Consider the following 112,562-nt stretch of genomic DNA (forward strand, 5'->3'; position numbering starts at 1 on the left):
CGATCCGCAGTTCGCGCTGTTCTATCGCAGCCTGGACGCCTACAAGCAGAGCTTCAACAAGAAGAGCGACGTGCTGGTGCTGGACCCCTCGTCGGACTTCTTCCGGGCGATGCAGGGCTCCGGCTCGGGCAGCAACGCACCGCGTCGCTGAGCACGGCCGCCGTCAAGTGGACAGCGACACCTTCTGGAGCGCGCTGGCCCTGGTCCTGGTGATCGAGGGCCTGCTGCCTTTCCTGTCCCCGGGCGGCTGGCGGCGCGGCTTCGGCCAGCTCATGCAACTGCGCGACGGCCAGCTGCGCTTCTTCGGCCTGTGCAGCATTCTTCTGGGCCTGATCCTGCTTTGGCTCCTGGGGTGATCCGCGGGTCGACCGCGTGTCTAGTGAATTGTTCGTCGAAGGGTCGAATTTTTGGACGGTAATTCTGGAATCGAGGCGGCAATATCCAACATGTCACCACAAAGGTTGCCATGTCAGATCTTGCCGCCGCCCCCTCCCAGCCGTTCGACGCCTTCGCCGACGGCTTGACCGAACCGTCGTCGCTCAGGCACCAGATCACCCGCGCGTACCGCCTGCCCGAGGAGAGCGTGCTGCCCGTCCTGCTCGAAGCGGCCCGTCTTCCGGACGGGAAGGCGAGCGACGCCCGGGCGCTTGCCCATCGCCTTGCCCGGCAGTTGCGCACGCGCAAGGCAGCGACGGGACGAGCGGGGCTGGTCCAGGGCCTGCTCCAGGAATATGCGCTGTCGTCCCAGGAAGGCGTGGCGTTGATGTGCCTTGCGGAGGCGCTCCTGCGCATTCCGGACGCGGCCACGCGCGACGCCCTCATCCGCGACAAGATCGCGCACGGGCAGTGGCAGTCGCACGCGGGGCACAGTCCTTCGCTGTTCGTGAACGCGGCGACCTGGGGCCTTCTTCTCACGGGCAAGCTGGTCGCGACACACAGCGAGTCCGGGCTGTCCACGCTTCTGGCCCGGCTGATCGGCAAGGGAGGGGAGCCGCTCATTCGCAAGGGCGTCGACATGGCGATGCGCATGATGGGCGAGCAGTTCGTGACGGGCGAGACCATCCAGCAGGCCGTCGACCAGGCGAGGGATCTCGAATCGCAGGGCTTTCGCTACTCCTACGACATGCTCGGCGAGGCCGCGCTGACCGCGCACGATGCCGAGCGCTATCGCCTGGCCTACGAACAGGCCATCCACGTCATCGGCCGCGCGTCGAACGGAAGCGGCGTGTACGAGGGGCCCGGCATCTCGATCAAGCTGTCTGCGCTGCATCCCCGCTACAGCCGAGCCCAGTACGAGCGCGTGATGACCGAGCTGTACCCGGTGCTGCGCGATCTCGCCCTGCTCGCGCAGCAGTACGACATCGGCCTCAACATCGACGCCGAGGAAGCCGATCGCCTGGAGTTGTCCCTCGATCTGCTCGAGCGACTGTGCTTCGAACCGGCCCTGGCCTGCTGGGACGGCATCGGCTTCGTCATCCAGGCGTACCAGAAGCGTTGCCCCCGCGTCATCGACCATGTGATCGACCTCGGCCGCCGCAGCCGCCATCGACTCATGATCCGGCTCGTGAAGGGCGCCTACTGGGACAGCGAGATCAAGCGCGCGCAGGTCGACGGGCAGGAGGGCTACCCCGTCTACACCCGCAAGGCCTACACGGACCTGTCGTACCTCGCATGCGCGCGCAAGCTGCTGGAGGCCCCGGATGCCGTCTATCCCCAGTTCGCCACGCACAACGCGCACACGCTGTCAGCCATCTACGTGATGGCGGATCCGTCGACCTACCGCCCGGGACAGTACGAATTCCAGTGCCTGCACGGCATGGGCGAGCCGCTCTACGAACAGGTCGTCGGACCGATCGAAACCGGCAAGCTGGGGCGGCCCTGTCGCATCTACGCCCCCGTGGGCACGCATGAAACCCTGCTCGCCTATCTGGTGAGACGCTTGCTGGAGAACGGTGCCAACACGTCGTTCGTGAACCGGATCGCCGATCCGACGATCTCGCTCGACAGCCTGGTGGAAGATCCGGTGGTGACGGTCGAGCGCCTGGCCCAGGCGGAAGGATGCGTGGGGAAGCCGCACCCCGCCATTCCGCTGCCGTCGCATCTCTACGGCCCACTGCGCCTGAACTCGAAGGGGCTCGATCTTTCGAACGAGCAATCGTTGCACGAGCTCGGCCGCGCCCTGGCGCAGAGCGCGCGCGAAACGTGGACCGCCGCGCCCATGCTCTGCGCGGCGACGCGAGCCGAGGGCGCGGCCGACACCTGGCAGCCGGTCGTGAATCCGGCCGATCATCGCGATGTGGTCGGCCAGACAAGGGAAGCGACCGTTGCGGAGGTCGACGGGGCGCTCGACCAGTCCCACGGCATCGCCGGCGATTGGTCCGCGACGCCGCCGGCGCGGCGCGCCGAGCTGCTCGAGCGGGCCGCCGACCTGATGGAGTCGCGGATGCCTCGCCTGCTCGGCCTTCTGGCGCGCGAGGCCGGGAAGACCTACCCCAACGGGATCGCGGAAGTGCGGGAGGCCGTGGATTTCCTTCGCTTCTACGCGGCCCAGGCGCGCAGCGACTTCAGCAACGAGACGCACCGTGCGCTCGGCCCGATGGTGTGCATCAGCCCCTGGAACTTTCCCCTGGCCATTTTTGTGGGCCAGGTCGCCGCGGCGCTGGCGGCCGGCAATCCGGTGCTCGCCAAGCCGGCCGAGCAGACCCCCCTGGTGGCCGCGGAGGCCGTTCGCCTGCTGTGGGAGGCCGGCGTCCCGCCCGCGGCCGTCCAGCTGCTCCCCGGGCGCGGCGAGACGGTCGGAGCGGCGCTGGTCGCCGACCCGCGAGTCCAGGGCGTGATGTTCACCGGGTCGACCGAGGTCGCGCGGATCCTGCAGAAGACGCTCGCCCAGCGACTGGGCGCGGGCGGCGAGCCGGTCCCGCTGATCGCCGAAACGGGCGGCCAGAACGCGATGATCGTCGACTCGTCGGCGCTCGCGGAGCAGGTGGTGACGGACGTGATGGCGTCCGCCTTCGACAGTGCAGGACAGCGCTGCTCCGCGTTGCGCGTGCTGTGCGTCCAGGAAGAGGCGGCCGATCGACTCGTCGACATGCTCAAGGGTGCGATGAGGGAGGCCTGCGTCGGCAATCCCTCGAAGCTGGCCGTGGACGTCGGTCCCGTCATCGATGCCGAAGCCCGCGCCGGCATCGAGCAACACATCTCGACCCTGCGGAACAAGGGCCGCGCGGTCTACCGCCAGGGGCGCGAGATGGATGACGCCACCCGGCACGGGACCTACGTCATGCCGACGCTCATCGAACTCGACCACCTCTCCGAGCTCCAGCGTGAAGTGTTCGGCCCCGTCCTGCACCTGATCCGCTATCGCCGCCAGGATCTCGGCGCGCTGCTGGGCCAGATCAACGCCACCGGCTACGGACTGACGCTGGGCGTCCATACGCGCATCGACGAGACGATCTCGCAGGTCGTCGAAGCAGCGAATGCAGGCAATGTGTACGTCAACCGCAACATGGTGGGTGCGGTCGTCGGCGTGCAGCCGTTCGGGGGCGAGGGATTGTCGGGAACCGGCCCCAAGGCCGGCGGCCCGTTGTACATGGTCCGCATGCTGGCGAAGCGGCCGGAAGACGTGCTGGCGCGGGCATTCAACGACGCGGATCCGGGAAATGCGCCGGACGTGGAAGTCAGGGCCGGCAAGCCCGCGCTCGACGCCTTGGCGGCATGGGCTTCGCAATCGGGCAATGCCCCGCTCGCGAAGACCTGCAGCCGCTTCAGGCGGCTCACGCGCAGCGGCCAGGCACGCACGCTGACCGGCCCGACCGGCGAGCGCAATGTCTACACATTGCTTGCGCGCCATGCCGTCCTTTGCCTGGCCGACGACGATGCGGACCGGCTGACGCAGCTTGCGGCCGTGCTGGCCGCCGGCAGCACGGCGTTGTGGCCTGCGGGCCAGCGCACGGCCGCCTTGTTCGCCGCGCTTCCCGCCGCCGTCCAGCCATCCATCGTCATTGCGCAGGATTGGGCCGCGCCCACCGTGGCATTCGATGCGGTGCTGCATCACGGTGACGCGGCTGCGCTCGCGGCGGTCGTTCGCCGCGTCGCGGAGCGAGACGGCCCCATCGCGGGGGTCAGGGCCTTTCAACCGGGCGCCACCGACATCCCGCTCGAGGCGCTGGTCATCGAACGCGCGCTCAGCGTGAACACCGCCGCTGCGGGCGGCAACGCCAGCTTGATGACCATCGGCTAAGCGGTGAGGAGGGCCATGAGGGCGGGAGCCTTTGGCGCGCCGTGCGCAGGCAATCCAAGCAGGCAAGCTTGCAAGGAGATCGATCCTTGGGGTTGGCAATTCCACTCAATTGATTTACCATGAACGCTCAAATGAGCGAGAGGTCGTCAATGGTCGAGAAAGCAGCCGCCCGCACGTCCGGGGCCCGCAAGCCGCCCAGGGGTCTGACCTCCCTAGGCGCCATCAGCGTTTCGGAGGTCGATGTCCCGCGTTTCGTCTTGTCTGACCCCCCGTTCCTCGAGATCTACCTCGCTGAGCCGCTGATGCGCATCACGATGGTCAAGGAAGGACTGTCGGCGGGTTACCTCGACAAGCTGGCCAAGAGCCTGAACATCACCAAGGACCGTCTGCTGCCGACGCTGGGCATCGCACAAGCGACCGTGAGCCGCAAGGTTCGCGAGGGGAAGCCTCTCTCCACGGAAGACAGCGAGCGAGCGCTGGGCATGGCGCGGCTGATCGGCCAGGTGGAGGCGATGGTGCAGCAGTCCGGCGACCCGACGGGGTTCGACGCCGCCAAGTGGCTGGCCAGGTGGCTCGAGGAGCCGCTGCCGGCCCTGGGCGGGCGCCCGCCTTCCAGCCTGATGGATACCGCCGAAGGACAGGCGATGGTCTCCAACCTGCTGGCCCGCATGCAAAGCGGGGCCTACGCTTGACGGTATCGGTCGTGCTCTGGCGCCTCGCCACGGACACGCCCGACTACCTGGCTGACGACCTGACCGGCAAGGGCGCCGAGGTCACCGGCGGCCGCTGGAATCGGAAAAGTCGAGCGGTCGTCTACACCTCGCAATCGATCGCCCTCGCATGCCTGGAGACGGTTGTGCACCTGAAGCAAGGCGGCCTCCCTTTCAATCGCTACCTCGTGAAGATGTCGGTGCCGCAAGCCACCTGGGCCGCGCGCGAGGAACGGGACGCGGCATCGCTGCCCGTGGGATGGGACGCGGAGCCGGCGGGCAAGGTCTCGCTGGATCTGGGCGACAGCTGGATCGATGACAAGACTTCAGCGCTTCTGGTCGTGCCTTCCGTGGTCGTGCCGGAGGAGCACAACGTCCTCATCAACCCGGCCCACCCCGACGCCAAGGGCATCGCCGCGCAAAAGGTGCGCAAGTGGCTGTACGACCCGCGACTGATGGGGAACCTGGCAACCTGAGCGTCGGATGCGGCGCTCACCTCGGCGTCGACCAGGAGCGATCGAGCGCGACTTCGCGCCGCAGGACACCGTGGTGCACACCCTGCGCCGACATGGTGACTTCGTCATCTGGGGGCCTGGCCTCTTTCATCGTGCCAGCTCCGCCGGCCGGCCGCCTTGCACCAAGGTGCCGACCCGAATGCCCCGATAGCCGATGGGCAGCGCGCGGCGCCTGGCATATCGTGGGCGGAAAAACGCCTGCCGTGACCCCGTCCGCCCTCTCTTCCCCACCCGATGCTGCGGACACCCGGCTGTTCGACGGCGGGCCGCCGATGCGCCTGCTGCGGCTCTGGGGGCGCTTCGACCCGGAGCATCGGCACGTCTGGCGGCGCTGCGTGGCGGTCGTCGCCATCGGCTGGCTGCCGCTGCTGGTGCTGGCGATGCTGGCGCGGGCCGACGGCCAGGAGGCGGTGTGGCGCGCGTTCCTGCAGGATGCCTCGGCGCATGTGCGTTTGCTGGTGGTCGCGCCGCTGCTGGTGCTGGCCGAAGCCGTCTGCATTCCACGGCTGGGGGAGCTGGCGCACTCGTTCCGCAGCCGCGGCGTGGTGCCCCCCTCGGAGGCCCAGCCCTACGACGCCATCGTGCGTTCGATCATCCGGCTGCGCGACGGCTGGCTGGTCGAGGCCCTGGCGGTGGTGCTGGCTTTCGTGGCGGCCGTGCTGCTGGTGCGCTATGTGCCCACCGCCTTCCTGCCGAACTGGCACCATGGCGCCCCGGAGGCGCCGCTCGGCCGCTCGCTCGCGAGCTGGTGGCACGCGCTCGTCAGCCTGCCCATCCTGCTGATCCTGCAGCTTGGCTGGTGCTGGCGGATCTTTGTCTGGGCCCGCTACCTCTGGCTGGTCGCGGGCCTGAGGTTGCGGCTGATCGCGGCCCACCCGGACGGCGCCGCCGGGCTGATGTTCGCGAGCTATTCGCTGCGCGCCTTCTCGATCCTCGGCGTGGCGATCGGCGCGCTGGTCGCCGCCACCGAACTGGCCCACGTGCTCGCGGGCGGCCCTGGCAGCCCCGAGCAGCTCGCCCGCGTGGCGCTCGGCACGGTCGTGGTCGTGCTGCTGGTCTTCACCGCGCCGGTGCTGATCTTCAGCGGGCATCTGCTGCGAACCTGGCAGCACGGCCTCGTTCGCTATGGCACGCTGTCGCAACGGCTGGGCGAGGCCCTGGAGCACAAGTGGATGAGCGGCCAGACCGGCGGCGACACCGTCGACCCGCTGGCGACCGGCGACTTCTCCGCAGTGGTCGATTTCTACCAGACGGCGGCCAACGCCTACGTGATGCGCCTGACGCCGGTCGACCTGCGCAGCCTGCTGGTGCTGGCCGCTGCCACCGCGCTGCCGTTCGGCCTGGTCGCACTGGCCCTGGTGCCTTTCGACAAGCTGCTGCAGCAGGTGGTGGGCGTCTTTCTTTAGGGCCTGTTCACCCTACCCTTTTCGCGTCCTCACCAAAGGGCAATCGGCGCTACCCGAACAGGCACTTCCCAACCGCCGATCGATGGAGCAGGATGATGGTTGCCGCGAATTGCATTCGCAAGCGAGACCCGAGGCACCACCATGAATTCGAACGTCACGGCCGCTGAAAAGCTGTCCAAGAGCTTCGAGGAGGGCTACAGCGAGGAAGTTCGCGGGCTGGCGGTGTGGCAGGTGATCGGCATGGCCCTGCTTGCCGCGCACGGCATTGCCGACGAAAGGCTCAGCCTGTCGTTCCGCGGCTTCGTGCACGGCTGGCTCAAGGAGCGGGGCGTCGATGAGGAGGAGTTCCAGCGCGCCGTGAAAGCGCTGGAAGAACTGCTGGACTACACCGACCTCCCGTCCATCCTCCGGCACTGAAACCCGCCACCTAGTTGGTGCCAGCCGCGGCCGAGGCCCGGGTGCGCAGCGCGAGCAGCCCCATTGCAGCACCGAGGAGCAGCGCCCCGATCCATTGGCGCGGCAGCATCGGCGCGTCCCACAGCAACCACATCAGCAGGGTCGCCACCAGGGGCTCAACCAACGTGCCGATGACGGCCGCCGTTGGAGACAGCCGCCGCGAACCCCAGGCGAATGCCAGGTACGCGACCGAGGTCGTCACCACGCCGGTATAGGCAATGCCAAGCCAGTGCCCGGCATCGCTCGGCCAGGTCACGCCCAGCGCGCTCGCAAGCAAGGCCATGCAGGCGGCCGCGCTCGTCATCCCCCAAGTCGATGCAGCGACCGGTGAAACACTGGCGGGCATGCGGGCGTTGCACAGCACCACCGTGGCATACAGGGCCGCCGAAGCCAGCGACCACGCCAAGCCGGCCCCATGGCCGGGTGCGAGCTGCCAGCCGTCGACCGGCAAGGCAATCCATGCCACACCGATCAACGCCAGTGCCAGCGCGCCGAACAGACGGCGACTGGCCGGCTCGTAGCCGCGCAGCACCGACACCATTGCCACGATCACCGGGGCGCAGCAGATCGAGATCACGGTGGGAATTGCGGCGCCCAGGTGCGCAACGCCTTCGAACCAGCAACTCACATTCAGCGCCATCGCCAGCCCCGCGCCGAGCATCAAGGCCTGTTGGCGCCGCGCCAGATCGCGCCAGCGCGCCGACGCGCCGGCGGCTGCGCGCAGATGCCACCACCACAGGAGCGGCAAGCCGAGCGAAAAGCGCGCGAGCGCCAGGCTGTACGGCGAAATGCCGCGCTCGATCAAATGCTGCGCCACGAGGGCGCCGCCGCCCCACAACACGCCCGCCGACAAGACGCCGCCCCACGCGAGCCGCGCTCCATTCAAGATTTTCATGATTCGCACACCGTCGAGTGCCCGGACAAACGGGCACGTTGTTCCCGCGCTCAGGCCATCGCATGGGATGGCCTGAGCCCTCTGCTGCGCCACGAGGGGCGCGGAGACTCAGAGGGAAGGGGGCGGGGGAGCGCAGCGGCGGAAATGCATGGTGGCGAATATTAGCCTGGCCACACGTGGCCTGCACGGCATCCTGGGGGTGCGCCTCGACGCTGACAGCCGCCGCGGCCATACTGGGGTTCTCTACGAATGGAGGTCGAAGATGGCCCAGCATGCAATTACCGCCGTCCACTATGAGGGCGACAAGATCGATCTCGTCGCCATTCATGCGGTTGTGGACAAGGAGCTCGGATCGACCGGGTTGGCCCTTGGCACGGCACAGCGGATCAGCATGGCGGAGTGCACCGGTCTGCTTGCTGCCGGCGAGGAGGTGTGCCTTGCGCGGCGCACGGAAGACCATGCCTGGGAAGTCATTTGCGACGTTGAGCTCCTGCCGGGCGGAAAAGGCATCACCGGCGTCGACCTGGTCGACCGCCCCAACGATGCCTTGCAGAACCTTCCCACATGGGGCTGACGGTGAGGAAAAAGCCGGCGGGTCCCGGCTGAAAAATCCCCGGCTTGCACCTTGGGGGGTCTCGGCTGGCGAGCAGGTCTGCCCTTTCGGGCAGCGAAGTTGCCCCTTGCCCTGATGTACAGATGGCGCTGTCGAGTTGACCATCGTCTGGCGAACCAGACCATCGATTCGACGAGCCGCTGCCTGGCGCACGCGGCCTGCCGTTCGCACGGCCAGGCAACTTGCCTGCCCTTTTCATTTTTTCTCATGCAAAGGAAAAGACATGGCGGCGAAGAAACCCAACATCCTGATTCTTTGGGGTGACGACATCGGCTTGTGGAACATCAGCCATTTCAGTCGCGGCATGATGGGCTACCGGACGCCCAACATCGACCGCGTCGCGGAAGAAGGCGTGACCTTCACCGACTACTACGCGCAGCAGAGTTGCACCGCGGGCCGCGCCTGCTTCATCACCGGCCAGAACCCGATCCGCACCGGCCTGACCAAGGTCGGCATGCCCGGCGCCACCGTCGGACTTCAGAAGGAAGATCCGACCATTGCCGAGCTGCTCAAGCCGCTCGGCTATGCCACGGGCCAGTTCGGCAAGAACCACCTGGGCGACCGCGACGAATTCCTGCCCACCGTGCACGGCTTCGACGAATTCTTCGGCAACCTCTATCACCTGAACGCCGAGGAGGAGCCCGAGCTCCCCGACTATCCGAAGGATCCGGCATTCAGGAAGCAGTTCGGTCCTCGCGGCGTGCTCCACTGCATCTCGGACGGCAAGGGCGGGCAGACGATCAAGGACACCGGCCCGCTGACCAAGAAGCGCATGGAAACCATCGACGAGGAGATCACCGACGCGGCCCTCTCCTGGATGGAGAAGCAGGCGAAGGCGGACCAGCCCTTCTTCCTCTGGTACAACTCGACCGCGATGCATTTCCGCACCCACGTGGCTGAAAAGAACATCGGCAAGAGCGGACAGGACCCCTACAGCGACCGCATGGTCGTCCACGACGAGCAGATCGGCCAGATGCTCGCCAAGCTCGACGAACTGGGCATCGCCGACAACACCATCGTGATGTACTCCACCGACAACGGACCGGAGAACGACACCTGGCCGGACGGCGCCAACACCCCGTTCCGCGGCCAGAAGGACTCGAACTGGGAAGGTGGCTGGCGAGTGCCGTGCCTCATGCGCTGGCCGGGCAAGATCAAGGCCGGCTCGGTCCTGAACGGCATCGTCTCCCACATCGACATGTTCCCGACCCTGCTTGCGGCGGCCGGCAATCCCGACGTGACCGAGCAGCTCCTCAAGGGCTGCAAAGTGGGCGACAAGACGTTCAACGTCCATCTCGACGGCTACAACCAGATTCCCTACCTGACCGGTGCCGTGAAGGAGAGTCCGAGGAACGTCATCGTCTACTTCAGCGATGACGGGGAGGTGATTGCGGTGCGGGTCGGCGACTACAAGTTCCACCTGGCGGAGCAGCGCGCCGACACCATGAGACAGTGGGCCGAGCCGTTCGTGAAGCTTCGGCTGCCGTACATCATGAACCTGCGGCGCGACCCGTTCGAGCGGGCCCCGGTGAACTCGAACACCTACCTGGACTGGATGGTCGATCACGTGCCGCAGATGTACCAGATGCAGGCGGTGATCGCCGGGCAGATCGCGGATTTCGCCAAGTTCCCGCCTCGCCAGAAGCCCGCGTCGTTCAACCTGGACGCGGTGTTGGCCCAGGTGTCGGGTCACGGCAACTCCTGACTTCGATGCGAGACGCCGGCCGGGTGGCGCGGGAGGTCAACGCTTTCTACGAGCGTCATCCCTACCCGCCTCCGGTCGACGATCTGGCGCGCTACCGGCAGTCGTGGAGCGAGGACCGGCGGCGCGCCGAGGCCCATCTGTTCTGGCCGGATGAACCCTATCGCGAGGATCGGACCATCCTGGTCGCCGGATGCGGCACCTCCCAGGCCGCCAAGCACGCGATGCGCTGGCCCCGCGCGAAGGTGGTCGGCATCGATGTCAGCGCAACGAGCATCGATCAGACCGAACGGCTCAGGCGCAAGCACGGCCTCGACAATCTAGAGGTCCACCAACTCCCGGTCGAGCGCGCATCCGAATTGGGGCGCACTTTCGACCACGTGGTCTGTACCGGCGTCCTGCATCATCTGCCGGACCCCGACGCGGGCCTGCGGGCCCTTCGCGAGGTGCTGGAGCCCAACGGTGCCTTGCACCTGATGATCTATGCGCCCTATGGGCGCGCCGGGGTGTACCTGCTGCAGGACTACTGCCGCCGGCTCGGCATCGGCACTTCGGCGGATGAGATCCAGGCGCTCGCGGCGAGTCTTCGGGCGTTGCCGCCGGACCACCCGCTGATGCCCTTGTTGCGCAGTGCGCCTGACTTCAAGGACCCGGCAGGGTTGGCCGATGCGCTTCTGCACCCCCAGGACCGGGCTTACTCGGTCCCGCAGCTGTTCGAATTCCTTCGTGCGGGTGGCTTCAGGTTCGGCCGCTGGTTGGGCCAGGCGGCCTATCTGCCCCAGTGCGGCGCCCTGGCATCTTCTGCGCATCAGCCGCTGCTGGCCCGGCTTCCGGTGGAGGCGCAGTACGCCGCAGTCGAACTCTTCCGCGGCTCGATGGTCCGCCACAGCGTGGTGGCGTACCGCAGCGACCGGCCGGATCACGAGCGCGTCAGTTTCGAGGGCGATGCATGGCTGGACTTCGTACCCCTGCGCGTCGCAGACACGGTCATGGTGCAGGAGCGACTGCAGCCGGGTGCTGCGGCGGTGCTGATCAACCGTCACCATACCTACACCGACCTGTACCTGCCGATCACCGCCGAACAGAAGAAGCTCGTCGATGCCATCGATGGCCAGCGCTCCATCGGCGAGATCGCGCCGGAGCAGGCGCAGCGCCAAGGAGCGCGCGTCTTGTTCGAGGGACTCTGGTGGTACGACCAGGCGGTGTTCGACTTGTCGCGCACGCGTGTCGGGGGGCGGATGTGACAGGCCAGCAGCCGGTCACTTCTTCTTGCCCTTCCTGGTCGGTATGCGGCGTAGGCCACGTTTACAGCGTCTTGGTCAGGATCAGGATGAAGCGCGTGGCGTTGGGCGAGAAGGTGGTCTGGCCGATGGGACCGATGGGCGAGGGGATGCCCGGGCTTGCGACCAGGTTGAACGCGCTCTGCTCGTTGCCGCCCTGGACGTAGCCGCCGAGCGAGAGGCCGCTGCCGAAGTCGTAGGCCGCGCCGACGTTGTAGTCGAGGTAGTCCTTGTAGCCCAGGCTCCTGATGTCGCTGGAGAAGAAGGTGTAGCCGAGGGCTGCCTTGAAGGTCAGCTTGGGCACGATCTCCCTGGTGTAGGCGAAGTTCAGGTAGCCGGTGTTGGTGCCGTCCAGGCCCGAGCCGCCCTTGTTGCCGGCGTAGTTGAAGTAGTCCTTGGAGACGGTCCAGGAGTACTTGGCGGTGAAGGCGCCGACGTTCTCGTCGGCCCAGGTGCCTGCGCCGTAGATCTCGGTGGTGTTGCCGGCGCTGTTGCCGGGGTAGACATAGGTCAGCACGCCGACGTCCCAGTCGATCGGGCCGCCCTTGAATTTGTAGCCGCCGTAGAAGTCCATCTCGACGGAGTTGCCCTTGAGCCAGTTGACGCTGGAGTTCCAGTTGCCGAGGTAGAAGCCGGAGTCGCCAAAGGCGTAGTCCAGGCCGCCCTGGATCGCGGGCTTGACGTAGTTGTCATTGGCGAAGTCGTGCTTGCCGAGGACGTCCTGGTCCTGGCCGCGGAACTTGTAGTTGGTGGCCAGCGAGACGTTGCCCGTGAGCTGCGCGCTCGCGAGCATCGGCAGGGCGGCCAGGGTCGTGAGAGAAAGCATTTTCGCGATGGCGTATGTCATGTTCGAAGGTGTTTGTGAGCGAGCCACGAGCGTAGGGGCGAGTCCGTAAAAGGGACGTAAAAAGCCACGGCCTGCGCGTAAAAGTCTCGAACATCGAGGGCGGCGTTTACGCTTTCTTTACGCCCCTCGGCGCACTCTATTCCCCGTTTTTACGCACCCGTCCGGACACTTGCTGCATCGTTTTCTTGATGCAGGAGTGATGAATGGACCTCGTATGGATGGCCGCCATTGCGGCGATGTGGGTCGTGATGGCCGAAGCCGTGCTCGGGCTGTGCAAGCTCGACGCACCGAAAGGGGAGCGCCCGTGATCGGCCTCGATGTTCTCTACGGGTTCGGCGGCCTGGTCGCCGTGCTCCTCTTCGCCTATCTGGTGTTCGCGCTGATCTGCGCCGAGGAGTTCTGAGATGAAACTCACCCCCGAAGCGCCTTGCGGCGCCCCGAGTCGCTGCCAGAGGCAGCGGCTCTTCGGGTCCGTCCGAGCCTGCGCAGGCAGGCTTGGAGCCGCGGACCTCAGCCCCTCAAGGGGGCAACACCAGCGGCCCGGCAAAGCCGGTTCCGCGGTGTTCCTGGCCTTTGAATGCGCCGGCTTCATGGAGCGCGGGTCACGCAATAGCGTGGTGGAAGACTGATATGAACTCATCCGCTTGGGGCCTGCTGGTCCTCTTCCTGGTCGTGCTCGGCGTGCTCGCCTGGCCGCTCGGCCGCTTCCTCGCGGCCCTGTGCGACGGCCGCCTGCCGCGCTGGATGCAGCGCGCCGAAGCACCGCTCTACCAGCTGGTGGGAACGTCGCCCGAACAGTCGATGCACTGGCGCAGCTACGCATTGGCGCTGCTCGCCTTCAATGCGATCGGCGCCCTGGCCGTCTATGGCCTTCAGCGGCTGCAGGGCATGCTGCCGCTCAACCCGGCGGGCATGGCAGCGGTGTCGCCCGATTCGTCCTTCAACACCGCCGTGAGCTTCGTCGCCAATACCAACTGGCAGGGCTATGCCGGTGAATCGACCATGAGCTACCTCACGCAGATGCTGGGGCTCTCGGTGCAGAACTTTCTTTCGGCCGCCACCGGCATTGCGGTGGCGTTCGCGCTGGCGCGCGGCTTCGCGGCGCGGCGCACCGACGGCAAGGGCTTCGTCGGCAACTTCTGGGTCGACGTCACGCGCATCACCGCCTGGGTGCTGCTGCCGATCGCGTTCGCGATCGCGATGGTGCTGGCGGGCCAGGGCGTGATCCAGAACTTCGACGCCTACAAGAGCGTGACCACGGTGGAGGCCACGGCCTACCAGAATCCAAAGCTGGATGCGGCGGGCCAGCCGATCAAGGACGCGCAAGGCAATCCGGTGACGGAAGACGCGAGCACCACCACGCAGACGCTCGCCATGGGGCCGGTCGCGTCGCAGGAAGCGATCAAGATGCTCGGCACCAACGGTGGCGGCTTCTTCAACGCCAACTCGGCCCATCCGTACGAGAACCCGACGGCGCTCTCCAACTTCGTCGAGATGCTGGCGATCTTCCTGATTCCGGCGGCGCTGTGCTTCGCCTTCGGCCGCGTGGTCGGCGACCGGCGGCAGGGCTGGGCCATCCTCGCGGCGATGACGGTGATGTTCGTGCTGGCGGTGATCGCGGTCATTCCGGCCGAGCAGGCCGGCAACCCGCTGCTGCCGCCCCTCGGCGTCGACCAGGCGCAGAGCGCGCTGCAGGCCGGCGGCAACATGGAAGGCAAGGAAGTGCGCTTCGGCATCAGCGCCTCGGCCCTGTTCGCGGCCGTCACCACCGCGGCCTCGTGCGGCGCGGTGATCGCCATGCACGATTCCTTCACGCCGCTGGGCGGCATGGTGCCGCTGGTGCTGATGCAGCTCGGCGAGGTGGTGTTCGGCGGGGTCGGCACAGGCCTCTACGGCATGCTGGTCTTCGCGATCCTGGCGGTGTTCATCGCCGGGCTGATGATCGGCCGCACGCCCGAGTACCTGGGCAAGAAGATCGAGACGCACGAGATGAAGCTGACCTCGATCGCGATCCTGGTCACGCCGATCCTGGTGCTGGCCGGCACCGCCGTCGCCGTGATTGCAGACGCGGGCCAAGCTGGCATCGCCAATCCGGGCGCGCACGGATTCTCGGAAATCCTCTACGCGTTCACCTCGGCCGGCAACAACAACGGCAGCGCCTTTGCCGGCCTGTCCGCCAACACACCGTTCTACAACGCGTGGCTCGCCATCGCGATGTGGTTCGGCCGCTTCGGTGTGATCGTGCCGGTGCTCGCCATCGCGGGTTCGCTGGCGGCCAAGAAACGCCTGCCGGTGACGGCCGGGACCATGCCCACGCACGGCCCGCTGTTCGTCACGCTGCTGATCGGCACGGTGCTGCTGGTCGGCCTGCTCAACTATGTGCCCGCGCTGGCTCTCGGCCCGGTCGTCGAGCACCTGATGTTGTGGAAATGAGACCGCCGACCATGAAACAGAATCCTTCTCCTATCTCCCTCGGCGAGCCCGCCGAACTGGCGGCCGTGGTTGAAGCCAAGGCCCTCGCCAGGAAGAAAATGCACCTCTCGCTGTTCGATGCCGCGCTGGTCAAGCCGGCCCTGTGGAGCGCCTTCGCCAAGCTGAGCCCGCGGGTGCAGTGGCGCAATCCGGTGATGTTCATCGTCTACATCGGCAGCATCCTCACGACCTTGCTGTGGGTGCACGCGCTGAGCTTTCCGGGCGACACCGGCATGTCGTCGGCCTTCGTGTTCGCGGTGTCGGTCTGGCTGTGGTTCACCGTGCTGTTCGCCAACTTCGCCGAAGCGCTGGCCGAGGGCCGTAGCAAGGCGCAGGCCGCTTCGCTGCGGGGGCTGCGCAAGGACACCTGGGCCAAGAAGTTGGCCGAGCCCTTCCATGGCGGCAAGTGGCTGCCGCAGCAGGCGCCCGATCTGCGCCGCGGCGACGTCGTGCTGGTCGAGGCCCACGACGTGATCCCGCTCGACGGCGAGGTGATCGAAGGCGTCGCCTCGGTCGACGAAAGCGCCATCACCGGCGAATCGGCCCCCGTGGTGCGCGAATCGGGCGGCGACTTCTCGGCCGTCACCGGCGGCACCCGCGTGCTGTCGGACTGGCTGGTCGTGCGCATCACGGTCAATCCCGGAGAGTCCTTTCTCGACCGCATGATCGGCATGGTCGAGGCCGCCAAGCGGCAGAAGACGCCGAACGAGATCGCGCTGACCATCCTGCTGGTGGCGCTGACCCTCGTGTTCCTGATGGTCACCGTCACGCTGCTGCCGTATTCGGTGTTCAGCGTCAACGCGATCGGCACCGGCACGGTGGTGTCGCTGACCGCACTGGTGGCGCTGCTGGTGTGCCTGATCCCGACCACCATCGGCGGCCTGCTGTCGGCGGTCGGCGTGGCCGGGATGAGCCGCATGATGCAGGCCAACGTGATCGCCACCTCGGGCCGCGCCGTCGAGGCCGCGGGCGACGTCGATGTGCTGCTGCTCGACAAGACCGGCACCATCACGCACGGCAATCGCCAGGCCAGCGCCTTTCTCACGGCGCCGGGCGTGTCACAGGCCAAACTGGCGCGCGCCGCGCTGCTGGCCTCGCTGCCCGACGAGACGCCGGAGGGTCGCAGCATCGTCGAATTGGCCCGCCGCGGCGGCATCGACGGCCAGGGCGTCGACGGTGCGCACTTCGTGCCCTTCACCGCCCAGACCCGCATGAGCGGCGTCAACCTGCCGGCGGCGCCGACGAGCCTGGACGCCGATCCGGTCGCGCTGCGCAAGGGCGCGGTCGACGCGGTGCGCCGGCACGTGGAGGCGCTGGGCGGCTCGATGGCGCCCGAGGTGCTGCATGCCGCCGACACGGTGGCGCGCCGCGGCAGCACGCCGCTGGCGGTGGCCGAGGGCAGCCGGGTGCTCGGCATCGTCGAGCTCAAGGACATCGTCAAGACCGACATCAAGGAGCGCTTCGCCGAGCTGCGCCGCATGGGCATCAAGACCGTGATGATCACCGGCGACAACAAGCTCACGGCCGCCGCGATCGCGGCCGAGGCCGGCGTCGACGATTTCCTGGCCGAGGCCACGCCCGAAGACAAGCTGGCGCTGATCCGCAAGTACCAGTCCGAGGGCCGCCTGGTCGCGATGACCGGCGACGGCACCAACGACGCGCCGGCGCTCGCCCAGGCCGACGTGGCGGTCGCCATGGGCAGCGGCACGCAGGCCGCCAAGGAGGCCGGCAATATGGTCGACCTCGACTCGAACCCGACCAAGCTGCTGGAAGTGGTGGAGACCGGCAAGGCGCTGCTGATGACGCGCGGCTCGCTCACCACCTTCTCGATCGCCAACGACGTCGCCAAGTACTTCGCCATCATTCCGGCGATCTTCGTCTCGACCTACCCGCAACTGGGCGCACTCAACGTGATGCAGCTCGCGAGCCCGTCGTCGGCGATCCTGTCGGCGGTGATCTTCAATGCGCTGGTCATCGTGTTCCTGATCCCGCTGGCGCTCAAGGGCGTGCGCTACCGCCCGGTGGGTGCCGCGGCGCTGCTGCGCCGCAACCTCGCGATCTACGGCCTCGGCGGCCTGGTCGTCCCCTTCATCGGCATCAAGCTCATCGACTGGCTGCTGGTCGCCGTGCATCTCGTCTGAGGATCTCATCACCATGACAAGCATTCTTCGTCCCGCCCTGGTGCTCTTCGTGCTGCTCAGCGCGTTGACCGGGCTCCTGTATCCGCTGGCCGTGACCGGCGCCGCGCAGGCGCTGTTTCCGGCCCAGGCCGAAGGCAGCCTGGTTCTGCGCGACGGCAAGGCGGTCGGCTCTTCGCTGATCGGCCAGAACTTCAGCGATCCGAAGCACTTCTGGGGCCGTCCGTCGGCCACCGCGCCGATGCCCTACAACGCGGCCGCGTCGGGCGGTTCCAACCAGGGGCCGCTGAATCCGGCGCTGGCCGAGGCGGTCAAGGGCCGCATCGAGGCGCTGCGCACGGCGGACCCGGGCAACACAGCGCCAGTGCCGGTCGACCTGGTCACGGCCTCGGCCAGCGGGCTCGATCCGCACATCAGCCCGGCCGCCGCGCGCTACCAGGCGGCGCGGGTGGCGCGTGTGCGCGGGCTGCCGGCCGACCATGTCGAGCAGCTGATCGCGGATCACACCGCGGCGCCGCTGTGGGGCGTGCTCGGCGAACCGCGCGTGAACGTGCTGGCGCTGAACCTGGCGCTCGATCAGGTGCGCTGAGGAGCGCTCGCGATGGACGACGATCTGCTGCACGCGCTGTTGGCGCTGGCCGTCCTCTTCATTCCGCTGGGCTTTGCATGGTTCATGGTGTCGTTCACCACCCGGCGGCGCGCCCGCCGTGATCGGCATGCGGTGCGCAAGGACCTGCCGCTGCGCTGACCCGTCCCGCCATGAACGACGCCGCGCGCCCCGACCCCGATGCCCTGCTCGCGCAACTGCGCGCGGAGGACGAGCGCGCGCGGCGCGGCAAGCTGCGCATCTACTTCGGTGCCAATGCCGGTGTCGGCAAGACCTGGGCGATGCTCAGCGCCGCGCAGCGCGAGCATACGGCGGGCCGCGATGTGGTGATCGGCGTGGTCGAGACGCATGGCCGCAGCGAGACCGCGGCGCTGCTGGCCGGCCTCCAGGCGCTGCCCCTGCGCGAGCTGCCCTACCGCGGCCGCACGCTGCGGGAGTTCGACCTCGACGCCGCGCTGGCGCGCCGGCCGGCCGTGCTGCTGGTCGACGAGCTCGCCCACACCAACGCCCCGGGCTCGCGCCACGCCAAGCGCTGGCAGGACGTGCAGGAACTGCTGGCCGCCGGCATCGAGGTCTGGTCGGCGCTCAACGTGCAGCACCTCGAAAGCCTCAACGGCACGGTCGGCGCGATCACCGGCGTGCGCGTGCACGAGACCGTGCCCGACACCGTGCTCGACGAGGCCGACGAGGTGGTGCTGGTCGACGTCACGCCCGACGAACTGACGGCACGGCTGGCGGCCGGCAAGGTCTACCTGCCGCAGCAGGCCGAGCGCGCGGCGCGCCACTTCTTCCGCAAGGGCAACCTGATCGCGTTGCGCGAGATTGCGCTGCGGCGCACCGCCGAGCATGTGGAGGACGACGTGCGCGGCTGGCGGGTGGAGCAGTCCGGCCCGCGCGGCGACGAGGGGCTGCCGGCCTGGAACACCTCGGGCGCGATCCTGGTGTGCGTCGGCCCGCACGAGGGCGCGGGCCAGACGGTGCGCACCGCGGCCCGGCTGGCGGGCCAGCTCAACGTGCGCTGGCATGCGGCCTACGTCGAGACGCCGCGGCTGCAGCGCCTCGGTGCGAGCCGGCGCGAYCGSATCCTCGCGGTGCTGCAGCTGGCGCAGGCGCTGGGCGCGGAGACGGCGGTGCTGACCGGCGTCGAGGTGGCGCAGGCCCTCGCYGCGCAGGCGCAGCGGCTCAATTGCGCGACGCTGGTGGTGGGCCGCGCCGAACCCGCGCGCGGGTGGCCGCGGCGCGCGCTCACGCGCGAGCTGGCGCGCCAYGCGCCGGGCATCGACATCGTCGAGGTGGCGCGCGCCGASAGCTCGCGCAACCTCGCGCAGCTTCGTCCCACCGCGCGGAGCGACGGCGAGCCGCCCGAAGAGTCCGACCCGCCGCAGGTGCGCTGGCCGGGCTACGCCTGGGCGGCGGCCGTCGGCTTCGCGATCACCCTCGTGGCCACGCCGTTGGCGGGCGTGCTGGAACTCACCAACATCGTGATGCTGTTCCTGCTCGGCGTGGTCGGCGTGGCGCTGCGTTTCGGCCGCGGCCCGGCGGCCTTCGCCGCGATGCTCAACGTGGCCGCCTTCGACTTCTTCTTCGTCACGCCGCGCCTGTCGTTCGCGGTGAGCGACGTGCAGTACCTCGTGACCTTCGCGGTCATGCTCGGCGTCGGCCTGCTGGTGGGCCAGCTCACGGCCGGACTGCGCTTCGCGGCCGGCGTGTCGACCCGCCGCGAGCGGCGTGCGCAGTCGCTGTTCGAGCTCACGCGCGAACTCTCGGCTGCGCTCGAAAGCGCGCAGGTGTCCGCCCTCGGCGCGGCGGCGGTGCGGGGCCATTTCGGCGGCAAGGCGGTGGTGCTGGCGGCGGACGCCAACGACCGGCTGGTCATGCCCGCGCCCGCGCCGCCGGGCTTCGACCCCAGCGTGGCCGACTGGAGCTTCCGCCARGGGCAGCCGGCCGGACTCGCCACCGCCACGCTGGCAGCGCAGCCCTGGCACTACGTGCCGCTGAAGGCGCCGATGCGGGTGCGCGGCGTGCTCGCGCTGGAGCCCGCGCACGCGCGCTGGCTGCGGATTCCCGAAGAGGCGCAGCAGCTCGACACGCTGGCGCGGCAGATCGCCATCGCGCTGGAGCGGGTGCACTACGTCGAGGTGGCGCAGCGGGCGGTGGTCGAGATGGAGTCCGAGCGCCTGCGCAATGCGCTGCTGGGCGCGATCTCGCATGACGTGCGCACGCCGCTGACGGCGTTGATCGCGCTGGCCGAATCGCTGCCCGCACTGCCCGARGGCGCAGCCGGGGCGCATGCGGTGGCGCGCGCGATCGTCGCGCAGGCKCACCAGCTCCATGCGCTGGTCAGCAACCTGCTGGACATGGCGCGGCTCGAGAGCGGCATCGCGGGCGGCGCCGTGAAYCTGCGGCGCGACTGGCAGTCGGTCGAGGAAGTGGTCGGTTCGGCCATYCGYGCRGCGCGGCCCGCACTCGGGGACMTGSAGGTGCGGACKTCGCTGCCGCCCGACCTGCCGCTGGTCGAGTTCGACGCGGTGCTGATCGAGCGCGTGCTGGTCAACCTGCTCGAGAACGCCGCCAAGTACGGGGCGGCGCCGATCGTGGTCGGCGCGAGCGTCACGCCGAGGAGCCTGGTGCTCACGGTGCGCGACCACGGCCCCGGCCTGCCGAACGCCATGCGGGGCCACGAGCAGCAGCTGTTCGACAAGTTCACCCGCGGCCAGGCCGAGTCCGCCACGCCGGGCGTCGGGCTCGGGCTGGCGATCTGCAAGGCGGTGGTGAGCGCGCACGGCGGCGAGATCGCGGCGGCCAACGCTTCGGACGGCGGGGCAGAATTCACGGTCACGCTGCCGAGACGCGAACCGCCCGATACGGTCGAAGACGGCGCAAGCTAGGGCCTGTCCAGGCCCTGGTCAGGAGGATTCCGTCATGGCCGATCGCGTGGGTATCTACTGCCGCAAGTGAAAGACGTGCATCTCCGTCCAGCGTCCGGTCGAGTTCTCCAGCAGCACGACTGCGTCGCACACGGCTTCGACCGGGACCTCGAGGGCGCTCATGCGACGCTGCAGTTCGGCTGTTGCCGCATCGGCCTCGGCGACATCGCCGTGGGCGACCGTCAGGTGCGGAACGACGCCACCCTCATGGGCGCCCCCATAGGGCAGGAAGTCCGGGAAGGCGTGCACCAGCGCCTCGGTCAGGGCGACGAAGGGGCCGGCCGGTTCCGGCAGCAGGTACGCAGTCGCGGGGAAGCGTGCGACCGCGGCCAGCGAAAAGGAGAAGGCCGGGACGCGGTCCAGGGCCCGCTGCGCCCGGCCGAGCACGGCCGGGGTGATGCGCTGCGGCGGCATGAACGGAACCAGCACCGTGATGTGTGCCGGAACGCCCAGCTTCGCTGTGGCATCGAACTGCGCGCGCAGATCGACGACGAGCGGCTCGGCTGCGGGAACCTTGACTGCGAACGCGGAGATCGCCATGGGCCCGATCGTAGCTCGCCGGACCTCTCGCTGATCTACAGAGTGCGCGGCCGAGTTGCAGCCATGACGCGGTTGCCGAGCGCCTCGAGGTTCTGGGCGACCGGCCCTCAGATCGCCGCGATCAGATGCGCCAGGCGGTCCGCAGACATGGGCAGTTGCCTGACGCGCAAATCCAACGCATGGGCCACAGCGTTGGCGACGGCCGCGGCGGCCGGACCCGCGGCGGCTTCTCCGACGCCGAGACTGGGTTCCTGCGGCCGCTCGATCACCCGGACGGCGATTGCCGGGATCTCGTCGAAGCCGAGGATCGGGTAGTGCTCCCAGTCGCATGAGGTGATGCCGGTTCGATCCCAGGTCACGCTTTCCTTCAGCGTCCAGCTGAGCGATTGGAGCAGGCCGCCTTCGATCTGATTGACCAGGCCATCAGGATTGACAACCGCACCGGCGTCGACCGCAGCCCAGACCTTCTCGACCCGGATCTTCTCCTCGACGCTGACCTGCATGGCGATGGCGCAGTACGCGGCCTGATTCTTGTAGCGGCCGACGGCGATTCCCAGGCCGCTGCCGTTGCCTTTTTCGCCGCGCTGGCTCCAGCCCGCCATGTCGGCCGCGGTCTCGAGTACCGCGCGGGCGCGTGGATCGCTCAGATGACGCAGGCGGAACTCGACCGGGTCGCTGCCCGCGAATTGCGCCAGCTCGTCCATGAAGCTCTCGATCGCGTACAGGTTGGCATAGGAGCCGAGCGAGCGCAGCGCGGAGACGCGCACCGGGGAGCTGGCAATGAAGTGGTAGTCGACGTGCTGATGGGGCATGTCGTACAGCGCGATGGCATTGCGGTCACCGCCGCCCATCGGCAGCGGAAGGTCGCGCGCGGTCGGCTGCGGCAGCGGCGGGTCGATCTCCCAGGCGCCGAGCAGGTTGACGCCTTCGCCCCAGCCAGGTCGGTTCATGTGGGTGTGGCTCCACAGGGATAGGGCCCAGCTGCCGATGCGGCCGGCATCGTCGAGTCCGGCCGTGAGCCGCACCACGCTGGCCGAACCGAACGGCGACATCGACATCTCGTCTTCGCGCATCCACTGCACCCGCACCGGCACGCCGATGAGAGTGGCAACGAAGGCGGCGTCGAAGGCCGCATCGTCGGCGCCGTTGTGGCCGTAGCAGCCGGCGCCCGGCGCATGGATGACCTCGACGGTGCCGGCCTCGCGGCGCAGTGCCGCGGCGATCTGATCGCGCAGTGGATAGACACCCTGCGTGTGAGACCAGATGCGCAGGCGTCCGCCGCGGGGGTCGGCCAGCGCGCAGGCCGGCCCGATCGACGCGTGCGCAAGGTAGGGCCGCGAATAGGTGGCGCTGCAGGTCTGGAGCCGGGTGCCCGGCACGCCCGCCTCGTGCACGCGCCTCGGGCTGTCGGGAAGACCCTGCAACAACGCGACCGTGTCTTGGCCCGCATGCGGATCAGGCAGAGGGCCGAAGTCGAGCAGCTTGCGAGCCTTCGGTAGTGCGCGTACCAGAGCGCCTTCATGCGGCCCCACGAGCGCCAGGAACCGGCCGCAGTGCACCACCTGCGACACGCCCGGGAGCGCCTGCAATTCAGCCAGCGGCACCGAAGCCAGTCGCTGCGAAGGATGCCGACCGCGCAGCATGCGCACATGCTGCATGCCGGGAATGACGAGGTCCTGCACATAGCCTGCGCCAGTCAGCTTGGCCATGAGGTCCACGCGTGGCAGCGAGCGACCCACATAGGGCTCGGGCGCAGTTCGAGCGCTGGCGGGAGATGCGACGATTGCGATGTCGAGGTCGATCGCGGGCGCAAGCGCCCAGTAGTCGATCTGTCGCTCGCCGCCCGCATTGCGAAAGCAACCTGCGTCGACTTGCAGGTCGGCGGGCGCAACGTCCAGGTGCAGCGCCGCAAGCGCGTTGAAGAGCGTGTAGGCATGCGCGCAGGCCCACCGCAGCGCGGCCCCGCCATACTGGACCGAAAGGCTGCCCGCCGTGTAGCCCTCGTCAGGGGAGCGATCGGTGTGGCCGGCCACCAGCAAAACCTGCTTCGGCGTCAAGCCGAGTGCGTCGCAGGCGATCTGCACCAGGGCTGTTTCGATGCCCTGACCCAACTCGACCTTGCCTGTGAACACCGTGACTTGGCGTTCCGGCCCGATGCTCAGCCATTGGCGCAGGCGCGGATGCGCAAGGATGGCCGGCGGCGTGGAACTCGTCATGGCTGGTCTTCCGTATGCAGCCGTGCGGCGGCTGCCTTGATCGCCTTCAGGATGCGCGCGTGGGCGCCGCAGCGGCACAAATGCCGGTGCATCGTCTCTTGCAACTCGGCCTCGGTCGGCGCGGCGGTACGGTGGAGCATGGCGGTCACCGACATCAGGATGCCGTTGATGCAGTAACCGCACTGCGCCGCCTGCAGCGTGACGAAGGCGTCGAGCACGACCGCGCCCACCGGGTCATGCCGCAACTGCTCGACCGTGGTGAGCTCGCGTCCGACGGTACCCCATAGCGGCATGTCGCAGGACTGGACAGCACGGCCGTCCATCCAGACGGTGCAGGCGCCGCAGTGGCCCGCCCCGCAGCCGAAGCGCACACCCTTGCAGTCGAGGTCGTTGCGCAGCACGTAGAGCAGCAGGTCGTTTTCGTCGGCCTGGACGTGGTGCGCAGTGCCGTTGACCTTGAGTTCGAAGGAGGATGTCATAGGGTCGATGCCAACCGGGGCCTGCGGGCTCAGGCGTTCAAGGCCCTGGCCGGCTTGCGCAGACCGGCCGCGCGCCGATACGGCGGCGGGTAGTAGGGAGTGACGCCGAGCGTCTCCGCCGCCCGCCAGACCCAGCGCGGATCGGCGAGGAACGGGCGTGCCAGCGCGACCTGATCCGCGAATCCCGAGGCCACGATGTCGGCTGCCTGCGCCGGCTCGCTGATGCCGCCGACGGCGCGAGTGGCGATTCCGCTGCGGCGCCGAACTTCTGCGGCCAGCCCAACCTGGAAGCCGGGGCCGAAGGGAATGCGCTCACCGCGGACCACGAAGCCGCTGCTGACGCACACGTAGCCGAAGCCGATGTCCTTGAGGCCCTGGGCCAGCCGAACGGCGTCATCGGGCCCGAGGCCGCCTTCTGCCCAGTCGGTGCCGGTGATGCGCGCTCCGAGCACACGGCTGCTGGGCACGTGCTCGCGCAGGCGCTGCGCGATGTGCAGCGCCAGCCGGTCGCGCCCGGTCGCATCTCCGCCCCAGGCGTCATCTCGCAGGTTCGCGAGTGGCGATTGAAACTGGTGCAGCAGATAGCCATGCGCGCAGTGCAGCTCGATGACGTCGAAGCCCAGGCGAACCGCGCGTTGCGCGGCGTCGACATAGGCGTTGACCAGTCGTTCGATGCCGGCGTCGTCGAGCGCTTGCGGCGTGTCCCAGTCCGGCGCGAAGGGCAGTGCGCTCGGCGCCGCGCAGCGCCACGGCGGCCCGCCGTCGCCGTCCGCCGTCAGCGGGCCTGCGCCTTCCCAGGGCACATGGGCCGAGCCCTTGCGGCCCGCATGGCCGAGCTGGATGCCGAAGCGCGTACCGGGCGCGGCGACCGCCCGCGCCGCCTGCAGCACACGAGACAGGGCGGCCTCGGCGGCGTCGCTGTAGAGGCCCAGGCAGCCGTGCGTGATGCGCCCGCGGGCCTCCACGGCGGTGGCTTCGACCATGACCAGGCCAGCGCCCGCCAAGGCGAGCTGCATCAGGTGCTGAAGGTGCCAGTCGTTCGCGACGCCGTCGCGCGCCGAGTACTGGCACATGGGAGAGACGACGATGCGATTGGGAAAGCTCATCTCGCCGATCGAGAGTTCACTGAACAGGGGGGACATGGGCGATGGTTCCAGGCGGTGGTTCAGCGAATTGGCGCGATGTTGAGCAGCTTCACGGCATTGAGCCCCTCGATCTGGTCCACCTCGTCGCTGGACAGCCCGTGCACCGAGGCGACCAGCTGCCGCGGATGGTCCTCGCCCATGTCGTAGGGGTAGTCGGTGCCGAGCAGCACGCGCTCGGCACCGAAGAGGTCGACCAGGTGGCGCAGCATCTCGGGGTCGAACACCATGGTGTCGACGTAGAAGGTCTTGAGGTAGCTCGAAGGCGCGCGATCGATCACCGTGCGGCAATCCTTGCGTGCGCTCCAGGCGTGGTCCATGCGCGCCCAGTAGTGCGCCACGTAGCCTCCCCCATGCGCCGCGATGAAGCGGATATTCGGGTAGCGGGCCACCACGCCATCGAAGATCAGGTGGCTCACGGCCACTGTCGTGTCGAGTGGGTTGCCGATCACGTTGTTGAAGTAATGGTCAGTGAGCCGGGCGCCTTCCGAGAAGCCGACCGGATGCAGGAAGATCACCGCGCCGAGCGCGTCGGCGCGCGCGAAGAAGGGCTCGAGCCCCAGCTTCGCGTCCGTCAGGTCGAGGCCGTTCACGTTGGTGTTGATCTCCACCCCGCGCAGGCCGAGCCGGCCAAGGGCGTAGTCCAATTCCTGGATCGCGAGCTCGACGTTCTGCAGAGGCACCGACCCGAAGCCAACGAAACGCTGCGGCGTGTCGGCCACGAGTGCCGCGATGCCCTCGTTGACCTGACGTGCCAGAGCGGCTCCGCGCTCGGGCGGGGTGAAGTAGAAGTACTGGAACGGCGCCGGGCTGACCGCCTGGATGTCAATGCCCATGCGGTCCATGTCGTCGAGGCGCTGGTCGATGCCGGTCAGCTTGGGCGCGCGCTCACGCATCTGGACGACGTTGGTCTCACGCGTGAGCGCGTTCGCATAGATCACGCTCGGGTCGTGACGGCCCACGTCGAGGTCGCTCGCGGCCTTGGCGACGTCCGGATTCAGGTAGTGGCAGTGCACGTCGACTACGGGTGGTCGGTCGCCGCGTACGGGTGCGGAAGCGGTCGCCGCGTGCGCCATCGAAAGGGCTGCGGACCGCGCGCGGCGGTCGGGCGCCGTCGTGTGGCGGTGGGTCGGGTCGGTGCAGTGGGGCGCGCAGGTGTAGAGCACGTGAGGTCCGTTCGAGTGTGTTTGGATGTTTGGAAAGAGGGCGAGCCTAGAACACGCCGAGGTGACGGGTTGCGAGCTCGGGTTCGGCGCGCACGGAGTCGGCGCGGCCGGCATGGACGACATGGCCGGTGTTGAGCACCACGACATCGTCCGCCACTTCGAGCGCCAGGTTGAAGTTCTGCTCCACCAGCACGATCGATAACCGGTCGGCCTTGAGCGTCTTGATGGCCTGTGCGACCTCTGCGACGATCAGCGGTGCGAGTCCCTCGGAAGGCTCATCCAGCAGCAGCACGCGCGGGTTGCCCATCAACGCACGCCCGATGGCGAGCATCTGCTGCTCGCCGCCGGAGAGCGTGCCGGCGCGTTGTCGAGTGCGCTCCTTGAGGCGGCCGAAGGTGGCGTAGACGCGGTCGAGGCTCCACGCGTGCTTGCCGCCGCTTGCGTTCCCTGCCGCCGCCTGCTCCGCCACTTGCAGGTTCTCCAGCACCGTGAGGTTCGGGAAGATGCGCCGGCCTTGGGGTATCAGCCGCATGCCGGCGCGCGCGATGCCTTCCGGCGACATCCGCTCGATCGGGCGGCCAGCCAGCTTGATGATGCCTCGGCGCGCCTGGTGCAGTCCCGCGAAGGTGTTGAGCGACGTGCTCTTGCCGGCGCCGTTGCGTCCCAGCAGTGCAAGCACTCGGCCTTCATGCAGGTTCATCGAGAGTCGGTGCACGACCTGACTCTGCCCATAGAAAACGTCGAGTCCGCTCACGCTCAATGCATCAGTGGCCAAGGTAGATCTCCCGCGTTCTGGGGTGGTTCACCACGGTTCGCCGGTCGCCTTCGACGATGACCTGCCCATAATGCAGCACCGTGATCTGCTCGGCGAACTCAAGCGCGACATCCATGTCGTGTTCGATCATCAGGATCGCGGTTTCGCGCGGTACCTGGGCGATCAGCCGCTGCACGACCACGCGCTCGTCCTGGGACAGGCCCGCGAGCGGTTCGTCGAGCAGCAGCAGGCGTGGCTGCTGCGCCAACCCGAGCGCGAGCTCGACCCGGCGCTGCTCGCCATAGGACACGTCGCACACGCGGTGCAACGCCTTGGCGCCCAGCCCCACACCGTCGAGCAGCTGCACCGCGCGTTCATGTAGCGCCGCGTGCCGTGAAAGGTCGGTGCCGGCACTGAGGCGCAGCGGCATCAGCGCCAGCAGCCCCAGCACCACGTTGTGCGCCAGCGTGTCCTTGGGGAACAGCGTGATGATCTGGTAAGTACGGGCGAGGCCGCAGCGCGCGCGCGCGCGCACAGCCAGCTTTGTCACGTCTTTGCCGAATACCCGTATCGAACCGCCATCCGGGCGAATTTCACCGCCAATCAGTCCGAACAGTGTGGTCTTGCCGGCGCCGTTGGGGCCGATGATGAGGCGTCGCTCGCCGGGCTGCATCGTGAGCGAGACATCCTGCGTGACGGCGATGCCGCCGAAGGATTTCCGGAGTCCCCGGATTTCGAGGGCGGCCGTCATGCGCGTTTCTCCGTCAGGCGGGCCAGCAGCGCGCGCACGCCAGGCACGATGCCGTGCGGCATCACCAGCACGATGAACACGAACACTGCGCCCAGCAGCATGTTCCAGCGCTCGATGTAGCCCGATGCGTAATTCTTCAGCAGCATCACGAGGACGGCGCCGACGGCAGGCCCCGCCAGCGTGCCGGCGCCGCCGGCGATCACGCTCAGCAGCACTTCGGCCGAAGAGGTCACCGACAGCACGCTCGGATGGACGTACTTGTGGAAGTACACGTAGAGAAGCCCCGCCACAGCGCCAACGAAACTCGCGCCCACGAAGGTGCACCACCGAATTGCCCAGACGTTGTAGCCGAGTGAACTCATGCGCCGTGCCTGATCGCGGGTGCCGCGCAGTGACGCGCCGAAGGGTGAGTTGACCAGCCGCCCCACGACGAGCAACACCACTGTCGCGATCGACAACACGAACCAGTAGTAGGCACTGCTGTTCTCCATGTCGATGCCGAACGGGGCCGGTCGCGTGAGGCCCGAGAGGCCGTTGTCGCCGTTGGTGACGGAGGTCCAACGGTATGCGAGGCCCCACACCACCTGCGACAGAGCGAGGGTCAGCATGAGAAAGCTGAGCCCGGAGGCGCGCAATGCGATCCAGCCAAAGACGCCGCCGATCGCCGTGGTGGCGAGCAGCGTGAGGGGTGCAGCCATGGCGTGGCCGATGCCCAGTCTCAGTGCGAGCCAGGCGGCGATGTAGGCCGACAGGCCGAGGTAGGCTGCGTGGCCCAGCGAGGTCATGCCCGCGTAGCCCACGAGCAGGTTCAGGCTGGTGGCGAAGATCACGGCGATCAGCATCTGGCTGCCGAGGTTGACGTAGTACTCACCGAGCACCGCGGGCAGCAGGGCCAGCGCGGCGAGCAACAGCAGGGAGCGCAGCGTGTTCATGCTCGTGCACCTCCGAGCAGGCCAGCGGGCCGGAAGGCCAGCACGAGGATCATCGGCAGAAACAAGATCACGTAGGCGAGATCCGGAACCAGTGCGATGCCGAAGGTGTAGATGAAGCCGATGATGAAGCTCGCGATGAAAGTGCCCATCAGGCTGCCGACGCCGCCGAGGATGACCACGATCAGCGCCAGGGGCAGCATGTCGGCGTCAAGCCCCGGATAGGCCGACAGCATCGGGCCGCCGAATGCGCCGCCGAGACCGGCGAGCATCGCGCCGAGGCAGAACACGCTGGTGAACAGGGCCGAGGCACGGATTCCGACCGCACGCGCCATGGGCATGTCGTCGACGCCCGCGCGGATGCGTGCGCCAAGCCGCGTGCGTTCCAGCAGCAGGTAGAGCATGACGGCGGCCACGAGTGCGACCCCGATCACGGCCAGTCGGTAGCTCGGAAAACTGAAGCCGAGCCATGATGTCGGGCCGCTAAGGAAACTCGGCGGCGAGACTGGGATCGGATCGCCGCCCCACAGCACCAAACAGAGATCCGCGGCGATGAAGGAGAGGCCGAGCGTGGCCAGCACCTGAGCCTGCGCGTTGCCCGAAAGCCGGCGCAGCACCAGGCGCTCGAACAGCCCGCCGATGATCGCGGTGGCGAGCGCAGCGAGCGCCACTGCCGCCGCGAAGCCCCAACCGGCGCGCGCCACGCTCGCGGCGACGTAGGCCCCGATCATGAAGAGCGCGCCGTGGGTGAGGTTGGCGATGCGCATCAGCCCGAAAATGAGTGCGAAGCCCGAGGAGAGCAGTAGCAGCAGGCTGCCGAGGGCCAGACTGTTGAGTGTCTGAGTCAACCAGAATTGCATGTTCTTGATGTCGTGGCCCGCCATGCCGATGCACGCGCGGGCCGTGACGCTCCGGTGTGGGTGTCAGGCGCCCAGATTCCTGGCGGGCGGCCAGTCGCGCGAATAGACCGGTTCTGCCAGGAATTTCTTCGGGTCGTAGGTCCAGAACTGGCTCACGTCCGGATAGGTCTCGATGATGCTGTTGACCAGGCGTCCGTCCTTGCGCCCGACGGTGCGCACGTAGACGTCGCCGACCACGTTGCCCCAGGCATCGAACTTCACCGGCCCGCGCGCGGTCATCGCGTTGGTTTTCTGCAGGGACGCGCGCAGCGACTCGCGGTCGAAGGACTGACCCTTCAAAGGCGCCAGGGCGGCGTCGAGCACCGAGGCGCTGACGTGCGTGCACGCGGCATAGAAGCCCGGGTCGTAGCCGTGCGCCTTGCGGAAGGTGCCCGCGAACTTCTCATTGATCGGGTTCGCAAGTTCTGCGGAGTACCAGTTGACCGTGACAATGCCCAGCGCCTCGTCGCCCATGTTGCGCAGCACCGCTTCATCGAGGGTCGTCATGCCTCCGACCAGGGCGAGCTTGCCGCGCAGGCCGTATTCGTTGAACTGGCGGATGAAGCGAAAGCCGTTGGAGCCCGCGAAGCCGAGGAACACCGCGTCCGCGTCTCGGCTGAGCTGGGCCAGGAAGGTGCCGTAATCCGGCGCCGTCAGCGGCGGGAAGAGCTTCTGCACGACCTTGCCGCCGGCTTCCTCGAACACGCGCTGAAATCCCGCCGTCATTTCGTGGCCATAGGCGATGTCATCGGCGACCAGCACCATGCGCTTGTACTTCAGCTTCTTCGCGCAGTAGTCAGCCAACGGGTGGGCGCACTGGGCCGACGTGGAACTGGCGCGAAACAGCCAGGGGTTGGCCTTGCGCTGGGTCATGTCCTCCGCCGCCGCGACCGGGAAGACCGGGATCTTGCGGGCGCGCATGTAGTCGTCGGTGGCCAAGGCCTCGAAGGCCGCCAGGGGACCCATGAGCACCTGCGCGCCTTCCCGCTCGACCAGTTCCTGGGTCTTGGTGCGGGCGCTGGACGGCACGCCGCCGGTATCGGCCACGATCAGTTCGACCTTGCGGCCACCGAGCCGCTGGTCATTGGCCGCCAGGTAGCTCTGAAGCCCGCGCTCCATGTCGATGCCGCCAGAAGCGAAGGGGCCGGTCTTGGCGGTGAGCAAGCCCAGGCGCAAAGGCTCGGGCGAACCCTGGCTGCGCACCAGGGATGGTACCGCCAATGCGGCGCTGGCGGTTGCTGCCGCTGCAACAAAACTCCTGCGATCCATTGTCATCTTGTCTCCGGTCTTGGTGGGGGTATTGGGTGAGGTGCGATCCGTCATCGCATCGTATTAACTGATCGAACGATCAATAATAATGGCCCAAAATTGGGAGATCAAGACACGTTTGATCGTGATGTGTCGGGGTTTACCCGCGTGAGGTGGCAGTTCGACCCTGGTCCGCTAATAATCGAGTGATCGGTCCTTGTGGGCCGGCGGGAGCGCAAGCGCCGCCCGTGACCAGCCGACCATTGCCAAAGACCCTCGATGACGCAACGCATCGCCAAGACAAACGAATCCGAGCAGGATGCCCCGATCAACCCCATGCAACGGCGGCGGCGTCTGGCGCCCGAGGACCGAGAGCACGAGATCGTCCAGTCCGCGATCAGCTTTTTCGCCAAGCATGGTTTCGAAGGCAGCACGCGCGACCTCGCGCAGCGCCTCGGCGTCTCACAGCCTTTGCTTTACCGCTACTTCCCGACCAAGGAAGCCCTGGTCGACCGGGTGTATGACGAGGTGTTTGTGCGGCGCTGGAATCCGGAGTGGGAAGAGTGGCTCGCGGACCGCTCGCATACGCTCGAAAGCCGCCTCAAGCGGTATCTGAAGGACTATGCGCACTTCGTCCTGCGTGGCGAATGGGTGCGCATCTTCATGTATGCGGGGCTCAGCCGCGCCGGAGTGAACCAGCGCTACCTGGCACGCCTGCGCGAGCGCCACTTCCTGCTCATCGCGCGTGAGCTTCGCTTTGCCTACGACATTCCGGAGCCCGAGAGCAACGAGGCCGAGGACGAAGAAGTCGAACTCATCTGGGCCATGCATTCCAGCGTTTTCTACATCGGCGTGCGCAAGTGGGTCTACGACCTCCCGGCGCCGCGGAATATTGATCGATTGATTGATATGAGGGTCGAGTCCTTCCTGCACGGTGCACCGCAGGTGCTCCGCGCCGGTCGGGCTGCCGCCTTGCCGTTGGCGAGCGGCAGCCCGAAGCGCAGCGGGAAGGCCGCCTGACGTTCAGGCGGGCTGCTCCAGCAGTGCATCGAGAAAGCGAACGGCCGCCGGCCCGATCGCGTCTGGGCGCCAGACGACGCGATAGTCGGTGCGCATCTCGAGCAGCGGGAGATCGCGCACCACGATGTTCGCACCCGAGAACTGCACCAGGCTCTCCTGTGCGGCGCACAACCCGAAGCCGCTGGCAACCAGCGCGAGCGCTGAGATGATGTCGCCCGCGACGCATGCAACCCGCGGCTCGAAGCCCAGACGGTGGCACGCCAACATGAACTTGGCGCGCAATGAGGGACCGCTGCGCTCGGGCGTCACCACCCATTCGGCATGCACCAGCTGTTCGGGCGAGATCTCCGGCTCCGCGACCAGCGGGTGATCGCGCGGCATCAGCATCACGTAGCGTTCCGAGCTGAACACCGCTGAGGCGAGCCCCGGGTCGGTGAGATCTTGTGTTTGGATCGCGAAATCCAGCCGTCCGCGCCGCAGTTCCTCCAGTTGCTCACTCTCCAACGCTCCCTCGAACTGAAACCGGATCGCGGGGTAAGCTGCCTGCACGCGCTTGGCGGTGTCAGGAATGACGCCGTTGTACAGCGCGCCCGGCATATGGCCGATGACCACCGTGCCGCCAGCGCCACCGGCCCTGCGCTGCAAGTCCAGCACGAGTCGCTCGTTGCTCGACAGCAGCTTGCGTGCGTTGAGCAAGAGCTCGCGTCCGGCATTGTTGAGACGCAAGCTTCGCCCGACCCTGTCGAACAACGAGAAGCCGATCTTGTCCTCGAGATTCAGAATGGTTCGACTCAGAGGCGAGGCCGAGATGTGCAGCTTCTGGGCGGCCTTGGAAACGCTCTCATTTTCCGCGACGCAGACGAAATGCTTCAGTGTTCGCAGATCGATGAGGTTCATGGGGTCTGTGCTCGGTATGACGGCGGCAGTTTACCGAGCTCGGATCGGGAATGTCCGTGACCATGAGAAATATTGTCCTTTTCGGTCATCTTCTTGTTAGCGATCATTCGATCAACGCTGTGGCCACCACCCAGCCGACACCGATCGCGGGCTCGCCCGCTCACCCTTCGAAGGCCCAGGGCGTCCCCTATGACTCAAACCCTTTCCGCTTCCGTTCAGCGCAAAGTCATCCAGCGAATCATTCCCATCCTGATGCTGATGTACACCATGGCGTACCTCGATCGCATCAACATAGGGACGGCAGCGCTGCGCATGAACGCAGACCTTGGCATCAGCCAGCAGGTCTTCGGCCTCGCGGCCGGTCTGTTCTTCGTCGGCTACCTGGCCATGGAGATCCCGAGCAACATCATCCTTCACCGGGTCGGCGCGCGCATCTGGCTCACTCGGATCATGGTGACCTGGGGGCTGATTTCCGCCTGCACCGCCTTCGTGCAGAACGGGTGGCAACTCATCGCCATACGAATGCTGCTCGGCGTGGCGGAGGCCGGCCTGTTCCCGGGACTGATCTACTGCCTGGCCTTGTGGTTCCCGCCCGGCATACGCGGGCGCATGCTTGTGATCGCCGTTCTGCCGTGGGCGGTCATCGTAGGCACGCCGGTCTCCGCCGCGATCGTTCAGTACGCCGATGGCCTCTTCGGTCTTGCCGGCTGGCGGATCATGCTGTTCGTCGAAGGACTGCTTCCGGTGCTGCTGGGCCTCTACTCGATCCGCTTCCTGACCTCAAAGCCCGAGGAGGCTGATTGGTTGACCGACGATGAGAAGCGGCAGGTCATCGCCGCAAGGGACAGTGGCATCACCCCCGGATCCGTCGATCAAGTGCCGTTGCGGACCACTTTGCTCCAGCCGCATTTGATCCTGCTGTCGCTCGCTTACGCAATGGCGCAGATGGGCTTCTATGCCAGCCTGATCTTCACACCGCAGATCATGAAGGAATTCGGCCGGCTTTTCGGCGTCACGCTCTCGACGATTCAGGTGGGCCTGCTGTCGGCGATCCCGAGCGTGTTCGGCATGGTCATGTACTGGTTCTGGGTCTCGCACTCCGACCGCACCAGCGAGCGGGTCTGGCACGCCATCGGCGCCTTCCTGATCGCCGCAGCGGGCATCTGCATCCTGGTCAGCGTGCCCAATCTGTATGGGTCGATCGCCGGCCTTTCACTGCTGACGGCGGGGCTGGTGAGCGGGCCGATTTGCATCTGGCAACTGACGGGCGTCGGCGTCAAGGGCAAGACCGCTGCCGTGGTGTTCGCCTATGTCAACAGTTTCGGCATCGTCGGCTCCATGTTCAGTCCCTACATCATCGGCCTGCTCAAGGACAGCACGGGCTCTTATGACGCAGGCTTGGCTTTCCTCGCGACGGCGGCGCTGTTGGGGGCCTGCTTCGTCTATTTCGCCAGCCGGTTCATGCGCCGCAAGGCCTTGCTCGGAGCCTCTCTTGCATCCCTGGACAACTACGGCCCTGTGACCCGGTAGTTCCGGCGCCCCTTCAACAATTCTTCCCGAGGCATTTGAATGATCCACTTCGACCACGTCTGCATGGCAGCGCCCAACGTCTACGAATCCACCTTCCGGCTCAGCAACGAGACCGGTCTCGGCAATTACGACGGCGGGTTCTTTCCGCTCTACGGACTGGGTCACCGCGTGGTGCCGCTCGCGCCCGACATCTATATCGAGGTCGAAAGCGTGATCGACCGCAGACCCCTGGAGCGCGGCGAGCCATTGACCGTCTTCATGGAGCGCCAGACGCGCGAAGGCGATCGCTTCGTCGGCTGGTGCCTGCGCTCGGACACGCTAGAGGAATTGGAGGCCTTTGCAGCCCATCACGGCACGACGGTCGATCCCAATACCACCGGGCGTGAAGCCGGCCGGCAGATGATGAACGGCTCGCGCGGCTTCGCCCTGCAGGCACCGAGCGCGACCGCGGCCTGGCCGATCGGCAAGCCCAACCTCTACTTCAAGCCTGACGGCGGCACCCACGCTGCGAGCCTGCCGGTACTGCCGGGGTCGGGCGAAGTCCGTGGACAAGGGCTGGCGTGGATCGAGATCGGCGGAACGCACTCCGACTTCAAGGGCTGGCTCGGCGACGTTGCATCGCCTTCGGACTTCCCGTTCGAGATCCGTTACAACGGCGGCGCTGCCGGCCTTTACGCGCTTGGCGTGGACACCAATGAAGGTCTGAAGGAGATCCGTCGTCCCCCGGTCAAACTGGAGGCACGGTGAGAACTCTTCTTGAGCCGCGTCTGCTCAACGCCGGACGCCCATGGGTTCAGTCGTGGATTGCAGTCACGACTCGTTCCTGAAGAAATTCCAGCAGCACCCGAACTCTTCGTGAGTGGCGACGGTTGGGCAGATACGCGGCGTAAACGCAAACAGTCTGGTCCTGCGGATTCACCGAAAACCCCTCGAACAGCCGCCTCAGTCGTCCCGCACGAACATCATCGTGCACCAGCCATTGCGGCAACAGGGCGATGCCGAGGCCGCTGAGCACGGATTCCCGCAGTACGTCCGAATTGTTGACGGCCAGCCGGCCGTTGACCTCGACATGCGTGACCTTGTCCGGGAGGCCAAAGGACCAACGCTGCGGACCCGCTTGATAGGCAAAACGCAGGCATTCGTGGTGACTCAGCTCCTCGGGCAAGGACGGGACGCCCCGGCGCTCCAGATACGCATGGCTGGCGACCACATACCGATGGTGTTCCGCGAGCTGTTTCACGATCAGGTGGGGCTGGTTCGCGGGCGTACCGATTCGCACAGCCACATCGATGCGGTCGGCCGCCAGGTCCACGTAGGCGTCGGACAACACAAGTTCGAGCGACACGCGCGGATGGGCTTCGAGGAACCCGGCAACATGCGGGCCAAGGCACAGGCGACCGAAGGTCACTGGCATGGAGACGCGCAGCGGACCCACTGCCTCGGCGCCGGTGTCCGCAATGCTTCCGTCGGCTTCATCCAGATCGGACAGCACACGCGTCACTTGCTCGAGGTACGCCGCACCTGCGTCGGTGAGCGTGACCTGACGTGTGGTGCGGGTCAGCAAAGCACTGCCCAACGATTCCTCCAGCGCGTCCATCAGGCGGGTCACAGAGGAAGTGGCGACGCCCATGCGACGGGCGGCCTTCGAGAAGCCGCCCGTTTCGGCGACGTCGATGAACGCTCGGAGAGCAAGAACTTTGTCCACACCGTCCCTGGTTGCACGTGGCGCAACGCTGGATTGCAGCGTCGCGGTATTCACTTGTTGAACGCAAAGCCTAATCTTCCAGCATCTTCAAAGCAAGGAGTTGCCATGACCCCGATCGAGATCCAATTGACGTACGACTTCATCTGCCCGTGGTGCTGGATTGGTCACGAGAATCTGAAGGCTGCGCTCAAGGAGGCCGACTTGATGACTCCGGCGACCATCAAATACGTACCGTATGAACTGAACCCGACCATGCCCAAGGCCGGGGTCGACCGGAAGGCGTATCGGAGCGCCAAATTCGGTAGCTGGGCGCGCTCTCAGTCGATGGATGCGGACGTGACTCTCGCGGGCAAGCGAGCTGGCGCGGAGTTCAACTATGACCGCGTGGCGATCACTCCCAACACACGACTCGCTCATCGGTTGATGTTTTTTGCCCAAGGCAAAGGCGACACCGGCAAGGCGGAGTCGCTTCTCGAAGGCATCTTCGCCGCGTACTTCACCGAAGGACAGGACATCGGGACCGTGGAAGTCCTGGTGACACTGGCCGGTCGCGCCGGCTTTGACGCCGAAGAGGTGCGAAGCTTCCTGGCCTCGACCACTGGCGAGCGTGAAGTGGTCGAAGCCGAGCTGCAGGGCGAGGCGGCTGGCGTCCGCTCGGTTCCGACGATTCGCATCGGCGATGTGCCTGTCAGTGGTGCCCAACCGCCATCGGTGTGGGTTCGAGTGCTTCGAAGCGCGTCTGACAGCAAGGCGGCCGAAGCAGCGGTCTAAGCTCTCGGATCGCTCAGACAATAGAGGGCAAGAGCTCAATGGCTCCATTCAACGTCGCTTACGCGCGCGCGCTGGACGCGAACCGGCTATCGCTTGGCCTGATGACGCCGCTTGCGCGCCATCCAGGCACGATGCCGGACCTGGAAATCGAGCGAGTTGCGGCCGAGCGTGCCGACCGCCATGGGTTCGCCGCATTGTGGGCACGCGACGTCCCGCTCATGGTGCCGCAAGGCACCGACCTCGAGTCGGCGGCCCTGGATGACCCGTTCGTCTGGCTATCGACCCTGGCGGCAGCGACCAGGCAGGTGGCTTTGGGAACGGCCGCAGCGGTCCTTCCGTTGCGACATCCATTGCACTTGGCAAAGTCAGCGCTATCGCTGGACCGCCTTTCGGGCGGCCGCTTCATCCTTGGCGTGGGCTCTGGTGACCGCGAGGCCGAGTTTGCGGCCTTTGGTCAGGATGCGGCCCTGCGCGGGGACGCATTTCGCGCGGGTTGGTCGCTCTTGAGAGCTGCGCTCTCGCCGGAAGCCAGTGAACGCAAGGTACTCCTGGAGGCTACGGGCGGCTATGACCTGGCCACAGTTCCGACGAGCCGCATTCCGATGCTGGTCGTGGGCTCGGCTCGGCAGACTCTGCAGTGGATTGCCGCCAACGCCGAGGGCTGGGCGTCCTACCACCGGGACGAAGTACGGCAGCAGGGGCGTATCGGGCTCTGGCGATCGGCGGTCTCTGAGCGTGCGGCCGGCCAGCACAAGCCCTTCGTCCAATCTCTTCACCTCGACCTGGTCGAAAAAGCGGACGCGCCTGCAGTGCGCATCGAGCTAGGCATCCGGTCCGGCCGTCATGCGCTTGAGGCATACCTTGTCCGCATGGACGCGATGGGCGTAGGCCATGTGTTGCTGCATCTGGCGAGAGGCCCGCGGCCGGTTCTGGACATCGTCGACGAACTTGGCCTGGACGTTCTGACTTCCTTCCATGCAACGCCGCCGACCTTGAAAGTTGCGACCGCGCGGGCTTGAGCGCAGGGTGGCGCGGTGTACTCAGCGGTCAATCTTGCGTTCATCGCAACGCCGAATTGCAATCAATTCATATTCTGAATTTCTATCGCAAAGCCCAAACTTCAGTTCACAAACCAACTGGAGTTCGTCATGTCAAACCAGGCAACCCTGCATTACGTCTACGACCCCTTCTGTGGGTGGTGCTATGGCGTCGCGCCGCTTCTTGCTGCCGCGTCCGAACTGGAAAGACTGAAGATCGTTCCTCACGGCGGAGGCATGTTGGCCCTCGACAACGCGAAGATGATGTCCGCAGACTGGCGCCATTTCGTCCGCCCGCACGAGACACGCATCACCGCACTGAGCGGCCAAGAGTTTGGTGACGCCTACAAGGCCGGCACGCAGTTCAACTACGACGTGGTGCTTGACTCGGCGCCTCCGACCGCAGCCATGCTCGCTGCCGAAGAACTCGCCGGCGTGGGGCTCAGGATGCTGAAACGCCTGCAGACGGCCTACTACGTCGAAGGCCGCCCCATCGCGGACCGCGCTGAACTGACGCGCCTTGCCGTGGAACTCGGCCTCGACGAAGAACGCTTCTCGGCCGCCTTTGATCAGGGCACTTCCAGGCTGCCCGAGCATTTCGAAAACACGCGTGAGCTGTTGTGGCGCGCGGGTGGGCGCGGCTTCCCGACTTTGGCGCTTGAACAGGACGGGGAGCTTCAGATGCTTCACCTCGGTCAGTTCCTCGGCAAGCCCGCGCAATTCCGCGAAGCTCTCGAGGGTCGCCTGGCTCACGCCTCAACCCACGCTTGATCGCGCCAGGCGCAGTCTGGAGAGATTCATGACCACCCACACCACGAACAACAAGCCTCGCGCACTCATCATCGGCGGCTCCCTCGGCGGACTCTTTGCGGCCACGACGCTGAGAGCCATTGGCTGGGAGGTCGACGTCTTCGAACGATCCCCGAACGAACTCGACAGCCGCGGCGGCGGTGTCGTGCTGCAGGGCGATGTACTGTCTGCGTTCCATTTCGCAGGGGTCCAGACCCTGGGCGCGCTAGGCGTCAGGTCGGGCGACCGCATCTACCTGGACCGCGACGATCGCGTCGTCCAACGCAGTTACATGCCGCAGAGCCAGACGTCCTGGAACATGCTCTACGGCACGATGAAACAGCACCTGCCTGCGGAGATATTTCATCCGGGTGAGCGATTCGTTCGTTTCGAGCAGCATGGCGACCGCATCACCGCCTGCTTCGCCAGCGGCCGCGTCGAAACCGGCGACCTGCTCGTCGGCGCCGATGGCGCGCGCTCCGCGGTGCGCGAGCAAGTCATCCCTGGTCTCGTTCCCGACTACGCTGGCTATGTCGCATGGCGCGGTCTGGTCCCTGAAGAGGAACTTCCTGCAAGTGCCGCGGATGTGCTTGCGGGCACCTTTGCATTTCAACAAGGCCCTGGCCACCTGATGCTCGAATACCTGGTCCCGGGTGAAGGCCAATCGATCCAGGAAGGTCATCGGCGCTGGAACTGGGTGTGGTACCAGAAGGTGGAGCACGGCGATGAACTCTCGGCATTGATGAGCGACCGCTTCGGAGTCCACCACGCGTTCTCGATGCCGCCGGGTGCGCCCAAGGATGAAGACCTTGCGCTTCTGATGCAAACGTCGAGGGACTTGCTTGCGCCGACCTTTCAGACTCTGCTTGAGGCCACGAAGGAGCCCTTCGTCCAGGCCATCCTGGACCTGCAGGTGCCGCGGATGGTGTTCGGTCGTGCCGTCCTGCTTGGGGACGCCGCATTCGTGCCCCGGCCCCATACCGCCGGCAGCACTGCCAAGGCTGCGGCCAATGCCCTGGCTTTGGCCAAGGCGCTGCAACCCCTGGGCTCCGACATCGACGAGGCGCTGTCGGATTGGCAGACGGGGCAGCTGCGCGAAGGCATCGGAATGACCGAATGGGGCATGAACATCGGCGATCGAATCATGGGAATCCCGCGCAGCCACGTGATGCTGAAGGCTGCCTAGACCGCGCAGTAGCGCTCCTGGATCGCTTCATCGGCCAGCATGGCTTGCGCGCTGCCGCTGTAGACGATTTCGCCCTGGTCGAGGATGTAGGCGCGGTCTGCAATCCTGAGGGCCAGACCGACGTTCTGTTCGATGAGAAGAATGGTCACGCCGCTGCGCTTGAGCGCGGCGAAATACTCGAACATCTCATCGACCAGCACCGGCATGATGCCTTCGGAAGGCTCATCGAGCAGCACCATCTTCGGCTTGGACGCCACAGCGCGCGCAATGGCCAGCATCTGTTGCTCCCCGCCCGACATCGTAATGGCCATCTGGTCAAGGCGTTCCTTCAGCCGTGGGAAGGTCTGCGCGATCTCCTCGATGACATCCGCCTCATGCCGGCGCAGCGGCGAGGCGAGGAGACCCAGGCGGATGTTCTCTCGCACCGTGAGGCCGGGAACGATACGGCGCTCCTCGGGAACGTAAGCCAGACCTATGGCAAACCGGGCATGCGCCGGTTGGCCGAGCAGCTCGATGCCTTCGAACTTCACCGACCCCTTCGCTCTTGGAATGAGCCCGGCGACGCTCTTGACGGTCGTGGTCTTGCCGGCACCGTTGCGACCGATCAGGCAGACAAGCTCACCCTTGTGAACCTTCAGGCTGACACCCTGAAGAATGTGACTGGTGCCGTACCACGCGTTCAGATCGTTGACTTCAAGCATTCCGCGCTCCCTCAGTGGTTGCCTTGGCCGAGATAGACACGCTTGACCAGGTCGTTGGCGCGAATGTCGTCCGGGGTGCCTTCAGCGATGAGCTCGCCATGGTGCAGGACGACGATGCGCTCGCTGATGCCCATCACCATCTTCATCTTGTGCTCGACCAGAACGACGGTGCGCTCTTCGACGAGCTTGCGAATGAGCGCCATCATGACCTTGGTCTCTTCGGGACTCATGCCTGCCGTGGGCTCATCCATCAAGAGGAGTCTGGGCTGGCCGGCGAGTGCGACTCCGATTTCGAGCGCACGCTGCTGGCCATGTGCCAATTCCCGCGCGAGGTGGTTGGACCGCTCGGAGAGCCCGACCGTCTTCAACACCGTCTCGGCTTGTTCGCTCAAGCCATGGAGCGCCGAGCGCCGGCGCCAAAGGCCGTAGCGCGACACATGCGCCTGGAGCGCGATGCGCACGTTTTCGAGCGCCGTGAAGTTCGGAAACAGGTTCGTGATCTGGAAGGACTTGGCAATGCCGGTGTGCGCAAACTCATGCGGGCGCATCCCGGTGATGTCCTCGCCCATGAAAACGATCTGACCGTCACTGGGTGCGAAGGCGCCCGAGAGCATGTTGAAGAAGGTGCTCTTCCCCGCGCCGTTGGGACCGATGATGGACGTCAGGATTCCCGGGCGAATCTTCACGCTCACGTCGTTGAGCGCCTTGAAGCCGGCGAAGCGCTTGCTGACGTTTCGCGTCTCGATGATGGCATCAGCGTTCATGGGAGACCTTCTGAAGGAACGTGCCCCAGACCCCCTTCGGGAAGAACAGGACGAAGAAGACGAAGACGCCGCCGACGAGGAGCTGCCAGTGCTCGGTCCAGTTGGATGCAAGGTCCTGGATCAGCAGAAAGAGCGCCGCGCCGACGAAGGGGCCGAAGTAGGTGCCCATGCCCCCCAGGAGGCACAGCATGACCACCATGCCCGAGGTGGCGTAGTCCAGCGTCTCGATGGGAACGCTGGAGAGATGGATGGCATTGAGCGATCCGGCCAGGGCGCAGAAGCCTGCGGAGAGGACGAACGACAGCAGCTTCGTTCGCTCGATGTCGAATCCACAGGCCCGCGCCCGTGCCTCATTCTCACGGACCGCCTCGATGGCGCCACCGAATGGGGAGGCCAGAATGCGGGAGAGAAGCCACATCGCGACGGCCACGAATGCAAAGACGAAGTAGTACTTCTGCAGCGGGTTCAGGAGGTCGAGCTTCAACCCCAGAATGCTCACTTCCGAGACGTTGACGCCGCGCAGGCCGTTCTCTCCACCGGAGGCAGGCAACTGGTACACGAGAAAGTAGACGCATTGAGAAAGTGCGAGGGTCACCATCGCGAAGTAGATGCCGCGTGTCCGGATGGCCAGCAGGCCCATCACCAGCGCGACCAGGCATCCAGCCGCAACGGCAGCCGGCACCGCCGCCCACCATGGCACGTTGTGCTGGGCGATGAGAATGCCGGCGGTGTAAGCACCGACGCCGAGGAATGCGGCGTGACCGAATGACAGCAGCCCGGTATAGCCGAACAGCAAGTTGAAGCCAACGGCGAAGAGGCCATAGATGAGTATGTTGATGGCCAGCGACTGATAGGGCATCAGCCAGGGAAAGATGGCAAAGAAGAGGACAGTTGCCAGGACGCGATGCTTCGCAACTGTTCTCAAGACATCCTGCCAAGTGCGCGACGGTTTCTTCGTGGCGGGGGGCGTGATGGCACTCATGGTCGGTTCCTTCATGACATCAGTCCGGCGCGACCGAAGAGACCCTGTGGACGAACGAGAAGCACGGCAGCCATGATGACGAACATGGAGACCTTTGCCGCTTCCGGGAAGAAAAGCACAGCCATGCTTTCGACCACGCCAATCAGCAGGCCGGCGACGACAGCGCCCATCAGCGAACCCATACCGCCTACGACGGTGACCACGAATGCAACGGTCAGCACCGAGGTTCCCATTTCGGGTGACACCCCTTGCATGGGTGCCGCGAGTACGCCGGCGAGGGCGGCGATGCCGGTTCCGACGCCGAAGACGATGAGCCAGACGCGGGAGACGTCCACCCCGAGCACGCGGACGATCACCGGGTCCCGCGCGCCGGCTCTGACGACCAGGCCGAATGGCGTGCGCTCGATCACGAGCCACAGGGCCAGGAGCAGTGCGCCGACGACGCCGATGACGAACAAGCGGTAGGTCGGGAAGTCGGCGAACCCGAGGTTCGTCGCACCCTGCAGAACTTCGGGGGTGTCGAAGGGCAGGCCGGCTTTGCCCCAGACGATGCGCACGCCTTCGACCAGCATGTAGGCGAGGCCGAAAGTCAGAAGCAGGGGGTAGTCGATCCCGCGGCCGTACAGCGGTCGGATGAGCCAGCGTTCAGCCAGCATGCCGATGGCACCGACCACGATGGGTGCAATGAGCAGGGCCAGCCAGAAGCTGCCGGTCTTCTCCGCGGCCACCAAGCCGATGTAGGCCCCCAGCATGAAGAAGGCCCCATGCGCGAAGTTCACGACGGTGAGCATGCCGAAGATGAGAGAGAGGCCGACAGCCAGCAGGACATAGACAGCGCCCAGGGCCAGTCCGGTGAAGAGCTGCAGCGCGAGGAGGTCGAACGTGATTTCCATGGATGTGCCCTCGACGTGTCTCAGGCTGCGTGCGCGAGCGTCGGATAGTCGGTGTAGCCCTCGGCCGATCCGCCGTACCAGCCGATGCTTCTGGGTTCGTTGTACGGTCCGCCCAGGCGGATGCGTGCGGGCAAGTCGGGGTTGGCCAGGAAGGGGCGCCCGAACGCTACGACGTCCAGTGCGCCCGTGGCGATGAGGTCGCGTGCCGCGTCCGGCGTGATGCCGCCGTTCCCGATGAGGACGCCGCGAAAGCGCGGCCGCACGACGTCCAGGATCTTCGGCATGTCCGGTTGACCGGCCCATGCGTTGGTGTCCGCGAGATGCAGGTAGGCGATGCCGTATTCGTCGAGCATGGCCGCCACGGCGGCGTAGGTTTCGGCTGGATGGGGGTCGCGCGTGCTGTTGTAGGCGGCGAAAGGAGAGATGCGTACACCCACGCGCGCCGCGCCCACCTCGTCGATGGCGGCTTCCACGACCTCGCGCAGGAAGCGCAGGCGGTTTTCCAAGCTGCCACCGTAGCCGTCGGTGCGCCGATTGGTCGTTGGCGACAGGAACTGGTGTGGCAGGTAGCCGTTGGCGGCGTGAATCTCCACGCCGTCGAAACCGGCCTTGAGCGCGTTGGCCGCGCCGCGTCGATACTGCTCGACGGCGTCTTCGACCTCGGCCGTTGTCATGGCGCGCGAGGGCGTGGCGGCAATCCGCACGTACCGGCCCCGAGCCAGTTCGCCCCAGACCTGGAGCGCGTCGAGGTCGTCGTTGACGCCCGAGGGCGACAGCGGTGCCGCACCGTCCAGCAGCCCGTCGGCGCCGACGCGGCCGCAATGCCACAGCTGGAGGAAGATGTGGCCGTCGCGGGCATGGACCTCCTGGGTGACGAGCTTCCATCCTTCCACCTGGGCGTCGCTATAGATGCCTGGCGCCTTTTCGAAGGCGCAGCTCATCGGCGTCACGTTGGTGGCCTCGGTGATGATGAGGCCCGCGGACGCGCGTTGGCCGTAGTAGGTGGCGTTGTCCCGGCCAGGGACGTCGCCTGCGGTCGCGCGGGAGCGCGTCAACGGCGCCATGGCGATGCGATTGCCGAGTGTCCGTCCGTGCAGCGCGATGGGGTCGAAAAGGCTGGGCATGGTTTGCTCCGGTCGATGGGAAGGGAGAGGAAAGGGGGATTCGGCCTCAGCCCTTGAAGCCGAGTTCCTGGCAGGAGCGCAGGAGCTTTTCATCCGCCGGCTCGACGTGCAGGACCTTGAATACTTCCGTCGGGTCGCGCGTCTCCTTGCTGTTCGACTCGATGACCAGGACCGACTGCACCGACTGGTGATCGCAGCTGCGGTAGTACTGGGGGCCCTTGTACGTGTCGTACTTCAGGGCCGCCAGGGCGGCACCGACCTTGTCGCTGTCCGTCGTCCCTGCGGACTTGACGGCCATCAGGAGTGACTTCACCGCCGAATAGGCCATCGCGCCATAGTCCGAGGGGTATTTGTTCTCGTTGGCGGCCTTGAATGCGGTATTGAAGGCCTTGGCTGTCGGTGTCTTGCTTTCGATTTCCCAGAAGTACTGGGTGCCGCCGACGACGCCCTCATAGGTCGATGCGCCCCCGGCCACACGCGCGGTGTAGGTCAGGATGGGCGTCACGAACTTCATGCCCTTCTTCATGCCGAACTCGCCGGCCTGCTTGATGGAGATGCGGTTGTCGTTGCCGAAATTGTTGAAGACGAGCACGTCCGCCTTCATCGCCTGCAGGCGCGGCAAGAAGGTCGAATAGTCTTGCGCGCCCAGAGGATGCTTGACCTCGCCCACGACCTCGGCACCGAGCTCCTTGGCGACGCGCGTGAAGCCGCGCGTCATCTCCTGGCCGTAGGCATAGTCGGCCGTCAGGAAGGCCACCCTCATGCCCTTCCTGAACACGTAGCGACCGACCGCCTGGGTCGTCATGTGCGGATTCAGTGCCTCGTGGAAGGTGTACGGGCCGGCATCGCTCGCCTCGTTGATGGCATCGGATTGGCTGACGGACACGTAGATGATCTTGCGCTGCTTGGTCACGTTGTTGATCGACAGCTGAGTCGCCGCGGAGAGTCCGCCGACGATGAAGTTGGCGTTGTCCTTCTCGAGCAACTCCAACGTGCGGGTAGCGGCCTCGCCGGGATTGAGCTTGTCGTCGCGCACGAGGAGCTCTGCCTTGCGGCCATTGAGTCCGCCAGTCTCATTGAACTCCTTGACCGCCAGTTCGGCGTTGCGGACCTGGTCCTTGGCCTCGGCGCCGTACGGACCGGTGAGAGGCACCGGCAGCCCGATCTTGATGGTCTGTGCCTGAACGGCGCCAAGGACCAAGCCCAGGCCAGCCGTGACGAGGGCCCGACCGGCCAGCCGGCGAGGGGATGAATGTTGTCTCATGGGGTGGTTCTCCTGTTGGCCCGAGGCGGGTTCGGAAGTACATTGCTTGTTGAGCGTCTGATAACTTTGGCGGAATCAGAGTAAATTGTCAATCGATAAATAAGATAGGGGAAACCCGAGCGCCGATGAAGCAACCGAAGTCACTCCTGGCGACGCAAGCCGCCGAACCGCGCACACCTGCCGGCCCCGCCCCGCGTCGGCGGCTCGCGCCCGAAGATCGGGAGCACCAGATCGTTCAGGCCGCCATCTCGTTTTTTTCCAGGCACGGCTTTGACGCCAGCACACGGGACCTGGCCAAGGAGCTGAACGTCACGCAGCCACTGCTCTACCGGTACTTCCCGACCAAGGAGGCCCTCGTCGACCGGGTCTACGAAGAGGTCTTTGTGCGTCGGTGGAACCCGGAGTGGGAGGAGTGGCTCGCTGATCGCGGGGTGCCGCTGACCGAGCGGCTGAAGCGCTATCTGAAGGACTACGCGCGCTTCGTCCTGCGCAGCGAGTGGGTGCGGATCTTCATCTATGCCGGCCTCAGCCGAGGGGGCATCAATCAGAAGTACCTGGCGCGCCTGCGGGAGCGTCACTTCCTCGTCATCGCGCGGGAGCTGCGCCACGAATTCGACATCCCCGATCCTCGGGATGCCGACGAAGAGGACGAGGAGGTCGAACTCGTCTGGGCGATGCACTCGAGCGTCTTCTACATCGGGGTGCGCAAATGGGTCTACGACCTTCCCGCGCCCAAGCGCCTGGAGCGGCTTATCGACATGCGCGTCGATGCCTTCCTGTCCGGCGTTCCCCAGGTTCTTCGCGCAGAGCGAATCTGACGGTCGCGAGCCGCCTGTGAAAAGCAGGCGTCGCGTCTCTTTACATTTCCGGTCGAGCAGAATCGCTTGCGGCCTGCCGCTGCTTCCACTATTATTTATCTTTCGATCAGTTAATGTTCTTTTTGGAGCAGACTATGCCGATAAACAAGCTGGCCCACTATTCGGTGCGAACGACCGATATGGACGCATCCAGGCGCTTCTACGTCGAAGTGATGGGCTTCCGCGAGGGCTTCCGGCCCCCGTTCCAGTTCCCGGGGCTGTGGCTCTACAGGGGAGGCGATGAGTCCGAATACGGCGTCGTGCACATCATCGGCATCGATGCCCATGATCGGGCGGGGTTGACTGCGTACCTCGGCGACAAGGCGGAAGATTCGTTGCAGGGCAGCGCGGCGGTCGACCATCTTGCTTTCTTGGCGACGGACCTGCTGGACATGCACCGTCGCCTTCATGCCGCAGGTCTTCAGTTTCGCGAGCGCACCGTACCCAGCCTGGGGCTGCACCAACTGTTCGTCGAGGACCCGTCTGGCGTCACCATCGAGCTCAACTACCCCGCCGCGGAGGGGATCGCCGCAGCAGAGCGCGCAAGTGCCACTGTGAACTGAGCCGGCGAGAAGAAGGAGAAGGCAATGACACAAGCAAAGACCGTGATGATCGTAGGCGGCTCCCTGGGGGGACTCCTCGCCGCCAACATCTTGCATCGGGCCGGTTGGGACGTTCACGTGTATGAGCGTGTCGCCGAGGAACTGGAGGGGCGTGGAGCAGGGATCGTCACCCATCCGGAGCTCATGGTGGCACTGGCACAGGCGGGGGTGGTCGTTGATGACTCCATTGGTATTTCCGTCAGCGAACGCGTCACGCTGGCTCGCGATGGTTCAGTGCTCGGCTCGCGATCCATGCCGCAAATCCTCACGGCGTGGGGTCGGCTGTATCACGTGCTTCGAGCCGCATTCCCTGACGAGCGCTATCACAATGGAAAGCAACTGGCATCGTTTTCTCAGGATGAGAAGCAGGTCGTCGCCACCTTTGAGGATGGCTCGGAAGCCCGAGCCTCCCTGATGATCGCTGCCGACGGCGTGCGCTCGTCCGTGCGACAAGCATTGCTGCCGCAAGTCAAGACTCTGTATGCGGGTTACATCGCATGGCGCGGCCTGGTCGACGAGTCGGTCCTGTCGTCTCGGACATTGAAGGAATTGTTTCCCTACTTCGCCTTCGGATTGCCGCCGCGCGAGCAGATGATCGCCTACCCGGTCGCGGGCAAGAACAATTCAGTCACGCCGGGCTCGAGGCGTTTCAACTTCGTCTGGTACCGGCCGGCTGACGAAGGCACGACCTTGAAAGACATGGTGACGGACGACACCGGCAAGGTGTGGCTCGATGGCATTCCGCCGCCGCTCATTCGAGCCAGCGTCCTGGAGCAGGCGCGTCAAGCCGCGCGGGATGTGCTGGCCCCCCAGTTCGCTGAGGTTGTCGAGAAGACAGAGGCGCTCTTTTTCCAGCCGATCTTCGATTTGGAGAGCTCTCAGTTGGCGTTCGGTCGGATCGCGCTGCTTGGTGACTCGGCGTTCGTTGCACGGCCTCACTGCGGGATGGGCGTGACGAAGGCTGCGGGTGACGCCGTGGCCTTGCTCGATGCCTTGAAGCGCCATGACGACGTCCGAACCGCCCTCGAGGCCTACGAACGGCCGCGTCTTGAGTTCGGCGGGTTCATCGTGGAGCATGCGCGTGCACTCGGCGCCTACATGCAGGCACAGTTGCGAACGGAGCACGAGCGACAGATGGCCGAAGCCTACCGGACGCCTGAAGCCATCATGCGGGAGACGGCGGTTGCCCCCGGCGCTCATTGAGCGACGCAGAAGTAGCGCGTGGTCGCTGCGCGAATCTGCAAACCGCATGACAAATCGTCAATACGTCGAGCTTTGCACGCTGCACGATGGACATCGCGATCCATCAACCACCAGCAGGACCGAAAGGAAACCAGGACATGAGCTTCATCACCACCAAAGACGGCACGCAGATCTACTACAAGGACTGGGGCAAGGGCCAGCCGATCGTCTTCTCGCACGGTTGGCCGCTCAGCGCGGACGATTGGGACGGCCAGATGCTGTACTTCCTGCAGCATGGCTACCGTGTCATCGCGCATGACCGTCGCGGCCATGGCCGCTCCAGCCAGACGGCCACCGGCCATGACATGGACCACTACGCCGACGACCTTGCGGCGCTGACCGAAACGCTGAACCTGCAGGACGCCATTCACGTCGGCCACTCGACCGGCGGCGGAGAGGTCGCTCGGTACATCGGCCGCCACGGCAGCAAGCGAGTGGCGAAAGCCGTGCTGATCAGCGCCGTGCCGCCGCTGATGGTGAAGACGCCGGGCAATCCGGGCGGTCTCCCGATCGATGTGTTCGACGGCATTCGCGCGGCGGTCGCATCCAACCGGCCGCAGTTCTACAAGGACCTGACGCTGCCTTTCTACGGCTTCAACCGTCCAGGCGCGAAGATCTCGGAGGGCATCCGTGAACACTGGTGGCTGCAGGGCATGATGGGCTCCATCCAGGCCCACTACGAGGGCGTCAAGGCTTTCTCGGAGACCGACTTCACCGATGACCTGAAGAAGATCGATGTGCCGACCCTGGTCATGCACGGCGATGACGATCAGATCGTGCCCATTGCCGATTCAGGTTTGATGAGCGCCAAGATCGTCAAGAATGCCCAATTGAAGGTCTATCCCGGCTATTCGCACGGGATGTGCGCGACGAACCCCGAACAGATCAATCCCGATCTGCTTGCCTTCTTCAAGGCGTAGGGGGCGAGAACGAAACTCCATGCGCCTGCTCGGTGCCACCTTCGTCTGCGTCGACGCCGACGAGGTGGTGCATTCGATGCTGGCCGTCATGGCCACAGGCGTCGATGTGCGGAAGCTAGCCGCCAGCGTTCCGATTCATCCGACCCTCAGCGAGTTGATTCCGACCCTGCTGCAGCAGTTGAAGCCGCTGTAGGAGAAGGTCGGCAGATCGTGTGCTGCCGACCTCCCCTGGTTACCATCGCCGCATCGCATTTCACCAGACCATGGCAACTCATCATCGCTCCGACTGCGGGTTCGGCCAGCGCCTGGCGCGGCAGTACGGTGTCGACGCCGTCCCGTCGCTCGTTACCACATCGCGCTGCGGCACCGAGCTCGGTGTCGCGCGAATGCACCATGAACTCCCGCATCTCTTCGTGCTGGCACCATTGCCGGCCGAAGACGCGTTCCTGCTGAGCGTCGAGATCACTTCGGGAGGCAGTCGGCGCATCGTCAGGGGCGGTGCTTCCCTCCAGTTGGGCTTGCAGCAAGAGGGAGCGTTCCACATCGCCGATCTGTCGGAGTGCGCCTCCGCCTACGTCTGCAGCCCGTTTCACTCCATGCTGTTTCACATGCCCCGGGCGACCATCGATTCGTTCGCCGAGGAGATGGAGGTGCCGCGCGTCGACATGCTGCGTTGCGATGCCGGCACCGTGGATCCGGTGATTGCAAATCTGGCAAGGGCCATGCTGCCTGCGTTGATGTCCCCAGAGGAATCCAGCACGCTGTTCATCGACCATGTGGCCCTCGCATTGAAGGCCCACGTCATTCATGTCTACGGCGGCGTGCGGCGTGCCGCGCCCCTGCGTTCAAGGGGGCTGGCACCCTGGCAGGAGCGCCGTGCGAAGGCGTTCCTGATGGAGCACCTCGCCGGCGATGTGTCGCTGACCGATCTTGCGCGCGAGTGTGCGCTTTCGCGCAGTCATTTCAGCAAGGCTTTCAAGCAGACCACAGGCCAGGCGCCGCACGCCTGGCTGGTGAGCCAGCGCGTGGATTCGGCGCAGCGCCTGCTCGGCGAGCGCGATCTCTCGATCGCGCAGATCGCCGCGGCCTGCGGCTTTGCCGATCAGAGCCACTTGACGCGTGTGTTCGTGGCGCGCACGGGCACATCGCCGGCCCGCTGGCGTCGCAGCCGGACCTGATCCGGGCACGGCGCCGCGGGATCACGGCATCCAGACCGAGCGCGGCAGCAGTGCAGGGACGAGCGGCCTGTTCAGCTGCTTCGCCCACCATTGAAGGGCCCGGCCGTCGGCGCCCGTCTTCCAGGCCAGCCAGAAGGCTTCGGGCGGACGAGGCTCCTCGGTGGGAAGTTCCACCAGCGTGCCGCGCGCCAGCTCGCCCTGGATGCAGGCTCTGGGCAGGAATCCGTGCCCCAGGCCCGCCGCCTGGCAGGCGATCTTCGCCGCCATCGACGGCACCGTGATGCGTTGCTGGCCTGCGAGCAGGCCGATGGTGCGGTCCGACAGCGTGCGGGCGCTGTCGCCGACCACGATGGCGTTGTGCCCCAGCAGGTCGCCGCGTTGAAGCGGGCGATCCAGCCGGGTCAGCGGATGCGTCGGTGCCACGCAGAACACGAATTCGAGACTGCCCACGGTGACCGCCTGGTAGCCGCCGCCGGCCGGCCCTTCGCCCGCGGCGATGACGACATCGGCGCGCCCCTCGCGCAACGCCTCCCAGCTTCCCGTCAGTGCCTCGCAGCCGATGCGCAGCCGCGTCCCGCAACGCAGCGCTTCGAAGGCTCGGACGTCGTCGATGAGCGCCTGCGTCGGGATCAGCGAATCGTGCACGAGCCGCAGCTCCGACTCGAAGCCCGTGGCGATCTGCCGCATGCGGGATTCCAGGTCGCTCGCGGCGTCGAGCAGCCAGCGCCCTTCCTTGAGCATCTCCTCGCCCGCGGCGGTGAGAGACACGCGCGGTCCGTTGCGCTCGAACAGCAGCATGCCGAGCTGCTCCTCCAGCTTGCCCACGGCGTACGAGATGGTGGAGGGCACCTTGTGCAGGTGGGTGGCGGCGGCGGTGAAGGAGCCATGGCGCGCGATGGCGTCCACGACCTCGATGGCTTCCAGGCTGAGTTTGAGCACCTGCGGGTCCTTGCAGCTGAATGATCGAAAAAATCGATTGTAAGTAGCGAAAAGTTTCGCCAGCAGGCCTCATCGGACAAGAGAAGATCCGGCCCTGCCTTGGAAATTCTCTTCGAGGTCCATTGTGAATTCAATCGAATTCATTAAATAAATGAGGAATGAATCATGTTGGAAGTTCGCAGCGCCAACGACCGGGGAATCGCAGACTTCGGCTGGCTGAAGTCGCGCCATACCTTCTCTTTCGGTCACTACCACGATCCAGCACAAGAAGGCTTTTCGGACCTGCTGGTGATCAATGACGACCGCGTGCATGCAGGTCGCGGCTTCGACACGCACCCGCACCGCGACATGGAGATTTTCTCGTACGTGCTCGACGGCGCGCTCGAGCACAAGGACTCGATGGGCACGGGTTCGATCATCCGTCCCGGGGACGTGCAGATGATGAGCGCCGGCACCGGCGTGCGGCACAGCGAGTTCAATTCGTCGTCCTCGGACCCGTTGCATTTCCTGCAGATCTGGATCCTGCCGAATGCCAAGGGTGTTGCGCCGCGGTATCAGCAAGTGCACTTCGCGCCGGCAGAAAAGCGCGGACGGCTGCGCCTGATCATTTCGCCCGATGGCACCGATCGCTCGCTCGCCGTGCATCAGGATGTGCGCGTCTACGCGGGCCTGTTCGATGGTCAAGAAGCCGCCTCGCTGGCGCTCGGCCCCGACCGCTATGCCTACGTTCACGTGGCGCGCGGCAGCGTCGAGGTCAATGGCAAACGCCTGTCCGAGGGCGACGGCGCACGCGTGCGCGACGAGCAGCGGCTTGACCTGGCGCACGGCGACGGCGCCGAGCTGCTGGTATTCGACCTGCGGCCGAATGAACTGCCCTCGTTCTGAAGGCATCCGCAGCCTTCCGAAACGCCGAATATCCAAAAGATCCTCACTAATCGACAAGACATGAATCCGTGCCGAAACGAGGATTCACATCGAACGTCACCCCTCTGTTTCCCTTCGCAACCAGGAGTCCTCCCATGACCATCAAAGCCACCCCGACCCCCGGCGCCCTGCTTCTCACGCCCAAGGACCACACCCTGATCATGATCGACTTCCAGTCGCAGATGGCCTTTGCGACGCATTCGATCGACGCCGTCAACCTGCGCAACAACGCGGCTCTGGTCGCGCACGCGGCTGCCGGTTTCGGGGCCTCCACCATCCTGACGACGGTGGCCGAGAAGAGCTTCTCGGGCCCGATGTTCGACGAGATCAAGGCGGCCTTCCCCGAGCAGAAGATGCTGGACCGCACCTCCATGAACACTTGGGAAGACGCTGCCGTGATCCAGGAAGTCAACCGGATCGGCAAGAGCCGCCTGGTGATGTGCGGCCTGTGGACCGGCGTGTGCATCGTCGGCCCGGCGCTGTCGGCACTGGACCAGGGCTTCGAGGTCTACGTGATCTCCGACGCCTGCGGTGACGTCTCGCCCGAGGCGCACGATCGCGCCATGGACCGCATGGTGCAAGCCGGTGCACGGCCGATGACCTCGGTGCAGTACCTGCTCGAGCTGCAGCGCGACTGGGCCCGCACCGAAACCTACGAAATGACGACGGGTATCGCCAGGAAGTTCGCCGGTGCGTATGGCCTGGGCATCACCTACGCCAAGACCATGTTCGGCGCTCACGAAGGCTGAGCGGGGCATGCGATGAAGCCGTACGTCGTATCACTCGCGCTCGGCGTGCTGGTCGGTGTCATCTACGCGCTCTTCAGCGTGCGTTCGCCGGCGCCGCCGATCATCGCGCTCGTCGGCTTGCTGGGCATCCTCGCTGGCGAACAGTTGCCGCCGCTGGCCAAGCGGCTGTTCGATCGAGGCCCGGCGGCCACCTCGTGGTTGCACGAGCAGGTGAAGCCGCACATGTTCGGCGAACTGCCGCAGTGCGCGAAACCGAAGCTCGCCGCGTCCGAGCCGGACCGCGCCGGGGTACACGACGCATGACCGCCGACTTCGATCTTCGGCGCCGCCGGCACTTTCTCGGCGCGCTGGGCGCCGCTCTCGCTGCGCCCAGCCTCGCGCAGCAACGCTCTTCAAGGACACCCGACGTGGTCGATTCCCAAGCCCCGGAACTCATCTTGCATCATGGCCGCTTCACGACGTTGGACCGCGCCCATCCGATCGCCAGCGCGGTCGCCATCAAGGACGGCCGCTTCATCCATGTGGGTCGCGACGAGGACATCCTGCCCCTGGCCGGAGGCCACACTCGGGTCATCAACCTGCTGGGAAAGCCGGCGCTGCCCGGTCTCATCGACAACCACCTGCACATCATCCGCGGCGGGCTCAACTACAACCTCGAGCTGCGCTGGGACGGCGTGCGGAGCCTCGCCGATGCGATGGACATGCTCAAGCGCCAGGTGGCCGTCACGCCGGCCCCCCAGTGGGTGCGCGTGGTGGGCGGCTTCACCGAACACCAGTTCGCGGAAAAGCGCCTGCCGACCATCGCCGAGCTGAACGCCGTGGCGCCCGACACGCCGGTGTTTCTGCTGCACTTGTACGACCGCGCGCTGCTCAACGGCGCCGCCCTGCGCGCCGTGGGCTACACGAAGGACACGCCCGCACCACCCGGCGGCGAAATCACCCGCGACTCCAATGGCAACCCCACCGGCCTGCTGCTGGCCAAGCCCAACGCGGCGATCCTCTATGCCACCCTCGCCAAGGGGCCGAAGCTGCCGGTCGAGTACCAGCTCAACTCCACGCGACACTTCATGCGCGAGCTCAACCGCCTGGGCGTGACGGGCGCTATCGACGCTGGCGGCGGCTTCCAGAACTACCCCGAGGACTATCAGGTCATCCAGCGGCTCGCCGATGCCGGCCAGCTCACCATCCGCCTGGCCTACAACCTGTTCACCCAGAAGGCCAAGCAGGAGAAGCAGGACTTCCTGAACTGGACGGCGAGCTCGAAGTACAAGCAGGGCGACGACTACTTCCGTCACAACGGCGCGGGCGAGATGCTGGTGTTCTCGGCCGCCGACTTCGAGGACTTCCGCCAGCCGCGCCCCGACATGGCGCCGGAGATGGAGGGCGAGCTGGAGGAAGTGGTGCGCATCCTGGCTCAGAACCGCTGGCCCTGGCGCATGCATGCCACCTACGACGAGACCATCATCCGCGCGCTCGATGTCTTCGAGAAGGTGAACGAAGACATCCCGCTGGCGGGCCTGAACTGGTTCTTCGATCATGCCGAGACCATCTCGGAGAAGTCGATCGACCGCATCGCCGGGCTGGGCGGCGGCGTGGCGGTGCAGCACCGCATGGCCTACCAGGGCGAGTACTTCGTCGAACGCTACGGGGCCGCGGCGGCCGAGGCGACGCCGCCGGTCAAGCGGATGCTGGAGAAGGGCGTGAAGGTCTCCGCGGGCACCGATGGGACCCGCGTGGCCTCCTACAACCCGTGGGTATCGCTGTCGTGGCTGGTCACCGGCATGACCGTGGGCGGCCTGCAGATCACGCCGCAGCGCAATTTGCTCGACCGCGAGGCAGCGCTGCGCATGTGGACCGAGAAGGTCACCTGGTTCTCCAACGAGGAGGGCAGAAAGGGGCAGATCGCGGTAGGCCAGTTCGCCGACCTGATCGTGCCGGACCGCGACTTCTTCGCGTGCCCCGAATCGGACATCGCGGACACCACCTCCTTGCTCACCCTGGTCGGTGGCAAGGTGGTCTATGGGGCCGGCCCCTTCGCGTCGCAGGACGACAGCGTGCCGCCGCCGGCCATGCCCGATTGGTCGCCGGTTCGCACATTCGGCGGCTACGCCGGTTGGGGCGACAAGGACGGACGGCCGCTGCAAACGACACTGCGCCGCATGGCGGCGGACTGCGCCTGCGCGAACAACTGCAACGTGCACGGCCACCAGCACGCCACGGCCTGGAGCAGCAAGCTGCCCATTGCCGACCTCAAGAGCTTCTGGGGCGCGCTCGGTTGCGCGTGCTGGGCGGTCTGATGCGCTGGCAACCCGGACCGGCCTTGCGCTGGATCACCTTGCTGCTGCTGTGCGCCGCCTATCTGCAGGGCGGCTTCAACAAGGCGGTGGACTTCGGATCGGCGATCGCCGAGATGAACCACTTCGGCCTGTCGCCGGCCGCACCATGGGCCATGGCGGTCATCGTGCTGGAACTGGGTGCCTCGGCGCTCATCCTTGCGGGCTACTACCGTTGGCTGGGTGCGCTGGCGCTGGCCGGCTTCACGTTGCTCGCCACTTTCGTTGCATTGCGCTTCTGGGAGATGCCGCAACCCGGGCGATTCGCGGCGGCCAACTCGTTCTTCGAGCACCTCGGCCTGGTCGGCGGATTTCTGCTGGTCGCCTGGCATGACCTGCAGGAGCGCGCGCGTGGCTGAGTCCGCTCGAGGCGGCTTCGCGCCGCTGCGCCAGCCCGTGTTCGCCGTGCTGTGGGCGGCCACGGTGCTGGGAAACATCGGCAGCTTCATGCGCGATGTGGCGAGTTCGTGGCTGGTGACGGACCTGTCCGCCAGTCCGACCGCCGTCGCGCTGATCCAGACGGCGGCGACGCTGCCGGTCTTCCTGCTCGCCATCCCGGCCGGGGTGCTCTCCGACGTCCTCGACCGCCGGCGATTCCTGATCGCTGTGCAACTCCTTCTGGCCAGCGTCAGCTGCACGCTGCTGGTGCTGTCGCGCACAGGCGCGCTGACCGTCGAGTACCTGATTGCGCTGACCTTTGCCGGTGGCATCGGCGCAGCGCTGATGGGGCCGACCTGGCAGTCGATCGTGCCGGAGCTCGTGCCGCGCGCCGACCTGAAGAATGCGGTGGCGCTGAATTCGCTCGGCATCAACATCGCGCGCTCGATCGGCCCGGCGGCGGGCGGGCTGGTTCTGGCGAGCTTCGGCGCTGCGGTCACCTACGGAGCCGATGTGCTGAGCTATGCGTTCGTGATCGCTGCGCTGCTGTGGTGGAAGCGCCCCGCAGTGGCCGACACCGGCCTGTCGGAAAACTTTCTCGGCGCCTTCCGCGCCGGACTTCGCTACACACGCGCCAGCAAGGAACTGCATGTGGTGCTGCTGCGCGCGGCCGTGTTCTTCCTGTTCGCCAGTTCGGTCTGGGCCTTGCTGCCGCTGGTGGCGCGCCAGATGCTCGGCGGCACGGCCGGCTTCTACGGCGTCCTGCTGGGCGCCGTGGGCGCGGGCGCCATTGCCGGCGCCCTGGTCATGCCGCGCCTGCGCCAACGCCTCGACGCGGACGGAATGGTCCTGCTGGCTTCCGTGCTCGTTGCCGCCGTCATGGCCAGTCTGGTGTTCGCACCGCCGAAGTGGCTGGCCGTGCTGTTGCTGATGCTGCTGGGCCTGGGCTGGATCGTCGCGCTGACCACGCTCAACGGCGTGGCGCAGGCCATCCTGCCGAACTGGGTGCGCGGGCGGGGGCTGGCGGTCTATCTGACCGTCTTCAACGGTGCCATGGCAGCCGGGAGCCTGGGCTGGGGCTTGATCGCGCAGCAGATCGGCGTGCCGGCCACGCTGGTGGCGGGTGCCGTCGGGCTGCTGGTCGTTGGCGTTGCCTTTCACAGGATCCGCCTGCCTGCGGGCGAGTCCGATCTGCAGGCGTCGAACCACTGGCCCGAACCGCTGCTCGCCGAGCCCGTCGCGCACGACCGCGGGCCGGTGATGATCCAGGTCGAGTACCGCATCCGCAAGGACGATCGTCCTGCGTTCCTGGGGGCGATGAAGCGCCTGTCCCTGGAGCGCCGCCGCGACGGTGCCTACGCCTGGGGCCTCCACGAGCACACGGCGGACCCTGAGCGGGTCATGGAGTGGTTCCTCGTCGAATCGTGGGCGGAACATCTGCGTCAGCACCACCGCGTGTCCAACGCCGATGCAGACCTGCAAGGCGAAGCGATTCGCTTCCACATCGGGCCCGAAAGGCCTGCGGTGCACCACTTTCTCGCCCTCTAGCCCCGTCCACTCCTGAAGGAAAAACCATGGCCGATTCGAAGACCCTCAAGAAACGACGCCTCGCGCCGCTCCACACCCCGAACGATCTGACCGCGGACGCGATACGCGATGTCTCTGCGGGGCTGAATGTCCTGCTGGCGGACACTCTCGCGCTCTACTTCAAGACGAAGAACTTCCACTGGCACATGTCGGGCCCGTCGTTTCGCGACTATCACCTGTTGCTGGACGAGCAGGCCGACCAGATATTCGCCACGGTCGATCCCATCGCCGAACGCGTCCGCAAACTTGGCGGGACCACGCTGCGTTCGACGGGCCATGCCTCGCGACTGCAACGTCTCTCGGACAACGACGCGGACTTTGTGACGCCGATCGGAATGCTGGCCGAGCTGCGCGAAGACAATCAGCGCCTCGCCGGCTTCATGCGTGCGACGCACTCGCTGTGCGATGAGCATGGCGACGTCGCCACCGCGAGCGTCCTGGAAAACTGGATCGACGAAGCCGAGCGCCGCACCTGGTTTCTCTTCGAATCCGTGCGACAGGACTGACGACCGGACCGGTCAAGCGACCAACGCATCTGCAAATCTCTCGCGATGATTCTTCCTGCTTCATTTTCCGAGGGTGCCTTCGGCGATCGCCTGGGACGGTATTTCGAGTTGCCGTCAGCGCCTGCGCTTGTCATGCGGCCTTCATTGAACGTGCCGTTTGCGGTGACACGCATCACCTGCACGTCCGATCAGCTCGGCATGAAGCTGGAGATTCCAGCGCAGGACGCCTTCGTCGTGACGCTGCACCTCGTCGGGATGCGCCACCATGAACTCTGGGTGCGCGGCCGGCCCGCGGTGGTTCGCAGCTACTCGCGCGGTGCCATCAGCATCGTCGATTTGCGCGACGAGGTGGCCAGCTACCTGGGCAGCCCGCTGGATGTGCTCCAGTTCTACGTTCCGCATGCGCTGATCGGCGCGGTGGCGGACGCCTCTGGCGTCGACCGCGTCGGCGAGCTTTCGTGCCTGCCGGGTTTGATCGATCCGGTGATGGGGCATCTGGGCGCGGCGATCCTTCCCTTGATCGGCAACCCGCGATTCGCCAGTTCGACCATGCTCAGGCACCTGGCCCTGGCAATCTGCGCCCACCTGGTCCGTCGGTTCGGCAAGAATACCGAGGCCGGCGTGCCGACGACTGGCGCCTCACCCTGTTCACCCCATCGGCTTGCCCCCGACCATGTGACGTTGCCGCAGGCGGCCTGGCGCCGGCGGCATCTGCACTGAAGAACCATGACCAACTCTTCTTCCATTTCGGTTCGCGACAATCCCTCGAAGCATCGTTTCGAGGCCGAGTCTCAGGGCGAAGTCGCGGTGGCGATCTACGCGTTGACGGGCGAGGTCATCACTTTCATCCACACCATCGTTCCGGATGCCTTGCGAGGCCACGGCGTCGCGACGCAACTGGTGCTGGCGGGGCTGGCCTCCGCGCGCGAACGCGGCCTTCGGGTCATTCCGAAGTGCCCCGTCTTCGCTGCCTACATGCGAGGACATCCCGAGACGCACGACCTGCTGGCCGATGAAGGCCGGACGCTTCTCGGCATCTGAAAGGCGGCGTTCATGGTCACCGAGGATCGTCACCCCGAATTGCGGACCGCGACACTGGACGAAATCGTCGGGCGCGAACCACCACGGCCGGACACCGTCACCGCCGTCATCCAGCAGACCGTCAAGCCGGAGGCCATTGCGCAATACGAGCAATGGCTGAGGAAAGTGATGCCGATCGCCGCCCGATTTCCCGGGCATCGCGGTGTCAACGTCATCCATCCGGCAGCAGGGACCCTGCAATACACGATCACCATTCGTTTCGATTCGCTGGCGCATGCGCAAGACTGGTTCGCGTCCGACGCCCGCCGGCAACTGATCGATGAGGCTGCCGCATTCCTCGACGCCGACGAACGGGTGGAAACGCGCAGTGGCCTGGAATTCTGGTTCAGGCCGCCGGCGGGGCAGAAGCCAGCCAAGCGCTACAAGCAATTCCTGCTGACGCTGTCGGTGATCTACCCCTTGACCATGCTGGTCCCGGCCATGTTGAGCCGGCTGTTCGATCTTGTGCGCCCGACGTCGAACTACTTCGGCGAGCACTTCATCGCATCGGCGGTGATCGTTGCCCTGATGGTGTACGTCATCATGCCGAGATACACGCGGCTGATGGCGCGCTGGCTTTACAAGTAGTGCGCCTGGCCCTTCAGCGGGCAACGACGGCCGGTCCTGCCGACTCGCCCTCACGCGTGCTGTGTTGAAGAACGACGGCGCACGCGGCCAACACGGGTGGAATCACGAAGCACCAGACATCCAGCCACATGTAGGTGAGCGCGGCAGCTGCGCAGCCTGCTGCGAACACGGCGACGCTGGCCGACATTCGCAGAAGCCGGGCGCGTGCGGGGTCGGCGTCTTGCGATGGCAGCCCTCGCAGCATGTCGGCGAGGTCGATCATGATCTGGGTGGTTGTGCCGGTCATCAGGGTGGTCGGTGGGGCGCTCGCCAGATGAATCCGGTGTGCGGCGTTCTGGATGGCCATTGCCGACACCAGCGCCATCCCCGTGAGCATCGCGAGCCCGCTGTCGCCGTCGCTGAAAGGACCGAAACGCACGGCGATGGCAGCGCCTGCGGCGAGCAGCAGTGTCTTGAAGACCAGCATCGTTCGCAAGACCGGCAGGCCGAAGTCGGGCAGTCTGTAGCTCAGCGCTCGCGTCAGGATGACCACGGCGCAGAACACCGGCAGGGCCAGGAGCTTGGTCAGCGCACCCGAAGTGCCGTGCACCAGCGCCGCGCCAATGGTGACGAAGTTCCCTGTGACATGGGCGGTGAACAGGCCCTGGAGCGCCAGAAATCCGGCGGTGTCCACAAAGCCCCCGTTGAGGCTCATGAGCAAAGGAAGAGACGGTTTTATGGGAGCGCCTTCGTGTGATGGGGCGCGCTTTTGCGCGCAGGGCTTCATGATGCGCCTTGGGCGTTTTCGGTCTTGTCGGGTTGTCAGCCTCCTTGCACATTCGGACGCTGCCATGGCCCGATGTTCAACCCGGGCGACTCTTGTTCAAGACAAACGAGCCGGGGCGGTCCAATATCGCCCCCAGATTTTCGACTCGAGAGTTCGCCCATGCCAACAGAAAGCAGGCCGCCCACGCTGACCACGGCCGGCGGTGCGCCGGTCGCGGACAGCCAGCACTCGATCACCGCCGGTCCTCGCGGACCGATCCTGATCCAGGACTACCAAATGGTCGAAAAACTGGCCTATCTGGCGCGCGAGCGCATCCCGGAGAGGGTGCTCCATGCAAAGGGCGCCGCCGCCTTCGGCACGCTGCACATCACGGGCGATCTTTCGCGCCACACCAGGGCCCGGGTTCTTCAGCCCGGCCAGCGCACGCCGGTGCTCGTCCGCTTCTCCGGGCTGACCGGCGAGCGAGGCTCCGCCGACGCGGAGCGCGACGTGCGCGGCTTCGCTCTCAAGGCCTATACGGAAGAGGGAAACTGGGATTTGATCGGCAGCAATCTGCCTGTGGCTTGCATTCGCGACCCGCAGAAGTTTCCTGATCTGGTTCGGGCCTTGAAGCGCCATCCGGTCAGCCACTTGAGATCACCGACGGCGATCTGGGACTTCTGGTCGCTTTCGCCCGAAAGCATGCACCAGATCGTCATGCTGTTCTCCGATCGCGGCCTGCCGTGGAGCTTTCGCCACATGCACGGCTATGGCGTGCACGCCTTCGGCCTCATCAATGCGTCCAACGAACGGGTGTGGGTCAAATTCCACTTCAAGACGCAGCAGGGCATCCGCCATCTGACGGACCCCGAGGCCCGCGAGGTGATCGCCAACGATCGGGAAAGCGCGCAACGCGATCTGTTCGAAGCGATCGAGCGCGCTGAGCATCCGCGCTGGTCACTGAAGGTGCAAGTGATGACCGAAGAGCAAGCGGCCGGGATGCCGTTCAACCCGTTCGACGCGACGAAAGTCTGGTCGCAACAGGAATTTCCGCTCATGGAACTCGGCACGCTGGAACTCGATGCCAACCCGGACAACTACTTCGCGCAAGTGGAGCAAGCGGCATTCAACCCGGCCAACATCGTGCCCGGGATCTGTTTCTCGCCCGACAAGATGCTGCAGGGGCGGCTGCTCGCCTACGCGGATGCGCAGCGCTACCGGATCGGCACGCACCACGGGGCGCTGCCCGTGAATCATCCCAGGGTCCCCGTGCACACCTATCACGCAGATGGCGCGATGCGTCTGGACGTTCCGGCCCGGACCGACGCCTACTATGAACCTAATTCATTTGGCGGGCCGCGTCCCGACCGCCAGCACGCGGAGCCGGCGCTGCCGCTGAGCGGGGACGCGAAGCGATTCGACGATCGTCAGGGACTCGGCGACTATGCGCAGGCGGCCGCCATGTACCGGGGCATGGACCATGGCCAGCGGCAGCGGCTGTTCGAGAACATCGCAGCGGCAATGACCCCTGTGCCCGAAGCCATTCAGCGGCGCCAGATCGCACACTTCCGGCTCGTCGACGACTCGTTGGGACAGGGCGTCGCGGCGCAACTTGGGATCTGACTGCACGGCCGGGTAAGCCTGGCGACAGGCAGGGCATTCAAAGTCGCCGAATTCGACGATGGTCACCGTGGCCGAGCTCGGTCCGAGGATGTGCTCGGTGGCTGGATCGGGCGTGTGAGAAGCGGATTCGGGTGTGGCAACGCGCTCATTGAAGCCTCTTGCAAGGAGATTTGACGGCGACGAAAAACATCGCCGGCTGCGACGATACCCAACTCCATGAGGGCGTTATGTACGGTTTGTGCTGCATTTGGAACCCTTGTCGACCGCATCGGCGCGCACGATGCTTGCGTCATCACATTCGTTCAACAAACCGCACAAGACTCCTATCCGCCGTTCGGCGTCGAGCAGCCAATCGGGTGTTCAGTATCTTCAACTCCTGTTCCGCGAATTCATCTGCATCGAAAGCAGATGCTTCCAGCCAATGAATGCCCCTCCATCCTTGCTCGATCTTTCGGCGGCTCCGAAGGACACGCTGGGTTGCGTGTCCAACCAGCTTCAAAGAGATCAGGAGCTCTCGGTGGGCGGCATCAAGGTCTATCGCAAGACGACCGACGGTAGCCAGCTTCACTACGTGGAAACGCCGGCCACCGGACGCGGCGTCCTCGTCGGGATTTCGCTGCGCGATGGCCACCGGAGACGAATTCTTCACGAGCACCATGCTTCAAGCCATGACTTCGACTCGGGTTCCATCTACATCCGTGATTTCACCGATCGCTATCGCGCCGATCTGAAGAGTTCCTTCGACTTTGTGCTGCTCGAGGTTTCGCATACCGCGATCGAGCGCGCGATCGAGGAAAGGAGCGGCGTCCGCGTCAGCGGGCTCGCACCCGTCACGGGCGTCAAGGACGAAGTGCTCGCCAACCTCGCCCGGGCGTTGACGCCGGCGCTGGACCGGCCTGCCGAAGCGAGCATGTTGTTCGTCGAACAGATGAGCATCGCCATGGAGACCTACCTGCTCGAAAAGTACGGTGGCGCCCCTACGGCAGACCCCAGGAGGAAGCGGCTTCTTTCTCGTTCACAAGAGGCGCGGGCGAAGGAAATGCTGCGCAGCAAGATCGACGCCAGCATGTCGATCGCCGAGATTGCGGGCGCATGCGATCTTTCGCGCAGCTATTTCATCCATGCTTTTCGCGAGACCACAGGCCAGACGCCGCATCAGTGGTTGATCGCCCAACGGCTGGAGCGTGCACGCACGCTCCTGATGGAATTTGAGCGCCCGCTCGCCGACGTCGCCGCGGCGTGCGGCTTTGCTGATCAAAGTCACTTCACGCGCGTCTTTACCCAGTCCACTGGCACGCCGCCTGGCAATTGGCGCCGCAGGATGCAAGTCGGCAGCTGAGCCTCGGGGCTCGTTGCGCCACACAAATGGAGAAACCAGCGTCGCATTGTTCAAGCCCAAAGTGGACCGGGAATCTAAGCTCGTTGCCAGTAAACGCGACGAGGCGTGGCACCACGCGTCGTCCCCCACGGAGCTTGCACCGACATGAGAATTCTCCCTCGCCATCGACGCCTAGCCTGGATGGCTGCGGGCGGCCTGGCCATGGCGGCCGTGGTCGCCTGGGTCTTCACGCTTCGATCCGCGATAGCGCCGATAGAGCGTCCGGCGAATGCGGTATTTCCCGAGGTGCAGATATTGCTTGGGGCCTCGCTCGCTGCGGTTGGGGACTGCGTCGTGTGTCACACGGCCGAGCGTGGAAAACCCTTCGCCGGCGGAAGGGCGCTCGCTACGCCATTCGGCACGCTCTATGCCACCAACATCACGCCCGATGTGGGCACCGGCATCGGAAGCTGGTCGGTCGAGGCCTTTCAACGCGCCATGCGCGAGGGAGTGAGGCGCGACGGCGAACATCTGTATCCGGCATTGCCCTACGAGCACTTCACGAAGACGCGCACCGCCGACCTGGAGGCCCTTTACGCATTTCTCATGACGCGTGAGGCCGTCGCTTCGCGCCCGCCGCCGAACGAACTCATTCCGCCGCTTGGCTTCAGACCCTTGCTGGCTGGCTGGAAGCTCCTGTTTCTCCGTCGAGCACCTTTCGTGCCGGATACCTCGAAGAGCGCCGAATGGAACCGCGGCGGCTACCTGGTCCAGAGTCTCGGGCATTGCGGTGGCTGTCATACACCGCGCAATGCGCTCGGAGCGGAAGAAGCCGGCCTTGCGTTGACCGGCGGCAGCGCCGAGGGATGGCGCGCGCCGCCGCTGGATGGCAGCAACCCGTGGGCAGCGCGCTGGAATGTCGATTCTCTCTATCGCTACCTGCGCACTGGTGCGGATCCTCGGCATGGCATGGCGAACGGGCCGATGGGCCCGGTATCGCATGCGCTGGACAGCGCATCGGAAAACGACGTGAAAGCCATGGCGATCTACATCGATGCCGCGATGCATCCTGCGGGCGCCACGCCGCCTGGGGTGTCGCCTGCGGCCGAGGCACGGGCCGATCGCACGGCCTCCGCGGCGCGCGAACAGCCCCTCGGCGCCGTCCTCTTCGCGGGCGCTTGTGCAGGATGCCACGCCGAGGGGTCGCCCATGTCGAGGGAAGGGCGAGCGCCGCTGTCGCTCGTCACATCCGTCCATGCGGGCGATTCGCGCAACACGGTGATGGCCATCTTGCAGGGTCTGCGCACCCCCACCCCCGAACAGCGGCCCTTCATGCCCGGATTCTCCGATGCGCTGAGCGATGTGCAGGTCGCAGTGCTCGCGGCTTATGTGCGCGCCCGATTCACCGATCGACCGCCGTGGCAGGACCTGGAACGCAGCGTGGCGACGGCCCGCAAGGAAGGTGCATCGCCATGACACTCCAGCTTCAAGTCAACGGCACGCGCCGCGCGATCGAGAGCGATCCGTCGACGCCGCTGCTGTACGTGCTGCGCAACGACCTGGCGCTGAATGGCGCCAAGTATGGCTGCGGGCTCGGGCAGTGCGGCGCCTGCACGGTGCAGGTCGATGGCCGCGCCGTCTTCTCGTGCGTGACGCCCATCGCCGCGCTTGAGGGGCGAGCCATCCGCACCATCGAGGGGCTCGCCAAGGCGGGGCAGCCGGGCGTTCTGCAACAGGCATTCGAACTGGAGCAGGCGGCCCAATGCGGCTACTGCATCGCCGGCATGGTGATGCGTGCGCAGGCGCTGCTTGACAGGAACCCGCGGCCCAGCGACGACGAAATCCGTGCCCACATGCAGCCGAACCTGTGTCGCTGCGGGACGCACATGCGCATCTTGAGGGCGATTCGTCGCGCCGCCGAGATGCTGAGCGCCAGTGCTGCGACTGGAAAGGGGGCCCCGTGAGTGCACCAGAGGACCTTCCGTTGCGGCGCCGCTCACTGCTCGCCGCTGGCGCTCTTGTCGTCGGTTTCTCCCTGATGCAAAGGGCGCGGTCGCAGCTCGCCGGCGGCGGCGAAGGCGGCGCCGCACCGGAGGTGATTGCGCCCGATCTGGCGGGCGATCTGAAGCGCATCCCGCTGCTCGACGCCTGGATCCGCATCGACTCGGAGGGATTGATCACTGTGTTCACGGGAAAGGCCGAGCTCGGGCAGGGCATTCGAACGGCGCTCATCCAGGTGGCCGCCGAGGAGCTGGACGTGATGCCCTCGCAGATCGCGCTGGTGACCGCCGACACCGCACGAACCCCGGACGAAGGACTGACCGCCGGCAGCCATTCGATGCAGGACAGCGGCACGGCGATCCAGAACGCCTCGGCGAACGTCCGCATGCTGCTGACGCGCGAAGCGGCCACGCAGTGGGGCGTTGCCGAGGCGTCCGTACAGACGACCGGCGACGGCCGGCTGCGGTCCGGCGACGGGCGTTCCGCGGGCTATGGGGAAGTCGCGGCGCGGTTGTCGATGCATGTGTCGGCGCTGGCGAATGTGCCGCTGCGCGACCCGGCCCGATTCCGGACGATGGGCAAGTCACTGCCACGCGTCGACATTCCCGCCAAGCTGAGCGGCGGCGGCGCCTACGTGCACGATATGCGGCTGCCCGGCATGCTGCATGCCCGTGTGGTGCGCGGGCCCAGTCACGGCACGCGTCTGATGCAGGTCGATGCGGCCGCCCTGGCTCGCCTTCCCGCCGATGCCAAGGTGGTGCGGAACGCTGGCTTCATGGCGGTCGTTGCCGAGAGCGAATGGAGCGCCGTCGTCGCGATGCGTCAGCTGCAGGCAGGCCGTTTCATGCGCACCGCGCCGCCGTTAGCGCTCGCGACGGTGACGCAGACTCTCAAAAGTCTGCCGTCGCGCGACATTGTCATCCTCGACACGAGCGACCGCACCGGGCCGGCGACACGCAGCATCAGGGCGAGCTATGTGCGGCCTTGGCTTCACCATGGCTCGATCGGCCCGTCCTGCGCGATGGCGTTGTTCGAGGACGGCGTCATGACTGTGTGGAGCCACAGCCAGGGGATTTTCGATGTCCGGCGCGTTGTGGCGGAGCTTCTCGATCTGCCGCTGGACAAGGTGCATGCGATTCACGCCGAGGGTTCCGGCTGTTATGGACAGAATGGCGCTGACGACGCCGCCGCCGACGCCGCCCTCGTCGCACGCGCAGTACCGGGCCGGCCGATCCGGCTCCAGTGGATGCGCGAACAGGAGCAGGGCTGGGAACCGCTGGGTCCCGGCATGCTCACGGAACTGGAAGCATCGCTCGATGCGGACAACCGCATCGTTGCATGGCGCCATGATGTCTGGAGCAACCCCCACAACAACCGCCCGGTGGGCGCGGGCGGCGTGACTGCGGGCCAGGAAGTGAGCCCGCCGTTCCCGGTGCCGGAAGGCAAGCCGATTCCGATGCCCGAAGGCGATGGCAGCCGGAATTCGAATCCGCTCTATGCGCTGCCCAACATGAAGGTCAACTACCACTTCATCAAGGACATGCCGCTTCGTGTGTCCGCGTTGCGCTCGCTGGGCGCGCACCTCAATGTGTTCTCGATCGAATGCATGTTCGACGAACTGGCCAAGGCGGCCGGCGTGGATCCGCTGGCGTTGCGGCTCGCCCACATGAGGGACGAGCGTGCGCGCACCGTGATGCAGACCGTCGCAGAGCGCTTCGGCTGGTCGAAGCGGCCGCGCGGCGGCGCATTGCGAGGCTGCGGCATGGCATTCGCCCGCTACAAGAACATCGGTGCGTACTGCGCCATCGCGATGGAGATCGAGGTCGAGCGGGAAACCGGCCGCATCGCGGTGCCGCGCGTGGTCGCGGCAGTGGACAGCGGGCAGGCCGTGAATCCCGATGGAATTCGCAACCAGATCGAGGGCGCGATCGTTCAATCGCTCAGCTGGACCACGGCCGAGCAAGCGACCTTCGACGCGACGCACAGGACCAGCTTCGACTGGAGCGCCTATCCTATCCACAGGTTCTCCGACGTGCCCCATTCGATCGAGGTGCACATCGTCGACCGGCCTGGACTGCCTTTCCTGGGCACGGCAGAAGCCGGTCAGGGACCTGCCGCCGCGGCGCTTGCGAACGCACTGGCGGATGCCACCGGCCAGCGCCTGCGCGAGATGCCGCTGAATCCGCAACGCGTCAGGCTCATGCTCGGCGCATCCCCTGGAAGCGCCTCATGAAGACGAATATTCCTGGCCATATGGCTCAACTGGCGCTCATCGCGGCCGGGACGGCAGTGCGCATCGTTTCCAGGAATCGCCGCAGCTTGGCCGGATAGAAGCGCGCGTGCGGATAGGTCAGATACACCGGGAGCGGCGACGCCTGCCAATCGGGCACGAGCTGAACCAGTCTGCCTTGCGCAAGGTCTTCGACAAACAGCCAACTGGAGCCAACGCAGACGCCCAGGCCCAGCAACGCGGCACTGCGCAACGCATAGAGGCTGTCGGTGCTCATGCGTGGCCTGATCGGCAGACGGAGAGCCTCGCCACTCGGAGCATGCGTCAGCAGGATGTCCGTCCGGTAGTACGTGCGAAGAGCGAGCCAGGGCAGCTCGGCCAGCATCGCGGCGTGGGTGGGCGTTGCCTTTCCTGCGATCACCGAAGGGGCCGCGACGGCAATGCGCGGCACCTCGGACAGCTTTTGCGCAACGACCGACGGATCGCTGACTTCACCGACATGAATCGCGCAATCGATGCCTTCCGCCACAAAGTCCGGCCGACGGTCGTGCAGCAGCCATTCCACCGACACCCCGGGATGGTTGCGCAGGTAATCGGCCAGCGGGCCGACCAGCAACTCCTGCCCGAACGCGTGCGGCGCCACGACGCGCAGGGTGCCTTCGGGCTCGTTTTCCACCCCACGCAGATCCGCATCGAAGGCCTGCCAGTTCGCAAGGATCTCCTTGGCGCGCTCGAAGCAGCGTTCGCCGTCCTCGGTGAGCTTCATGGCGTGCGTGGAGCGGCGCAGGAGCCGAAGGCCCAGGAAACGCTCGAGAACCTGGAGCCGGCGGCTCACGGTGGGCTGCGTCGCGCCCATCTGCGCCGCAGCCGCAGACAGGCTTCCCGCCTCCACGATATGCACGAAGGTCTGCAACAACTCCAGGCGATCGGCGTTGCCGGGCGTATTCGACAGGGGTCGTGCAGATGACATGGCGTTTTGGCTTTATGCGTGGAGCGTATATCCATTTTGCGCGTCACGCTACTTCCGCCGCAATGGCCTGAGGATCACACTTCGCGCTCGTTGTGATTTCTAGGGTTAACACCATGTCTCATATTCAATCCGCGTATTCGACCCAGGCGTCCGATGGCGCTTCGCCGAGCGTTCCGGCCGCACCGACCTTGAGGACGCCACTCATCCTGTTGCTGGCGGGTGGCGCCGGCCTGGCGGTGGCATCGCTCTACTACAGCCAGCCCATGCTTGGCGTTCTCGGGCCTGAAATCGGCGCTTCCGCCCGCTCGGTCGGGCTGGTTCCGACGCTGACGCAGCTCGGCTACGCCATGGGCATCTTGTTCCTGGCGCCCCTCGGCGATCGGTACGACCGGCGCCGCATCATCCTCGCCAAGGCTGCGGTCTTGTGCGCGGCGCTGTTGCTCGCCGCCGCCGCACCTTCGATTGCAACCCTCCTTGTCGCCAGTCTGGTCATCGGTCTGTCCGCCACCATGGCGCAAGACATCGTTCCTGCCGCTGCAACCCTCGCGCCCGAAACCCATCGGGGCAAGGTGGTGGGCACGGTGATGACGGGCTTGCTGCTCGGCATCTTGCTGTCGCGCGTTGTGAGCGGCTTCGTCGCGGAGCATTGGGGCTGGCGAGCCATGTTCATCGCCGCCGCCGCAAGCATCGCCCTCATCGGCGCCTTGGCATGGCGCAACCTGCCGCGCTTCAAGGCGACGACCCACCTGTCGTATGGCGCGCTGCTGGGGTCGCTCGCCAAGCTGTGGAAGCGACATGGGTCGCTGCGGCGCGCCACATGGTCGCAGGGGCTGCTCTCCGTTGGCTTCAGCGCCTTCTGGTCGACCCTGGCAGTCATGCTGCATGGCGAGCCCTTCCACCTCGGTGCGGCAGCGGCGGGGGCCTTCGGTCTTGCCGGCGCGGCCGGGGCGCTCATTGCACCGATTGCCGGTCGCCTGGCGGATCGCAGCGGTCCCGAACTCGTGGCGCGGCTCGGTGCGGGACTGGTCGTCGTCTCGTTCAGTGCCATGGCGCTCGCGCCGTTCATGAAGCCGAGTGCGCAGCTCTGGCTGCTGGTTGCCAGCGCCATCGGGTTCGATCTTGGCATCCAGGCCGCGCTGATTGCGCATCAGACCATCGTCTACAGCATCGATCCCGGCGCACGCAGCAGGCTCAATGCGGTGCTGTTCACGGGCATGTTCATCGGTATGGCCGCAGGTTCTGCCATCGGAGCGCTGCTACTCGCTCAATGGGGCTGGATGGCGGTCACGGCACTCTCTGCTGCTTCGGCGCTTGGTGCACTCGCGCTTCGCATCTGGCCGCGTGCCGCTTGAGCCGGACAGCTTGGGCCCGAGCCTCAAGGTGCTGCCCGAGCCGGCCAGGATCAGGCCGGCGCTGCGGGATTCCCGCTCCAGCGCGAAGCCGCCGGAATGCTCTCGCCCTTCATCACCAGCGTCAGGGCCCCAAGCTGCGCCCCGTCGTTCACCGTCGCGCCGTAGAGCACGATGCTGCGCGGCCCGATGCTCACCTGCTTGCCGATGTTCACTTGATGGATCTTCATGACCCGGTCCTCGAACAGGTGGGTCTGGGGACAGCATTGCGCGTTGAGTTCGCTGTAGTCGCCGATGTGGACGCAATCGAATTCGGTGAGGTCGGTGGTGTCCAGGTACACGCCGCGGCCGATGTGCGCGCCCAGCAGATTGAAGGCGATCGGCAGCCAGGGCGTGCCCCGCAGATAGTGCATGAAGTTGGGCACCGCGATGCCCTCGTACAGGTTCGTCGCTGCCTCGGAGAGCCAGACGAAGGGCGTCCACATCGGCACGGCGAGCGGGCGGTAGCGGCGCAGGAAGATCCACTTGAAGAGCGCCACGAACACGAAGGTCGAGAGGCCGAAGAGCAGGCCGTCGACGGTCAGGTCCCAGGCCACCGCGCCCCACTGCTCGGCGGCCGCCGAGGGCATCACCGCCAGCACGATGCTGTAGCCCGCGGCGATCACCATCGCGTGCGGAGCGACGATGCGGAAAGCCTCGACCACGGCACGCCCCAGCCGGCGCATCGGCGATGGATTGAAGGTCAGCGACGCGGGGTGGCCGGTCACGGTTTCTCGCGCCGGCAGCCGCACGGCGGGTGAGCCGACCCAGGTGTCTCCGCTGCGCAGCGCCGCCGGATCGGGCGCCCGCCCGAGCACGCCGATCAGCACGTTCTCGGGCAAGGTGGTGCCATCGGGAAGGTAGGCGCCGTTGCCGACGAAGCTGCGACGCGAAATGACGGTGGGCCGCATCGTCATCCAGCCGCCATCGATCTCTTCGTCGCCCAGGAGCACCGCATCGGCGATGAAGGTGTCGTCGCCGAGCGTGAGCATGTCGGGCACCACGCCGAGCGCGGTCGAAATCTCTGCGTTGCGGCCTACCTTGGCCCCCAGCAACCGGTACCACATGGGCGCGAACAGCGTGGCGTAGACGCCATGCAGCACTTGCAGGCTCGATTCCTGGATCTGGTTGACCAGCCATTTGCCGCAGTAGACATTGCTGTGCACGGGCCAGCTTCCGCTCTTGAGCCGCGGCAGCACGCTCCAGCGGATGCCCGCGGAGATCAGGGCCGTGAGCACGATCATCACCGCGCCCGCAGGCAGCGCCAGCACGAAATACTTGAACAGCTGCAGCACGGGGACGCTGGTTTCGAGCCAGGGGAACCGTTCGGTGTCGTCCAGCACATCGATCAGCATGAAGGTCGGGAAGACCGGCAGGAAGAACAGCGCCGCGACCAGCATGGCGCCGCAGAAGAAGAACAGGCCTTCGCCGGCGAGCCGGCGTTTGCTGACCGGCGGGCGCGGCCGCAGCGAGGCGGCGTCGAAGGCCCCCGTGTCGCGCGCCGGCGAGCCGCTCCAGATGCGCCCGGCCGGCACCGTCTCGCCGTCGCTGAGTGCAGACTGGCCGTCGAGATGGCCCCAGTTCCCGACCCGCGTGTTGCCTTCCAGTACGGCATAGGAACCGATATGGGCCTCGGCGCCGATCTCGATGGGACCGATGAGCAACTCGCCGCGCTGCACGCGCACGTTCTCGAAGTTGACCGCGTTGCCGATGCTGGCGCCGTCACCGACCGTCAGCAGATCGGGTGCGCGCAGCTTGATCGAACCGATGCTCGCGTTCCTGCCGATGCGCGCGCCCAGCGCGCGCAGCCACCAGGCGTGCAGCGAGGAGCCGCTGATGAAGTAGGTGGGCGCCGCATCGACCAGCCGGTCGGCCAGCCACCAGCGGAAGTAGGTGAAGCCCCACAGCGGATAGCGGCCAGGCGCCAGTCGGCCTGCGATCAGCCATTTGCCGGCGATCGCCAGCACGAACTCGAGCAGTGTCGCCGCCAGAAACACAACCATCGACATGGCGATCGCACGAAGGATCGAATCCCCTGCGCCGCCGGTGTAGAAGTGGTAGGTAAAGAACGGCGCCAGCCACTGCATCATGCGGATGGCCACCAGTGCCGGGATCGCCGCGGCCTGCGCGACCCCACAGCGCCAGCGGCGCCACGCCGATGGCGGTGTCCAATCGGGCACGGGCGTCGTCTCCCGGCCGCCGCAGGCATCCAACGCGGCGGCGATGCCGCCCACGGTGCGGCGCTGATAGATGTCGCGCACCGTGATCCGGGCGAAGCGGGGGTCGGCACGCAGCAAGGATGCGAGCCGCGCCGCCCACAGCGAATGGCCGCCGAGTTCGTCGAAGAAGTCCGAAGTGCGCCGGATCGCGAGGCCGGGAAAGAGTCCGGCCAGCGCCGCGAACAACGCGATTTCGGCTGGCGTCTGCGGTGTATCCGACCCTTCGGACGGACCCTTCGCCTCGGCCAGCGGCCTCGACTTGAGCGTCTTGCGATCGATCTTCCCGGAACTCAGGCGCGGCATGTGCGGCAGCACCTCGAAGCGGCCGGGCACCATGTAGGGCGGCAGCCGCGCACCGAGCGCCGGGCGCAGAGCAGACGCCGACACGCCGGTGGAACTCTCGGCCACCAGAAAGGCAATCAACTGGTCGACACCCTCGACCTGGCGCAGCACCACGGCCGCAGTGCCGACACCAGGCTGCTGCGCCAGCACGGCCTCGATCTCGCCGAGTTCGACTCGAAAGCCGCGGATCTTGATCTGGTCGTCGGTGCGCCCGAGGCATAGCACGCGCCCGTCCTCGTCGATGCGCGCCAGATCGCCGGTGCGGTAGAGCCGATCGTCGTGCGTGCCGCTCGACCAGGGGTTGCGCAGGAATTTCTCGGCCGTCAGGTCGGGGCGCCCGAGGTAGCCCGACGCGACGCCAGGGCCGGCAATACACAGTTCGCCGACCTCGCCGCGCGGCAGCAGCCTGAGGCCGTGCTCGACATCGGGCGCGATGACCAGCAGCGCATAGTTGGGCAACGGCCGGCCGATGGTCACGGTCTCGCCCGCGCGCAGCTCGGCCATGCTGGCCGACACGGTCGCCTCGGTCGGGCCATAGCTGTTGAAGACCCGCCGGCCGGCGGCCGCCCAGCGCGCAACCAGTGACTCGGGGCACATTTCGCCGCCGAGGTTGATCAGGCGCAGCCCCGGCACATCGCGATCGAAAAGGGCCAGCAGCGTCGGCACCGCGTGCAGCACGCTGATGCGCTGCTCGATCAGGGCCTTCGGCAACGCTTCGGGGTCGGATGCGATGGCCTTCGGCGCGATCCACAGCGTCGCACCGACCAGGTAGCTGAGCCAGATCTCCTCGAACGACATGTCGAAGGCGATCGAGAAGCCCTGGTAGACGCGGTCATCCTGGCGCACGCCGAGCACGGCGTTTTCGCTGCGCAGGAAGTGGCAGATGCTGCGCTGGGTGATCGCGATGCCCTTGGGCTTGCCGGTGGAGCCCGAGGTGTAGATCACGTAGGCGGGGTGGTCGGGCAGCGCACCTTGACGACGCTGCAGCGCGGGGCCGCGGGCGTCATCGGCCAGCATCGCCTCTGCGCTCCAGAGGGGACGGCCGACCGCCGCCAGTCGGGGCGCAAGCGCTGCGCAACTCACGAGGCCGGCGGCATCGGCGTCGTCCAGGCACACAGCGATGCGTTCGACCGGCGTATCGGCATCGAGCGGGAGCCAGGCGGCGCCGGTCTTGGCGATGGCCAGCTGCATGATCAGAAGTTCGATGCCTCGCGGCAGCCACAGGCCCACGATGCGGCCGGGACGAACGCCGGCTTCGATCAGCTTCGACGCGGCCCGATCCGCCGCTGCACCCAGTTCTCCGTAGCTCAGCGTCCGCTCGCCGAAGATCAGCGCGGTCTGGGCGGGGATTCGCTCGGCGGTGGCCTCGAACAGGTCGGCGAGGATCTCGGGCCGAAGCAGGTCGGCCCGGTCGGGGCCGTGAACGATGTCGGGGGTGTCGGAGGGGGCGGTGGGGAGAAGGGAATCAGGGTTTGTGCGAAACATCGTCAATCCTGGAGTGCCAGCGCGGCCATGTGGCGGCTGGCGATCCAACCCCCTATTGTCCTACAGGCGGGGATGGGGGCAGGCAGGTGGCGCATGGCGAACGATCTCGATCGTTCAATCGCGAAGCTGGGAAGCTGGGAAGAGGCCCGGGCTATGCTCGCCTTCGCATGCTTTCCTTTTGTTCGCTGCGGCGGCTCTTCGCCCCACTCGTCGCTTCCGCGCTGATCCTGCTGGCACCGCACGGTGCATCCGCCAGCTCGGCCTGCCTGGACGCGGCCGCCCGGCCTGCGCCGCCGGCCCGCGCATTGGCCTTGGCCGCCGCGGCGCAACGAGAGCACCAGGCCTTCGGTGGCCAGACCATGGACGCCGAGGGCCGGCTCACCGAATCCGGGCTTTCGGAAGCCGAGGACGTCCGCGGCACGCTCCTGGCCAAGGCGCCATGGCAGCGGGTGCTCGGCTACTGGCAGGCGGTCGATCCGCAGCGCCGCCGCTTGCCCTACCTCGTTCGATTCGGCGCCCTGCGACCAGCCGATCGGACGCTGCTGAAGCAGGCGCTGAACCAGGCCACGGACGCGCATCTGCAAGGCCTTGGCGTGGGACCCGACCAGGGCCTGGCGTCGCACGAGCTGCGCGCCGTCGGGACCGCGATCGACCGGGTCGCCGTGATCGACACGCCCTGGTCCGCCGCCTTCGTGAGCTGGCTCGCGCGCGAGGCCGGGCTCGGCGCGGAGGAGTTCCTGTTTTCCGAAGCGCATGCCGACTACGCAGGCGCCGCGTGGCAGGCGGGCGTCGACGAAGCGGCAGGCCGGGCCACGCCCTACGCGATGCGCGCCTGCGACATCACGCGCACGCCGCCGCGTGTCGGCGACCTGGTGTGTCAGGCCCGCGGTGCCGGCGCCGGCCTGGACACCTTCGACAAGATCGGCGAGGCATTGGCCGGCCGCCGAGCCTGGGGGGCCGCATTGCCGATGCACTGCGACGTGGTCGTGGCCGTGGACACCTCGGGCTTCGACGCCGTGGGCGGCAATGTGCTGCAGTCCGTCACCCTGCGCCGGCTGGCCTTCGCCCCCGGCACGACGCTGCTGGATCCGAGCTATCTGCCCGCGGGCTGCAGCGCCGAACAGGCCGGCTGCGTCGACCGCCACATGAGCCGCCAGCCCTGGTCGCTGCTGCTGCAGTGGCGTTGAGCCAGGGTGAAATTTTGATTCAATGCGCGAGCGCCGCATCGAGCGGCGAGGTGTCCTCGGCGACGCTGTTGCCCAGCACCTCCTCGACCACCGCGCGCGACAGCGTCGGCGCGAAGCACTCGATGAAGGCGTAGACGTAGGCGCGCAGGTAGTTGCCGCGGCGCACCGCCAGCTTGGTCAGGTTGATGCCGAACAGGTGACCGGCGTCGATCGCGCTCAACTGCGTGTCGCGTTCGGTCTCGAAGGCGATGCCGGCGACGATGCCGACGCCCATTCCGAGTTCGACATAGGTCTTGATCACGTCGGCGTCCATCGCCGTGATGGCGAAATCGGGCTTGATCGCACGCTGGGCGAAGGCCTCGTCGATGCGGGTGCGGCCGGTGAAGCCGCTGTCGTACGTGACCAGCGGAAAGCGCGCCAGCCCTTCGATCGTGAGCGGGCCGTCGAGCAGCGGATGCCCGGGCGGCGCGATCACCGAGTGGGTCCAGCGGTAGCAGGGCAGGGCGACCAGCTGCGGGTAGTCGCCCAGTGCCTCGGTGGCGATGCCGACATCGGCTTCGCCCTCGAGCAGCATCTGCGCCACCTGCTTGGGCGAGCCCTGGCGCAGGTGCAACTGCACGTTGGGGAACTTGCCGCGGAACTCCTGCACCGCGACCGGCAGCGCGTAGCGTGCCTGCGAGTGGGTGGCCGCGATCGACAGCGAGCCGCTCTCCTGTGCGAGGAATTCCTGCCCCGCCTGGCGCAGGTTGTGGCTTTCGAGCAGCACGCGCTCGATGATCGGCAGCAGGTGATCGCCGGGCGCGGTGAGTCCGGTCAGGCGCTTGCCGGCGCGGGCGAACAGGGCGAGGCCGAGCTCGTCCTCGAGTTCGCGGATCTGCCGGCTGACGCCGGGCTGCGAGGTGTGAAGCGCATGGGCCGCTTCGGTCAGATTGAAACCGCATCGCACGGCCTCGCGCACGGAGCGCAGCTGTTGGAAATTCATGGGGAGCCAAACGGAAAGCCGTGCCAAGCTGCACGAGGTGGCCGATTCTGCGGGCGTGCCTTCCCAGGCCGAACTACCGATTCGTTGCTTCCAAATGAGCGAAACATCTGTAGCCCATTCCGGTTGCAATGAAGATCTTCTTGTTACATTTACCCCCCCGACCAGGAGATCGCACTTGCATCCGCTTCTTGAATGTTCCAGAGACTCGCGCAGCGCTGCGCCACGCACCTGTCTGAGTACCGTCCTGGTGCTGTCATCGGGGTGGGCCCTCCCTGCGCATGCCTCGTTTCTCGAGGGCGAAGCGCTCGACACGATGGCCGACGTCATGTCCTATGTCGTCCTGGGGCTGGTGCCGGTCCTCGTGATCGCGCTGTTCTGGCTCGTGCACGTGATGCCCGAGAAGATCGCGGAGAAGAACCATCACCCGCAGAAGGCCGCGATCCATACGCTCTGCCTGCTGTCGCTCGTCTTCGGTGGGCTGCTGTGGCCGATCGCGTGGCTCTGGGCCTATACGCGGCCCATCGGCTACAAGATGGCCTTCGGCACCGAGAAGCACGAGGACTTCTACATCGAGCATGGCGAGCGGGCCCACCGCGACGAGCTCGAACACGAGCACGTGGATCACCTTCATGACGAACTCAATACGCTGGAGCAGCGCGGCGGGCTGACGCCCGAACTCAAGCTGGTGCGCGAGCGCCTGCGGGCCGCGCAGCAACGCAGGGTCCAGGCTGCCGCAGTGCCCGAAGGGATCACCGCGTAATGGAAGCGATCCTGCTCGGCATCTATGCCTTCTTCGTCTGGCTGATCTTCTTCAAGTTCAAGTGGCTGCCCTGGAACAACATCGCGATGGTGATCGTGGTGACCATCCCGGTCGTCGCGATGTCGCTGTTGATCATGCTGCTCAACATCTACGCACCGTCGAGCGCCGACGTGCGGGTCTTCAAGTACGTGGTGAACATCGTGCCGCAGGTGAAGGGGCAGGTGATCGAGGTGGCGGTCGAGCCCAATCAACCGATCAAGCGCGGCGACGTGCTGTTCAGGATCGACCCGACGCCCTACCGGTTGCAGGTCAAGGCGCTGGAGGCCCAGCTGGCGAATGCACAGGGGGGGACGCGCAAGATGCGCGCGGAACTCGATGCCGCGACCTCGAAATCCGGCGCGGTGCGGGCGCAGCTCGAACTCGCGCGCAAGCGGGTCGAGCAGAACCGACAGCTGGTCGCGGCAGGCGCCGGCGATCGCTTCGCGCTCGAGCAGGCGCAAGCCAACGTGCTCGAACTGCAGGCGCAGCTCGCGGCGTCGATCGCCGGCGAGGCGCAGGTGCGCGCCAGCCTGTCGGCGACCGTCGACGACGACCAGGCCGAGATTGCGCAGATCAAGGCGCAGCTCGAGAGCGCCAGGTGGGAGCTCTCGCAGACCACCGTCGTCGCGCCCTCCGACGGCCAGGCGATCAACCTGCAGCTGAGGCCCGGCTCGATGACGACGGCGTTTCCGATCACGCCGGCGATGACTTTCGTCGAGAACAAGTACCAGGTCGTCGCGCTCTACCAGCAGAACGAGCTGCACCAGGTCGCGACCGGAGACGAAGCCGAGTTCTCGCTGAAGACCCGGCCCGGCCACATCTTCAAGGCCAAGGTCGAATCCATCATCTGGGCGCAGGCCCAGGGCCAGCAGGTGAACTCGACGCAGCTGCCGACGACCGGAACGGCCGCGATCCCGCCGGGCCGCTTCGGTGTCAGGTTCGAGGTCGACCCGAAGCACCAGAACGAGTTCTTCGCTGCGGGCGCGGTGGGCGAGGGGGCGATCTACACCGAGCACCTGGCGCTGATCCACATCATCCGCAAGATCATCCTGCGTGTCGGCGCGAAGCTCGACGTGCTGATCCTCAAGCTGCATTGAGTCGCGCATGAACACGCTCTCCCTGCGCATCTGGATGGCGCTCACGCTGGCGGGGCTCGGCGCCGCCGGCTGCGCGCTGAAGCCGCCGCCCGACAGCGCCACGCTCGCGAGCGAGTCGCTGCCGAACGCGCCGACGCCGGCCGCCTGGAAGGCCGGCGCGCTGCCGGGCAGCGTGCGCAACGGCTGGATCGCGGGCTTCGGCGATCCGGTGCTGAGCCGGCTGGTCGCCGAGGCGCTGGACTACAACAACGATCTGCGCGCATCGGCCGCGAGGGTCGAGTCGGCTGCGGCGGGCGTCAAGGCGGCCGGCGCCCAGGCACTGCCCGCCATCGACTTCATCGGCCGGCGCGGCGGCAAGCTCGGCGGCGACGGCTCGGGCCTCAACGGCGGGCTGATCTCGGCCTCGTGGGAAATCGATCTCTGGGGCCGTGTGCGCTCCGCCACGCGCGCGGCCGAAGAGCAGCATGCGTCGACCCAGGCCGACCTGACGGCGGCCCGGCAGTCGATCGCAGCGCTCGTCGCGAAGTCCTGGTTCCTTGCGACCGAGGCCTCGCTGCAACGCCAGCTGGCACGCCAGATGATCGATGCCGGCCGTCAATCGATCACGCTCGCCGATCAGCGCTGGCGCATCGGGGCGGCGAGCGAGTCCGACGTGGTCCTGGCCCAGGCGTCCCTGCAGACCTATCTCGACGCCGAACGTCAGCTCGATCTCGCCTACACGAAGTCGCTGCGTTCGCTCGAACTCCTGCTGGGCCGCTATCCGGCCGCCGAGCTCAAGACCATCGACGCGTGGCCGCGCATCGACCTGCCGGTCGAAGCGGGCCTGCCGTCCGAACTGCTCGAGCGGCGCCCGGACATCGTCGCCGCCGAGCGCCGCGTGGCGGCGGCCTTCGACCGCATGCAGGAGGCGCAGGCGGCCCGGCTGCCGCGCATTTCCCTGACGGCGGGGCTCTCCTCGATCACCAGCGAGATGTTCGTCCTGAAGGATCGCGACAACCCGAACGCGAGCATCGGTGCCGGGCTGGTCGCGCCGTTGTTCCATGGCGGTGCGCTGCAGGCGCAAGTGGAGGCGCGCAGCGCCGAGCAGAAGCAGGCCACCGCCGCCTGGGCGCAGACGGCGCTGAAGGCCTTCAACGAAGTCGAGACCGCCCTCTCGGAAGAGGCCACGCTGCGGCAACGAGAACCGATCCTCGACAGACAGGTGAAAGAGGCGCAAAGAGGACTCGAGATCGAGAACGCCCGCTATCGCGTCGGCTCGCGCGATCAGCGCACCGTGACGCAGCAGGAGATGGCCGTTTTCGCGGCGCGTTCCACCCTGCTGCGCGTGCAGGCCGAACGGCGCGTGCAGCGCGTCAATCTCCTGCTGGCGCTTGGCGGGGGATGGGGCCCGGAGGCCACGCCATGACAGGAGACCCAGCCATGCGACAAGCCATCGAACAGCTCCTGGGCATTGTGGAGGCCATGGTCGCGGATGGTCATCTTCACGACCTGGAGATCGAGTTCCTCAAGGTGTGGCTTGCCGAGCACACCGAGGTCGCGCAAGTGTGGCCTGGCCATGCGGTCAGCGGCGCCATCGAAACGGTCCTGGCGGACGGCCATGTGAGCGAGGACGAGCGCGCCTACCTGATGACCACGCTCAAGCAATTGGCTTCGGGGGAATTCGCTTTCGATGATCGGGACGGCGTGGCCGAATTCGCGCTTCCTTTGGACAACGCCATCGAGGTCACGCTGCGCGACTCGCTGGTCTGTCTGGCGGGCGAGTTCCTCCATGGAACAAAGGCAGCCTGCGAGCGACTTCTGGAACGCGCCGGCGGGTGGCCGGCAGCAGCCGTCAGCCGGAACGTCCGCTACCTCGTCATCGGGTCCAAGGTCTCGCCGAACTGGACGCAAACACCCCTTGGGCAGACGATCAAGGACGCGCTGGCTCTGCAGCAGGCAGGCCACGCCATCGCGATCATCTCGGAGCGACGCTGGCTCGAATGCTTCGCGGGGAGAGCGACACCCTGACCGGGGTCTCGCCGCGAACGCCCTTCGTTCCAAGGGCCACTGCTGACGATTCATGGACCACCCACCGATCTACCGACGGAACCCTGTATGACGATGCCTTTTCAACGCCTGCGAGAGGGACTTCGCTTGGCCCGATGGGGATTTGCGGCCTCCCTGCTGCTGCTCGGCGGATGCGCCACGCGTCCGCTCAATCCGCCGCTCGCCCAGGTCGACGCCAGCAGTGGCTACCGCTTCGAGACGCGCCAGGCGGAGGTCAAGGACAAGGATGCGCTGGTCATCCTTGCCTTCTCGGGCGGCGGCACGCGCGCCGCCGCGTTTTCGTACGGCGTCCTCGAGTATCTTCGGCGCACCGAGATCGTCACGCCGAAGGGAAAGGGCCGTCTGCTCGATCAGGTCGACATTATCACCGGCGTATCGGGCGGCAGCTTCACCGCGTTGGCCTACGGCCTCTACGGCGACAAGCTGTTCGACGACTACGAGCAGCGCTTTCTCAAACGCGACGTCCAGGGCGCGATCGTGTCCCGGTCGCTGAGCCCGGGCAACTGGGCCAGGCTGTCGTCGCAGGGGTGGGGGCGCTCCGAACTGGCGTCGGAGCTTTACGACGAGCTCCTCTTCAACAACGCCACCTTCGGTGACCTGAACCGCGGCAACGGGCCGCTGATCCTGGCATCGGCGACCGACATTTCGAGCGGCGCCCGCCTGGTCTTCCAGCAGGGCGTCTTCGACGTCCTGTGCTCGGACTTGAACGCCGTGCCGCTGTCGCGCGCGGCGGCGGCCTCTTCGGCGGTGCCGGTGGTGCTCTCGCCGATCACGCTCAACAACTACGGCGGCACCTGCAACATGGCCCAGCCTCCGTGGGTGAAGCGCTTCCTCGACACCGACAATCCACCGCGTCCGGCCGCACGGGCGATCCGCTCGCTCAGGTCGCTGAACGAGTTCGGCGACGGCGCCAGGCGACCCTACCTGCACCTGGTGGACGGTGGGGTTTCGGACAACGTCGGCATGCGCGGCGTGCTCGATGCGCTGGAGGTCCTGGAGGCGATGCAGGAAGCCGGCATGCCGACCAAGCTCGACAGCGCGAAACGGATCATCGTCTTCATTGTCAATTCGCTCTCCGTGCCGCCGACCCAATGGGACGCATCGGAGTCGCCGCCCGGTAACGTGCAGATCCTGCTCAAGTCGAGCGGCGTTCCGATCGATCGCTATTCGTTCGAGGCCGTCGAACTGCTGAAGGACATGGCGGCCCGGTGGAACACGATGCGCAAGATCCGGAATTCGGCGGCGATGGCGGACAACAAGGACCCGGCGTTGGCGGCAGCGATACGGGGGCCGGACGCCGAGATCTACGCGATCGACGTGTCGTTCCCCGCGCTGAAGGACAAGGCGGAACTGGATTACCTGAACCGGCAGCCGACCAGCTTCGTCTTGCCGGACGAGGCGGTCGATCGCCTGCGCACCGCGGCGGGCACGATCATCTCGGATTCACCCGAGTTCAAGCGGTTGCTGAAGGATGTGGGCGGTCGCCTGGTCGCGCAACCTTGATGCGTGGATGTGGGTGGGCGTGACCGACGAAGCCCCGCGTGCCGGTAGCCGGTGGTGTCCTTGCCGAAGATGGCTTGGGCGATCGCTTCAATGGATGACTTTTGAATGGCGCTGCGGAACAATCGCTTCGGCCCGACTTTCGCTGATGAGGAGATGACCCCATGCTCAAGTTCAAGAGTTCGTTCGCTGGCGCGCTGGCGGCCGCCGCATTGCTGCTCGGCGGCTGCACCACCACCGGCATGGGAGGCGGCGAGATCGTGCAGAAGGGCCAGCCCGACAAGCCGGTGCTGTTCTCGTGGAAGAGCACCGACGGCGGCATCACCGGCACCATGACCGCCACGCTGCCCAATGCCACCTACCAGGGCCCCTTCCTGCAGATCACTCAGCAGACCCGCAGCGAGGCCATGGACCCGATGTGGGGCGGCGGCTGGCCGGTGGGTTGGTCCGACTGGTCCTACTGGGGCTACGGCAGCGTCGCGGGGATGGGCGGCATGGGCATGATGCCGGGCTTCGACTCGGTCCAGTTCGCCACGGTCTACAGCGGCAAGGTGATCGCCAACCTGAAGAGCCCGCAGGGCGGCGTGATGCGCTGCCGGCTGCACATGCTGCGGCCCCAGCAGGGCATGTCGGGCGGCGGCACCGGCGAATGCCAGATCCAGGGTGGCGCCACGATCCAGGCCAGCTTCTGATCTCGGGCGCGAGGCCATCCGGCTTCGCCGATCGGGCGCTCGATCGTCCGGTATTGATCTACGTCATGGATGCACCGGGTCCGGGTGCCGGGTGCCGGGAATTGGACATAGTATGCCGATGCCATCTTTCGAAGGTGTACCGGATCCATGCGGCAGAAAAAGAACTACGGCGGCGAACTCAACTTCTACCTTTTGAAATGCCTGGTGGCGTTGGTCGATCACTCGCATGTGTCGCGCGCCGCGGACGCGTTGTCGGTCAGCCAGCCGGCCATGAGCCGCGCCATGAGCCAGCTGCGCGCGATCACGGGCGATCCCATTCTCGTGAAAGGCGGCAGCCGGCTCATTCCGACCGCCAAGGCGCTCCAGCTGCGCGAGTTCGCCGAGCGCATCCTCGGAGAGATGAGCGAACTGCTGGGCAACGCGGTCGCCTTCGACCCGTACCGTACGCGCTACCAGTTCCGGATGATCGCGACCGACTATCTGGAGTGTCTGTTCATGGACCGACTTGTCCAGCATCTCGGCAGCCGCTTCCCGGGGATCGCGATGTCGGTCCGGCATCCGGTCCATCCCTCGGAGTTCAGCAAGGTGCTGGAGTCCGGCGAAGTGGATTTCGCGGTCGGCATCCTGCCGAGCAACATGCGCGAGCTGCGCCACCGGCTGCTCTTTCGAGATCGCATCGTCGGCGTGGCGCGCGCGGGCCACCGGGCGATCGGCCGGGCGCTGTCACCGGCGGCGTTCGCCGCGCTCGACCACCTGGTGATCATGCCGAACACCACCCACACCTTCGGCGAGGCGGTCGACGTTGCGCTCGAGGCCCAGGGCCTGGAGCGCAACCGCCGCTTCGTCACGCCGAACTACATCACCGCTTCGCATCTGTTGGAGAAAACGGACATGGTGGCGCTTCTGCCCCTGTCGCTGGCGTCGCGTTTTCGCGATCGCTTCGGGCTCGCCGAACTGGCGCTGCCGATGGACGTGCCGGAGTTCGAGGTCCACATCTCCTGGCACGATCGCACCCACCGTCACAGCGCCCACATCTGGTTTCGCGACCAGGTGATGCAAAGCCTCGACCCGAGCCGGCAGGGGACCGACATGTTACTCACAGACACTTTTATTCGATAAGTGCATAGAGCACATCCCTGCGCAGCATGGACAAGGCGCCGTGGACTCTCAATACTTGAGCTTTGCCGTTGATTCGGCCCGCAAGGATCCCGAGGATCGGCGCGACCGGACTTCGGACGCATGTATTGGTAGCTCCTCCTTTATGTCACGAACGATACGATCCGTTGATGACCTCGCCCAACTTCCCGACGCCGAAATGCTGGCCTGCCTCGGCGCCCTGCGAACCGCCATCCATGAGGCCAAGCGCCAGCACGCGTCTGCGCTGCGCGAGCAGCTGATCCCGCCGGGCTCGCCGTTCAGCTTTCCATCGTTCGACTGGCGCCCCCGGGGTGCCCAGCGCTTCAGCATGCCCGACCAGCTCAGTCGCGAGACGCCGATCGATGAGATCTCGATGCGCGTGGGCGCCCGGGAGGCCCTCAAGAACCTCAGCATCTTCTGCATCGACGACCTCTCCGCGATCAGCGAAGAGGACTTGCTGAAAGAGGAGGCGATCGGTGCCAAGACCGTGGGCCGTCTGCGCGAAGCGCTGGCCCGCGTGGGCCTCGACTTTCTGCCGAATGCCACCGCGCTGCAGGGCCAGCGCCGCGGCGCCGAGTGGGCACCGTCGACCGGGGTCGGCTTCAGGAAGTCCGAAGAGGCCGCGAAGCCACGGTTCGTCGAGGTCCGAGAGCGGCTGAGTGAACAAGCGCGCCAGGCGCGCGACTTGAGCGAGAGCATGGACTGGATGGGTCTGTATGCCTACCCCTCGCAGCTGATGAAGCTCAAGCCTGGCGACGTCGGTATCTTTGTCTGTCCGCCAGCGTGGAGGGGGCGGCTGGGCACGGTCTGCGGCGTCTGGGTCAAGGGGCGCACCGACTGGGCGTCCGGCTTTCCGCCCGGCACGCCTTGGAAGGAAGTGTTCTGGACCGAGGCGCACATCGATGGCCTGAAAGTGGTGCGCGCGCCTCTGCCCGGCCAGTCCGGCAGCGATGAGCCCAGGCAATTCGTGTTCGCACCCCGTGTCGCCGCGTCGACCTCCGAACCGGGCGTGGCCAAGCTCGACCAGGTGGTTTCGCGCTGGCGCGGCCTGTACGGCGCGGGTTCGCGCATGGACCCGGCCATTCACGGCCGGGCGATGTCCGACTGACACCGTGCCGTCCGGTGGCCGGGGCGATCGGCGTGCCCCGGCCTCTGGCCTCCCGGAAGTCCGTTGAAGCCCCGGGACACGCCCAATGATCTGATGCGCTTTGTTGCTTTTCAAGGTATCAAAATGCATCCGCTTCTTGGATCGCCGAAGGGGCGACGTCTCCATCGGTCGGCGGCAAGCGCCACACGCTGCGCGACGTTTGTCACGATCACGCGATGAGATGGGGTCGGCCGAGGGTCTTCACCAGATGAGGCGATGAGTGCGGACTTACTCTGGGAGAGGAAGGTCGTTAAGCTACCACTCCCGAATGGACGACGAATTCAACTCATGACTCAAACCTATTCCCAACTCCAGAACAAGATCGCGAAGCTCCAAAAGGCTGCCGACGCGCTGCGGCAGAAGGAAGTGGCGGGCGTCGTTTCGCGCATCAAGGTCGCCATCGAACACTATGGCTTGACGGCTCGGCAACTCGGCTTGGCCGACGGACCCGCGCCGGGCCAGGCCGTGACCAGGGCCAAGCCGTCCAAGAAGGCGAGGCAATTCGGCAAGCCTGCGGCCGCCACGAAGCACAAGTACAGCAACGGCAATGGGCAGTCCTGGTCTGGACGCGGCCCGCGTCCGCGTTGGCTGCGCGAGGCGATCGCTGGCGGCCGGGCTCTCGACGAGTTCCTCGCGACGCCCGGCGCACCCGCCAAAGTGATCGGCGCGGCGGCGAAGACCAAGACCGCCAAGCGCCGGCCGTCGACGGTGCTGTATCGCGATGGTGCCGGGAACTCATGGACCGGCCGCGGCCCGCGACCGCGCTGGATGAAGGAGGCCATCGCCGGCGGCAAGACGCTGGATGAGCTGATGAGCTGAAGAGCGCCTGGCTACTTCGCCGGCGCGCCGCGCTCGGCCGTGTCGCGGCGGACAATCTCCGTCACCAGCGCCTGGAACTGCCTCGCGAGGACCATCCGCACGATCACGGTGCCGATCACCGGCGGCACCGGGAACGCCGGCGTCAGGCCGCCCGCATAGGACAGCCGCACCAGGCCCGACGGCAGCGAGTCGACCGCATAGCGGCCCTCCATGGCCCGGAGGTTGCCGCTCACGGCATGCGCGACGATCCGCCGCTGAGGTGTCTCGAGCACCTCCAGCCGCACCTCGATCGGCTGGCTGAAGAACAGGAAGGACAAATCCCCGGCCAGGTCGACCTGCAGCTTGTCGCCGTCGCGCCGCACCACCTTCGAGCTGCGCATGAACGGGATGAATTCGGCGAGATGGTCGTAGTCCGAAATCACCGCCCACACCGTGCGCGGGTCGACCTCCAGGTCCGCCGAAGCCGTCACTGCGATGAAGCCCCCCCGGTTCTCGGCAGCGATGTCGAGCTGCTGCGCCATCGCCTCGGCGTGCGCGCCCGGCATCCCGAGCAGGAGCAGGGCCAGGGCCAGGAGGATGGCGATCGTCCGGCCTGGCATGGCGGTCAATCCAGATCACCCGGCAGCACGGTACGGCGCGACCGGATCCTGAAGCGCAGGCTCAACCGGTCCTGAACCTGCACCGCGCCGCCGAGGATGGAAAACGGCACGATGCCGAAGTCCGACTGGTTGAACTCGAACGAGCCACCGACTGCCATCGTGTCGGGTCCGGCCTCGACCCGTGCCGGGACCACGAAGGTGCGCGTCACGCCGCGCAGCGTGATCGTGACATTCAGGCCCACGCCGGTGGCTGTGCGGTCGCCGCTGGCGACGCGGATCAGGGCGTAGGGAAACCTCTGCGTCTCGAGCACCTTGTCGAGCATGTTGGCGCGCGTGCCGGCGATGTCGGATGCGCTTGGCTGGGTGTCCAGGCCCGCCTCGGCGCGAAGCAGCGGCTCGTCGACCACGAGCTCCGCCAGCGGCACGAAAAGATCGGCGCGGCCGGCGTCCGGCGCGATCCATCCCTGAACCGCATGGCTGGCCACCACGTGATCGTGGCCGAGGTGCCCGAGCGATCCTCCGCGTCGCACCGTGATCACGACCAGCGATTGCGCGGCGTCCACGCGATGGACCGAACGTCCCTGTGCCGCGGCCTCCTCGTAGGCCTTGCGAAGAGACATCTCGGGCGCCAGGGCTGTCGCGGAATCCGGCTCCCGCACCGGCTCGCGGCCCTGCTGCGCGCACCCGGCCACCACCAGCGCGAGCAGAACGGCGCACTGCACCGCGTGCAGCCGGGTCACCTCAGCCGTCCTTGCGCAGCCGCACGCGGAACTTGATGGTCACGTCGGGGCCGATCACGTCGGTCGCGACCCATTCGCCGGTGCCGATGCCGAACGGCGCCCGCTTGACCACGAACTCGCCGTCCAGGGTCGCGCCGTCGCCGGCGGGCGTCCAGCTGAACGGCACTTCGACCGGCTGCTGCACGCCCTTGAGCGTGAGCGTGCCGTGCGCCACGAAGCGATTCGCGACACGGGCGATGTCGGTGGCGCGGAACTCCGCCTGCGGGTACTTGGCGAAATCGAACCATTCGGGGCCGGCGATCGCCTTGTTGATGTCGGCGCTGGCCATGTCTGCGCTGGCCACTTTGATGGTGACATCGAGCCGACCGCCGACCGGAGTCGGCGGATCGAAGCGGGCGCGGACGTCGAAGTCCTTGAACACACCCGGCGCCGGCACGGTCTCGAAGGAGGCGACGAACTCCAGGCGGCTGCCGGATGGCTCCATCTTCCAGTCGGCCGCGTGCGCGATCTGCAAAAAAGCTGCGCAGGCGAGCAGCGAGACGAGAGCGGCGAGTCTTTTCATTTTGGAAGAATCCTTGCAGGCAGCATGCGGATCAGCACATTGTCCCGCTGGATGAAGTGATGGCGCAGCGCCGCGCCGATGTGCACCAGCAGGAGCAAGGCCAGCAGCACGCCGAGCGAAAAATGCACGAGCGACGCGACATCCGCGACCTGCTTGTCGACCGCGGTGATGGATGGCAGCGGAAGGCGCCAGAAGATCTTGAACGGCACGCCCGAGGCGGAGGTGATGACCCAGCCGGCGAGCGGCATGCCGAGCATGACGAGGTAGAGCAGCACGTGGCTCGTGCGAGCCGCGGCCCGCTCCCAGGCCGGCATCCCGGCCGGAAGCGGCGGCGCAGGGGTCGCCAGCCTCCACACGAGACGCAGGACCACGAGGGTCAGAACCAGCATGCCGATGGACTTGTGCCAAACGAAGAGATCGATCTTGGTCGGCGACAGCCGCCAGGTCGCGGCCAGCCAGCCGAGCGCGAACTGCGTGAAGATCAGCAGCGCGATCAGCCAGTGGAGGAACTTCACGACCCCGTTCCAGGAGGGTTCGATGTCCGATGCCTTCATGCAGATCCCGCGGTGCGCGCGAACGCCCGTCCTCGCAGGGGGTTTCTTTGCGGAAAATCCGGCGCAACAGGGTCGTGCATCGACCGGAGTATCTGCCGCCAATCGCATGTCGGCTACTGCCGGCCGCCCTTGCCCACTTCAGCTCCGCTGAGACAGAGAGCTTGCGCTGCCTGGCCCGAGCCCGTGCCGCAGGAAATGGATGTAGGTCTTGATCACCGAATCGGGGATGGCCGCGTCGCGGCTGGTATCGCTCAGCGCCTTGATGTAGAGGTAGTCCCGCGCCGCGATCAGCAAGTAGACCAGGGTGCTGAGTTCGTCTTCCCTGTAAGCGGAGAGTTCGCCTTCCGCATGCGCCCGCTTGAGGAACCTGAGGTACCTCTTCGTGACTTGGCGGTGATGGAGGGCCCACGCGGAAGGCGCTTCCACCTCGGCTTCGTTCAGCACGCGCCAGAACCACGGGTTCTCGTGGAGGTATTCGAAGACTGCGCGCACCCCGATCTCCTCGACTTCGAAGAAGCCCTTGGCGCCGTGTGCACGCTCGCGCACCCGCTCGAGCATGTGCAGGCCGAAATGCGGCAACAGTTCGTCGAACAGCGCCTGGCGCGATTCGAAGTACAAGTAGAAGGTGCCTTGCGCCATGCCGGCGTCCGCGGTGATGCGCTGGATCGATGCGTCGCGGTAGCCGTACTCGCCGACGACGCGCGCGGCGGACACGAGCAACTGCTCACGCGTGCGTGCCGCACGTTCTTCCCGCGTGAGCTGCACGCTGGCCGACACCTTGCGCGTCTTTCGGGGGGGAGTCGAAACCGTTGCCAAACCAATCCTTTCGCGGGCCGCACGGCGCCAGGATGCAGGCGCGCGAGCTCATTTTTTCAGTCTACCGGATCGTCTCTGCGTCTCCGGTCTGCGCGTTTCTACCTAGCGCGTTCGCCAGAAAAATGAATCAAACTGAGCACTGACTCATTATTCAGTTTAATTCATTTGCTTCCCTTTCGGGGGGCACAAATCACCAGCCCGATGACCATGGACCGCCTGCTCGATGCCGCCCCCGCGACGCCTGACGCCCGAGCGGCCGAGAACGAATTTCGCCGCCAGGTGCGCGACTACTGCGAGCGCGAACTGCCGCACGACGTGCGCGAGAAGGTGCTCGGCAACCTGTTCCTCACCAAGGAAGACAACCTGAAGTTCCTCCGCTCGCTGGCCGGTCGCGGCTGGGTGGCGGGGCACTGGCCGCGTGAATACGGCGGTGCCGATTGGACGCCGCTGCAACGCTTCGTGTTCGAGGAAGAGAGCATGCGTTGCGGTGCGCCCTGGCTCATTCCCTTCGGCGTCAACTATGTCGGACCGGTGATCTACACCTTCGGCTCGGCGGCCCAGAAAGCACGCTTTCTGCCGCCGATCCTGGCCTCCGAGGAGTGGTGGGCGCAGGGCTATTCGGAGCCGGGTGCCGGCTCCGACCTGGCGGGTCTCAAGACCCGCGCGGTGCGCCGGGGCGACCACTACGTCGTGACCGGCCAGAAGACCTGGACGAGCTACGTGCAATGGGCCGACTGGATGTTCTGCCTGGTGCGCACCGGCGAGGCGTCGCGGCCGCAACAGGGCATCAGCTTCCTGCTGATCGACATGCGCACGCCGGGCGTCACGGTGCGGCAGATCAAGACCATGGACGGCTGCCACCACGTCAACGAAGTCTTTCTCGACGAAGTCAGGGTGCCGGTCGAGAACATCGTCGGCGAGGAGGGCAAGGGCTGGAGCTATGCCAAGTTCCTGCTCAGCAACGAGCGCATCCTGTCGGCCGAAACCGGGCGATCGATGCGCCAGCTCGGGCACCTGAAAGCGCTGGTCGACGGTTCGCCGAGCGACGGCGTGGTGGATCGTGCGGCTTTCGATCGCCGCTTCGCGCAGATGGAGCTGAAACTGCACGCGCTGCGCGCCTTTTGCCTGGCCTATGCGCGCAGCATGGATCCCAGCCAGCCGCCCGGGGTCGAAGCGTCGATCATGAAGATCCGCGGCTCCGAACTGCAGCAGCAGATATCCGAAGCCACGCTCGACTGGCTCGGCAGCAGCGCCATTGCGTACGACCCGGCCGACGTGCACGGCGCGCACGCGGCGTCGCCCGTTGGCCCGGCCGACGCGAGCGGCGCGATCCGCGAATACCTGCATGGGCGGGCCTCGACCATCTACGGCGGATCGAACGAGATCCAGCGCAACATCATCAGCAAAGCGGAGCTGGGCCTGTGAAGACCAAGATCTGGCGCGACGAAACCGATGCCGCGCTCGACGATGCGGCGAGCCGCTACACGGCCGAGCGCTACCGTTTCGAGGTGCGGCAACGGCTCACGCGCGACGAGCGCCGCTTCGACGCCGCGGTCTGGAAGGACATGGCCGACATGGGCTGGCTCAGCGTGGCCACGCCCGAGGAAGAGGGCGGCCTCGGCCTGCGCGTCGCATCGATCTGCCTGCTGGCCGAAGCGGCTGGACGGGCGCTCGTCACCGAGCCGTTGACTTCGAGCGGCGTGCTCGCGCCGTACCTCGTGGCGCGCCATGGTAGCGCAGCGCAGCGCAATGCGCTGTTGCCGCGCCTGCATGCCGGCGCGCTGCGAATTGCTTGCCTGCTGGCCGGCGACGCGGTGCGCGTCGAAGCCGGGCGCCTGCACGGTCGCCAGCAGGTCGTGGTCGATGCCGACATCGCCGAGCAGATGCTGGTGCGCAGCGGCGATCGCCTCTGGCTGGTCGACGTGAACGCTCCGGGCGTGACGCGCCGGACGTATCCATTGCTCGACGGCCGGGGTGCGGCCACCGTGACCTTCGAAGCGGCCGAGGCCACGCCGCTCGGCGCCGGCGATCCCGCCGACCTGCGGCACGCGCTCTGGCTCGCCGCCCTGGCCACCGCCGCCGATTCGCATGGCGCGATGGCTGCCGCCTTCGACCTCACGCTCGACTACCTCAAGACCCGGCGTCAGTTCGGCAACCCGCTCGGCACCTACCAGGCGCTGCAGCATCGCGCCGTCGACCTTTACGTTGCGCTCGGCGAAAGCCGCGCCGTGCTGGACCAGGCCATCGAATCGCTCCAGGCCGGCGCCCCCGATGCAGCGCGCGACGTGCATGCCGCCAAGGCGCTGATCGGCGAAAGCGCCCGGCGCGTGACGCAGGAGGCGGTGCAACTGCACGGGGGTATCGGCGTGACCGACGAGTACGCGGCCAGTCACTACTTGCGCCGCGCACGCGTCAACGAGCAGCTCTGGGGCTCGGCAGAGCAGCACTTTCTGGCGTTCGCGGCCGCCGCGCCGGCCGCCACCATTTGACGAGGACGTTCATGGATTTCGCTTCCTACCAGTGCATCGAGTTCCGCCGCGACGGCCGCATCCTGACCATGGTGCTGAACCGACCGGAACAGCGCAATGCAGTCAATGCGCGGCTGCACCACGAACTCTCGCGCGTGTTCACCGACGTGCAGCGCGACCGGGATTCCGACATCGTCGTGCTCACGGGAAACGGAAGCGCGTTCTGTGCCGGCGGCGACATCGACTGGATGCAGCTGTCCGTCGACGAGCCCGACGAGTTCGAGAAGACGGCGCGCGAAGCCAAGGACATCGTCTACTCGCAGCTCGACCTCGAGAAGCCGCTGATCTGCAAGCTCAACGGCCATGCGACCGGGCTCGGAGCCAGCCTCGCGCTGCTGTGCGACATCATCATCGCGTCGGACGAGGCCAAGATCGGCGACCCGCACGTGAGCGTGGGCCTGGTGGCGGGCGATGGCGGTGCGCTGATCTGGCCGCAACTGGTCGGCTACGCCAAGGCCAAGAAGTACTTGCTGACCGGCGAACTCATGCTCGCGGCCGAAGCCGAGCGCATCGGCCTCATCACCGACGTCGTGCCGCGTGCCGAGCTCGATGCCGCCGTCGACGGCATGGCGCAGCGGCTGGTGTCGGGCGCCACCAAGGCCATCCGCTGGAGCAAGGTCGCGACCAATCTGCCGCTGCGCCAACTGTTCCACAGCTATTTCGACGCCGGCGTGGCGTACGAATGCATGTCGAACCTCACGGCCGACCATGCCGAGGCAGTCAAGGCTTTCCGCGAGCGCCGCAAGCCGGTGTTCACCGGCCGCTGAATCTTTCAAGGAGACAACATGAACCGCATCGATCGCAGAAGCATCCTCAAGTACTCCGCGGCGGCTGCCGCAGCCGCGACCGGCCTGCCGGGCCTGGTGCGCGCGCAGGGCGGCCCATTCAAGATCGGCCTGATCACGCCGCTCAGCGGCCCGCAGGAGTTCATCGGCTCCTACGTGAAGAATGGCGCCGAGATCGCGGTCGACCAGATCAACAAGTCCGGCGGCATCATGGGCCGCCAGGTCGCGCTCGAGATCCGTGACGACAAGGCGAATCCGGCGGCGGCGCTGGCCGCGGCCCGCGAGCTGCTCGGCGCCGGCATCAATCTGCATATCGGCGGCATCTCGAGCGCCGTGGTGCTCGCGCTCGGCCCGGTGATGCAGCAGGAAAACGGCGTGTTCGTCACCTGTGGCGCCGGCACGGAGAAGATGAATCACGAGAACTACTCGCCCAACCTGTTCCGCCCGGGCGACTCGCCCGACGCGCGCACCCGCGCGCAGGCCAAGCTGATGGCGCAGAAGTACCCCGACATCACGCGCTGGACCGGCCTGGTGCCCGATCACGAATACGGCCGCACCACCTGGGCCATCTTCGTGGACGGCCTGCTGGAATACTATCCGTCGATCGCGAAGAAGAAGCCCGAGATCCTCGAGCCGATCCTCATGCCCTACGGCGTGGCCGACTACCGCAACTCGATCACGCAGGCCTTGCGCCAGCAGGCTGACGGCGTCTTCAACTGCACCTACGGCGGCGACGCGATCACGATGTTCCAGCAGGCGCGCGGCTTCGGCCTGATGCAGCGCTACAAGGTGGTGTGCGACGCGGCCAACGAGTTCCTGGTGGCGCGTGGCCTCAAGGCGCAGCTGCCACCTCAATGGACGGGCATGCACTACTACGCCGAAGCCAACAAGGGCAACCCGCTGAGCGACCGTTTCGTCGCCGACTACCTGGCCAAGACCAAGGACCCTGAGCCGCTGGGCTGGGCCGCGGAAGCGCATGCGAGCATCTATGCGCTCAAGCAGGCGATCGAGAAGGGCAAGTCCACCGACACCGCCGCCGTGATCGCCAACCTCAAGGGGCTGACCTGGGACACCGTCACCGGCCCGCGCACCATGCGCGCCGAGGACAACCAGGCGATCAAGGACGTGGAGCTGGTGTATATCGAGCCGGGCACCGGCGAGAAGGGCTACAAGGTCACGCAGTACGTGAAGGTCGACGGCAAGTCCGTGATCTTCCCGCCCGCGCCCGGCAAGAAGCTCACGCTTCGCACCGCCTGAGCGGACAGCGCGCGCGCCAATGCAAGCTGCCGATATCGCGACCCTGCTGGTCAACAGCCTCACTTGGGCCATGGCGACGTTTCTCGTGGCGGCCGGGCTCACGCTGGTGTTCGGCACCCTGCACATCCTGAACTTCTCGCACGGCGGCTTCTTCATGATCGGGGCCTACATGGCCTATTCGCTGGCCGGCGCGATCGGTGGTGCGCCGTCGATCGCGGTCTACCTGTTCGGCTCGCTGGTGGCCGGCGTGCTCGTCGCATTGCTGGGTCTGGTGGTCGACCGGCTGGTGCTGCGGCGGCTGGCGGGCGTGGAGGATGCCTACGTGCTGATCGCGACCTACGCACTGCTGCTGGTGTGCGAAGGCTCGACCAAGCTCGTGTGGGGCCTCAACTACCACAGCGTGCTGCCACCGGCTTCGCTCGACGGCGCCTGGCTGCTCGGCAACGCGGTGCTGCCCAAGCTGTCTCTCTTCATCATCGGCGCGGGGGTCGTGGTGTACGCGGCGCTCGAATACTTCCTCAACCGCACCAAGCCCGGCCGGCTGGTCAAGGCCATCGCGGCCGACCCGTGGATGGCACGGCTGCTGGGCGTCAACGTGCGGCTGGTCTACACCGCGACCGTGGCGCTCGGCTTTGCGTTGGCCGGCATCGCGGGCGGGCTGCTGGTCTCGAACCAGACCCTGTCGCCCACGCTCGCCAGCGCCTTCGTGATCCAGGCCTTCGGCGTCATCATCATCGGCGGCATGGGGAGCATCAGCGGCGCGTTCCTCGGCTCGATCCTGCTCGGCTGCATCGATGCGTTCGGGCAGTGGGTCCTGCCGGGCCTGCCGGGCTTGCCGTTCTTCGTGGCGATGACGCTGATCCTCCTGCTGCGTCCCCAGGGCCTGATGGGCAAGGCGAAACACTGATGATGCGCACCACCACCACCACCACGAGCTTCATCGGCGGCGGACTGCGCCGCGACCTGCTGATCCTGCTGGGCGTGATGGCCCTGGCTTGCTGCGTGCCGGGCCTGCTGAACCGCGGGCTGGTGTTCATTGCCGGCATGATCTGGATCAACGCGGTGTTCGGCCTGTCGTTCAACCTGCTGTTCGGGCTATCGGGCGTGCTGAGCTTCGGCCAGGCGATGTTCTTCGCGGCCGGCGCCTATGCGGCGGCCGTGTTGACGCAGCATCTGGGCCTGCCCTTCGTTCCCGCGCTGCTGTTGTCGGCGCTGACAGGCGCGGTGCTCGCGGGTCTCGTCGGCGTGGTGGCGCTGCGGCGCAGCGAGGGCGTGTACTTCGCGATCCTCACGCTGGCGTTCGCCGAGTTGCTGCACCTGCTGATCGCCAACACCGCGCTGCTCGGCCGCAACGACGGGCTGCCCGGGCTGCAGCGGCCGCGCCTGGGCTTCGGCGGCTGGCAGGTCGACCTGGCGGCGGGCGACAATTTCTACTACTTCATCGTGGCCGTATGTGCGCTCCTGATCCTGTTCATCCGCTGCGTCATCGACACGCCGTTCGGCCGCGCGCTGCAGGCGGTCAAGCAGGACCCGGAGCGTGCCGAGTTCCTGGGCATTCCGGTGCGCATGCACCGCCTCGTGGTCTTCGTGCTGGCCGGGGCCACCACGGCCGCGGCCGGTGCGCTGGTGGCGCCCTGGGCGCAGATCGTCACGCCGGATCTGGCGCACTGGTCGAACTCCACCAACCCTATCCTCTACACGCTGCTCGGCGGCAGCGCCTATTTCTGGGGGCCTGCGCTGGGCGCGGTGGTGCTGTCGGCGGTGTTCTACCTCACGCGCACGCTGGCGGGCATGTCGGACATGGTCACCGGGCTGCTGTTGCTGGTCGTGGTGGTGTCGATGCCGGGCGGAATTCTCGGTCTGTTCGCGCGCTGGACGCGCAGGGAGGGCCCGCGATGAACCCGACCCTGCTCGAAGCCACTGCACTCGACCGATCGTACGGGCGCATTCGCGTGCTGCGCGACGTGAGTCTGACCGTCGGCACCGGCGAGTCGCATGTGGTGATCGGCCCGAACGGTGCCGGCAAGACCACGCTGTTCAAGGTGCTCACCGGCGAGTTGTACGCCGACCGTGGCGCCGTGCGCTTCGGAAGCCGCGACGTCACGCGCATGTCCGCGCACCAGCGTGTGCATCTGGGCTTCGGCCGCACCTTCCAGGTGGCCAAGGTGTTCCCCAGGCTCAGCGTGCAGGACAACCTGCGGGTCGCGCTCGAGGCGCGCGTGCGCCGCGCCAATCCGCTCGGCCGTGTGCCGAAGGCGCAGGCGGAGGCCTTTCCCGGCGCCATCGAGACGCTGCTCCACGACACAGGCTTCGGCGCCCAGCGCGACAGCATCTCGGGCATGCTGGCCTACGGCGACCGCAAGCGGCTCGAGATGGCGATGGTGCTGGCGCTTGAGCCCGCCGTGCTGTTCCTGGACGAGCCGACCGCCGGCATGTCGGCCGCCGAGCGCCACGCCACCGTCGAGTTGCTCAAGGCCGTCAAGCGCAAGCGCAGCCTCTCGATGCTCATGACCGAGCACGACATGTCCGTGGTGTTCGGCCTGGCCGATCGCATCTCGGTGCTGCACTACGGGCAGCTCATCGCCTCGGGCACACCCGAAGAGATCCGCACCAACGACAAGGTCAAAGAGGTCTACCTCGGCGACGGGGAAGAAGACCATGCTTGAGGTGCGCCAGTTGCACGCCCGCTACGGAGACAGCCGGGCGCTGTTCGGCATCGACATCGACGTGCCGGCGCAGGGCGGCGTGGCGCTGCTGGGGCGCAACGGCGCAGGCAAGTCGACGCTGATGAAATCGCTGCTCGATGCGGGACCGCAAACCAGCGGCGAGATCCGGCTCCATGGAAAGCCGTTGGCCGGCCTGACGACCGAGGCGCGTGCGCGGCTCGGGCTGGCACTGGTGCCCGAGGATCGGCGCATCTTCACCACGCTCACCGTGCGACAGAACCTCGAACTGGCCTGGCATGCGGTCGGCAACGCGCGGCCCACGATGAGCATCGACCACGTGTGCGCGCTGTTTCCGCTTCTGAAGGATCTGCTCGACCGCCTGGGCTATCAGCTCTCCGGCGGTCAGCAGCAGCTGGTGGCGGTGGCGCGCGGACTGATGGCCTCGCCGGTGCTGCTGTTGCTCGACGAGCCGGCCGAGGGCCTGGCGCCGAAGGTGGCGCAGGATCTGGCGCGCCAGGTGCGCGCTGCACGCGAGAAGCTCGGGCTCACCGTGCTGGTGGCCGAACAGAGCATCGCCTATGCGCGCCAGTGCACCGAGTACGTGTACCTGCTCGACAGCGGCGCGCTGGTGTTCCAGGGCGACTGGCCGGCCTTCGATGCGCGGCCGGAACTCAAGGCCCGCTACCTCGCCGTGTAGGCACCAGGAGACCGACTTGCGACTAGACATCAGCGGATGGAACGTTCATTGGGACGAGGGGCGCGCCGCGCGATGGGTGGCCGGTGGCCAGTGGCTCAACCGCACCCTCGCCGACGCGGTACGCGAGGCGGCGCAGACAGAACCCGGACGCGTCACGCAGCTTTGCGGCGGCCGCGAGGTCACGGCCGGCGAAGTGTGGGACAAGGCCCGGCGGCTGGCCTCGGCCCTGTGGCAGCACGGCTTTCGCGCCGGCGATGTCGTCGCGTTCCAGACGCCCAACTGGCACGAGGCCGCTTTCATCGACGTTGCGGCCTGCCTGCTCGGGCTGGTGGTGTGCCCGATCGTCACGATCTACCGCGACCGTGAGGTCGAGCAGATCCTGTCCGACAGCCGGACCAAGGGCATCTTCATCGCGGAGAACTTCCGCGGCTTCGACTTCGCCGCCATGCTCGCCCGGCTGCAGCCGGCGCTGCCTGCATTGCGGCATGTGTGGACGGTGCGCGGCACCCCGGGCACGGGCTGCGATCTTCAGGACCTGATCGCGACGGCGCCACCGCTGCCCGCGCTGCCACCGGTGTCGCCGGATGCCGTCAAGCTGGTGCTCTACACCTCGGGCACCACGGGCCGCCCGAAGGCCGTGCTGCACTCGCACAATTCGCTGATCCGCGCCACGCTGATGTGCGCGCGGCATTGGGGCATCGCGCCCGGCGACACGACGCTGATGCCATCGCCCGTCACCCATGTCACCGGCTTCAGCCACGCACTGGAGATGCCGTTCTACGGCGGTACGCGCTGCGTGCTGATGGAGAAGTGGGACGCGGCCGCTGCGGCCGCCATCATCGAACGCGAGCAGGTGTCGTTCACCATCGGTGCCACGCCGTTTCTTCAGGAACTGATGGACGTGGCCGAGTCACAGGGCCTCGCCCTGCCGTCGCTGCGCCTTTTTCCTTGCGGCGGCGCGGCGGTGGCGCCCGAGATCATCTACCGCGTGGCGCGCGTGCTGCCCAACTGCCGCGCGTTCCGCGTCTACGGCTCGAGCGAGGCGCCGATGATCACGCTCGGCTTCTGCGCGCCGGGCCAGGAGCGCCTGGCCGCCGAGACCGACGGCGAGATCGTCGACTATGAAGTCCGGGTGGTCGACGTCGAAGGCCATACGCTCGAAACGGGGCAGGAAGGCGAGATCTGCGCGCGCGGGCCGTCGCTGTTCCTCGGCTATGCCGACCCCGAGCATTCGGCCGAGGCCTTCGACGCCCAAGGCTTTTTCCGCACCGGCGACGTCGGCTATGTGACGGCCGACCACGCGGTGGTGTTCACCGGCCGCATCAAGGACCTGATCAATCGCGGCGGCGAAAAGATCAGCGCCAAGGAAGTGGAAGACCTGCTGCACCAGCACCCGGCCGTGATGAACGCGGCGGTGGTCGCGATGCCGCACGCGCGGCTCGGCGAAACGGTGTGCGCCTATGTGATCGCGAAGCCGGGGGCGAGCGTCACGGCGGCCGATATCACCGCGCTGCTCGACGCGGCCGGCGTGGCGAAGCAGAAGTACCCCGAGCGCTTGTTCTTCGTCGACGACTTTCCGAAGACGGCCTCGGGCAAGGTCAAGAAGGACCTGCTGCGCGCCGACGTGCGAGAGCGGTTGACCAAGGCCGCAGCATAGCTGCCTCGCTACTGCCCGACGACCGACCAGCCCGCCTGCTGGTTCGTCTTGTCGTTCTCGTACTCCCAGCGCGTGCCGCAGGCGTCGCATCGGTAGCTGGTGACGTTGACGGTGTGGCCGCCGCTGTCGCCGTCGCTGCGCTCTTCCTTGCGGCTGGACAGCTGCACCAGCTCCGCATGCCCGGGCGCGCGGCGCCAGTTGCGCTGGATGCCGGCGCATGAGGCGCAAAGCACCATTTTCTTCAATTCGGCCTGTCGGTTGGACTCGTTCGCCATGCGGCTTGTGCTCTCTCTGTGGAATGGTTCGCTCGGTCGAGCATGTTAGCGCGCACGGACCAGGAACGGCACAATGAGTGCACCATGCGTCCCCGGTTTCTCGTCCTTGTGATGGCCATCACGCTCGGCGCCGTCTGCAGCGCCGAGGTGGTTCGCTGCGCGGACGCCGCGGGCAATGTCAGCTACACCGACGGCGCCTGTCCCGCAGGCGCCCGCCCCGTGGGGCGCGTGGTGATCCCGCCGCCGGCCGATCCGGTCGTCGACGCCGACCGGGCAAGGCCATTGCAGCGCGAACCGACGGAGGCCGCCGCGCGCCTGCCGCCCGCACCCGCAGGCCCCATCGTCATCGACTCGCGCGGCCACAGCGGCAGCGGTGTCGAGCCGGCCGGCGATTCGCGCTGGAGCGATCGCGGTGCCGATGCCTGGGTGCCGGACGATGGCTACGCCGTCCCGGGCGCCTATCGCCGGCCGCCGCCGCCGCGCGACATGCGGCCGCGCGTGCGCCGCTGCGATGAAGCCGGTTGCGAGGACAGGCAGGGCAACCGGTACAACCATTCCGGACAGCTGGAACGCTACCAGAGCCTCGACGGCAGGACCTGCCGGCCGGTGGGGACGACCACGGTCTGCCGCTGAACGTGATCCCGCGCCGGCGCCGCCGCTATCGGGGGCAATCACCGCCAACGGACACGCTGCCGTCCTTGCATTCGGTCAGGATGGGTTCGCCGCGCGGGCGTGGCGCAGCGGCCCCGGGCTCGGCGCCGCGGTCGCGCTGGTAGACGATCTTCCGGCTGCCCAGCTCGCAACTGCCCACCACTTGGCCATCCGCGGGCGCCGCGGCATCGACCGTGGTGACCGTGAAGCGCGCCACGCCCGCCGCGGCGATCTTCGCCTCGATCTCGGCGCGCAGGGCCTCGCAGCTCTCGGCGGCGCTGGCGGCGCCGGCGAGAGCCCAGGCACAGCAAATCAGCCAGGGTTTGATCATGGGCGTCGATGCTCGCATGCGCCGACGCGATCCGCCAGCGCTTCTGCCGTACGGGCTCGACACAGATGTAGCGAAAGGTAGGCGCGCCGGTTCATCGGTCGCCGTGCTTGCGCGGCGATCCTGGCCTGTCAGTAAACTCGCCCCGTGACCTCACCCGCCCCCGCAGCCCATCCCATCCTCCTCGGTTGCATCGCCGACGATTTCACCGGCGCCACCGACCTCGCCAACAACCTGGTGCGCGCCGGCATGCGCGTGGTCCAGACCATCGGGGTGCCGGAAGGCCCGCTCGGCGCCGAGGTCGACGCCGTCGTGGTGGCGCTGAAGTCGCGCACCGTCCCCGCGGCCGAGGCCGTGGCGCAATCGCTGGCGGCGCTGCACTGGCTGCAGGCGCAGGGCGCGCGGCAGATCTACTTCAAGTACTGCTCCACGTTCGACAGCACGCCCGCAGGCAACATCGGCCCGGTCGCCGAGGCGCTGATGGACGCGCTGCACTGCGACTTCACGATCGCCACGCCGGCCTTCCCCGACAACAATCGCACCGTGTTCAAGGGCTACCTGTTCGCGGGCGAGGTGCTGCTCAACGAGAGCGGCATGCAGAACCATCCGCTCACGCCGATGACCGATGCCAACTTGGTGCGGGTGCTGCAGGCGCAGTGCCGGCGCAAGGTCGGCCTGATCGACCACGTCGCGGTGGCGCAGGGCGCCGAGGCGATTCGCGCGCGCATCGCGCAGTTGCGCAGCGAGGGCGTGGGCATCGCGATCGTCGACGCGGTGTCCAACGACGACCTGCTGCGCCTGGGTCCCGCGCTGGCCGGCATGCCGCTGGTGACCGCCGGCTCGGGCGTCGCGATCGGCCTGCCGGCGAATTTCGGCATCGCCCCCTCATCGACCGCGAGTGCGCTGCCGGCGCCGACCGGTCTCCGGGCGGTGGTGTCGGGCAGCTGCTCGCTGGCCACCAATCGCCAGGTGGCGGCGTTCATCGCAACGGGCCGGCCGGCGCTGGCGGTCGATCCGCTGCAGCTCGCGGCCGGTATCGACGTCGTCGGGCGGGCGCTGACCTGGGCCGAGCCGCTGCTGGACGGCGGCCCGGTGCTGGTCTATTCCACCGCCGACCCATCGGCCGTGAAGGCGGTGCAGGGCCGCCTGGGCGTGGAGGAGGCGGGCGCGATGGTCGAGCGCGCGATCGCCGCGATCGCGCGCGGGCTGGTGGCGCGCGGCGTGCGCCAGCTGGTGGTCGCGGGCGGCGAGACCTCCGGCGCCTGCGTGCAGGCGCTGGGCATCGCGCAGCTGCAGATCGGCGCCCAGATCGACCCCGGCGTGCCCTGGTGCCATGCGGCCGGCGAGGCGGCCGGCGGCGCGGGCTTGCACATCGCGCTCAAGTCCGGCAACTTCGGCAGCGACGATTTCTTCACCAAGGCCTTCGAGCTGCTGTGACGCACGAGCATCGCGCCCGCGAGGAAATCTGCCGCATCGGCCGCAGCCTGTTCGAGCGCGGCTACGTGCACGCCACCGCGGGCAACATCAGCGTGCGGCTCGACGACGGTTTCCTGATCACGCCCACCGATGCCTGCCTCGGCTTCCTCGATCCGGCCAGGCTGGCGCGCCTCGACAGCGGCCTGCGCCAGACCCACGGCGACCGCGCCAGCAAGACCATCGCGATGCACGCACGCATCTACGGCGCGGCCGCCGGCTTCGATGCCGGCACGCGCTGCGTGATCCACACCCACAGCACGCACTGCGTGGCGCTCACGCTGCGCGAGACCGGCGACGAACTGCTGCCGGCCCTGACACCGTACTTCGTGATGAAGGTCGGCCACGTGCCCGTGATCCGCTACCACCGCCCGGGCGCACCCGAGGCGGCGGCGCTGGTGGCCCAAGCCATCGAGCGCTATGGCGCCGCCGGCACGCCGATCCGCGCCGTGATGCTCGAGCGCCTGGGGCCCAACGTCTGGCACGACACGCCCGCCGCGGCGATGGCGGTGCTGGAGGAGCTCGAAGAAACAGCCAGGCTCTGGCTGCTTGCGAACGGGCCTGCGGATCCGCCCGATGGGCTCGGCGAGGCCGAGATCAACGAGCTGCGGCGCAATTTCGGGGCTCGTTGGTAATCGGGTGTGCGCGCAGTCCACGCACTGAGGGTCACGATGGGGTCGCGTCTTATGGATGACGCGCGTAGCGACTGGGCGGTTGTCCGACATGGCGGCTGAACGCCGTGCTGAACGTGCTGGCCGAGCTGTAGCCGACTTTTTCAGCGATTTCGGTCATGGCGACGCCATGGCGGCTGAGCAGGGTCTTGGCCAGCGCCATGCGCCAGGCCAACAAGTACTCCATCGGGGGCACGCCCACGGCACGCGAGAATCGCTCGAAGAAGGTGGATCGGGACAGGGCGGCCTCCTTGGCAAGCGCCTCCACCGTCCACGAGCGCGCAGGCGCGCTGTGCATCAGCCGCAATCCAACGGCCACCCGGGCATCCGCCAACCCACGCAGGAGCCCGGCCGGGGCGCTGTCACGGGTATGGGAGCGCAGCGCCTCGACCAACAGCAGCTCCACGAGCCTCCCCAGCACCAGGTCGCGGCCAGGTCGCGCTTCGATGCACTCTTCCCTGACCAATTTCACCAGCATCGACAGGCGCTCGATGCCTCGCACATGCAGCAGGGTTGGCAGCAGTGAGACCAGCAACGCGGCGTCGGGTGAATCGAATTCGAAGTAGCCGCCCAGCATGCGCACATCCGGGGGGCCTTTGCGCCTGCCGTGGCGCAACTCGCCCTCTGGCGTCGGTGCCTGCTTGGGGTCGAAGAAAACCGGCACCGCCGGCTCCATGCCCGACAGCGTGAACCCGGGCGTCGCCGGCATCAGCACGAAGTCGCCCGCCTCCAGGGTCACAGGCTCTTGCTTGTCCACGGTCAGAACGCACCGGCCTTCCAGCATCGCGCAGAAACTGGGCTGGCCAAAGTCCGAGTAGAGCACAGCCCAGGAACCGGCGCCGCTGATCACCTTCGAGAACACTGCACGCGGTCGCAGCAACGTGATGACCTCCGCGAGTGGGTCCACCATGTCCGGACTCCTGCCAAAGAAAATCGGACTTTAGATTGTAGTGAGTCCGGACTTGACCCGATATCGTGAGGCCACCTTCCACTGCAACCAAGGAGTCTCGTCATGAAAACCATCCTGATCACGGGCTGCTCTTCCGGCTACGGCCTGGAGACCGTTCGCCATTTCCACGCCAAGGGCTGGAACGTCGTCGCCACGATGCGCACCCCGCGTGCCGATCTCTTGCCGCTGTCGGCTCGGCTGCGTATGCTGCCGCTGGACGTGACCCGGCCTGAAAGCATCGCCCGGACACTGGAGGCCGCGGGGCCCATCGATGTGCTGGTGAACAACGCGGGGGTGGGTCTGTTCGGTGCCTTCGAGGCGACGCCCATGGAGACGGTGCGCGACATCTTCGACACCAACACCTTCGGCACGATGGCGATGACGCAGGCGGTCTTGCCGCAGCTCCGCGCGCGCCGGTCGGGCCTGGTGGTGAACGTGACTTCGAGCGCCACGCTGGCCCCCATGCCACTGGTGGCGGCCTACACCGCCAGCAAGACGGCCATCGAAGGGTTCACTGCGTCGCTGGCCTTCGAGCTGGAATCGTTCAACGTCCGCGTCAAGCTGATCGAGCCCGGATATGCGCCCACGACGCAGTTCACGGCGAATGGCGCGCAGCGAATGCAAGGGCTGATCCCGGATGCCTATGCGTCCCATGCCCAGTCGATCTTCGCCGCGCTGGGCCAGCCCGCGGCCGTCACGACCGCACCGGATGTGGCGCAAGCCGTATGGCATGCCGTGAACGATGCCTCTGCACGGCTGCGCTATGCCGCCGGTGCCGACGCGGTCGCGCTCGTGGGGCGGAACGCAGCGTGCGCCGGCATGATTGGCGACTGCGAGGTCGCGTCGTGATTGCGCTCGGATGAACGAGGGTAAAGGGATTTACCATGTCGACGGCCCCGCAATGCGGGAGAGTGGGCGGCAGTTTGCATGGGGCGAGGAAGGCGAAGGCCAGACCCCCTCAAACGCTCGGCACGCGTACCGGTCCCGACGAGGATGGAGGTTCCAACGATGCCAAGAGTCGCCATCATCGGATCCGGGCCGGGCGGCCTGATCGCGGCGCGCTACCTGCAATCCGAAGGCTTCGAGCCCGTGCTGTTCGAGCAGGCGCCATTGCCCGGCGGCCAGTGGAGCGGCGACGCGATCTGCAGCGGCGTATGGCCGTCGATGCGCACCAACACCAGCCGCGTGCTCACCCAGTTCAGCGACCTGCCGCATGCGCCGGGCCTCGCGGTCTATCCGTCCAGTCGCGAGATCGGCGACTACCTGCAGCTCTATGCGGACCGATTCGGCCTGACCGCGCAGATCCGTCTGCGCACCAAGGTGCGCGAGGTTGCGGCGGTGCCCGGGGGATGGGCCGTGCGCCATGACACGCGCGACGAAGAGATCTTCGAGAAAGCCGTGATCGCCTGTGGCCGCTTCCAGCATTCGCGGATTCCCGAGGTGCCGGGGCTGGCGTCGTTCTCGGGCAACGATGGCGTGGCGCATACCAGCGCCTACAAGCATCCCGAGCGCTACCGCGGCAAGCGCGTCCTCGTCGCGGGCTGCGCGATCAGTGCCCTCGAGATTGCCAGCGATCTTTGCATGCTCGGCGCGGCAAGGGTGGTCGTGTGCCACCGTCGGCAGCGCTATGTGTTGCCGAAGCTCGCGGCCGGGGTGCCTTCGGACCATCGCGTGTTCACGCGCTTCCAGGCGCTGGCGGAGGAGTCGCTGCCGCGCAGCGAATTCGGTGAGATGCTGAAGGAGCTGGTGGTGGGATGGGGCGGCAGTCCGGAACAGTTCGGTGCGCCAAAGCCCGCCGACAGCATCCTCGAGGCGGGCCTGACATTGAGCCAGCATTTTCTTCCGCTGGTGGCCGAGGGCCGCATCGAGGTGCGGCCGTGGTTCGACAGGGTCGAAGGCACGCGGGTCAGCTTCAGCGACGGGCGTGCGGAGACCTTCGACGGCATTCTGTTCGGCACCGGCTTCGAACTGAAAATGCCCTTCCTCGGCGCACCGATCCGCCGCACGCTCAACCTCGACGCCCAGCGGCTCGATCTTTATCAGCACACCTTCCATCCGCAGTTGCCCGGGCTTGCATTCGTGGGCCTCTGGGATCAGTCGGGCCCGATGTTTCCGCCGATCGAGTTGCAGGCCCGGTGGATGGCCTATGTGTGGAGCGGCGCCATCGCAGCGCCGACGCTGGAAGCGATGCACGTGGGCGTTGCCGAGTGCCGCGCGCGTGGCGCCCCACAGAAAACCAAGATGAACCTGATGGCCTTGCTGTTTGCGCGCGCCGCGGGCGTGGAGCCCGATCCGCAGCGCTGGCCTCAGCTTCGGCGTGCCCTGTTGTTCGGGCCGCTCGCGCCGGTTTCGTTTCGCCTCGAAGGTCGCGATGCGCTGCCGGATGCGGCCGACCGGTTTGCCGATGAAGCCAAGGCCTTCGGATGCATGCAGTCCTCGCAGTTTCAGGACTCCGAATTGCAGAAGCTGCGGCGACTGGCCTGCGTCGCGCAGTCTGCGCAGGTCGCCGCGTGGGCGGCTGCGCCACCGGTCGCACCATGATTCCGCGACGACTGCTTGCGCGGTGGCATGCATGCGTCCGCCTTGCCCCATGGCTGGCGGCTGCCCGGCATCATGCCGGGCAGTTGATGGCGCACAATGGCGTCCCCCCTGGCTCTCGCAAAAGGATTTCGACATGACACGTCTCGCCTGGATGATGCTGCTGCCCTTCCTGCTGGCGGCCTGCGCCTCGGGTTCCAAAGACGTCGAAAAGTCGGTGCAGCCCACGCTGGCGGCGGCCGAGGTCCCGAAAGTCAAGGCGCAGATTCTCGCCATGCGCGACAAGACGCTCGACCAACTCTTTGCCCAGAAGCCCGAGACTCGCGAGGAGTTGAGGAAGGCGGTCGGCTACGCGGTGTTCGACTCCTCGCAGATCAACGTCGTGCTCTTCGTCGGGGCGCGCGGCACAGGCGTGCTGGTCGACAACGCGACGCAGGCGCCTACCTTCATGCTGGCAACGCGCGCCGGTACGGGCCCGGGTATCGGCTACAAGGATTTCCGCCAGGTGATGGTCTTCAAGAACAAGGAAGTGTTCGACCAGTTTCGCAGACTCGGCGCTGACGTGGCTGCGTCGGCCGACGCCACGATGAAGCTGCGCTCCGAGGGTGCGTCCGCGGACCTGTCGACCTCCTTCAATCCCTTCATCTCCACCTACCAGTTCACCGACCAGGGCCTCTTGCTGCAGGCCAACTGGGGCGGCGCCGCCTTCGTGCCCTACGCGCAGTTGAACCAGCCCCAGTAACGCTCCGGGCCTTCGCTCTGTCGGATCGAAGGCGTCAGTGTGCGAAGCATCGCTTCCACCAGCAAGCCGGGGCGTTGCGCGCCTTCGACGATGACGGTGTCGTTGAATTGAAAGTTCGGCACGCCGTGCATGCCGAGCGCCGCCGCCGGAACGGGAAATCCGGCCACCTCATCGGGCTATGCTGGCGGCGCTTTCTTCAAGAGATGGTTGCTATGAACAAGAGACTTGCCGCTTCACTGGTGCTGGCCATGGCCGCGTGGAGTTCGTATGCCGCAGACCTCGGCATCGTCATCGCCGGGCCCGTGGTCAGGAAAAATCTTCCTTCCGGCTCCGGCATGGCCTGGCACGCGGGAAGGTACTTCGTGGTTGGGGACGATTCCCCCTATCTGTTCACGCTGAATCGCAAGTTCGCGATCACCGATCGTTCCCTGCTGCAGGACTTTCCGGTTCAAAAGAACGGCCGCATCGCCAAACACATCAAGCCGGACTACGAGGCGATGGCCACCGTGGCATGGAACGGGGCTGTCTGGAATCTGATCCTGGGCTCCGGCGGCAAGAAGGGGGCGCGGGAAACCGGCCTCCTGGTCGCCACGGATGGCAAGTCCGCCTCGCAGGTACGGGACATGGCCGTGCTCTACCGGGACTTCGCCGCGCTCGCGGGTTTCAAGGGCGGCCAGATGGTCAACATCGAGGCCCTGGCCGTGGCCCATGGCGATGCCTATTTCTTCAACCGGGGCAACGCCGACCGGAACCTCCTTTTCAAGGTGGCGCTCGACGACCTCATGGCCTACATGACCGGCAAGGCCGACAAGATCACGGAGATCCGCCTGCATGAGGCCAGGCTGCCGCAACTGCAGGGGATCGAGGCGGGATTCTCGGGTGCCGACTACTGGCCCGAGATCGACAGCCTGGTCTACAGCGCGTCCGTGGAGGGCTCCGACAACGCCTACGCCGACGGTGCGGTGCTGGGCAGCTACCTGGGGCTGATCCCCCTGTCCACGTTGAAAGATGGAGCGCCACTGGACCTGACCCGAAGCGCGCAGCGCCTGTCCAAGGCCGGAGTGCCGCTCAAGACCAAGGTGGAGTCCATCGCGCTGACGCACACGGGACGGCGTCGCGCCACCGGTGCCCTGGTCAGCGACAACGACGACGGCAGCAGCGAGTTCTTCGACGTCGTGTTGACCATCAAGCCTGCGCCGCTGCATTGATTGCACTCTGGAAGCGATCGGGTCTGCACGTCGTTGACCGTTGCCGGCCGACGCCCGGATTACGATAAGCTGAGTTCCAGCCACCAGCAGTCATATCAAGGCGGCGCCGGTACGGCTTCGCTCAAGCTGCTCCGACCATGCCAACCGAGGTCTTCGCCATGCTCCAAATGCGTCCCGGGTGCGAGTGTTGTGACCGAGACTTGCCGCCCGATTCGGCAGCCGCGCGGATTTGCTCCTTCGAGTGCACGTTCTGCAGCGATTGCGCCGGCCAGCGCCTGGGCGGAATCTGCCCGAACTGCGGCGGTGAGTTGCTTGCGCGTCCACGACGCTTGGCCAGCAAGCTCGAAAAATACCCGGCTTCGACCACGCGGGTGTTCAAGCCCGAAGGTTGCGCAGCCGCACCCTGAGCTTCACCCTGCCAAGCGCGGTCGCGTCGCCGACCGGACGTTTCCGCTCAACCTTCAAAAAAAAGAAGAACGATGAGACTGCGCACTCCCTTTCAGTTTTCGAGCGCCTCACAAGAGGTGCGGCCCGTGACTCCATGGCTGGCGGTGGCCGCGTTGCTCACTGCTTGCGGAGGAGGTGGCGGTGGAGGTGGAGGTGTCGTTGGCGGCACCGCGACCCCTGCCCCAGCCGCACAGACGTCCGCCCAACTGCCGGCCAAAGAGGCGCTCAATGCTCGAGCGCGAGGCCTGGAGCTCGACACGACCTACGTGCCGCCACCCGGCGATCCGCTGGAGCACCACACCGCCGGCTTTGCCAAGACGATGTGTTCGGCGGTGTTCATCACCGGGCTGGATCCCGATTTCGCGGCCGAGAGCGTCGGCTACTTCACGGCACCGTATGAACAACGCAAGAAGGTGGGAAAGCCGGTGATCGACCGTGCGCGGAAAGAAATCCGCATCACGATCCCGAACGGCCCGACCCTGGTCGCGCGCCACTTCGGCTCGCAGGGTTGCATCACCCTTCCGCCTGGCCAGGACGACGTCTTCTTCAAGCCGGTGGAGATCAAGAGCGCATTGCCGGATCCGGCGGAAGTACCCTGGCCGATGGGGGACGTGCTGCCCACCGACCCGCCACCGGCCGGCGTCGACATGGCGAAAATCGGCCAGGCCGTGGAGGCCGCGTTTGCGCCCGACGCGTACACCGAAGCGTTCGTGGTCACGCACAAGGGGCGGCTCGTTGGCGAGCGCTACACGAACGGCATCGGGATCACAACGCCGCTCCAGTCCTGGTCCATGGGCAAGAGCGTGGTTGGAACGATGATGGGCGTTCTTGTCCAGCAGGGCGTCTATCAGCTCGACCAGCCCGCGCCAATTCCCGAGTGGCAAGGCGCCGACGATGGCCGGCGGAAGATCCGCATCTCGGACATTCTTCGCATGTCGAGCGGGCTGCGCATCAAGGCGCCGGACGATCCGGACTTCGACCCCAACGGCTCCTACCCCGATCACCTCTACTTCTACACCGGACGGAACAACGCGTTCACTTACGCGGCGACCCGGCCTCAGCAGTGGCCCCCCAACACCGTGGGCCGCTACCGCAACACCGATCCGGTGCTTGCGAGCTACCTGATTCGCCTCGCAGTCGAAAAGCGCGGCGAGGACTACCTCTCGTTTCCACAGCGCCATCTCTTCGACAAGATCGGCATCCGCAGCATGGTGATGGAGACCGATCCCCACGGCAACTTTCTCACGCAAGGCTACGAGGCGATGTCGGGGCGCGATTGGGCGCGCCTGGGCAATCTCTACCTGCAGGACGGCGTATGGAAGGGTGAGCGGATCCTGCCGGAGGGGTTCGTGAACTTCGTGAGCACCGTCGCCCCCGCCTGGGCGGCGGACAAGCGCATGATCTACGGTGGCTTCTTCTGGATCAATGGAGCGGCGACCTATGCCGTGCCGCAGACCGCGTACTACATGTTGGGTGCGGGCGGCCAGTTCGTCTTCGTGGTTCCATCGCACGAGCTGGTCGTCGTACGCCTGGGCCACGACAAGGGGGAGCGCTCCGGAGTGACCAGCCTCAACAAGGCCCTTGCGCTGCTGATGGAAGCCGTGCCTCGCGCGCAGTAGCGAAAATCGCCGCATGCCCCACGCCGTCTCCCTCCTGCGCGCCGCCCGCCTGGCGCGCAGCGTCAAACCCTTTCTCGCCCGTGGTGGATTCAAGCGCGAGCGTTGCGCGGGCTGCCGGCTCGTCCCCAGCCATTGCATGTGTGCCTTGCGCCCGTCGGTGGCCACACGCGCAGGGGTGTGTCTGCTCATGGCCGATATCGAGCCACTCAAGCCAAGCAACACGGGCTGGCTGATCGCCGACGTGGTGGCCGATACCTTTGCCTTTGGCTGGGCGCGCACCGAAACCGACCCCGCACTTCTGGCCCTGCTGGGCGACCCGCAGTGGCAGCCCTACGTGGTGTTTCCGGGCCAGTATGCGGCGCCCGAGCGGGTGGTGCGCACCGTGCAGCCGCCTGAGACCCGCAGTGGTGTGACCGGAAAACGCCCGCTGTTCATCCTGCTGGACGCGACCTGGGCCGAGGCCCGCAAGATGTTCCGTCGAAGCCCTTACCTGGATCCACTGCCGGTGCTGAGCCTGCAGCCTGACCAGATATCGCACTACAAGCTGCGCCGCTCCGGCCGCGACGACCACTTCTGCACCAGCGAGGTGGCTGCCTTGTGCATGAACCTGGCGGGAGAACACCTTGCCGAGCAAACCTTGGAGGCCTACCTGGCGGTATTCACCCATCACTATCTGCATGCGAAGAACCAGCAGCCCATTGCCTGGGATGGCACGGCGCACCAGCGGTTGCGCGAGGTTTCTCTCTTGGGACAAGCATGAACATTCCCTCAAGCATCGCCACTTTCTGGGACGCCTTCTGCGCCGAGATGGGAGAAGACTGCGCCGCCCGGTTCTTCGAGGCGTTCCACTTCGATGACAACGAAGCCGATGCCGACGCACTTGCGGACCTGGTACTCGCAGGTGTCAAACGGGCCACTGCCAGTCTCGTCTGGTCGTTCGAGAATGCCGGCGGCTCGCCACCCAAGCCGGGCGCCCTCAGTGTGGTCACCTACTGGGACGGAAAGCCTGCATGCGTCATCGAGACGCTGAAGGTCGAGGTTGTGCCCTTCGAGCAAGTCGGCGCAGAGTTCGCCGCGAGCGAGGGGGAGGGCGATGGATCGCTGGCGTACTGGCGCCGCGTTCACTGGGCCTACTTCGGCCGCGAATGCGCGCGCCTGGGCCGAGAACCCAGTCAGGTCATGCCTGTTGCGTGCGAGCGGTTCAGAGTCGTCTACAGAGCCGGCACCTGAAGGTACGACCTCGTCGTGTTCGTGTCGCAAGGCTCCCGAAATCGGAAGCTAAGGTGTGCCACCTTTGCCTTGGTGTTCACGCGGCGGGCTCATGCTCCACGCGAAGCATTCCAAGCGCGCGAACCAGGTCTGGCACGCCACGGGCGGCCATCTTCACCAGCGCGTTGGCTCGATAGACCTTGACCGTGCGCGCGGAAATCTCAAGGGCCTGGGCGATTTCCTTGTTCCGATGCCCAGCGCCCACCAGGTGCGCCACTTCTTGTTCGCGCGGGGTGAGCGACGCGTAGCACATTCTCATTCTGCCCAGTCGCACTTGTCTTCTGTACCGCGTGAGTCCTTTGGCCATGGCATTGTCGATTGCGCTCACGAGCGCCGCATTGCCGAAGGGCTTCAGAAGCAGGTCGGAGGCGCCAGCCTTCATCACGGACACGACATCTGCCGGGCTCGGCCTTGTCGCGATGACGATGCCGGGAACACCACAATCCGCTCCCTGGGCCAGCAGCGCCAGAAGTTCGTTCGGCATTTCGCGAGCATCGATGTCGACGACCAGACAGCCTGCTTCGCCGCCAATGCCCGACTCCGCAAACGATTCCCAGCACGCGTGGGCGCGAACCCCATGCCCTTCATTCCGAAGGGTCTGATCCAGAGCCGTGTGAATTTCACCATCTACCCCGACCAGGCGAACGACCCCTCTGTCGCCCCCGGCTCCCATACAAACAATACTCACACTCGTCGCCACCCTCTAGGAATTCTCTGGCCTCGAAAGGGCCTCCAATAATAAAAAATAAAAATGGGGCACGCAGCCTGGCTGCCGATCAGGGATGACCGGCACGCCTAGAGGCGCGATCGCTGACGCGAAGCCCTCTCAGATTTGAATCAGAACGAATTGAAATCGGCCGCTCATTGGCCGCACGAGCACGTGCGTCATCGAGGAGCAAGTCCGCAACCAAAACCCAGGTGGCTCTGGAAGCTCAAAAGCGACGATCGGTTTGCCAATTCACCTCGCCACTGCGATTTCAACGCAGCCGTGAGTTTAACGCCGATCGAGTTGCGCACCGGATACGAAAGCCGCACCCGTCGAGGACGTGAATTGTGTCCTGTCAAAAAAAGCAGTACTTTTTGTTGCGGAATAATGCAACTACATGTATCTTTGCGCCCGTTTGCGCAGCGGCCCCGCCGTGTAGGGGCGGTGGGAACACAAGGCGTTCCTGGCCAGCAACGCAGCAAAACAACACAAACACATCTTGATGGAGACGAGTGAATGAGAAAGTGGATTCTTGCCGCCGGCATCCTGGCCGCGGCGACATTGGCATCTTGCGGCGGCGGCGGCGGCGGCGGTGGGGGAGGCGGCGGCATCGGTGGCATCACAGGCGTGGCCCCCAAGCCGGCCTTGACCGCGTCGGTGAAGATCAACGGGCAGGCCGCAACGGCCCAGAGCGCAGACCAGTACGCCGTGAAGCCCGGCGACACGGTGGAGATCACGCCCAGTCAGAGCGTCGCGTGGACCGGCAGCAGTTCGCCGGCCGGCATCACCGCCAAGGGCCTCGCCAGCACACTCACCCAATGGAGCGCGCAGCTGATCAACGAGACCTCCTCGCCGGCCACCTACACGGTGACCGCGTCGGCGGGCGCCGAAGCAGCAAACACCAAGGCGCTGCAATTCGTGGTGGCGGGCGCCGACCTGCGCAACGGAAGCTACAAGGCCTTCGCCACCAACGGAACCCGGCAAACGCTTGCGCTCGACTTCGACACCCGCGCCTACACCTGGACCGACAGCAACAACGCCGTGCTCGCCGGGACCTTTGCCGCGGATCCCAATGAGGCTGGCACGTATGTCTTCCAGTCCGCCCGGATCACCACCGCAGCGAACACCGCGCGCTTTCGTGTCAACCAGGACACCGTGATCGGCGCATTTCCCTTCGTCGTGACGCAATCGGCGACCGAGATCCATGCCATCCAGCCTTTCGTGGCCTCGCGAGCGCTGGAAACGCAGCAGGCGGCACTGGACGGCGTCTACAACCGCTTCGGCATCGACGTAGGCCCGACTGCGCAGAACTCCGATATCTCCCAGTTCGAGATCTCGGGAGGAGGCACCAAGCTCGTTCGCTGCAACGCCGCCAACATCTTCCGGATCGAACTCTGCCCGATCGCTGATCAGCAGACCTGGCAAATCTCCCCCGGCAGCGTGAGCGGCATGTGGACCATGGTTGAATCGGCCTCGCCTTCGAACACCGCCAACATCGCGCTGGCGCGCATCGGCGACCAGAAGATTTTCCTGATTGCCGGGAAGTCCGCGAGCGACCCGCGCACCGCCGTTTTCCGGATCGGCGTGCCCGAAGGCAATGCCTGGCCTGCCGGCACCGGC

Annotated in this window: 109 protein-coding genes and 2 pseudogenes (1 of these 111 running past the window's edge); 76 read left to right on the top strand and 35 right to left on the bottom strand. The window is 66.5% G+C overall.

Going from position 1 to position 112,562, the window contains the following annotated elements; all coding sequences use genetic code 11:
* From AC1D2O_RS22635 to AC1D2O_RS22665, 7 genes and pseudogenes are all read left to right on the top strand, one after another.
* Positions 1-151, top strand: a pseudogene (locus tag AC1D2O_RS22635) (protease modulator HflC); the annotation flags it as partial.
* Between the two features lie 16 nt (positions 152-167).
* Positions 168-356, top strand: coding sequence for a DUF2065 domain-containing protein (locus tag AC1D2O_RS22640; RefSeq protein WP_478157937.1), 189 nt, complete (start codon positions 168-170; stop codon positions 354-356).
* A gap of 110 nt (positions 357-466) precedes the next feature.
* Positions 467-4,240, top strand: coding sequence for a trifunctional transcriptional regulator/proline dehydrogenase/L-glutamate gamma-semialdehyde dehydrogenase (putA, locus tag AC1D2O_RS22645; RefSeq protein ID WP_478087557.1), 3,774 nt, complete (start codon positions 467-469; stop codon positions 4,238-4,240).
* A 257-nt stretch (positions 4,241-4,497) separates the two neighbouring features.
* Positions 4,498-4,932 (top strand): type II RES/Xre toxin-antitoxin system antitoxin, encoded by a 435-nt coding sequence (parS, locus tag AC1D2O_RS22650; RefSeq protein WP_478157938.1) that lies wholly within the window; start codon positions 4,498-4,500, stop codon positions 4,930-4,932.
* The gene (locus AC1D2O_RS22655; protein WP_478157939.1) at positions 4,929-5,426 is read left to right on the top strand and encodes an RES family NAD+ phosphorylase; all 498 of its coding nucleotides are present in this window, start codon (positions 4,929-4,931) and stop codon (positions 5,424-5,426) included. Before parS ends, AC1D2O_RS22655 begins: the two co-directional genes overlap by 4 nt.
* 242 nt (positions 5,427-5,668) lie before the next feature.
* Entirely contained in the window at positions 5,669-6,871 is a 1,203-nt protein-coding gene (locus AC1D2O_RS22660) for a hypothetical protein (RefSeq protein ID WP_478087562.1), read from the top strand.
* A gap of 141 nt (positions 6,872-7,012) precedes the next feature.
* A complete protein-coding gene (locus tag AC1D2O_RS22665; RefSeq protein WP_478087563.1) occupies positions 7,013-7,288 on the top strand; it encodes a hypothetical protein in 276 nt (91 codons plus the stop codon).
* Between the two features lie 10 nt (positions 7,289-7,298).
* Here AC1D2O_RS22665 and AC1D2O_RS22670 read toward each other — a convergent pair whose 3' ends face one another.
* Positions 7,299-8,222: a DMT family transporter gene (locus AC1D2O_RS22670; protein WP_478157940.1), complete on the bottom strand. Its 924-nt coding sequence runs from the start codon at positions 8,220-8,222 to the stop codon at positions 7,299-7,301.
* A 262-nt stretch (positions 8,223-8,484) separates the two neighbouring features.
* Here AC1D2O_RS22670 and AC1D2O_RS22675 point away from each other — a divergent pair, with 262 nt between their 5' ends.
* The 3 genes from AC1D2O_RS22675 to AC1D2O_RS22685 all read left to right on the top strand — a co-directional run bounded on the left by AC1D2O_RS22675 (position 8,485) and on the right by AC1D2O_RS22685 (position 11,781).
* On the top strand, positions 8,485-8,796 hold the full coding sequence (locus AC1D2O_RS22675; protein ID WP_478087566.1) for a hypothetical protein: 312 nt from the start codon (positions 8,485-8,487) through the stop codon (positions 8,794-8,796).
* A 262-nt stretch (positions 8,797-9,058) separates the two neighbouring features.
* A complete protein-coding gene (locus AC1D2O_RS22680) occupies positions 9,059-10,540 on the top strand; it encodes an arylsulfatase (protein ID WP_478087567.1) in 1,482 nt (493 codons plus the stop codon).
* Between the two features lie 23 nt (positions 10,541-10,563).
* A complete protein-coding gene (locus AC1D2O_RS22685; RefSeq protein WP_478087569.1) occupies positions 10,564-11,781 on the top strand; it encodes a class I SAM-dependent methyltransferase in 1,218 nt (405 codons plus the stop codon).
* 61 nt (positions 11,782-11,842) lie between these two features.
* Here the strand turns inward: AC1D2O_RS22685 and AC1D2O_RS22690 are convergent, their stop codons facing one another.
* Complete coding sequence (locus AC1D2O_RS22690) at positions 11,843-12,664, bottom strand: TorF family putative porin (RefSeq protein ID WP_478087570.1); 822 nt, start codon at positions 12,662-12,664, stop codon at positions 11,843-11,845.
* A 304-nt stretch (positions 12,665-12,968) separates the two neighbouring features.
* On the opposite strand from AC1D2O_RS22690, the gene kdpF reads away from it, so the two are divergent.
* The 6 genes from kdpF (at position 12,969) to AC1D2O_RS22720 (ending at position 20,769) form a co-directional block, all read left to right on the top strand.
* Positions 12,969-13,067, top strand: a complete 99-nt coding sequence (kdpF, locus tag AC1D2O_RS22695) for a K(+)-transporting ATPase subunit F (RefSeq protein WP_478087571.1) — start codon at positions 12,969-12,971, stop codon at positions 13,065-13,067.
* Between the two features lie 227 nt (positions 13,068-13,294).
* On the top strand, positions 13,295-15,097 hold the full coding sequence (gene kdpA / locus AC1D2O_RS22700) for a potassium-transporting ATPase subunit KdpA (protein ID WP_478087572.1): 1,803 nt from the start codon (positions 13,295-13,297) through the stop codon (positions 15,095-15,097).
* A gap of 98 nt (positions 15,098-15,195) precedes the next feature.
* Positions 15,196-17,277: a potassium-transporting ATPase subunit KdpB gene (gene kdpB, locus AC1D2O_RS22705; protein WP_478087581.1), complete on the top strand. Its 2,082-nt coding sequence runs from the start codon at positions 15,196-15,198 to the stop codon at positions 17,275-17,277.
* A 13-nt stretch (positions 17,278-17,290) separates the two neighbouring features.
* Positions 17,291-17,863 carry a potassium-transporting ATPase subunit KdpC gene (gene kdpC / locus AC1D2O_RS22710; protein WP_478087573.1) on the top strand — a complete coding sequence of 191 codons (573 nt, stop codon included), beginning with the start codon at positions 17,291-17,293 and terminating at the stop codon, positions 17,861-17,863.
* 12 nt (positions 17,864-17,875) lie between these two features.
* Positions 17,876-18,022 carry a hypothetical protein gene (locus AC1D2O_RS22715; protein ID WP_478087575.1) on the top strand — a complete coding sequence of 49 codons (147 nt, stop codon included), beginning with the start codon at positions 17,876-17,878 and terminating at the stop codon, positions 18,020-18,022.
* An 11-nt stretch (positions 18,023-18,033) separates the two neighbouring features.
* On the top strand, positions 18,034-20,769 hold the full coding sequence (locus tag AC1D2O_RS22720; protein WP_478157941.1) for a DUF4118 domain-containing protein: 2,736 nt from the start codon (positions 18,034-18,036) through the stop codon (positions 20,767-20,769).
* A 54-nt stretch (positions 20,770-20,823) separates the two neighbouring features.
* Here the strand turns inward: AC1D2O_RS22720 and AC1D2O_RS22725 are convergent, their stop codons facing one another.
* The 10 genes from AC1D2O_RS22725 to AC1D2O_RS22770 all read right to left on the bottom strand — a co-directional run bounded on the left by AC1D2O_RS22725 (position 20,824) and on the right by AC1D2O_RS22770 (position 30,959).
* Positions 20,824-21,348, bottom strand: coding sequence for a 2'-5' RNA ligase family protein (locus AC1D2O_RS22725; protein ID WP_478091598.1), 525 nt, complete (start codon positions 21,346-21,348; stop codon positions 20,824-20,826).
* 107 nt (positions 21,349-21,455) lie between these two features.
* A complete protein-coding gene (locus AC1D2O_RS22730) occupies positions 21,456-23,564 on the bottom strand; it encodes a molybdopterin cofactor-binding domain-containing protein (protein WP_478157942.1) in 2,109 nt (702 codons plus the stop codon).
* Positions 23,561-24,043, bottom strand: coding sequence for a (2Fe-2S)-binding protein (locus tag AC1D2O_RS22735; protein ID WP_478091602.1), 483 nt, complete (start codon positions 24,041-24,043; stop codon positions 23,561-23,563). Before AC1D2O_RS22735 ends, AC1D2O_RS22730 begins: the two co-directional genes overlap by 4 nt.
* A gap of 29 nt (positions 24,044-24,072) precedes the next feature.
* Positions 24,073-25,185, bottom strand: a complete 1,113-nt coding sequence (locus AC1D2O_RS22740; protein WP_478091604.1) for an NADH:flavin oxidoreductase/NADH oxidase — start codon at positions 25,183-25,185, stop codon at positions 24,073-24,075.
* A gap of 23 nt (positions 25,186-25,208) precedes the next feature.
* Positions 25,209-26,351: an amidohydrolase family protein gene (locus tag AC1D2O_RS22745; protein ID WP_478091606.1), complete on the bottom strand. Its 1,143-nt coding sequence runs from the start codon at positions 26,349-26,351 to the stop codon at positions 25,209-25,211.
* Between the two features lie 46 nt (positions 26,352-26,397).
* A complete protein-coding gene (locus AC1D2O_RS22750) occupies positions 26,398-27,126 on the bottom strand; it encodes an ABC transporter ATP-binding protein (protein ID WP_478091608.1) in 729 nt (242 codons plus the stop codon).
* Positions 27,116-27,856 (bottom strand): ABC transporter ATP-binding protein, encoded by a 741-nt coding sequence (locus tag AC1D2O_RS22755; protein ID WP_478091610.1) that lies wholly within the window; start codon positions 27,854-27,856, stop codon positions 27,116-27,118. The genes AC1D2O_RS22750 and AC1D2O_RS22755 overlap by 11 nt, the downstream gene beginning before the upstream one ends.
* Positions 27,853-28,788, bottom strand: coding sequence for a branched-chain amino acid ABC transporter permease (locus tag AC1D2O_RS22760; protein ID WP_478157943.1), 936 nt, complete (start codon positions 28,786-28,788; stop codon positions 27,853-27,855). The genes AC1D2O_RS22755 and AC1D2O_RS22760 overlap by 4 nt, the downstream gene beginning before the upstream one ends.
* Positions 28,785-29,645 (bottom strand): branched-chain amino acid ABC transporter permease, encoded by an 861-nt coding sequence (locus tag AC1D2O_RS22765; RefSeq protein ID WP_478157944.1) that lies wholly within the window; start codon positions 29,643-29,645, stop codon positions 28,785-28,787. The genes AC1D2O_RS22760 and AC1D2O_RS22765 overlap by 4 nt, the downstream gene beginning before the upstream one ends.
* Before the next feature lie 63 nt (positions 29,646-29,708).
* On the bottom strand, positions 29,709-30,959 hold the full coding sequence (locus tag AC1D2O_RS22770) for an ABC transporter substrate-binding protein (RefSeq protein WP_478094390.1): 1,251 nt from the start codon (positions 30,957-30,959) through the stop codon (positions 29,709-29,711).
* Positions 30,960-31,211: 252 nt separating this feature from the next.
* On the opposite strand from AC1D2O_RS22770, the gene AC1D2O_RS22775 reads away from it, so the two are divergent.
* A complete protein-coding gene (locus AC1D2O_RS22775) occupies positions 31,212-31,952 on the top strand; it encodes a TetR/AcrR family transcriptional regulator (protein ID WP_478157945.1) in 741 nt (246 codons plus the stop codon).
* A 3-nt stretch (positions 31,953-31,955) separates the two neighbouring features.
* Here AC1D2O_RS22775 and AC1D2O_RS22780 read toward each other — a convergent pair whose 3' ends face one another.
* The gene (locus AC1D2O_RS22780; RefSeq protein WP_477650223.1) at positions 31,956-32,849 is read right to left on the bottom strand and encodes a LysR family transcriptional regulator; all 894 of its coding nucleotides are present in this window, start codon (positions 32,847-32,849) and stop codon (positions 31,956-31,958) included.
* Between the two features lie 189 nt (positions 32,850-33,038).
* Between AC1D2O_RS22780 and AC1D2O_RS22785 the strand changes: the two genes are divergently transcribed.
* Both AC1D2O_RS22785 and AC1D2O_RS22790 read left to right on the top strand, forming a co-directional pair.
* The gene (locus AC1D2O_RS22785; RefSeq protein ID WP_477650224.1) at positions 33,039-34,379 is read left to right on the top strand and encodes an MFS transporter; all 1,341 of its coding nucleotides are present in this window, start codon (positions 33,039-33,041) and stop codon (positions 34,377-34,379) included.
* A 39-nt stretch (positions 34,380-34,418) separates the two neighbouring features.
* Positions 34,419-35,126 carry a VOC family protein gene (locus AC1D2O_RS22790; protein ID WP_477650225.1) on the top strand — a complete coding sequence of 236 codons (708 nt, stop codon included), beginning with the start codon at positions 34,419-34,421 and terminating at the stop codon, positions 35,124-35,126.
* A 46-nt stretch (positions 35,127-35,172) separates the two neighbouring features.
* On the opposite strand, the gene AC1D2O_RS22795 is transcribed toward AC1D2O_RS22790, so the two are convergent.
* Positions 35,173-36,084: a LysR family transcriptional regulator gene (locus AC1D2O_RS22795; RefSeq protein WP_478157946.1), complete on the bottom strand. Its 912-nt coding sequence runs from the start codon at positions 36,082-36,084 to the stop codon at positions 35,173-35,175.
* Positions 36,085-36,189: 105 nt separating this feature from the next.
* On the opposite strand from AC1D2O_RS22795, the gene AC1D2O_RS22800 reads away from it, so the two are divergent.
* The 4 genes from AC1D2O_RS22800 to AC1D2O_RS22815 all read left to right on the top strand — a co-directional run bounded on the left by AC1D2O_RS22800 (position 36,190) and on the right by AC1D2O_RS22815 (position 39,867).
* On the top strand, positions 36,190-36,855 hold the full coding sequence (locus AC1D2O_RS22800) for a DsbA family oxidoreductase (RefSeq protein WP_477650227.1): 666 nt from the start codon (positions 36,190-36,192) through the stop codon (positions 36,853-36,855).
* A 38-nt stretch (positions 36,856-36,893) separates the two neighbouring features.
* A complete protein-coding gene (locus tag AC1D2O_RS22805) occupies positions 36,894-37,874 on the top strand; it encodes a TIGR03571 family LLM class oxidoreductase (protein ID WP_477650228.1) in 981 nt (326 codons plus the stop codon).
* 129 nt (positions 37,875-38,003) lie between these two features.
* Positions 38,004-38,663, top strand: a complete 660-nt coding sequence (locus AC1D2O_RS22810; protein WP_478157947.1) for a DsbA family protein — start codon at positions 38,004-38,006, stop codon at positions 38,661-38,663.
* A 28-nt stretch (positions 38,664-38,691) separates the two neighbouring features.
* The gene (locus tag AC1D2O_RS22815) at positions 38,692-39,867 is read left to right on the top strand and encodes an FAD binding domain-containing protein (protein WP_478157948.1); all 1,176 of its coding nucleotides are present in this window, start codon (positions 38,692-38,694) and stop codon (positions 39,865-39,867) included.
* Here the strand turns inward: AC1D2O_RS22815 and AC1D2O_RS22820 are convergent.
* Genes AC1D2O_RS22820 through AC1D2O_RS22845 form a run of 6 tightly spaced genes read right to left on the bottom strand, consistent with a single transcriptional unit; the run spans position 39,864 to position 45,595 of the window.
* Positions 39,864-40,568 carry an ABC transporter ATP-binding protein gene (locus AC1D2O_RS22820; protein WP_478091218.1) on the bottom strand — a complete coding sequence of 235 codons (705 nt, stop codon included), beginning with the start codon at positions 40,566-40,568 and terminating at the stop codon, positions 39,864-39,866. The genes AC1D2O_RS22815 and AC1D2O_RS22820 overlap by 4 nt on opposite strands.
* A gap of 11 nt (positions 40,569-40,579) precedes the next feature.
* Positions 40,580-41,332 (bottom strand): ABC transporter ATP-binding protein, encoded by a 753-nt coding sequence (locus AC1D2O_RS22825; protein WP_478091220.1) that lies wholly within the window; start codon positions 41,330-41,332, stop codon positions 40,580-40,582.
* Positions 41,322-42,314 (bottom strand): branched-chain amino acid ABC transporter permease, encoded by a 993-nt coding sequence (locus AC1D2O_RS22830; RefSeq protein ID WP_478091222.1) that lies wholly within the window; start codon positions 42,312-42,314, stop codon positions 41,322-41,324. The genes AC1D2O_RS22825 and AC1D2O_RS22830 overlap by 11 nt, the downstream gene beginning before the upstream one ends.
* Positions 42,315-42,325: 11 nt before the next feature.
* Positions 42,326-43,207: a branched-chain amino acid ABC transporter permease gene (locus tag AC1D2O_RS22835; protein ID WP_478157949.1), complete on the bottom strand. Its 882-nt coding sequence runs from the start codon at positions 43,205-43,207 to the stop codon at positions 42,326-42,328.
* A gap of 20 nt (positions 43,208-43,227) precedes the next feature.
* Positions 43,228-44,331: an alkene reductase gene (locus AC1D2O_RS22840; protein ID WP_478091225.1), complete on the bottom strand. Its 1,104-nt coding sequence runs from the start codon at positions 44,329-44,331 to the stop codon at positions 43,228-43,230.
* A gap of 46 nt (positions 44,332-44,377) precedes the next feature.
* On the bottom strand, positions 44,378-45,595 hold the full coding sequence (locus AC1D2O_RS22845; RefSeq protein WP_478157950.1) for an ABC transporter substrate-binding protein: 1,218 nt from the start codon (positions 45,593-45,595) through the stop codon (positions 44,378-44,380).
* A gap of 125 nt (positions 45,596-45,720) precedes the next feature.
* Between AC1D2O_RS22845 and AC1D2O_RS22850 the strand changes: the two genes are divergently transcribed.
* The 6 genes from AC1D2O_RS22850 (at position 45,721) to AC1D2O_RS22875 (ending at position 50,394) form a co-directional block, all read left to right on the top strand.
* On the top strand, positions 45,721-46,413 hold the full coding sequence (locus tag AC1D2O_RS22850) for a TetR/AcrR family transcriptional regulator (RefSeq protein WP_478091228.1): 693 nt from the start codon (positions 45,721-45,723) through the stop codon (positions 46,411-46,413).
* Positions 46,414-46,547: 134 nt separating this feature from the next.
* Positions 46,548-47,015 carry a VOC family protein gene (locus AC1D2O_RS22855; protein WP_478091230.1) on the top strand — a complete coding sequence of 156 codons (468 nt, stop codon included), beginning with the start codon at positions 46,548-46,550 and terminating at the stop codon, positions 47,013-47,015.
* Positions 47,016-47,039: 24 nt separating this feature from the next.
* Positions 47,040-48,257 carry an FAD binding domain-containing protein gene (locus AC1D2O_RS22860; protein WP_478157951.1) on the top strand — a complete coding sequence of 406 codons (1,218 nt, stop codon included), beginning with the start codon at positions 47,040-47,042 and terminating at the stop codon, positions 48,255-48,257.
* 137 nt (positions 48,258-48,394) lie between these two features.
* Positions 48,395-49,216: an alpha/beta fold hydrolase gene (locus tag AC1D2O_RS22865; protein WP_478090453.1), complete on the top strand. Its 822-nt coding sequence runs from the start codon at positions 48,395-48,397 to the stop codon at positions 49,214-49,216.
* A 19-nt stretch (positions 49,217-49,235) separates the two neighbouring features.
* Positions 49,236-49,409 carry a hypothetical protein gene (locus tag AC1D2O_RS22870; RefSeq protein ID WP_478090454.1) on the top strand — a complete coding sequence of 58 codons (174 nt, stop codon included), beginning with the start codon at positions 49,236-49,238 and terminating at the stop codon, positions 49,407-49,409.
* Between the two features lie 19 nt (positions 49,410-49,428).
* The gene (locus AC1D2O_RS22875; protein ID WP_478157952.1) at positions 49,429-50,394 is read left to right on the top strand and encodes a helix-turn-helix domain-containing protein; all 966 of its coding nucleotides are present in this window, start codon (positions 49,429-49,431) and stop codon (positions 50,392-50,394) included.
* Positions 50,395-50,415: 21 nt separating this feature from the next.
* On the opposite strand, the gene AC1D2O_RS22880 is transcribed toward AC1D2O_RS22875, so the two are convergent.
* A complete protein-coding gene (locus AC1D2O_RS22880; protein WP_478090456.1) occupies positions 50,416-51,333 on the bottom strand; it encodes a LysR family transcriptional regulator in 918 nt (305 codons plus the stop codon).
* A gap of 165 nt (positions 51,334-51,498) precedes the next feature.
* Between AC1D2O_RS22880 and AC1D2O_RS22885 the strand changes: the two genes are divergently transcribed.
* The 10 genes from AC1D2O_RS22885 to AC1D2O_RS22930 all read left to right on the top strand — a co-directional run bounded on the left by AC1D2O_RS22885 (position 51,499) and on the right by AC1D2O_RS22930 (position 59,478).
* The gene (locus AC1D2O_RS22885) at positions 51,499-52,218 is read left to right on the top strand and encodes a pirin family protein (protein ID WP_478090457.1); all 720 of its coding nucleotides are present in this window, start codon (positions 51,499-51,501) and stop codon (positions 52,216-52,218) included.
* Positions 52,219-52,352: 134 nt separating this feature from the next.
* Positions 52,353-53,006 (top strand): hydrolase, encoded by a 654-nt coding sequence (locus AC1D2O_RS22890; RefSeq protein ID WP_478090458.1) that lies wholly within the window; start codon positions 52,353-52,355, stop codon positions 53,004-53,006.
* Between the two features lie 12 nt (positions 53,007-53,018).
* Complete coding sequence (locus AC1D2O_RS22895) at positions 53,019-53,309, top strand: XapX domain-containing protein (protein ID WP_478090459.1); 291 nt, start codon at positions 53,019-53,021, stop codon at positions 53,307-53,309.
* On the top strand, positions 53,306-55,303 hold the full coding sequence (locus AC1D2O_RS22900; protein WP_478090460.1) for an amidohydrolase: 1,998 nt from the start codon (positions 53,306-53,308) through the stop codon (positions 55,301-55,303). The genes AC1D2O_RS22895 and AC1D2O_RS22900 overlap by 4 nt, the downstream gene beginning before the upstream one ends.
* Positions 55,303-55,698 carry a DoxX family protein gene (locus tag AC1D2O_RS22905; RefSeq protein ID WP_478090461.1) on the top strand — a complete coding sequence of 132 codons (396 nt, stop codon included), beginning with the start codon at positions 55,303-55,305 and terminating at the stop codon, positions 55,696-55,698. Before AC1D2O_RS22900 ends, AC1D2O_RS22905 begins: the two co-directional genes overlap by 1 nt.
* The gene (locus AC1D2O_RS22910; protein WP_478157953.1) at positions 55,670-57,265 is read left to right on the top strand and encodes an MFS transporter; all 1,596 of its coding nucleotides are present in this window, start codon (positions 55,670-55,672) and stop codon (positions 57,263-57,265) included. The genes AC1D2O_RS22905 and AC1D2O_RS22910 overlap by 29 nt, the downstream gene beginning before the upstream one ends.
* A gap of 26 nt (positions 57,266-57,291) precedes the next feature.
* Positions 57,292-57,810 carry a Dps family protein gene (locus tag AC1D2O_RS22915; RefSeq protein WP_478090463.1) on the top strand — a complete coding sequence of 173 codons (519 nt, stop codon included), beginning with the start codon at positions 57,292-57,294 and terminating at the stop codon, positions 57,808-57,810.
* A 45-nt stretch (positions 57,811-57,855) separates the two neighbouring features.
* Positions 57,856-58,530 (top strand): AraC family transcriptional regulator, encoded by a 675-nt coding sequence (locus AC1D2O_RS22920; protein WP_478090464.1) that lies wholly within the window; start codon positions 57,856-57,858, stop codon positions 58,528-58,530.
* Positions 58,531-58,536: 6 nt separating this feature from the next.
* Entirely contained in the window at positions 58,537-58,851 is a 315-nt protein-coding gene (locus AC1D2O_RS22925) for a GNAT family N-acetyltransferase (RefSeq protein ID WP_478157954.1), read from the top strand.
* A gap of 12 nt (positions 58,852-58,863) precedes the next feature.
* Positions 58,864-59,478: an antibiotic biosynthesis monooxygenase gene (locus AC1D2O_RS22930; RefSeq protein ID WP_478094783.1), complete on the top strand. Its 615-nt coding sequence runs from the start codon at positions 58,864-58,866 to the stop codon at positions 59,476-59,478.
* Between the two features lie 13 nt (positions 59,479-59,491).
* Here AC1D2O_RS22930 and AC1D2O_RS22935 read toward each other — a convergent pair whose 3' ends face one another.
* Positions 59,492-60,196: a YoaK family protein gene (locus AC1D2O_RS22935; protein ID WP_478094787.1), complete on the bottom strand. Its 705-nt coding sequence runs from the start codon at positions 60,194-60,196 to the stop codon at positions 59,492-59,494.
* A 207-nt stretch (positions 60,197-60,403) separates the two neighbouring features.
* Between AC1D2O_RS22935 and AC1D2O_RS22940 the strand changes: the two genes are divergently transcribed.
* Positions 60,404-61,846 carry a catalase gene (locus tag AC1D2O_RS22940; RefSeq protein ID WP_478157955.1) on the top strand — a complete coding sequence of 481 codons (1,443 nt, stop codon included), beginning with the start codon at positions 60,404-60,406 and terminating at the stop codon, positions 61,844-61,846.
* Between the two features lie 15 nt (positions 61,847-61,861).
* On the opposite strand, the pseudogene AC1D2O_RS22945 reads toward AC1D2O_RS22940, so the two are convergent.
* Positions 61,862-61,936 (bottom strand): annotated as a pseudogene (locus AC1D2O_RS22945) (thioredoxin domain-containing protein); the annotation flags it as partial.
* A gap of 166 nt (positions 61,937-62,102) precedes the next feature.
* Here AC1D2O_RS22945 and AC1D2O_RS22950 point away from each other — a divergent pair.
* The 4 genes from AC1D2O_RS22950 (at position 62,103) to AC1D2O_RS22965 (ending at position 67,398) form a co-directional block, all read left to right on the top strand.
* Positions 62,103-63,185, top strand: coding sequence for a helix-turn-helix domain-containing protein (locus tag AC1D2O_RS22950; RefSeq protein WP_478089691.1), 1,083 nt, complete (start codon positions 62,103-62,105; stop codon positions 63,183-63,185).
* A gap of 180 nt (positions 63,186-63,365) precedes the next feature.
* A complete protein-coding gene (locus AC1D2O_RS22955; RefSeq protein WP_478157956.1) occupies positions 63,366-64,640 on the top strand; it encodes a c-type cytochrome in 1,275 nt (424 codons plus the stop codon).
* A complete protein-coding gene (locus tag AC1D2O_RS22960) occupies positions 64,637-65,128 on the top strand; it encodes a (2Fe-2S)-binding protein (protein ID WP_478157957.1) in 492 nt (163 codons plus the stop codon). Before AC1D2O_RS22955 ends, AC1D2O_RS22960 begins: the two co-directional genes overlap by 4 nt.
* Positions 65,125-67,398, top strand: a complete 2,274-nt coding sequence (locus AC1D2O_RS22965) for a xanthine dehydrogenase family protein molybdopterin-binding subunit (RefSeq protein ID WP_478157972.1) — start codon at positions 65,125-65,127, stop codon at positions 67,396-67,398. The genes AC1D2O_RS22960 and AC1D2O_RS22965 overlap by 4 nt, the downstream gene beginning before the upstream one ends.
* A gap of 25 nt (positions 67,399-67,423) precedes the next feature.
* Here the strand turns inward: AC1D2O_RS22965 and AC1D2O_RS22970 are convergent, their stop codons facing one another.
* Positions 67,424-68,365 (bottom strand): LysR family transcriptional regulator, encoded by a 942-nt coding sequence (locus tag AC1D2O_RS22970; protein ID WP_478089694.1) that lies wholly within the window; start codon positions 68,363-68,365, stop codon positions 67,424-67,426.
* A 113-nt stretch (positions 68,366-68,478) separates the two neighbouring features.
* Between AC1D2O_RS22970 and AC1D2O_RS22975 the strand changes: the two genes are divergently transcribed.
* Entirely contained in the window at positions 68,479-69,717 is a 1,239-nt protein-coding gene (locus tag AC1D2O_RS22975; RefSeq protein ID WP_478089698.1) for an MFS transporter, read from the top strand.
* Between the two features lie 50 nt (positions 69,718-69,767).
* Here the strand turns inward: AC1D2O_RS22975 and AC1D2O_RS22980 are convergent, their stop codons facing one another.
* Positions 69,768-73,799 carry a Pls/PosA family non-ribosomal peptide synthetase gene (locus AC1D2O_RS22980; protein WP_478089695.1) on the bottom strand — a complete coding sequence of 1,344 codons (4,032 nt, stop codon included), beginning with the start codon at positions 73,797-73,799 and terminating at the stop codon, positions 69,768-69,770.
* Positions 73,800-73,966: 167 nt separating this feature from the next.
* Here AC1D2O_RS22980 and AC1D2O_RS22985 point away from each other — a divergent pair, with 167 nt between their 5' ends.
* A complete protein-coding gene (locus AC1D2O_RS22985; protein ID WP_478157958.1) occupies positions 73,967-74,986 on the top strand; it encodes a DUF2272 domain-containing protein in 1,020 nt (339 codons plus the stop codon).
* A gap of 19 nt (positions 74,987-75,005) precedes the next feature.
* Here AC1D2O_RS22985 and AC1D2O_RS22990 read toward each other — a convergent pair whose 3' ends face one another.
* Entirely contained in the window at positions 75,006-75,968 is a 963-nt protein-coding gene (locus AC1D2O_RS22990; protein WP_478085751.1) for a CysB family HTH-type transcriptional regulator, read from the bottom strand.
* Between the two features lie 313 nt (positions 75,969-76,281).
* Here AC1D2O_RS22990 and AC1D2O_RS22995 point away from each other — a divergent pair, with 313 nt between their 5' ends.
* From AC1D2O_RS22995 to AC1D2O_RS23035, 9 genes are all read left to right on the top strand, one after another.
* Positions 76,282-76,728 carry a DUF3302 domain-containing protein gene (locus AC1D2O_RS22995; protein ID WP_478085752.1) on the top strand — a complete coding sequence of 149 codons (447 nt, stop codon included), beginning with the start codon at positions 76,282-76,284 and terminating at the stop codon, positions 76,726-76,728.
* Positions 76,728-77,864 carry an HlyD family secretion protein gene (locus tag AC1D2O_RS23000; RefSeq protein WP_478085754.1) on the top strand — a complete coding sequence of 379 codons (1,137 nt, stop codon included), beginning with the start codon at positions 76,728-76,730 and terminating at the stop codon, positions 77,862-77,864. The genes AC1D2O_RS22995 and AC1D2O_RS23000 overlap by 1 nt, the downstream gene beginning before the upstream one ends.
* 7 nt (positions 77,865-77,871) lie before the next feature.
* Complete coding sequence (locus AC1D2O_RS23005) at positions 77,872-79,269, top strand: TolC family protein (RefSeq protein ID WP_478085755.1); 1,398 nt, start codon at positions 77,872-77,874, stop codon at positions 79,267-79,269.
* Between the two features lie 14 nt (positions 79,270-79,283).
* Positions 79,284-79,871, top strand: a complete 588-nt coding sequence (locus AC1D2O_RS23010) for a BRCT domain-containing protein (RefSeq protein ID WP_478085756.1) — start codon at positions 79,284-79,286, stop codon at positions 79,869-79,871.
* 126 nt (positions 79,872-79,997) lie between these two features.
* A complete protein-coding gene (locus tag AC1D2O_RS23015; RefSeq protein ID WP_478085758.1) occupies positions 79,998-81,413 on the top strand; it encodes a patatin-like phospholipase family protein in 1,416 nt (471 codons plus the stop codon).
* Positions 81,414-81,574: 161 nt separating this feature from the next.
* On the top strand, positions 81,575-82,102 hold the full coding sequence (locus AC1D2O_RS23020; protein ID WP_478085759.1) for a hypothetical protein: 528 nt from the start codon (positions 81,575-81,577) through the stop codon (positions 82,100-82,102).
* Between the two features lie 147 nt (positions 82,103-82,249).
* Positions 82,250-83,221 (top strand): LysR family transcriptional regulator, encoded by a 972-nt coding sequence (locus AC1D2O_RS23025; RefSeq protein WP_478085761.1) that lies wholly within the window; start codon positions 82,250-82,252, stop codon positions 83,219-83,221.
* Between the two features lie 196 nt (positions 83,222-83,417).
* The gene (locus tag AC1D2O_RS23030) at positions 83,418-84,347 is read left to right on the top strand and encodes a DNA-directed RNA polymerase subunit alpha C-terminal domain-containing protein (protein WP_478157959.1); all 930 of its coding nucleotides are present in this window, start codon (positions 83,418-83,420) and stop codon (positions 84,345-84,347) included.
* 327 nt (positions 84,348-84,674) lie between these two features.
* The gene (locus tag AC1D2O_RS23035) at positions 84,675-85,205 is read left to right on the top strand and encodes an H-NS family nucleoid-associated regulatory protein (RefSeq protein WP_478157960.1); all 531 of its coding nucleotides are present in this window, start codon (positions 84,675-84,677) and stop codon (positions 85,203-85,205) included.
* Between the two features lie 11 nt (positions 85,206-85,216).
* Here AC1D2O_RS23035 and AC1D2O_RS23040 read toward each other — a convergent pair whose 3' ends face one another.
* The 5 genes from AC1D2O_RS23040 to AC1D2O_RS23060 all read right to left on the bottom strand — a co-directional run bounded on the left by AC1D2O_RS23040 (position 85,217) and on the right by AC1D2O_RS23060 (position 88,476).
* On the bottom strand, positions 85,217-85,804 hold the full coding sequence (locus tag AC1D2O_RS23040) for an SRPBCC family protein (protein ID WP_478085766.1): 588 nt from the start codon (positions 85,802-85,804) through the stop codon (positions 85,217-85,219).
* A 5-nt stretch (positions 85,805-85,809) separates the two neighbouring features.
* The gene (locus AC1D2O_RS23045) at positions 85,810-86,544 is read right to left on the bottom strand and encodes a YceI family protein (RefSeq protein WP_478085767.1); all 735 of its coding nucleotides are present in this window, start codon (positions 86,542-86,544) and stop codon (positions 85,810-85,812) included.
* Position 86,545: 1 nt separating this feature from the next.
* Positions 86,546-87,106, bottom strand: coding sequence for a YceI family protein (locus AC1D2O_RS23050; protein WP_478085768.1), 561 nt, complete (start codon positions 87,104-87,106; stop codon positions 86,546-86,548).
* Positions 87,103-87,660, bottom strand: coding sequence for a cytochrome b (locus AC1D2O_RS23055; RefSeq protein WP_478085770.1), 558 nt, complete (start codon positions 87,658-87,660; stop codon positions 87,103-87,105). The genes AC1D2O_RS23050 and AC1D2O_RS23055 overlap by 4 nt, the downstream gene beginning before the upstream one ends.
* Before the next feature lie 138 nt (positions 87,661-87,798).
* Entirely contained in the window at positions 87,799-88,476 is a 678-nt protein-coding gene (locus AC1D2O_RS23060; protein WP_478085772.1) for a TetR/AcrR family transcriptional regulator, read from the bottom strand.
* 201 nt (positions 88,477-88,677) lie between these two features.
* Between AC1D2O_RS23060 and AC1D2O_RS23065 the strand changes: the two genes are divergently transcribed.
* The 9 genes from AC1D2O_RS23065 to AC1D2O_RS23105 are packed head-to-tail and all read left to right on the top strand — an operon-like array spanning position 88,678 to position 98,066.
* The gene (locus tag AC1D2O_RS23065) at positions 88,678-89,901 is read left to right on the top strand and encodes an acyl-CoA dehydrogenase family protein (protein ID WP_478085774.1); all 1,224 of its coding nucleotides are present in this window, start codon (positions 88,678-88,680) and stop codon (positions 89,899-89,901) included.
* On the top strand, positions 89,898-90,965 hold the full coding sequence (locus AC1D2O_RS23070) for an acyl-CoA dehydrogenase family protein (RefSeq protein WP_478085776.1): 1,068 nt from the start codon (positions 89,898-89,900) through the stop codon (positions 90,963-90,965). The genes AC1D2O_RS23065 and AC1D2O_RS23070 overlap by 4 nt, the downstream gene beginning before the upstream one ends.
* 11 nt (positions 90,966-90,976) lie before the next feature.
* On the top strand, positions 90,977-91,771 hold the full coding sequence (locus AC1D2O_RS23075; RefSeq protein ID WP_478085777.1) for an enoyl-CoA hydratase/isomerase family protein: 795 nt from the start codon (positions 90,977-90,979) through the stop codon (positions 91,769-91,771).
* 18 nt (positions 91,772-91,789) lie between these two features.
* Positions 91,790-93,046 (top strand): ABC transporter substrate-binding protein, encoded by a 1,257-nt coding sequence (locus AC1D2O_RS23080; RefSeq protein ID WP_478085779.1) that lies wholly within the window; start codon positions 91,790-91,792, stop codon positions 93,044-93,046.
* 19 nt (positions 93,047-93,065) lie between these two features.
* Positions 93,066-93,953, top strand: a complete 888-nt coding sequence (locus AC1D2O_RS23085; RefSeq protein WP_478085781.1) for a branched-chain amino acid ABC transporter permease — start codon at positions 93,066-93,068, stop codon at positions 93,951-93,953.
* A complete protein-coding gene (locus AC1D2O_RS23090) occupies positions 93,953-94,945 on the top strand; it encodes a branched-chain amino acid ABC transporter permease (RefSeq protein WP_478085782.1) in 993 nt (330 codons plus the stop codon). The genes AC1D2O_RS23085 and AC1D2O_RS23090 overlap by 1 nt, the downstream gene beginning before the upstream one ends.
* Entirely contained in the window at positions 94,942-95,712 is a 771-nt protein-coding gene (locus AC1D2O_RS23095; RefSeq protein WP_478085784.1) for an ABC transporter ATP-binding protein, read from the top strand. The genes AC1D2O_RS23090 and AC1D2O_RS23095 overlap by 4 nt, the downstream gene beginning before the upstream one ends.
* Positions 95,705-96,409, top strand: a complete 705-nt coding sequence (locus tag AC1D2O_RS23100) for an ABC transporter ATP-binding protein (RefSeq protein WP_478085785.1) — start codon at positions 95,705-95,707, stop codon at positions 96,407-96,409. The genes AC1D2O_RS23095 and AC1D2O_RS23100 overlap by 8 nt, the downstream gene beginning before the upstream one ends.
* Before the next feature lie 16 nt (positions 96,410-96,425).
* Positions 96,426-98,066 (top strand): AMP-binding protein, encoded by a 1,641-nt coding sequence (locus AC1D2O_RS23105; protein ID WP_478085786.1) that lies wholly within the window; start codon positions 96,426-96,428, stop codon positions 98,064-98,066.
* 8 nt (positions 98,067-98,074) lie between these two features.
* Here AC1D2O_RS23105 and AC1D2O_RS23110 read toward each other — a convergent pair whose 3' ends face one another.
* Entirely contained in the window at positions 98,075-98,341 is a 267-nt protein-coding gene (locus AC1D2O_RS23110; RefSeq protein ID WP_478085787.1) for a hypothetical protein, read from the bottom strand.
* 84 nt (positions 98,342-98,425) lie between these two features.
* Here AC1D2O_RS23110 and AC1D2O_RS23115 point away from each other — a divergent pair, with 84 nt between their 5' ends.
* Positions 98,426-98,974: a hypothetical protein gene (locus AC1D2O_RS23115; protein ID WP_478085789.1), complete on the top strand. Its 549-nt coding sequence runs from the start codon at positions 98,426-98,428 to the stop codon at positions 98,972-98,974.
* A 25-nt stretch (positions 98,975-98,999) separates the two neighbouring features.
* Here AC1D2O_RS23115 and AC1D2O_RS23120 read toward each other — a convergent pair whose 3' ends face one another.
* Positions 99,000-99,323 carry a DUF1161 domain-containing protein gene (locus AC1D2O_RS23120; RefSeq protein WP_478085790.1) on the bottom strand — a complete coding sequence of 108 codons (324 nt, stop codon included), beginning with the start codon at positions 99,321-99,323 and terminating at the stop codon, positions 99,000-99,002.
* 144 nt (positions 99,324-99,467) lie between these two features.
* Between AC1D2O_RS23120 and otnK the strand changes: the two genes are divergently transcribed.
* Together otnK and AC1D2O_RS23130 are read left to right on the top strand one after the other, a co-directional pair.
* Positions 99,468-100,757 (top strand): 3-oxo-tetronate kinase, encoded by a 1,290-nt coding sequence (gene otnK, locus AC1D2O_RS23125; RefSeq protein ID WP_478085791.1) that lies wholly within the window; start codon positions 99,468-99,470, stop codon positions 100,755-100,757.
* Positions 100,754-101,428, top strand: coding sequence for a class II aldolase/adducin family protein (locus AC1D2O_RS23130; RefSeq protein WP_478157961.1), 675 nt, complete (start codon positions 100,754-100,756; stop codon positions 101,426-101,428). The genes otnK and AC1D2O_RS23130 overlap by 4 nt, the downstream gene beginning before the upstream one ends.
* A gap of 49 nt (positions 101,429-101,477) precedes the next feature.
* On the opposite strand, the gene AC1D2O_RS23135 is transcribed toward AC1D2O_RS23130, so the two are convergent.
* Positions 101,478-102,374 (bottom strand): helix-turn-helix transcriptional regulator, encoded by an 897-nt coding sequence (locus AC1D2O_RS23135; protein ID WP_478085794.1) that lies wholly within the window; start codon positions 102,372-102,374, stop codon positions 101,478-101,480.
* Between the two features lie 102 nt (positions 102,375-102,476).
* Here AC1D2O_RS23135 and AC1D2O_RS23140 point away from each other — a divergent pair, with 102 nt between their 5' ends.
* The 8 genes from AC1D2O_RS23140 (at position 102,477) to AC1D2O_RS23175 (ending at position 110,197) form a co-directional block, all read left to right on the top strand.
* Positions 102,477-103,262 carry an SDR family oxidoreductase gene (locus AC1D2O_RS23140; RefSeq protein WP_478085795.1) on the top strand — a complete coding sequence of 262 codons (786 nt, stop codon included), beginning with the start codon at positions 102,477-102,479 and terminating at the stop codon, positions 103,260-103,262.
* Between the two features lie 159 nt (positions 103,263-103,421).
* The gene (locus tag AC1D2O_RS23145) at positions 103,422-104,954 is read left to right on the top strand and encodes a flavin-containing monooxygenase (protein ID WP_478085797.1); all 1,533 of its coding nucleotides are present in this window, start codon (positions 103,422-103,424) and stop codon (positions 104,952-104,954) included.
* A gap of 133 nt (positions 104,955-105,087) precedes the next feature.
* Positions 105,088-105,693 (top strand): lipid-binding SYLF domain-containing protein, encoded by a 606-nt coding sequence (locus tag AC1D2O_RS23150; protein WP_478085798.1) that lies wholly within the window; start codon positions 105,088-105,090, stop codon positions 105,691-105,693.
* A gap of 74 nt (positions 105,694-105,767) precedes the next feature.
* A complete protein-coding gene (locus AC1D2O_RS23155; RefSeq protein ID WP_478085799.1) occupies positions 105,768-106,901 on the top strand; it encodes a DUF6929 family protein in 1,134 nt (377 codons plus the stop codon).
* Between the two features lie 158 nt (positions 106,902-107,059).
* On the top strand, positions 107,060-107,308 hold the full coding sequence (locus tag AC1D2O_RS23160; protein ID WP_478085813.1) for a DUF1272 domain-containing protein: 249 nt from the start codon (positions 107,060-107,062) through the stop codon (positions 107,306-107,308).
* A gap of 126 nt (positions 107,309-107,434) precedes the next feature.
* Complete coding sequence (locus AC1D2O_RS23165) at positions 107,435-108,967, top strand: serine hydrolase domain-containing protein (RefSeq protein ID WP_478085801.1); 1,533 nt, start codon at positions 107,435-107,437, stop codon at positions 108,965-108,967.
* Between the two features lie 13 nt (positions 108,968-108,980).
* Positions 108,981-109,727 carry a tRNA-uridine aminocarboxypropyltransferase gene (locus tag AC1D2O_RS23170; RefSeq protein WP_478157962.1) on the top strand — a complete coding sequence of 249 codons (747 nt, stop codon included), beginning with the start codon at positions 108,981-108,983 and terminating at the stop codon, positions 109,725-109,727.
* The gene (locus tag AC1D2O_RS23175; protein ID WP_478085803.1) at positions 109,724-110,197 is read left to right on the top strand and encodes an ASCH domain-containing protein; all 474 of its coding nucleotides are present in this window, start codon (positions 109,724-109,726) and stop codon (positions 110,195-110,197) included. The genes AC1D2O_RS23170 and AC1D2O_RS23175 overlap by 4 nt, the downstream gene beginning before the upstream one ends.
* A gap of 76 nt (positions 110,198-110,273) precedes the next feature.
* On the opposite strand, the gene AC1D2O_RS23180 is transcribed toward AC1D2O_RS23175, so the two are convergent.
* A complete protein-coding gene (locus AC1D2O_RS23180; protein WP_478085805.1) occupies positions 110,274-110,720 on the bottom strand; it encodes a response regulator transcription factor in 447 nt (148 codons plus the stop codon).
* 738 nt (positions 110,721-111,458) lie between these two features.
* On the opposite strand from AC1D2O_RS23180, the gene AC1D2O_RS23185 reads away from it, so the two are divergent.
* On the top strand, positions 111,459-112,562 hold the 5' portion of the coding sequence (locus tag AC1D2O_RS23185; RefSeq protein ID WP_478085806.1) for a hypothetical protein. It continues 279 nt past the right edge of the window; 1,104 of the gene's 1,383 nt are visible here — the first part of the coding sequence; the start codon lies at positions 111,459-111,461; its stop codon lies beyond the right edge, outside the window.

The organism is Variovorax sp. P1_G12, assembly GCF_056405555.1.

Coding starts and splice junctions, on each gene's coding strand:
- AC1D2O_RS22960 (WP_478157957.1), top strand. CDS start 64,637: ATGACACTCCAGCTTCAAGTCAACGGCACGCGCCGCGCGATCGAGAGC.
- AC1D2O_RS22735 (WP_478091602.1), bottom strand. CDS start 24,043: ATGACATCCTCCTTCGAACTCAAGGTCAACGGCACTGCGCACCACGTC.
- kdpC (WP_478087573.1), top strand. CDS start 17,291: ATGACAAGCATTCTTCGTCCCGCCCTGGTGCTCTTCGTGCTGCTCAGC.
- AC1D2O_RS22995 (WP_478085752.1), top strand. CDS start 76,282: ATGGCCGACGTCATGTCCTATGTCGTCCTGGGGCTGGTGCCGGTCCTC.
- AC1D2O_RS22955 (WP_478157956.1), top strand. CDS start 63,366: ATGGCTGCGGGCGGCCTGGCCATGGCGGCCGTGGTCGCCTGGGTCTTC.
- AC1D2O_RS23175 (WP_478085803.1), top strand. CDS start 109,724: ATGAACATTCCCTCAAGCATCGCCACTTTCTGGGACGCCTTCTGCGCC.
- AC1D2O_RS22765 (WP_478157944.1), bottom strand. CDS start 29,645: ATGCAATTCTGGTTGACTCAGACACTCAACAGTCTGGCCCTCGGCAGC.
- AC1D2O_RS22930 (WP_478094783.1), top strand. CDS start 58,864: ATGGTCACCGAGGATCGTCACCCCGAATTGCGGACCGCGACACTGGAC.
- kdpA (WP_478087572.1), top strand. CDS start 13,295: ATGAACTCATCCGCTTGGGGCCTGCTGGTCCTCTTCCTGGTCGTGCTC.
- AC1D2O_RS22690 (WP_478087570.1), bottom strand. CDS start 12,664: ATGACATACGCCATCGCGAAAATGCTTTCTCTCACGACCCTGGCCGCC.
- AC1D2O_RS23010 (WP_478085756.1), top strand. CDS start 79,284: ATGCGACAAGCCATCGAACAGCTCCTGGGCATTGTGGAGGCCATGGTC.
- AC1D2O_RS23000 (WP_478085754.1), top strand. CDS start 76,728: ATGGAAGCGATCCTGCTCGGCATCTATGCCTTCTTCGTCTGGCTGATC.
- AC1D2O_RS22910 (WP_478157953.1), top strand. CDS start 55,670: ATGACCTGCAGGAGCGCGCGCGTGGCTGAGTCCGCTCGAGGCGGCTTC.
- AC1D2O_RS23140 (WP_478085795.1), top strand. CDS start 102,477: ATGAAAACCATCCTGATCACGGGCTGCTCTTCCGGCTACGGCCTGGAG.
- AC1D2O_RS22760 (WP_478157943.1), bottom strand. CDS start 28,788: ATGAACACGCTGCGCTCCCTGCTGTTGCTCGCCGCGCTGGCCCTGCTG.
- AC1D2O_RS22810 (WP_478157947.1), top strand. CDS start 38,004: ATGTCAAACCAGGCAACCCTGCATTACGTCTACGACCCCTTCTGTGGG.
- AC1D2O_RS22920 (WP_478090464.1), top strand. CDS start 57,856: ATGATTCTTCCTGCTTCATTTTCCGAGGGTGCCTTCGGCGATCGCCTG.
- putA (WP_478087557.1), top strand. CDS start 467: ATGTCAGATCTTGCCGCCGCCCCCTCCCAGCCGTTCGACGCCTTCGCC.
- AC1D2O_RS23135 (WP_478085794.1), bottom strand. CDS start 102,374: ATGGTGGACCCACTCGCGGAGGTCATCACGTTGCTGCGACCGCGTGCA.
- AC1D2O_RS23100 (WP_478085785.1), top strand. CDS start 95,705: ATGCTTGAGGTGCGCCAGTTGCACGCCCGCTACGGAGACAGCCGGGCG.
- AC1D2O_RS22830 (WP_478091222.1), bottom strand. CDS start 42,314: ATGAGTGCCATCACGCCCCCCGCCACGAAGAAACCGTCGCGCACTTGG.
- AC1D2O_RS22725 (WP_478091598.1), bottom strand. CDS start 21,348: ATGGCGATCTCCGCGTTCGCAGTCAAGGTTCCCGCAGCCGAGCCGCTC.
- AC1D2O_RS22680 (WP_478087567.1), top strand. CDS start 9,059: ATGGCGGCGAAGAAACCCAACATCCTGATTCTTTGGGGTGACGACATC.
- AC1D2O_RS22990 (WP_478085751.1), bottom strand. CDS start 75,968: ATGAATTTCCAACAGCTGCGCTCCGTGCGCGAGGCCGTGCGATGCGGT.
- AC1D2O_RS23040 (WP_478085766.1), bottom strand. CDS start 85,804: ATGCCAGGCCGGACGATCGCCATCCTCCTGGCCCTGGCCCTGCTCCTG.
- AC1D2O_RS22900 (WP_478090460.1), top strand. CDS start 53,306: ATGACCGCCGACTTCGATCTTCGGCGCCGCCGGCACTTTCTCGGCGCG.
- AC1D2O_RS23085 (WP_478085781.1), top strand. CDS start 93,066: ATGCAAGCTGCCGATATCGCGACCCTGCTGGTCAACAGCCTCACTTGG.
- AC1D2O_RS23050 (WP_478085768.1), bottom strand. CDS start 87,106: ATGAAAAGACTCGCCGCTCTCGTCTCGCTGCTCGCCTGCGCAGCTTTT.
- AC1D2O_RS23065 (WP_478085774.1), top strand. CDS start 88,678: ATGACCATGGACCGCCTGCTCGATGCCGCCCCCGCGACGCCTGACGCC.
- AC1D2O_RS23075 (WP_478085777.1), top strand. CDS start 90,977: ATGGATTTCGCTTCCTACCAGTGCATCGAGTTCCGCCGCGACGGCCGC.
- AC1D2O_RS22915 (WP_478090463.1), top strand. CDS start 57,292: ATGGCCGATTCGAAGACCCTCAAGAAACGACGCCTCGCGCCGCTCCAC.
- kdpB (WP_478087581.1), top strand. CDS start 15,196: ATGCACCTCTCGCTGTTCGATGCCGCGCTGGTCAAGCCGGCCCTGTGG.
- AC1D2O_RS22815 (WP_478157948.1), top strand. CDS start 38,692: ATGACCACCCACACCACGAACAACAAGCCTCGCGCACTCATCATCGGC.
- AC1D2O_RS23120 (WP_478085790.1), bottom strand. CDS start 99,323: ATGATCAAACCCTGGCTGATTTGCTGTGCCTGGGCTCTCGCCGGCGCC.
- AC1D2O_RS23110 (WP_478085787.1), bottom strand. CDS start 98,341: ATGGCGAACGAGTCCAACCGACAGGCCGAATTGAAGAAAATGGTGCTT.
- AC1D2O_RS22785 (WP_477650224.1), top strand. CDS start 33,039: ATGACTCAAACCCTTTCCGCTTCCGTTCAGCGCAAAGTCATCCAGCGA.
- AC1D2O_RS22805 (WP_477650228.1), top strand. CDS start 36,894: ATGGCTCCATTCAACGTCGCTTACGCGCGCGCGCTGGACGCGAACCGG.
- AC1D2O_RS23025 (WP_478085761.1), top strand. CDS start 82,250: ATGCGGCAGAAAAAGAACTACGGCGGCGAACTCAACTTCTACCTTTTG.
- AC1D2O_RS22800 (WP_477650227.1), top strand. CDS start 36,190: ATGACCCCGATCGAGATCCAATTGACGTACGACTTCATCTGCCCGTGG.
- AC1D2O_RS23115 (WP_478085789.1), top strand. CDS start 98,426: ATGCGTCCCCGGTTTCTCGTCCTTGTGATGGCCATCACGCTCGGCGCC.
- AC1D2O_RS22790 (WP_477650225.1), top strand. CDS start 34,419: ATGATCCACTTCGACCACGTCTGCATGGCAGCGCCCAACGTCTACGAA.
- AC1D2O_RS22895 (WP_478090459.1), top strand. CDS start 53,019: ATGAAGCCGTACGTCGTATCACTCGCGCTCGGCGTGCTGGTCGGTGTC.
- AC1D2O_RS23020 (WP_478085759.1), top strand. CDS start 81,575: ATGCTCAAGTTCAAGAGTTCGTTCGCTGGCGCGCTGGCGGCCGCCGCA.
- AC1D2O_RS23095 (WP_478085784.1), top strand. CDS start 94,942: ATGAACCCGACCCTGCTCGAAGCCACTGCACTCGACCGATCGTACGGG.
- AC1D2O_RS22840 (WP_478091225.1), bottom strand. CDS start 44,331: ATGCCCAGCCTTTTCGACCCCATCGCGCTGCACGGACGGACACTCGGC.
- AC1D2O_RS23160 (WP_478085813.1), top strand. CDS start 107,060: ATGCTCCAAATGCGTCCCGGGTGCGAGTGTTGTGACCGAGACTTGCCG.
- AC1D2O_RS22870 (WP_478090454.1), top strand. CDS start 49,236: ATGCGCCTGCTCGGTGCCACCTTCGTCTGCGTCGACGCCGACGAGGTG.
- AC1D2O_RS23150 (WP_478085798.1), top strand. CDS start 105,088: ATGACACGTCTCGCCTGGATGATGCTGCTGCCCTTCCTGCTGGCGGCC.
- AC1D2O_RS22845 (WP_478157950.1), bottom strand. CDS start 45,595: ATGAGACAACATTCATCCCCTCGCCGGCTGGCCGGTCGGGCCCTCGTC.
- AC1D2O_RS23055 (WP_478085770.1), bottom strand. CDS start 87,660: ATGAAGGCATCGGACATCGAACCCTCCTGGAACGGGGTCGTGAAGTTC.
- AC1D2O_RS22865 (WP_478090453.1), top strand. CDS start 48,395: ATGAGCTTCATCACCACCAAAGACGGCACGCAGATCTACTACAAGGAC.
- AC1D2O_RS23180 (WP_478085805.1), bottom strand. CDS start 110,720: ATGCCGAACGAACTTCTGGCGCTGCTGGCCCAGGGAGCGGATTGTGGT.
- AC1D2O_RS22890 (WP_478090458.1), top strand. CDS start 52,353: ATGACCATCAAAGCCACCCCGACCCCCGGCGCCCTGCTTCTCACGCCC.
- AC1D2O_RS22860 (WP_478157951.1), top strand. CDS start 47,040: ATGACACAAGCAAAGACCGTGATGATCGTAGGCGGCTCCCTGGGGGGA.
- AC1D2O_RS23090 (WP_478085782.1), top strand. CDS start 93,953: ATGATGCGCACCACCACCACCACCACGAGCTTCATCGGCGGCGGACTG.
- AC1D2O_RS22940 (WP_478157955.1), top strand. CDS start 60,404: ATGCCAACAGAAAGCAGGCCGCCCACGCTGACCACGGCCGGCGGTGCG.
- AC1D2O_RS23170 (WP_478157962.1), top strand. CDS start 108,981: ATGCCCCACGCCGTCTCCCTCCTGCGCGCCGCCCGCCTGGCGCGCAGC.
- AC1D2O_RS22770 (WP_478094390.1), bottom strand. CDS start 30,959: ATGACAATGGATCGCAGGAGTTTTGTTGCAGCGGCAGCAACCGCCAGC.
- AC1D2O_RS23030 (WP_478157959.1), top strand. CDS start 83,418: ATGCTGGCCTGCCTCGGCGCCCTGCGAACCGCCATCCATGAGGCCAAG.
- AC1D2O_RS23005 (WP_478085755.1), top strand. CDS start 77,872: ATGAACACGCTCTCCCTGCGCATCTGGATGGCGCTCACGCTGGCGGGG.
- AC1D2O_RS22780 (WP_477650223.1), bottom strand. CDS start 32,849: ATGAACCTCATCGATCTGCGAACACTGAAGCATTTCGTCTGCGTCGCG.
- AC1D2O_RS22885 (WP_478090457.1), top strand. CDS start 51,499: ATGTTGGAAGTTCGCAGCGCCAACGACCGGGGAATCGCAGACTTCGGC.
- AC1D2O_RS22835 (WP_478157949.1), bottom strand. CDS start 43,207: ATGGAAATCACGTTCGACCTCCTCGCGCTGCAGCTCTTCACCGGACTG.
- AC1D2O_RS22820 (WP_478091218.1), bottom strand. CDS start 40,568: ATGCTTGAAGTCAACGATCTGAACGCGTGGTACGGCACCAGTCACATT.
- AC1D2O_RS22675 (WP_478087566.1), top strand. CDS start 8,485: ATGGCCCAGCATGCAATTACCGCCGTCCACTATGAGGGCGACAAGATC.
- AC1D2O_RS23145 (WP_478085797.1), top strand. CDS start 103,422: ATGCCAAGAGTCGCCATCATCGGATCCGGGCCGGGCGGCCTGATCGCG.
- AC1D2O_RS22825 (WP_478091220.1), bottom strand. CDS start 41,332: ATGAACGCTGATGCCATCATCGAGACGCGAAACGTCAGCAAGCGCTTC.
- AC1D2O_RS22925 (WP_478157954.1), top strand. CDS start 58,537: ATGACCAACTCTTCTTCCATTTCGGTTCGCGACAATCCCTCGAAGCAT.
- AC1D2O_RS22855 (WP_478091230.1), top strand. CDS start 46,548: ATGCCGATAAACAAGCTGGCCCACTATTCGGTGCGAACGACCGATATG.
- AC1D2O_RS22985 (WP_478157958.1), top strand. CDS start 73,967: ATGCTTTCCTTTTGTTCGCTGCGGCGGCTCTTCGCCCCACTCGTCGCT.
- AC1D2O_RS22755 (WP_478091610.1), bottom strand. CDS start 27,856: ATGACGGCCGCCCTCGAAATCCGGGGACTCCGGAAATCCTTCGGCGGC.
- AC1D2O_RS22905 (WP_478090461.1), top strand. CDS start 55,303: ATGCGCTGGCAACCCGGACCGGCCTTGCGCTGGATCACCTTGCTGCTG.
- AC1D2O_RS22665 (WP_478087563.1), top strand. CDS start 7,013: ATGAATTCGAACGTCACGGCCGCTGAAAAGCTGTCCAAGAGCTTCGAG.
- AC1D2O_RS22740 (WP_478091604.1), bottom strand. CDS start 25,185: ATGTCCCCCCTGTTCAGTGAACTCTCGATCGGCGAGATGAGCTTTCCC.
- AC1D2O_RS22715 (WP_478087575.1), top strand. CDS start 17,876: ATGGACGACGATCTGCTGCACGCGCTGTTGGCGCTGGCCGTCCTCTTC.
- AC1D2O_RS22980 (WP_478089695.1), bottom strand. CDS start 73,799: ATGTTTCGCACAAACCCTGATTCCCTTCTCCCCACCGCCCCCTCCGAC.
- AC1D2O_RS22730 (WP_478157942.1), bottom strand. CDS start 23,564: ATGACGAGTTCCACGCCGCCGGCCATCCTTGCGCATCCGCGCCTGCGC.
- AC1D2O_RS23080 (WP_478085779.1), top strand. CDS start 91,790: ATGAACCGCATCGATCGCAGAAGCATCCTCAAGTACTCCGCGGCGGCT.
- AC1D2O_RS22850 (WP_478091228.1), top strand. CDS start 45,721: ATGAAGCAACCGAAGTCACTCCTGGCGACGCAAGCCGCCGAACCGCGC.
- AC1D2O_RS22670 (WP_478157940.1), bottom strand. CDS start 8,222: ATGAAAATCTTGAATGGAGCGCGGCTCGCGTGGGGCGGCGTCTTGTCG.
- AC1D2O_RS22970 (WP_478089694.1), bottom strand. CDS start 68,365: ATGTCATCTGCACGACCCCTGTCGAATACGCCCGGCAACGCCGATCGC.
- AC1D2O_RS22975 (WP_478089698.1), top strand. CDS start 68,479: ATGTCTCATATTCAATCCGCGTATTCGACCCAGGCGTCCGATGGCGCT.
- AC1D2O_RS23035 (WP_478157960.1), top strand. CDS start 84,675: ATGACTCAAACCTATTCCCAACTCCAGAACAAGATCGCGAAGCTCCAA.
- AC1D2O_RS22775 (WP_478157945.1), top strand. CDS start 31,212: ATGACGCAACGCATCGCCAAGACAAACGAATCCGAGCAGGATGCCCCG.